At 68.6% G+C, this 89,258-nt stretch carries 82 protein-coding genes, 4 tRNA genes and 3 riboswitches; of the genes, 38 read left to right on the forward strand and 48 right to left on the reverse strand.

The genetic code is table 11. From position 1 onward, the window contains the following. Positions 1-80: 80 nt before the first annotated feature. The 4 genes from NCCP_RS11960 to pcrA all read right to left on the reverse strand — a co-directional run bounded on the left by NCCP_RS11960 (position 81) and on the right by pcrA (position 5,920). Positions 81-908, reverse strand: coding sequence for a pullulanase X25 domain-containing protein (locus NCCP_RS11960; RefSeq protein ID WP_149957527.1), 828 nt, complete (start codon positions 906-908; stop codon positions 81-83). 239 nt (positions 909-1,147) lie between these two features. Next, positions 1,148-2,068, reverse strand: coding sequence for a succinate--CoA ligase subunit alpha (gene sucD, locus NCCP_RS11965; RefSeq protein WP_149957528.1), 921 nt, complete (start codon positions 2,066-2,068; stop codon positions 1,148-1,150). A gap of 20 nt (positions 2,069-2,088) precedes the next feature. Further along, the gene (gene sucC / locus NCCP_RS11970) at positions 2,089-3,252 is read right to left on the reverse strand and encodes an ADP-forming succinate--CoA ligase subunit beta (protein WP_149957593.1); all 1,164 of its coding nucleotides are present in this window, start codon (positions 3,250-3,252) and stop codon (positions 2,089-2,091) included. Positions 3,253-3,523: 271 nt separating this feature from the next. After that, the gene (gene pcrA, locus NCCP_RS11975; protein WP_149957529.1) at positions 3,524-5,920 is read right to left on the reverse strand and encodes a DNA helicase PcrA; all 2,397 of its coding nucleotides are present in this window, start codon (positions 5,918-5,920) and stop codon (positions 3,524-3,526) included. 71 nt (positions 5,921-5,991) lie between these two features. Between pcrA and NCCP_RS11980 the strand changes: the two genes are divergently transcribed. The 3 genes from NCCP_RS11980 to NCCP_RS11990 all read left to right on the forward strand — a co-directional run bounded on the left by NCCP_RS11980 (position 5,992) and on the right by NCCP_RS11990 (position 8,325). Further along, a complete protein-coding gene (locus NCCP_RS11980; RefSeq protein WP_149957530.1) occupies positions 5,992-6,660 on the forward strand; it encodes a hypothetical protein in 669 nt (222 codons plus the stop codon). Positions 6,661-6,727: 67 nt separating this feature from the next. Further along, a tRNA-Arg gene (locus NCCP_RS11985) sits at positions 6,728-6,801 on the forward strand. A 540-nt stretch (positions 6,802-7,341) separates the two neighbouring features. After that, positions 7,342-8,325: an IS481 family transposase gene (locus NCCP_RS11990; RefSeq protein ID WP_149957531.1), complete on the forward strand. Its 984-nt coding sequence runs from the start codon at positions 7,342-7,344 to the stop codon at positions 8,323-8,325. Here NCCP_RS11990 and NCCP_RS11995 read toward each other — a convergent pair. Further along, the gene (locus NCCP_RS11995; protein ID WP_149957532.1) at positions 8,322-9,566 is read right to left on the reverse strand and encodes an ROK family transcriptional regulator; all 1,245 of its coding nucleotides are present in this window, start codon (positions 9,564-9,566) and stop codon (positions 8,322-8,324) included. The two genes, NCCP_RS11990 and NCCP_RS11995, sit on opposite strands and share 4 nt — an antisense overlap. Before the next feature lie 159 nt (positions 9,567-9,725). Between NCCP_RS11995 and NCCP_RS12000 the strand changes: the two genes are divergently transcribed. Continuing rightward, entirely contained in the window at positions 9,726-10,190 is a 465-nt protein-coding gene (locus NCCP_RS12000) for an NUDIX hydrolase (protein ID WP_149957533.1), read from the forward strand. Here the strand turns inward: NCCP_RS12000 and NCCP_RS12005 are convergent. The 11 genes from NCCP_RS12005 to NCCP_RS12055 all read right to left on the reverse strand — a co-directional run bounded on the left by NCCP_RS12005 (position 10,187) and on the right by NCCP_RS12055 (position 22,834). Then, positions 10,187-12,061, reverse strand: a complete 1,875-nt coding sequence (locus NCCP_RS12005) for an ABC transporter ATP-binding protein (protein WP_149957534.1) — start codon at positions 12,059-12,061, stop codon at positions 10,187-10,189. The genes NCCP_RS12000 and NCCP_RS12005 overlap by 4 nt on opposite strands. 143 nt (positions 12,062-12,204) lie before the next feature. Next, complete coding sequence (locus NCCP_RS12010) at positions 12,205-12,918, reverse strand: alpha/beta fold hydrolase (protein WP_149957535.1); 714 nt, start codon at positions 12,916-12,918, stop codon at positions 12,205-12,207. 100 nt (positions 12,919-13,018) lie between these two features. Further along, positions 13,019-15,382, reverse strand: a complete 2,364-nt coding sequence (locus tag NCCP_RS12015; RefSeq protein ID WP_149957536.1) for an FdhF/YdeP family oxidoreductase — start codon at positions 15,380-15,382, stop codon at positions 13,019-13,021. Continuing rightward, positions 15,379-16,362: a formate dehydrogenase accessory sulfurtransferase FdhD gene (gene fdhD / locus NCCP_RS12020; RefSeq protein WP_149957537.1), complete on the reverse strand. Its 984-nt coding sequence runs from the start codon at positions 16,360-16,362 to the stop codon at positions 15,379-15,381. The genes NCCP_RS12015 and fdhD overlap by 4 nt, the downstream gene beginning before the upstream one ends. Positions 16,363-16,568: 206 nt before the next feature. Then, positions 16,569-17,810: a molybdopterin molybdotransferase MoeA gene (locus NCCP_RS12025; protein WP_225873817.1), complete on the reverse strand. Its 1,242-nt coding sequence runs from the start codon at positions 17,808-17,810 to the stop codon at positions 16,569-16,571. Positions 17,811-17,815: 5 nt separating this feature from the next. Continuing rightward, positions 17,816-18,100 carry a DUF6457 domain-containing protein gene (locus NCCP_RS12030; RefSeq protein WP_149957538.1) on the reverse strand — a complete coding sequence of 95 codons (285 nt, stop codon included), beginning with the start codon at positions 18,098-18,100 and terminating at the stop codon, positions 17,816-17,818. Further along, a complete protein-coding gene (mobA, locus tag NCCP_RS12035) occupies positions 18,066-18,827 on the reverse strand; it encodes a molybdenum cofactor guanylyltransferase (protein ID WP_149957539.1) in 762 nt (253 codons plus the stop codon). Before mobA ends, NCCP_RS12030 begins: the two co-directional genes overlap by 35 nt. Continuing rightward, positions 18,824-19,321: an HNH endonuclease gene (locus tag NCCP_RS12040; protein ID WP_149957540.1), complete on the reverse strand. Its 498-nt coding sequence runs from the start codon at positions 19,319-19,321 to the stop codon at positions 18,824-18,826. The genes mobA and NCCP_RS12040 overlap by 4 nt, the downstream gene beginning before the upstream one ends. Before the next feature lie 361 nt (positions 19,322-19,682). Continuing rightward, positions 19,683-20,501, reverse strand: a complete 819-nt coding sequence (locus tag NCCP_RS12045) for a C40 family peptidase (protein ID WP_225873818.1) — start codon at positions 20,499-20,501, stop codon at positions 19,683-19,685. A 6-nt stretch (positions 20,502-20,507) separates the two neighbouring features. After that, positions 20,508-20,656, reverse strand: a riboswitch (cyclic di-AMP (ydaO/yuaA leader). Positions 20,657-20,788: 132 nt separating this feature from the next. Then, positions 20,789-21,871, reverse strand: a complete 1,083-nt coding sequence (locus NCCP_RS12050; protein ID WP_225873819.1) for a M23 family metallopeptidase — start codon at positions 21,869-21,871, stop codon at positions 20,789-20,791. 4 nt (positions 21,872-21,875) lie between these two features. Then, positions 21,876-22,068: riboswitch (cyclic di-AMP (ydaO/yuaA leader) on the reverse strand. 70 nt (positions 22,069-22,138) lie between these two features. Further along, the gene (locus tag NCCP_RS12055) at positions 22,139-22,834 is read right to left on the reverse strand and encodes an iron-dependent transcriptional repressor DtxR (protein ID WP_149957542.1); all 696 of its coding nucleotides are present in this window, start codon (positions 22,832-22,834) and stop codon (positions 22,139-22,141) included. Between the two features lie 194 nt (positions 22,835-23,028). On the opposite strand from NCCP_RS12055, the gene serC reads away from it, so the two are divergent. Then, a complete protein-coding gene (gene serC, locus NCCP_RS12060) occupies positions 23,029-24,150 on the forward strand; it encodes a phosphoserine transaminase (protein WP_149957543.1) in 1,122 nt (373 codons plus the stop codon). A 50-nt stretch (positions 24,151-24,200) separates the two neighbouring features. On the opposite strand, the gene NCCP_RS12065 is transcribed toward serC, so the two are convergent. Both NCCP_RS12065 and NCCP_RS12070 read right to left on the reverse strand, forming a co-directional pair. Continuing rightward, a complete protein-coding gene (locus NCCP_RS12065) occupies positions 24,201-24,695 on the reverse strand; it encodes a DUF3027 domain-containing protein (protein ID WP_149957544.1) in 495 nt (164 codons plus the stop codon). Between the two features lie 2 nt (positions 24,696-24,697). Further along, entirely contained in the window at positions 24,698-25,081 is a 384-nt protein-coding gene (locus NCCP_RS12070) for a cold-shock protein (RefSeq protein WP_149957545.1), read from the reverse strand. Positions 25,082-25,276: 195 nt separating this feature from the next. On the opposite strand from NCCP_RS12070, the gene NCCP_RS12075 reads away from it, so the two are divergent. The 5 genes from NCCP_RS12075 to NCCP_RS12095 all read left to right on the forward strand — a co-directional run bounded on the left by NCCP_RS12075 (position 25,277) and on the right by NCCP_RS12095 (position 29,254). Beyond that, positions 25,277-25,504 carry a hypothetical protein gene (locus NCCP_RS12075; protein ID WP_149957546.1) on the forward strand — a complete coding sequence of 76 codons (228 nt, stop codon included), beginning with the start codon at positions 25,277-25,279 and terminating at the stop codon, positions 25,502-25,504. Between the two features lie 68 nt (positions 25,505-25,572). Further along, positions 25,573-26,283, forward strand: a complete 711-nt coding sequence (locus NCCP_RS12080; protein ID WP_149957547.1) for a response regulator transcription factor — start codon at positions 25,573-25,575, stop codon at positions 26,281-26,283. Between the two features lie 12 nt (positions 26,284-26,295). Then, positions 26,296-27,783, forward strand: coding sequence for a sensor histidine kinase (locus tag NCCP_RS12085; protein ID WP_308655508.1), 1,488 nt, complete (start codon positions 26,296-26,298; stop codon positions 27,781-27,783). Between the two features lie 136 nt (positions 27,784-27,919). After that, the gene (locus NCCP_RS12090) at positions 27,920-28,210 is read left to right on the forward strand and encodes a WXG100 family type VII secretion target (RefSeq protein WP_149957548.1); all 291 of its coding nucleotides are present in this window, start codon (positions 27,920-27,922) and stop codon (positions 28,208-28,210) included. A gap of 144 nt (positions 28,211-28,354) precedes the next feature. Then, a complete protein-coding gene (locus tag NCCP_RS12095) occupies positions 28,355-29,254 on the forward strand; it encodes a DUF4031 domain-containing protein (RefSeq protein ID WP_149957549.1) in 900 nt (299 codons plus the stop codon). 95 nt (positions 29,255-29,349) lie between these two features. Here NCCP_RS12095 and groL read toward each other — a convergent pair whose 3' ends face one another. The 3 genes from groL to NCCP_RS12110 form a co-directional block, all read right to left on the reverse strand. After that, positions 29,350-30,978, reverse strand: a complete 1,629-nt coding sequence (gene groL / locus NCCP_RS12100; RefSeq protein WP_149957550.1) for a chaperonin GroEL — start codon at positions 30,976-30,978, stop codon at positions 29,350-29,352. 256 nt (positions 30,979-31,234) lie between these two features. After that, a complete protein-coding gene (locus tag NCCP_RS12105; RefSeq protein WP_149957551.1) occupies positions 31,235-31,909 on the reverse strand; it encodes a LytR C-terminal domain-containing protein in 675 nt (224 codons plus the stop codon). Positions 31,910-32,054: 145 nt separating this feature from the next. Then, entirely contained in the window at positions 32,055-32,351 is a 297-nt protein-coding gene (locus NCCP_RS12110; RefSeq protein WP_149957552.1) for a DUF3263 domain-containing protein, read from the reverse strand. Between the two features lie 108 nt (positions 32,352-32,459). Here NCCP_RS12110 and NCCP_RS12115 point away from each other — a divergent pair, with 108 nt between their 5' ends. Beyond that, on the forward strand, positions 32,460-33,275 hold the full coding sequence (locus tag NCCP_RS12115; protein ID WP_149957553.1) for a uracil-DNA glycosylase: 816 nt from the start codon (positions 32,460-32,462) through the stop codon (positions 33,273-33,275). Positions 33,276-33,345: 70 nt separating this feature from the next. On the opposite strand, the gene NCCP_RS12120 is transcribed toward NCCP_RS12115, so the two are convergent. After that, positions 33,346-34,785: a threonine/serine exporter family protein gene (locus NCCP_RS12120; protein WP_149957554.1), complete on the reverse strand. Its 1,440-nt coding sequence runs from the start codon at positions 34,783-34,785 to the stop codon at positions 33,346-33,348. 431 nt (positions 34,786-35,216) lie between these two features. On the opposite strand from NCCP_RS12120, the gene NCCP_RS12125 reads away from it, so the two are divergent. After that, on the forward strand, positions 35,217-36,251 hold the full coding sequence (locus tag NCCP_RS12125) for an Atu2307/SP_0267 family LLM class monooxygenase (RefSeq protein WP_149957555.1): 1,035 nt from the start codon (positions 35,217-35,219) through the stop codon (positions 36,249-36,251). 56 nt (positions 36,252-36,307) lie between these two features. Here the strand turns inward: NCCP_RS12125 and NCCP_RS12130 are convergent. Then, positions 36,308-36,381, reverse strand: a tRNA-Val gene (locus NCCP_RS12130). Between the two features lie 313 nt (positions 36,382-36,694). On the opposite strand from NCCP_RS12130, the gene NCCP_RS12135 reads away from it, so the two are divergent. Then, positions 36,695-37,210, forward strand: coding sequence for a GNAT family N-acetyltransferase (locus NCCP_RS12135; RefSeq protein WP_149957556.1), 516 nt, complete (start codon positions 36,695-36,697; stop codon positions 37,208-37,210). An 84-nt stretch (positions 37,211-37,294) separates the two neighbouring features. Here the strand turns inward: NCCP_RS12135 and NCCP_RS12140 are convergent, their stop codons facing one another. Further along, positions 37,295-37,549, reverse strand: coding sequence for a hypothetical protein (locus tag NCCP_RS12140; protein WP_149957557.1), 255 nt, complete (start codon positions 37,547-37,549; stop codon positions 37,295-37,297). Positions 37,550-37,768: 219 nt separating this feature from the next. On the opposite strand from NCCP_RS12140, the gene NCCP_RS12145 reads away from it, so the two are divergent. From NCCP_RS12145 to NCCP_RS12155, 3 genes are all read left to right on the forward strand, one after another. Then, on the forward strand, positions 37,769-38,305 hold the full coding sequence (locus NCCP_RS12145; protein WP_149957558.1) for a TspO/MBR family protein: 537 nt from the start codon (positions 37,769-37,771) through the stop codon (positions 38,303-38,305). Positions 38,306-38,456: 151 nt separating this feature from the next. Further along, positions 38,457-39,110: a hypothetical protein gene (locus NCCP_RS12150; protein ID WP_149957559.1), complete on the forward strand. Its 654-nt coding sequence runs from the start codon at positions 38,457-38,459 to the stop codon at positions 39,108-39,110. A gap of 209 nt (positions 39,111-39,319) precedes the next feature. After that, the gene (locus tag NCCP_RS12155) at positions 39,320-40,858 is read left to right on the forward strand and encodes a PepSY-associated TM helix domain-containing protein (RefSeq protein WP_149957560.1); all 1,539 of its coding nucleotides are present in this window, start codon (positions 39,320-39,322) and stop codon (positions 40,856-40,858) included. Between the two features lie 77 nt (positions 40,859-40,935). Here NCCP_RS12155 and NCCP_RS12160 read toward each other — a convergent pair whose 3' ends face one another. The 5 genes from NCCP_RS12160 to NCCP_RS12175 form a co-directional block, all read right to left on the reverse strand. Beyond that, on the reverse strand, positions 40,936-42,252 hold the full coding sequence (locus NCCP_RS12160; RefSeq protein ID WP_149957561.1) for an MFS transporter: 1,317 nt from the start codon (positions 42,250-42,252) through the stop codon (positions 40,936-40,938). A 92-nt stretch (positions 42,253-42,344) separates the two neighbouring features. After that, positions 42,345-43,973 (reverse strand): phosphomethylpyrimidine synthase ThiC, encoded by a 1,629-nt coding sequence (gene thiC / locus NCCP_RS12165; protein ID WP_414727727.1) that lies wholly within the window; start codon positions 43,971-43,973, stop codon positions 42,345-42,347. 15 nt (positions 43,974-43,988) lie between these two features. After that, a riboswitch (TPP riboswitch) is annotated at positions 43,989-44,097 on the reverse strand. Between the two features lie 71 nt (positions 44,098-44,168). After that, positions 44,169-45,560, reverse strand: coding sequence for a M20/M25/M40 family metallo-hydrolase (locus tag NCCP_RS12170; protein WP_216364714.1), 1,392 nt, complete (start codon positions 45,558-45,560; stop codon positions 44,169-44,171). 719 nt (positions 45,561-46,279) lie between these two features. Then, complete coding sequence (locus tag NCCP_RS15035) at positions 46,280-46,423, reverse strand: hypothetical protein (protein ID WP_172627389.1); 144 nt, start codon at positions 46,421-46,423, stop codon at positions 46,280-46,282. A gap of 275 nt (positions 46,424-46,698) precedes the next feature. Next, positions 46,699-47,712, reverse strand: a complete 1,014-nt coding sequence (locus NCCP_RS12175; protein ID WP_149957563.1) for a LacI family DNA-binding transcriptional regulator — start codon at positions 47,710-47,712, stop codon at positions 46,699-46,701. Between the two features lie 177 nt (positions 47,713-47,889). Between NCCP_RS12175 and NCCP_RS12180 the strand changes: the two genes are divergently transcribed. Then, entirely contained in the window at positions 47,890-48,825 is a 936-nt protein-coding gene (locus NCCP_RS12180) for a dihydrodipicolinate synthase family protein (RefSeq protein WP_172627390.1), read from the forward strand. Between the two features lie 173 nt (positions 48,826-48,998). Next, positions 48,999-50,321 carry an Nramp family divalent metal transporter gene (locus NCCP_RS12185; protein WP_149957564.1) on the forward strand — a complete coding sequence of 441 codons (1,323 nt, stop codon included), beginning with the start codon at positions 48,999-49,001 and terminating at the stop codon, positions 50,319-50,321. 366 nt (positions 50,322-50,687) lie between these two features. Here the strand turns inward: NCCP_RS12185 and NCCP_RS12190 are convergent, their stop codons facing one another. Further along, the gene (locus NCCP_RS12190; RefSeq protein ID WP_149957565.1) at positions 50,688-51,182 is read right to left on the reverse strand and encodes a hypothetical protein; all 495 of its coding nucleotides are present in this window, start codon (positions 51,180-51,182) and stop codon (positions 50,688-50,690) included. Positions 51,183-51,689: 507 nt separating this feature from the next. Here NCCP_RS12190 and NCCP_RS15530 point away from each other — a divergent pair. Further along, complete coding sequence (locus NCCP_RS15530) at positions 51,690-51,806, forward strand: hypothetical protein (RefSeq protein WP_308655509.1); 117 nt, start codon at positions 51,690-51,692, stop codon at positions 51,804-51,806. Beyond that, positions 51,803-52,993 carry a type II toxin-antitoxin system HipA family toxin gene (locus NCCP_RS12200; protein ID WP_149957566.1) on the forward strand — a complete coding sequence of 397 codons (1,191 nt, stop codon included), beginning with the start codon at positions 51,803-51,805 and terminating at the stop codon, positions 52,991-52,993. Before NCCP_RS15530 ends, NCCP_RS12200 begins: the two co-directional genes overlap by 4 nt. Before the next feature lie 431 nt (positions 52,994-53,424). Here NCCP_RS12200 and NCCP_RS12205 read toward each other — a convergent pair whose 3' ends face one another. The 4 genes from NCCP_RS12205 to NCCP_RS15040 all read right to left on the reverse strand — a co-directional run bounded on the left by NCCP_RS12205 (position 53,425) and on the right by NCCP_RS15040 (position 57,474). Then, a complete protein-coding gene (locus NCCP_RS12205) occupies positions 53,425-53,907 on the reverse strand; it encodes a hypothetical protein (protein WP_149957567.1) in 483 nt (160 codons plus the stop codon). Next, entirely contained in the window at positions 53,904-56,363 is a 2,460-nt protein-coding gene (locus tag NCCP_RS12210; RefSeq protein WP_149957568.1) for a molybdopterin oxidoreductase family protein, read from the reverse strand. The genes NCCP_RS12205 and NCCP_RS12210 overlap by 4 nt, the downstream gene beginning before the upstream one ends. Before the next feature lie 236 nt (positions 56,364-56,599). Beyond that, a complete protein-coding gene (locus tag NCCP_RS12215) occupies positions 56,600-57,013 on the reverse strand; it encodes an HPP family protein (RefSeq protein ID WP_216364715.1) in 414 nt (137 codons plus the stop codon). A gap of 311 nt (positions 57,014-57,324) precedes the next feature. After that, positions 57,325-57,474, reverse strand: coding sequence for a hypothetical protein (locus tag NCCP_RS15040; protein ID WP_172627391.1), 150 nt, complete (start codon positions 57,472-57,474; stop codon positions 57,325-57,327). A 290-nt stretch (positions 57,475-57,764) separates the two neighbouring features. Between NCCP_RS15040 and NCCP_RS12220 the strand changes: the two genes are divergently transcribed. The 5 genes from NCCP_RS12220 to NCCP_RS12240 all read left to right on the forward strand — a co-directional run bounded on the left by NCCP_RS12220 (position 57,765) and on the right by NCCP_RS12240 (position 62,052). Further along, the gene (locus NCCP_RS12220) at positions 57,765-58,592 is read left to right on the forward strand and encodes an alpha/beta fold hydrolase (RefSeq protein WP_216364716.1); all 828 of its coding nucleotides are present in this window, start codon (positions 57,765-57,767) and stop codon (positions 58,590-58,592) included. Between the two features lie 12 nt (positions 58,593-58,604). Further along, positions 58,605-59,363 (forward strand): hypothetical protein, encoded by a 759-nt coding sequence (locus NCCP_RS12225; RefSeq protein WP_225873820.1) that lies wholly within the window; start codon positions 58,605-58,607, stop codon positions 59,361-59,363. Then, positions 59,348-60,157 (forward strand): hypothetical protein, encoded by an 810-nt coding sequence (locus NCCP_RS12230; RefSeq protein ID WP_149957569.1) that lies wholly within the window; start codon positions 59,348-59,350, stop codon positions 60,155-60,157. The genes NCCP_RS12225 and NCCP_RS12230 overlap by 16 nt, the downstream gene beginning before the upstream one ends. A gap of 294 nt (positions 60,158-60,451) precedes the next feature. Next, a complete protein-coding gene (locus tag NCCP_RS12235) occupies positions 60,452-60,862 on the forward strand; it encodes a four-helix bundle copper-binding protein (RefSeq protein WP_149957570.1) in 411 nt (136 codons plus the stop codon). A gap of 512 nt (positions 60,863-61,374) precedes the next feature. Beyond that, positions 61,375-62,052 (forward strand): haloacid dehalogenase type II, encoded by a 678-nt coding sequence (locus NCCP_RS12240; RefSeq protein WP_225873821.1) that lies wholly within the window; start codon positions 61,375-61,377, stop codon positions 62,050-62,052. A 1,097-nt stretch (positions 62,053-63,149) separates the two neighbouring features. Here the strand turns inward: NCCP_RS12240 and NCCP_RS12245 are convergent. The 4 genes from NCCP_RS12245 to NCCP_RS12255 all read right to left on the reverse strand — a co-directional run bounded on the left by NCCP_RS12245 (position 63,150) and on the right by NCCP_RS12255 (position 64,438). Beyond that, positions 63,150-63,476, reverse strand: a complete 327-nt coding sequence (locus NCCP_RS12245) for a hypothetical protein (RefSeq protein ID WP_149957571.1) — start codon at positions 63,474-63,476, stop codon at positions 63,150-63,152. Positions 63,477-63,530: 54 nt separating this feature from the next. Next, a complete protein-coding gene (locus NCCP_RS12250; RefSeq protein ID WP_149957572.1) occupies positions 63,531-63,761 on the reverse strand; it encodes a hypothetical protein in 231 nt (76 codons plus the stop codon). Between the two features lie 63 nt (positions 63,762-63,824). Continuing rightward, on the reverse strand, positions 63,825-63,947 hold the full coding sequence (locus NCCP_RS15475) for a hypothetical protein (protein WP_263970142.1): 123 nt from the start codon (positions 63,945-63,947) through the stop codon (positions 63,825-63,827). 14 nt (positions 63,948-63,961) lie between these two features. Further along, the gene (locus tag NCCP_RS12255) at positions 63,962-64,438 is read right to left on the reverse strand and encodes a hypothetical protein (protein ID WP_149957573.1); all 477 of its coding nucleotides are present in this window, start codon (positions 64,436-64,438) and stop codon (positions 63,962-63,964) included. Positions 64,439-64,690: 252 nt separating this feature from the next. Here NCCP_RS12255 and NCCP_RS12260 point away from each other — a divergent pair, with 252 nt between their 5' ends. From NCCP_RS12260 to NCCP_RS12275, 4 genes are all read left to right on the forward strand, one after another. Continuing rightward, the gene (locus NCCP_RS12260) at positions 64,691-64,912 is read left to right on the forward strand and encodes a hypothetical protein (RefSeq protein ID WP_149957574.1); all 222 of its coding nucleotides are present in this window, start codon (positions 64,691-64,693) and stop codon (positions 64,910-64,912) included. A 252-nt stretch (positions 64,913-65,164) separates the two neighbouring features. Next, complete coding sequence (locus NCCP_RS12265; protein WP_149957575.1) at positions 65,165-65,605, forward strand: hypothetical protein; 441 nt, start codon at positions 65,165-65,167, stop codon at positions 65,603-65,605. After that, entirely contained in the window at positions 65,577-66,086 is a 510-nt protein-coding gene (locus NCCP_RS12270) for a hypothetical protein (protein ID WP_149957576.1), read from the forward strand. Before NCCP_RS12265 ends, NCCP_RS12270 begins: the two co-directional genes overlap by 29 nt. Continuing rightward, on the forward strand, positions 66,083-66,445 hold the full coding sequence (locus NCCP_RS12275) for a hypothetical protein (RefSeq protein ID WP_149957577.1): 363 nt from the start codon (positions 66,083-66,085) through the stop codon (positions 66,443-66,445). The genes NCCP_RS12270 and NCCP_RS12275 overlap by 4 nt, the downstream gene beginning before the upstream one ends. 77 nt (positions 66,446-66,522) lie before the next feature. On the opposite strand, the gene NCCP_RS12280 is transcribed toward NCCP_RS12275, so the two are convergent. Beyond that, complete coding sequence (locus tag NCCP_RS12280; RefSeq protein WP_149957578.1) at positions 66,523-67,083, reverse strand: hypothetical protein; 561 nt, start codon at positions 67,081-67,083, stop codon at positions 66,523-66,525. A 93-nt stretch (positions 67,084-67,176) separates the two neighbouring features. Then, complete coding sequence (locus tag NCCP_RS12285) at positions 67,177-67,590, reverse strand: hypothetical protein (RefSeq protein ID WP_149957579.1); 414 nt, start codon at positions 67,588-67,590, stop codon at positions 67,177-67,179. Between the two features lie 258 nt (positions 67,591-67,848). Between NCCP_RS12285 and NCCP_RS12290 the strand changes: the two genes are divergently transcribed. Beyond that, entirely contained in the window at positions 67,849-68,613 is a 765-nt protein-coding gene (locus NCCP_RS12290) for a recombinase family protein (RefSeq protein WP_225873822.1), read from the forward strand. On the opposite strand, the gene NCCP_RS12295 is transcribed toward NCCP_RS12290, so the two are convergent. Then, positions 68,543-68,887: a hypothetical protein gene (locus tag NCCP_RS12295; RefSeq protein WP_149957580.1), complete on the reverse strand. Its 345-nt coding sequence runs from the start codon at positions 68,885-68,887 to the stop codon at positions 68,543-68,545. The two genes, NCCP_RS12290 and NCCP_RS12295, sit on opposite strands and share 71 nt — an antisense overlap. Before the next feature lie 1,943 nt (positions 68,888-70,830). Here NCCP_RS12295 and NCCP_RS12300 point away from each other — a divergent pair. The 5 genes from NCCP_RS12300 (at position 70,831) to NCCP_RS12320 (ending at position 77,181) form a co-directional block, all read left to right on the forward strand. Continuing rightward, the gene (locus tag NCCP_RS12300; RefSeq protein ID WP_172627392.1) at positions 70,831-71,790 is read left to right on the forward strand and encodes an AraC family transcriptional regulator; all 960 of its coding nucleotides are present in this window, start codon (positions 70,831-70,833) and stop codon (positions 71,788-71,790) included. A 109-nt stretch (positions 71,791-71,899) separates the two neighbouring features. Further along, positions 71,900-73,012, forward strand: a complete 1,113-nt coding sequence (locus NCCP_RS12305) for a sugar ABC transporter substrate-binding protein (RefSeq protein WP_149957582.1) — start codon at positions 71,900-71,902, stop codon at positions 73,010-73,012. A 68-nt stretch (positions 73,013-73,080) separates the two neighbouring features. Beyond that, positions 73,081-74,649, forward strand: coding sequence for a sugar ABC transporter ATP-binding protein (locus NCCP_RS12310; protein ID WP_149957583.1), 1,569 nt, complete (start codon positions 73,081-73,083; stop codon positions 74,647-74,649). After that, positions 74,643-75,683: an ABC transporter permease gene (locus tag NCCP_RS12315; RefSeq protein ID WP_149957584.1), complete on the forward strand. Its 1,041-nt coding sequence runs from the start codon at positions 74,643-74,645 to the stop codon at positions 75,681-75,683. Before NCCP_RS12310 ends, NCCP_RS12315 begins: the two co-directional genes overlap by 7 nt. Positions 75,684-75,723: 40 nt before the next feature. Beyond that, the gene (locus NCCP_RS12320) at positions 75,724-77,181 is read left to right on the forward strand and encodes a benzaldehyde dehydrogenase (protein WP_149957585.1); all 1,458 of its coding nucleotides are present in this window, start codon (positions 75,724-75,726) and stop codon (positions 77,179-77,181) included. Between the two features lie 900 nt (positions 77,182-78,081). Here NCCP_RS12320 and NCCP_RS12325 read toward each other — a convergent pair. From NCCP_RS12325 to NCCP_RS12335, 3 genes are all read right to left on the reverse strand, one after another. Then, positions 78,082-79,422, reverse strand: a complete 1,341-nt coding sequence (locus NCCP_RS12325) for a DUF2254 domain-containing protein (RefSeq protein ID WP_149957586.1) — start codon at positions 79,420-79,422, stop codon at positions 78,082-78,084. 437 nt (positions 79,423-79,859) lie between these two features. Then, positions 79,860-79,936, reverse strand: a tRNA-Thr gene (locus NCCP_RS12330). Positions 79,937-80,056: 120 nt separating this feature from the next. Beyond that, on the reverse strand, positions 80,057-80,917 hold the full coding sequence (locus NCCP_RS12335) for a DsbA family protein (RefSeq protein WP_149957587.1): 861 nt from the start codon (positions 80,915-80,917) through the stop codon (positions 80,057-80,059). A gap of 247 nt (positions 80,918-81,164) precedes the next feature. Here NCCP_RS12335 and NCCP_RS12340 point away from each other — a divergent pair, with 247 nt between their 5' ends. The 3 genes from NCCP_RS12340 (at position 81,165) to NCCP_RS12350 (ending at position 84,834) form a co-directional block, all read left to right on the forward strand. Next, entirely contained in the window at positions 81,165-82,640 is a 1,476-nt protein-coding gene (locus tag NCCP_RS12340) for an alpha,alpha-trehalose-phosphate synthase (UDP-forming) (RefSeq protein ID WP_149957601.1), read from the forward strand. A 2-nt stretch (positions 82,641-82,642) separates the two neighbouring features. Next, the gene (gene otsB, locus NCCP_RS12345; RefSeq protein ID WP_149957588.1) at positions 82,643-83,422 is read left to right on the forward strand and encodes a trehalose-phosphatase; all 780 of its coding nucleotides are present in this window, start codon (positions 82,643-82,645) and stop codon (positions 83,420-83,422) included. Between the two features lie 62 nt (positions 83,423-83,484). After that, positions 83,485-84,834, forward strand: coding sequence for a DUF4032 domain-containing protein (locus tag NCCP_RS12350; RefSeq protein ID WP_149957589.1), 1,350 nt, complete (start codon positions 83,485-83,487; stop codon positions 84,832-84,834). On the opposite strand, the gene NCCP_RS12355 is transcribed toward NCCP_RS12350, so the two are convergent. From NCCP_RS12355 to NCCP_RS12370, 4 genes are all read right to left on the reverse strand, one after another. After that, positions 84,809-86,812: a glycoside hydrolase family 13 protein gene (locus NCCP_RS12355; protein ID WP_149957590.1), complete on the reverse strand. Its 2,004-nt coding sequence runs from the start codon at positions 86,810-86,812 to the stop codon at positions 84,809-84,811. The genes NCCP_RS12350 and NCCP_RS12355 overlap by 26 nt on opposite strands. Positions 86,813-87,038: 226 nt before the next feature. Further along, positions 87,039-87,115: transfer RNA gene (locus NCCP_RS12360), tRNA-Pro, on the reverse strand. Positions 87,116-87,185: 70 nt separating this feature from the next. Beyond that, complete coding sequence (locus NCCP_RS12365) at positions 87,186-88,553, reverse strand: FAD-binding oxidoreductase (protein WP_149957591.1); 1,368 nt, start codon at positions 88,551-88,553, stop codon at positions 87,186-87,188. 50 nt (positions 88,554-88,603) lie between these two features. Beyond that, a complete protein-coding gene (locus NCCP_RS12370) occupies positions 88,604-89,089 on the reverse strand; it encodes an SRPBCC domain-containing protein (protein WP_149957592.1) in 486 nt (161 codons plus the stop codon). Between the last annotated feature and the right edge of the window lie 169 nt (positions 89,090-89,258).

Below are 89,258 nucleotides of genomic sequence, written 5' to 3' on the forward strand. Positions count from 1 at the left end.
TGCCGGCCGGACCGCGCCCGGCCGGCGGCTGGACCCTGCAGCTGCCTAAACCTTGCCGCAGCCTGGCCCTGCCGCAGCGCCTAGCTGATGGTGATGTCCTTAGTGTCGTGCCGGTAGTGGATCGTGATCGTCCCGCCGCCGTGGTTGAGCTCGTGGTTGGCCCCGTCAAAGCTGCCAAAGGCGCCGTAGTTCTCCGCCCAGGACCGGTTTACCGCGATCTTGAAGCTGTAGGTGCCGGCCGGCAGGTCCACGGTGCGGACCCAGCTGAGCGTCGGGGCGTGGAACTCCATCTGCACCTCGTCCAGTTCGGGGGCCCAGTCGGCCGCGCCACCCAGCAGTGCGGCGAAGTCGCCGGCAATCGCCACGGACTCCGGCTGCCCGGAGCGGTCCTCGGATGCCTCCGGCTCGGATGCCTCCGGCTCGGCTGTTTCCTGCTCCGCTGCGGGCTCGCCGGCAGCCTCCGGCTCGGCCGCGGGTTCGCCGGCCGCCTCGGGCCCGGCTGTTTCCGGCTCAGCTGCGGGCCCGGCAGCCTGCGGCTCCGCTTCCACGGGGGCCGGGAGCTCGATGTCGGCCGGCACCGGGGTACCCGCCGCCAGCGCCGCGCCCAGTTCCTCGGCGGTGGGGAATGCCACCAGGGCGCGCAGCCCCTCCTCGGTGATTGCCCAGCCGCCGCGGCCCTTGACCATCCACCCGGCCTTGACCAGCTTTGCGGTCGCGGTGGTGAGCGCCTTGTACCCGCGCGGAACGCCGCCGGAAAGCAGGTGCGCTTCCTGTTCGTCGAAGGGGTGCGCCGCCACGGCCATGGACAGCACCGTCCCCGCGTTCGCGTTGCCCCCGTCCTGGTCCGCCGCGGCCAGCCCGTCGAGAACCGCTTTCAGCCGTGCCTCGAGTTTCGAGTCCTTCGCCATACCATCCCCTTTTCACAGAACAACACAGGGCACGCTCCCTGAACGGACCCGGAACCTAGCCTGCCTCAGCAAGGTTTCGATTGGAAGTCGGGAATGTATAAAAAGAACGACGGCGGCAGGTGTACCTTCCCGTGGGGAGGATCCTGCCGCCGTCGTGCTATAAGGGGGCACGGGGCAGGCCCTTTCGCGCCGACTTCGTCGCCACGAAAGGGACCCGGCTGCCCCGGGCTGGCCGGGCCTTAGAGGTTGGACGGCTCTTCGTGCTCCGGGTAGACCTCGCGCAGCAGGTGCGCGGTCTCGGACGGGGTCTTGCCGACCTTCACGCCCGCGGCCTCAAGGGCCTCCTTCTTGGCCTGCGCGGTGCCGGAAGATCCGGAGACGATGGCGCCGGCGTGGCCCATGGTCTTGCCCTCCGGGGCGGTGAAGCCGGCCACGTAGCCGACGACCGGCTTGGTGACGTTGTTCTTGATGAACTCGGCCGCGCGCTCCTCGGCGTCGCCGCCGATTTCGCCGATCATGACGATCGCCTTGGTGTCCGGGTCCGCCTCGAACGCAGCCAGGGCGTCGATGTGGGTGGTACCGATGATCGGGTCACCACCGATGCCGATGGCGGTGGAGAAGCCCAGGTCACGCAGTTCGTACATCATCTGGTAGGTCAGGGTGCCGGACTTGGAGACCAGGCCCACGCCGCCCTTGCCGGTGATGTTGGCCGGGGTGATGCCGACCAGGGACTCGCCCGGGGTGATGATGCCGGGGCAGTTCGGGCCGATGATGCGGGTGACCTGCTTGCCTTCGGCGTCCACCTTGGACTGGGCCAGGGCCCAGAACTCGGCGGCGTCCTGCACCGGAACGCCCTCGGTGATGACCACGACGAGGCCGATCCCGGCCTCGATGGCCTCCACCACGGCGTCCTTGGTGAATGCCGGCGGCACGAAGACGATCGAGACGTCCGCGCCGGTCTCCGCCATGGCTTCCTCGACGGAGCCGAAGACCGGCAGGGTCTTGGCGCCGTGGGTGACGGTGGTGCCGGCCTTGCGGGCGTTCACGCCGCCCACGATGTTGGTGCCCGCGTGCAGCATGCGCGCGGTGTGCTTGGAGCCTTCGCCGCCGGTGATGCCCTGGACGATGACCTTGGAATCCTTGTTGATAAAGATAGACATGTTATTTTTCCCCTGAATCCTTAGGCGTTCGCCAGCTCGGCGGCCTTGTCGGCGCCCTCGTCCATGCCCAGCGCCAGGGTCACCAGCGGGTGGTTGGCCTTGGCCAGGATGTGGCGGCCCTCTTCGACGTTGTTGCCGTCCAGGCGCACGACGAGCGGCTTGGTGGCCTTGTCGCCCAGGATCTCCAGGGCCTGCACGATGCCGTTGGCGACGGCGTCGCACGCGGTGATGCCGCCGAAGACGTTCACGAACACGGACTTGACCTGGGAGTCGTTCAGGATGATGTCCAGGCCGTTGGCCATGACCTCGGCGGACGCGCCGCCGCCGATGTCCAGGAAGTTGGCCGGCTTCACGCCGCCGTGGTTTTCGCCAGCGTAAGCGACGACGTCCAGCGTGGACATGACCAGGCCTGCGCCGTTGCCGATGATGCCGACCTCGCCGTCCAGCTTGACGTAGTTCAGGTCCAGTTCCTTGGCGCGCGTCTCGATCGGGTCGGCGGCGGCCTTGTCCTCGAGCGCCGCGTGCCCGGGCTGGCGGAAGCCGGCGTTCTCGTCCAGGGAGACCTTGCCGTCCAGGGCGATGATGTCCCCGGCGCCGGTGCGGACCAGCGGGTTGACCTCGACCAGGGTGGCGTCTTCCTTCTTGAAGACGTCCCAGAGCTTGACGATGGTGTCGGCGACCTTCGGGGCCAGCTCGGCGGAGAAGCCGGCCGCCGCGACGATTTCCTCGGCCTTGGCCTGGTCAATGCCCACCAGCGGGTTGATGGCGACCTTGGCGAGGGCCTCGGGGCGCTCGACGGCGAGCTGCTCGATTTCCATGCCGCCCTCGACGGAGCACATGGCCAGGTAGTTGCGGTTCGCGCGGTCCAGCAGCACGGAGAAGTAGAACTCCTCGGCGATGTCGGCGCCCTGGGCGATCATGACCTTGTTGACGGTGTGGCCCTTGATGTCCATGCCAAGGATGGCGGAGGCGTGCTCGAAGGCTTCGTCCGCGTTCTTGGCAACCTTCACGCCACCGGCCTTGCCGCGGCCGCCGACCTTGACCTGCGCCTTGACCACAACGACGCCGCCGATCTTCTCGGCTGCGAGCTTGGCTTCTTCCGGGGTGTACGCCACGATGCCGGCAAGCACGGGAACGCCGTGTGCCTCAAACAGATCGCGCGCCTGGTACTCATACAGGTCCACGTGCTTGTGTCCTTCTACGTCGAAGTAGTTCTTGACTGCGGAGGGCACCGACGGGGTAGCCGGCCACTCCATGGGGAACTTTAGCCCCTAGGCGCGGGGCGCCCCATTCAGAGTATCCCTTTAGTGATGAAGCGCACAGTTCTACAAAAGGTAGAGACTTAACCTTGAAAATCCGCGTAAAACCGCGGAAGTTCGGGACGGGGAATCCCTGCCGCCGGCTGGTTCCGGCCGCTGACGGGCCGGCGGGCCAGCCCAGCTGGGGCCCGTCGGGCTAGGCCAGCTTGGTCAGCGGTGCGTAACGCAGCAGCAGGCGCTTTTCCGCATCCCCAAACTTCACCTTGGCCACGGTCTTGTCTCCGGTACCCTCAAGCGCCAGCACCACGCCGTTGCCAAAGCTCGCGTGGCCAACCTTGTCACCGACGGAAAGGGCAATGATCTCCTTCTGCGGCTGGACGCGTCCGGCGGCACGGGCGGTCGGGGCGGTGCTCAGCGTCGCCGCCTCCGGGTCGCCGGCACGGCGCCCGCCGGCCCCGGACCCCCAGTGGGAGCCCTTGTCGTAGCGGCTGGTCGCGAAGTCCCGCTGCAGGGAGCCGCCAAACCCGCCCAAGGGGGTGCGGGCGCGGCCCTCGCGCTTCCAGTCGATCAGCGGCGCGGGGATCTCCTCCAGGAACTGGCTTGCCGGGTTGTACTGCGACTGGCCCCACAGGCTGCGGTACTCGGCCCGGGTGACGTAGAGGCGCCGGCGGGCCCGGGTCAGCCCCACATAGGCCAACCGGCGTTCCTCGGCGAGCTCCTTCTCATCCGTCATGGATCGCTGGTGCGGGAAGATCCCGTGCTCCATGCCGGTCAGGAACACCACCGGGAACTCCAGTCCCTTGGCGGTGTGCAGGGTCATCAGGGTGACCACTCCCTCCCGCCGGGCCATCTCCGCACCCTCCTCGTCGGTGGGGGAAGCGGGGATCTGGTCGGCGTCGGCCACCAGGGAAACCTGCTCCAGGAAGTCGGACAGGGACCCCTCCGGGTTGTCGCGCTCATAGTCGCGCACCACCGCGACCAGCTCCGCGAGGTTCTCCACCCGGGACTCGTCCTGCGGGTCCTCGCTCTTGCGCAACATCTCCAGGTAACCGGTCTGCTCCAGCACGGCCTCCAGCGAGGCCGCGGCGCCGGAGCCTTCGGCAACGACGGCCAGGTCGTCGATGATCTTCACGAAGGCGGCGATGGCATTGAGGCTGCGGGTCGCCAGCCCGGGGGCGTCCCCGGCGCGGCGCAGGGCGGCCATGAAGCTGCTGCGGTCGCGTTCGGCGAGCGCGGCCACAGCGTACTCGGCGCGCTCTCCGATACCCCGCTTGGGTTCGTTGAGGATGCGGCGCACGTTGATGTCATCGTCCGGGTTAACCAGCACGCGCAGGTAGGCCAGCGCGTCCTTGATCTCCTTGCGGTCGTAGAAGCGCGTGCCGCCAACAACCTTGTACTTCAGGTCCACCCGCATTAACTGCTCCTCGAGGGAACGGGACTGGGCGTTGGTGCGGTAGAAGACGGCGACGTCGCCGGGGCGGATGCCCTCCTCGTCATTGAGCCGCAGGATCTCGTCGGCGATCCAGCGGGCCTCGTCCTGCTCGGATTCGCCGACGTAGCCCACGATCCCCGCCCCGTCCCCCTCCGCGGTCCACAACCGCTTCTCCGGCCGGTCCGGGTTGCGGGAGATCACCGCGTTAGCCGCGGACAGGATGTTCTGGGTGGAACGGTAGTTCTGCTCCAGCTTGATGGTCCGGGCGTCCGGGTAGTCCTTGGCGAACTCCACGATGTTGCGGATGTCGGCTCCGCGGAAGGCGTAGATGGACTGGTCGGAGTCGCCCACCACGGTCAGTTCGCCCGGCGGGGTCTGCCCCTCGGGGCCGGTAAGCTCGCGCACCAGGGCGTATTGGGCGTGGTTGGTGTCCTGGTACTCATCCACCAGCACGTGGCGGAACCGCCGCCGGTAGGAGTCGGCGACCGCGGGAAAGGCGCGGAAGATGTGCACCACCTGGGCAATCAGGTCGTCGAAGTCCATGGCGTTGGCCTGGCGCAGCCGCTGCGTGTACCCGCGGTAGACCGCCGCCACGGCCGAGGAGAACGGGTCGTTTCCGGACACGGTCGAGGCAAAGTCCTCGTCGTCGACCAGCTCGTTCTTCAGCGCCGAGATCTTGTGCTGCATGGCCTTGGGGCTGAACCGCTTCGGGTCCAGGTCCAGCCCCTTGGCCACCAGGGTGATCAGCCGCAGGGAGTCGGCGGAGTCGTAAATGGAGAAGTTCGACTTCAGGCCGACGGCGGGCGCCTCGCGGCGCAGGATTTTCACGCAGGAGGAGTGGAAGGTGGAGATCCACATGCGGTCGGCGGCATCCCCCACCAGCGCTCCAATGCGTTCGCGCATCTCGGCGGCGGCCTTGTTGGTGAACGTGATCGCGAGGATCTCATGCGGGCGGGCCCTGCCGGTGGCCAGCAGGTAGGCGATCCGGTGGGACAGCACCCGGGTCTTGCCGGAGCCGGCGCCGGCGACGATCAGCAGGGGCGACCCCGCATGCCTGACCGCCTCTTCCTGCTGCGGGTTCAGCCCCTCCAGCAGCGCGGCGGCATCGGGCAGCGCGGGACGGCGGGCCGGGGCGGTGAAGTCGTCGAAGAGGAAATCCATGGTCCTTCCAGTCTACGGTTCGGCGCCGGTTCCGTTCCGGCCGGGCCGGCCCGCCCGCTAGGATCGACTCCGTGTCCAGGAAGTCCGGCAAGCGCCGCCCCCAGCAGAGCCGGCGTCCGGCGCCGTCCCGTCCGCAGCGGCCCGGGCACCGGCGCGTCCCTGCCCCGGCGCAACAGCCACCCCGGCAGCCCGCGTCGAACCCGGGCCTGATCCTGCTGGCCGGGTTCTGCGCGGCACTTTTGCTGTTCTGGTACTACCACCTGCTGGTGCTGAACCAGCTGACCGGACTTTCCGCCGGCCTCGCGATGCCGGACCAGCTGATCGGCGGCTTCGACGCAGCCCATGTCCAGGCCCTCCGGGCAGCCATGGACGCGGACGCGGCGGGCCAGCTGAACTACGTGCACAAGACCGCCGGCGTGCTGTTCACGCTGTTCCTGGCATCGGCGACGCTGCTGGCGGTCGCCCTGCACGTGCGGCGCCGGGTCCTTCGCTGGGTGCTGTTCGCGGTGCCGCTGGGCTTCGCCGTGGTCCGCCTGTGGGGCCAGGCGGCCATTGATGCGCTGCTGCATCCCGAGGCGGCCGGGTCCCCCGTCGATGCGGGGGACGTTGCGCTGGCCAGCGCCCTCACCGTCGCGGGCTGGGTCCTGCTGTTCGGCACGGTGGCGCTCGCCGCCGCCGTGGTCCTGGCCTCCCTCGCGCGGAGCTTCCGGCGCAAGCACACGGAGGCCGGAATCGACTAGCCGGGCGCTCAGGTTGGATGCACGGGCCTGGCTGTGATTAGTATTGGGGGTCCGCTCACGCGGGCGCGCCCCTGTAGCTCAGTAGGATAGAGCGACCCTCTCCTAAAGGGTAGGCCATCGGTTCGATTCCGGTCAGGGGCACCGTGACCCTGACCGCCGCCATGCTGCCGAAAAGCCGGGCGTGGCCTGCCTGGAAGGCCCGCCTTGCGAAACAGGCGGGCACAAAAGAGGCCGCCGGCCGGAGTGGCGGAGACGGCTCCCTTTAAACATCCCCACTCACTCCGGCACGACGGCCAGGCTTGGCCCTGTCCCCCGACAGCCGAACCGCCGTTCCCCCATCAAACCGGTGGCGGCCCCTGAGACTCGCACGCGACCCCTGATGGGCAGCTCGGATACCGCAGGACCAATACGTATTATCTAAAGCCATTCGAATTAGCAAGTCAATACAATGAACAACTGTTTCGACAAGTGTCTGCTCATGAAGCACTCCGCCCGGTACTTATTGACGGCAAAGCCAATTCCCCGCAGGGGCGCGGATTTCCCGCGCTCTTCCCAGCGCAACAGCAGGACCTAGCTGTAGTTCCCACGGAGGTTGTGAACAGCGTGGCGTGATGTGAACGGGAAGGACCTCCGGTATCGATTTGGGTTACCACACTCAAGTTCGACGCACCGGAGGTCCTCTTGTCCTACGTTACCCATGCCAATGCCGCCCTGTCGTTCCAGGGGCGCCTGAAACTGGCCCAGCTCGTCGTCGAGGAGCATTGGCCGGTGCGCCGGGCCGCCGAACGGTTCCAGGTGTCCCCGGCCACGGCCAAGAAGTGGGCCGACCGGTACCGCGCCCATGGACCGGACGGGCTGCTGCATGGGTCCTCGGCACCCAGGACCAGCCCGCGGCGCACCCCGGCCCGGCGCGAGCGGCGGATCCTCGCGCTGCGCTTCACCCGCCGCTGGGGCCCGCACCGGATCGCCGCGCACCTTTGCATGGCCCGCTCCACCGTCTGGAAGGTCCTGACCCGGTACCGGATGCCGCCGCTGGGCTCGCTGGACCGGGCCACCGGGCTGCCCGTGCGCCGTGCGGTACCGCGCCGGTACGAACACGCAGCGCCCGGGGACCTGGTGCACGTGGACATCAAGAAGCAGGGACGGATTCCCAACGGGGGCGGGCACCGGATCCACGGGCGGGCCTCGGCCCAGCACCGCGCGGCCGGGCGGCAAAGGCCCGGCTACGCCTTCCTGCACCACGCGGTCGATGACCACACCCGACTGGCCTATTCCGAAATCCTCGGCGACGAGCGCAAGGACACCGCCGCCGGGTTCTGGCAGCGGGCCCGGGCCTATTTCGCCGGTTTCGGCATCACCATCAAGGCCGTGCTCACCGACAACGGCTCCTGCTACCGCTCCCACGCCTTCAACCAAGCCTTAGGACCTGGCGTGAAGCACCGCTTCACCCGCCCCTACCGGCCCCAAACCAACGGTAAGGTCGAACGCTTCAACCGCTCACTGGCCACCGAGTGGGCCTACGCCCGCCCCTACCGCTCCGAAGCCGAACGAGCCGCCGCCTACGCCCGGTGGCTGCACCACTACAATCATCATCGACCCCACTTCGGCATCGGCGGCCAAACCCCCATCAGTCGCGTTCACAACGTCAATGGGAATTACACCTAGCGCAGCAGCAGGGCGCTGGCCTTGGGGGAAAGCAGCGCGTCCATCACCGCGCAGGCGCCCCCGATGGCGCCCACCTGGTGCCCCAGGTCCGAACTGACCACGCTGATCCCATGCAAGTCCCGGGCGACGAACCCGCCGTTGATGACCTCCGCCACGGTCGCCAGGTGGCGGCCGTCGAGCGCGGCCCACAGCGGTCCCCCGAAAATCACCTCGTCGACGTCCAGGGCGTTGGACAGGCGGCTGGCCACCTGGGCGACCATCCGCGCACCCCCGCGGACCAGGGCCGAGGCTTCACCGTTGCCGCCCAAGGCCAGTTCCACGAGGCGGTTCATGCCGGCGGCGCGGCCGGCGACCGTGGCCTCCAGCTCCTCCGGCAGGTCGATCCCGCGGCGGCGGGCCGACGCGGCCACCCGGGCGAAGGAGAAGGCGACGGCCAGGCAATCCAGCCTCCCGCATTCCCTGCACGGCTCCGCGCCCTCCTCGACGAAATCCATCCCGACCGAGAAGTGCCCCACCTCGCCGGCATTGTTGCTGACCCCGCGCAGCACCTCCCCGTTGACCACGATGCCCGCCCCGATGCCCGCCCCCAGATACATGAACACGAAGTTCTCGCGCCCGCGCTCGGGGCCCTTCCACAGTTCCGCGAGGGCCGCCGCGATCGTGTCCTTCTCGAGGAGGACGTCCATGTCCAGGCGCCTGCGCAGCGGTTCAACGATCTCCACGTAGTTCCAGCCGTCCAAAAGCGGCGGGGCGGCCAGGAAACCGCGCTCCCGGTCCATCGGCCCGGGGGCCACGACCCCCACGCCGAGGATGCGCCCGCGGGGCCGCCCGGACGCCTCGATGAGTTCCTCCACGGCACTGGCCATCGCCTCAAGGGCGCGTTCCGGGTCCTCAAGGGAGGGCTCGTCCACGCGCTTGGAGACTACGACTTCCCCGCGCAGGTCCAGCATGACCACGCTCACCATCCCCGGGTCCACGTGGACGCCGAGGCTCAGCAGGCGGTCGGCCTCCAGTTCCAGGACCGTGCGCGGCTTGCCGGGCCCCAGCACGACCGTGCGGTCCTCGCGGACCAGCCCCTCGTCAAGCAGGCGGCGCACCACGTTGGAGATGGTCTGCGGGGACAGCCCCGTCGACTCCGCGAGTTCAACCCGGCTGACCCCGCCTGCGGCGCGGCGAATGGATTCGAAAATCACCGCCTGGTTGAAATCCCCGAGCCGGCCTAGGTTGGTGCCCCGCTGCATGCTGTCTCCAAAACGTTGTCGATTGCTTGTAAAGCTATCAGGTCCGCACGCTTCCCGGAGCCATCCCGCGTACCGGAAATTTCCCGGACAGCCCATGGTTGAGGAGGTTCACGAAGTTCGTCAAGTGCCCGACAGGTGACGGATTGGTAGGGTGGGCCCATGCCTTCGATCCTCACGGTGTCCGCCGTCCGCCTGCTGGACCCGGACGGCCGCATCCTGCTGGTCCGCAAGCGCGGAACCACCGTGTTCATGCAGCCCGGCGGCAAACCCGAGCCCGGCGAGTCACCCGCGGACGCGGCCAGCCGCGAACTGGAGGAGGAGCTCGGCCTGCGGGTTCCCGCCGCGGATCTGGAGCCGCTGGGGACATGGACCGGACCGGCGGCCAACGAGGCGGACACGCTCATCGACGCCCACCTGTTCGGCGCCCCGCTGCGCGGCGAACCCAAGGTGGCCGCCGAGCTGGAGGAAATGCTCTGGGAGGACCCGGCGGCGGCGCTGGCCCGTACGGACATCGCCCCGCTGCTGCGCGAGCACGTGCTGCCCGAACTGCTGGGCACTCAGGCAGCCCCACGCCGGGCAGCCCTACCGCCGGGGGCAGCCAGACGCCCGGCAGCCAGCCCCTAGGCGGCTGTCCCGCTCGGGTCGGCGAACTGGGTCCGGTACAGCTGGGCGTAGCGGCCGCCCGCGGCGAGCAGTCCCGCGTGGGTGCCGCGTTCGGCGATCCGCCCCTCCTCGACCACCAGAATTGCGTCCGCCGAGCGGATGGTGGAGAGCCGGTGGGCGATGACGACGGCGGTGCGTCCGGCAAGCGCCTCCGCCAGGGCCGCCTGGACCTCGGCTTCGCTGGTCGAGTCCAGGGCGGCGGTGGCTTCGTCGAGGATGACCACGCGCGGGGAGGCCAGCAGCAGCCGGGCAATGGTCATGCGCTGGCGTTCGCCGCCGGAGAGCCGGTAGCCGCGCTCTCCCACCATGGTGTCCAGCCCCTCCGGCAGGGAACGCACCAGCGCCTCCAGCCGGGCCCGCCGCAGGGCGTCCCAGAGGCGGTCCTCGTCCGCGGAGGGGTCCGCCAGCAGCAGGTTGGCACGGATGCTCTCGTGGAAAAGGTGCCCGTCCTGGGTGACCATCCCGACGGTGGATCGCAGCGAAGCGAAGGACACCGAGCGCACGTCCGTGCCGGCCAGTTCCACGGCGCCGGAGTCGACGTCGTACAGGCGCGCCAGCAGTTGGGCGATGGTGGATTTGCCCGCGCCCGAGGAGCCCACGAGGGCCACCGTCTGCCCGGGCGCGACCTCGAAGTCGATCCCGTGCAGGACCTGCTGCCCGCCCCGGCCATCCAGCATCGCGACCTCCTCGAGCGAGGCCAGCGATACCCTGTCCGCGCTCGGGTAGCTGAAGTCCACGTCGCGGAAGCGTACGCCCACCGGGCCTGGCGGCACCGCGACGGCGTCCTCCTTTTCGCGGATGAGCGGAACCAGGTCCAGGACCTCGAAGACGCGGTCGAAGCTCACCAGTGCGCTCATGATCTCCACCCGGGCGTTGGCCAGCCCGGTCAGCGGCGCGTACAGGCGGGTCAGCAGCAGGGCCAGCACGACGACGTCGCCGGGGGCCAACTGCCCGCGCAGCGCGTAGACGCCTCCGAGCCCGTACACCAGGGCCAGCGCCAGGGCGGCGACCAGGGTCAGCGCCGTCACGAAAAAGAACTGCCGCATTGCGGTCTTGACGCCAATGTCACGCACGCGGGCGGCGCGCACCGCGAATTCGGCAGACTCCGCCTCCGGGCGGCCGAACAGCTTCACCAGGGTGGCTCCGGGGGCGGAGAACCGCTCGGTCATCTGGGTGCTCATCGCCGCGTTGTGGTTGGCCGCCTCGCGCCGCAGCGTGGCGAGGGTGGCCCCCATGCGGCGGGCCGGAATGAGGAAGACCGGCAGCATCACCAGCGCCAGCACGGTCACCTGCCACGAGGTGCCGAGCATGACCACCAGCGTCAGGGCCAGCGCGACCACGTTGCTCACCACCCCGGACAGGGTTCCGGCAAAGGCGGCCTGGGCGCCGATGACGTCATTATTCAGCCTGCTGACCAGCGCGCCGGTCCGGGTCCGGGTAAAGAATGCGACCGGCATCCTCTGCACGTGGTCGAAGACCGCGGTGCGCAGGTCGTAGATGATGCCCTCCCCCAGGTTGGACGAGAGCCAGCGGATCACCACGGAAACGGCAGCGTCCACGACCGCGACCAGCGCAATCAGCAGGGCCAGGGCGATGACCGTGGATTCGGGGGAACCGGCGACGATCGCGTCGACCACCCGCCCGGCCAGGACCGGGGTGGCCACGGCCAGCACTGCGGAGACGATTGAGACGGCAATGAACGCGGCCAGCCGCCCGCGGTAGCGCTGCGCGAAGGCGACCACGCGCTTCACCGTGCCCGGGGCGAACGCCCGGCCCTTGTTGGTCATCGACATCCGCCACAGCGAATCCCAGGCGGCCCGTTCCATGCTCATGTTCGTTCCTGTTCCCCGCACCGACCGGTGGGCCATATCCCGCCGGGCCCTTGCAACCGTATCCAGCGCACGAGTCTACTCCCGCCGGGGCCGCCGGGACTGCCGTCCAGGCTGGCGCCCGGGCGGACAGCGGGTGCCGCGGTTCAGCCCCTGCAGCGTGCGTCGGCGCGTTCGACGGCGGCGGCCACCTCCGCGGGCGCCTCCAGTGGCGGGGTGTGGCCGACGCCGGGAAGCAGCTTGAAGCACGCCGCGGGGAACAGTTGCGTCCAGGCGCGCGAATCCACCGGGCGGCGCTTGGGGTCCCGCTCCCCGTGGAGCAGTTCCACCGGCAAACCCTCCAGCGGCGGGCGGCGCAGGAAATCCTCGCTGGCCTGGCTCTCCAAGACGCTCAGGGCCGGGCCTGCGCCGACCTCGCGGCTGAACCCGACCATTTCCCGGATCCAGGCCTCGCGCTGGGCCGCGTCCCCGGAGGAGACGTTCAACTCGGCGTACCGGCGCCAGTCAGCGTCTGAGCTGGCGCCCCGCAGGCCCTCCAGCATGGGCCCGATCGAGGCATGGGACGCCATGTTCGGCCCCCCGTCGACCAGAACCAGCGCCCCGACCCGGGCCGGGTGCAGCACGGCGGCCATGGCCGCGATCGCGGCCCCGGTGGAATGCCCCACCAGGATCGCGGGCGGCCCTTCGCCGGTGAGCGCCGCCACGTGGTCGGCCACCCGGACCAGCGTGGGTTCGGGCACCTCCCGCATCCATTCGACCGGCACCGGGCGGAAGTTCCCCGTGCGTTCCAGGAGGGGGACCACGGCGTCGAACACCGAGGCGGGAACCAGGGTCCCCGGCAGTAGCAGGACCGGTCGCATCGGGCGGCTCCTTTGTGGTGCGGGTGGCGGTGCTGGTGGATGGTCCCGTCCGGCCGGGGTACCGCGCCGGACCGGCGCGGTACCCCGGCCGGGGCGGGACTCAGCTGGGCGGGAACTCCGCGGTGGCCCGCAGCGGCTGCTCCCGTTCGTCGAAGGCCGGGTCCGGTTCCCCGGTGTGCGGGACGAACCGCACCATCATGGCCTTGTACCCGGGGGTGTTGGATTCGCGGGCGACCAGTTCGCGGTGGACCAGCGCGTTGGCCTCCGGGAAGTAGGCCGCCGCGCAGCCGCGCGCGGTGGGGTAGGCGACCAGCCGGAAGCGGTTGGCGCGCCGTTCGGAGCCCTGGAAGGTGGAGATCACGTCGACCAGGTCGCGGTCCTGCAGGCCAAGCTCCTCCAGGTCCTCCGGGTTGACCAGGACCACGCGGCGGCCGTGGGAGATGCCGCGGTAGCGGTCGTCCAGGCCGTAGAACGTGGTGTTGTACTGGTCGTGGCTGCGCATCGTCTGCAGGATCAGGTGTCCTGCGGGGGCGCTGAGGTACTCCAGGGGCCTGACCGAGAACCGGGCGCGCCCGATGTCCGTGCCGAAGGTGCGGGTGTCCCGCGGCGGGTTGGGAAGCACGAACCCGTTGCGCTGGCGCACCCGGCGGTTGAAATCCTCGAAGCCGGGCAGCACGCGCGAAATGTGGTCGCGGACGACGTCGTAGTCCTCGGCCATCGCCCGCCAGTCGACGGGATGCCCGGGCCCCAGGACCGCTTCCGCCATCCGGGCCACGATCACCGGTTCGGCAAGCAGGTGGTCGGACACCGGCGCCAGGCGGCCCTGGGTGGTGTGGACCACGGACATCGAGTCCTCGACGGAGAGGAACTGCGGTCCGCCCGGGTGCTTGTCGTCCCGGTCGGTGCGCCCCAGCGTGGGCAGGATGAGCGAGGTGCGACCGTGCACCACATGCGAGCGGTTGGGTTTGGTGGAGATGTGCACGGTCAGCCCCACGCGCTCCATTCCGGCCTCGACCACCGCGGTGTCGGAGGAGGCCAGGGAGAAGTTCCCGCCCATGGAGACGAACACGTCCACGGCGTCGCGTTCGAAGGCCTCAAGCGTTTCCACCGCGTCGTAGCCGTGCGCGCGCGGGCTGTGGATGCCAAACTCCGCATCGATCGCGGCCAGCAGGTCCTCGGTCGGCTTTTCCCAAATGCCCATGGTGCGGTCGCCCTGGACGTTGGAGTGGCCCCGGACCGGGCAGGCGCCGGCACCGGGCTTGCCGAAGTTGCCCTGCAGCAGCAGGACGTTGATGATCTCGCGCAGCGTGTCCACCGAGTGCGGCTGCTGGGTCACCCCCAGGGCCCAGCAAATGATGGTGGCCTTGGACTTGGCGAGCAGCTGCGCGATCGAGGCGATTTCCAGCCGGGAGAGCCCCGTGGCCTCCTCGGTCCGCGCCCAGTCGATCGTTGCGCGGGCGGAACGGTAGGCCTCGAACCCGTCGGTCTGGGCCTCGACGAACGCCCGGTCCACGATCGTGCCCGGGGCGCGTTCCTCCTCCTCGAGCAGCAGGTGCCCGAAGGCCTGGAACAGGGCCAGATCGCCGCCGACCTTGATTTGCAGGAACTCATCGGCAATCTGGTCGCCGCTGCCCACCACCCCGTTCACCGACTGCGGGTCCTTGAACGCCAGCAGGCCGGCTTCCGGCAGCGGGTTCACCGCCACGACCTTCGCCCCGTGCTTGCGCGCATCGGCCAGCGCCGAGAGCATCCGCGGGTGGTTGGTTCCCGGGTTCTGCCCGACGACGAAGATCAGCTCGGCGTGCTCGAAGTCCTCCAGGGACACCGTGCCCTTGCCGATGCCGATGGTGGGCCGCAGTGCCGAACCTGACGATTCGTGGCACATGTTGGAGCAGTCCGGCAGGTTGTTGGTACCCAGCGAGCGCGCGAACAGCTGGTACATGAAGGCGGTCTCGTTGGCGGTGCGTCCCGAGGTGTAAAAGACGCAGCGGTCCGGGGTGGTGGCCCGCATGTGGTCTGCGATGGTGCCGAACGCCTCGCTCCAGCTGATCCGCCGGTAGCGGTCCTCCCCCGGCCGCAGGATGACCGGCTCGGTGATCCTGCCCTGGTTGCCCAGCCAGTATTCGGTCTTGTTGCGCAGCACCTCGATGGGGTGCTTTTCCCACCATTCCGGGGTGACCGTGCGGGTGGTGCTTTCCTCGGCCAGGGCCTTGGCCCCGTTTTCGCAGAACTCGGCCGGCTTGCGGGCCCCGGTAATCGACTCGGGCCAGGCGCAGCCCGGGCAGTCCACGCCTCCGCGCTGGTTGACCCTCAGCATGGACCGCACCGTGCGGGAGACGCCCGCCTGCGCGATCCCGCGCTCCAGGGCCACCATCACCGCCTTCACCCCGGCCGCCGAGGTCTTGGGCTTGCCGACCCGGAGGTCCTCCTCGTTGATGTCCTCCACTGGTGCGAGGCGGTTCATGCGGTCTCCTGTTCGTGCTTCGAATGCGGGGTGGCGTCCAATGCGGCCTGCCCGCGGGCGGGCTGCCTTGATGCTTGATGCCGGGGATAGGGGTCTTCAGGTACGGCCGGTGGTGCGGGGGCCGCGGCGGGCGGGCCCGCCGCACCCGCGTCCGAAGCGGCGATGCGCCCAGGGTGGGTGTAGACGTTCACGGTGCTGCCGCGGCTGAAACCCGCCAGCGTCATTCCTGCGCGCTGGGCAAGCTCGACGGCGAGGGAGGAGGGCGCGCTGACCGCGGACAGCACGGGGATCCCGGCCAGCCAGGCCTTCTGGACCAGTTCGAAGGAAGCCCGTCCGGACACTTGGAGCACGGTGTCGGCCAGCGGCAGCCGGCCTTCGCGCAGCGCCCAACCGACCACCTTGTCCACGGCGTTGTGCCGGCCGACGTCTTCGCGCAGGCACAGCAGCTCCCCCTCCGTGGTGAACAGGGCGGCCGCGTGCACGCCCCCGGTCTTGCCGAACAGCGCCTGCCCCGCGCGCAGCGTCTCCGGCAGCCGCAGCAGCACCGGCAGTTCCACCCGTCCGCGTTCCGGGTCCAGGGCGAAGCGGGAAGTCTTCGCCACCGCGTCGATCGAGGCGGTCCCGCAGATCCCGCAGGAACTGGTGGTGTACACGTGCCGGTCCAGCGAGGGGTCCGGCACGGCGGCCCCCGGTCCCAGCTGGGCCTCGACCACGTTGAAGGTCTGCCGCCCGTCCTCGTCCTCCCCGGCGCAAAAGCGCAGGCTGAGCAGGTGTTCTGCGGCGGAGACCACGCCCTCTCCCACCAGGAATCCGCCGACCAGGTCGAAGTCGTCCCCCGGAGTGCGCATCGTGACGCTGAACGGGCGGCCTCCCAGCCGGATTTCCAGCGGCTCCTCCGCCGCCATGGTCTCCTCACGGGTGCGCGGCGCCTCCCCCAGGGAGAAGCGCACCACGCGCTGCCGCCGGGTCAGCCTGCCCATTGCCGCCTCCATCTCCGGTCCAGTTCCCGGTCCGCTGTTTACTGTTTGCCGTGCACCGTGTTGCCGTGCACGGTGTTGGCCTGCACGGTGTTGGCCTGCACGGTGTTAGCCTGCACCCTGCCGCGGCGCGCCTCAGGCGCCGGACCCCTGGCCCGCCGCCCTGTGCGCGCTTCCGCGCGGTGTGTCCCAGATCTCTTCGCCTGACGCTACCACGGGAGGGGAAGCCAGCAGGCGTCCGCACCCTCCCGGAGTCCCTCGGGCGGGATGACCAACAGGGCATCGGCCAGGGCCAGCCCGCGCATCATGGCGCTGCCGACGTGCTCGGCCGGGGCCAGGGCCCGGTCGGCGCCGGAGCCGATCCAGCGCGCGGGCACCAGCCTGTGCCGCCCCGGCAACGGCGGCGCGTCCCCGGCCGCACGGCAGGGCACCGGGGACGACGCCGGTTGCCCCGCGGCCGCCCGCAGCGCCGGTTCCAGCAGGGTCGCCACCGCCACCAGCGCGGCCAGCGGGTTCCCCGGCAGCGCCAGCAGCAGCCTCCCGTCGGGGAAACGCGCCAGCAGGGCGGGGTGCCCGGGGCGCATCGCGATGCCGTCGATCAGGAATTCGGCGCCGAGCGCGCGCGCCGCCGGGCGGACATGGTCCGCCGGCGAGGCCCCGGTCCCGCCGGTGGTGACCAGGATGCGGGCGCGGCGGGCCGCGGTCCCGTCCAGGGCCTCCAGGGTGGCCTCGAGGCTGTCGCCAATCCGCGCGGTGGAGTCCACGGTGCCGCCGAGCCCGGCGACGCAGGCAGGCAGCACGGGGCCGAACGCATCGCGCACCTGCCCGGGCGCCGGTATTCCGGAGGTGACGACCTCGTCGCCGGTGAACACCAGCCGGACAGGGACCGGGGCGGCGACCGGCACCGTGTCGGCGCCGGCGACCGCGGCCACTGCCACGGCCCCGGGCACCAGGCGCGTTCCGCGCGGCAGCAGCAGGTCGCCTTCCCCCGCCTCGGTGCCGGCGGGCCTGATGTCGGTCCCGTCAGGAAGGGCGCTGCCCCCGGTCACGGTCAGCACGTCTTCGGATACCGTGCCACGTTCGCGGCGCAGCACCGCCGTCGTGCCTTGGGGCAGGGCGCCGCCGGTCAGGATCGGCACTGCCTGCCCCGCCGCCAGCGGCGGGGGCTCGCCATGGCCGGCGGGTGTGGCCGGCGGAAGCCTCCACGGGCCGGGGCCGGCCACCGCCCACCCGTCCATGGCGGAGGAGGCGTAGTGCGGCAACGCGTAGCGGGCCCGCAGGTCAGCGGCCAGGACGCGGCCGGCCGCGGCCGGCAGCGGGACGGTCTCGGGGCCGGGCAGGTGCGCCGCCAGGTGCGCGCCGGCTTCCCAGGCCGCGGCCCGGGCCGCAGGCCAGGAAAGGTCGTGTCCGGGGGACCCGTGCAGAAGGCGGCCCGGCTGTGTGGGGTGCACCAGCGTCAATCGGCGGACCGGCCGGCCTCGGCGCGGCGGCTCAGCACCGCGCGCACCACGCGGTCCGCGGCCCGCACGGAATCGGCCTCCGAAGCCTGCCCGCTTCCGGCGGCGAGGCCCGCGGCGAAACCGGCGATGTAGGTGGTGAGCGGGGCGGCGGGACGGACAATCTGGTGGGCAGCCACCCCGGCCAGGGACAGCACCGCGTCGATGTCGATGGGAGCATCGGGGATCTCGAATGCCTCCAGCAGTTCGTTAACCCACGGTTCCAGTTCCGGCTGTTCCGCCACGTGTTCCTCCTGATGCGGTCCCGTCCGCGGGCCGCTTGTTCCGTTCCGGCCGGCCGATGCCGTGCCTCCCGGCGTCGGCCCAGGTGTCGACGTCGTTGAATTCGACGCCGTCCAGGGCCAGCCGGACTATGTGCACCTTAGCAAGCAGGAGCATCATGCTGGAGTGGGCCAGCCCTCCGGGGCCGGCCTCGGCGGCCTCCACCGCGGCCCGCAGGGCATCGGTGGCCACGGCGCAGCTGAGCGGCTGGAGCCGGCCGGTGGCGTCGACCGGGACCCAGGCCGAGCCGGGATCGAACCCGCTCCGGGCGGCGGCCACGACCCCGCCGACGGCGGGCCCGGGGTCCAGCAGGTCCGCGGCCAGGATGACGGTCAGCGGCGATTCGCCCCGGGCTTCGGGTTCCGGATCGTCGGATTCTCCCGAGGCGTTGGCGGCACCGGTATCTTCCGCCAGGGCATGCAGCCCGGCGGCAACGGCGGCGGCAGGGCCGCCAAAGGCGGGATGCTCCCGGGTGAGCAGGATCAGCTGCCGGGGATCGGCCGCGGCCGCGAAGCGTGAAACCGCGGCCGACAGCTCCGGGGGGCCCACAACCGCGATGCGGGCCGCCTCCGCAAGCGCCTCCAGCGAGTGCTCAAGCAGCGTCTTTCCGTGATGGACCAGCAGCGGCTTGGGCTCCCCGCCGAGCCGGCTGCCGCGGCCGCCCGCGACGACCACGGCGTCGAAGTTCATGCGGCCCCGCTCCGCAGGAAGTCGGTCCAGGCGGGCGCCGGGCGCTCCAGTTCGGTGATGTACCACTGGGGCCCGTGCGGGCGGGTTGGAACGGTGCGCAGCGTCCACCCCAGTTGGCGCAGGGTCTTGTTGCCCTTGGCGTTGTTGCAGGCAAGGCAGCAGGCCACCAGGTTCTCCCATGTGTCTTGGCCCCCGCGCGAGCGGGGCTGGATGTGGTCCACGGTGGAGGCGTGGCGGCCACAGTAACCGCAGCTGTGTCCGTCCCGGCGCAGGACTCCCCGCCGCGTGACGGCCGCCGCCTCCCGGTACGGGACCTTGATGTAGCGGTGCAGCAGGATCACCGAGGGACGGCCCAGCACCTCGCGCGGGCCGACCACGGGATCGCCGTCCTCGGCCAGCACGCTGGCCTTGTCCGTCAGCACCAGCAGCAGGGCGCGGCGGAAGGTGACGACCGCAAGCGGTTCATATCCAGCATTCAGTACCAGGGTTCGCATCAGCGTTCCTCGTTGTCCTGACGGGCCGCGGGCCCTTCGGTGACGCAGCGCTCGCGGCATCCAGCATGGGCTATCGGGTCCTAGCCTAGTCCCCGCGCCCGTTCGCGACACCTGCTGGCCGCCTCCCGGGGACGTGTCGCGGGAAACTTTGCCGGGTTTTCGCCCGGCTCGGGCCCCTGCCGCCCCGTCCCAAGGCCCCCAATCGCCGGGACGCCGAGCCGGGATACCCAGCCCGGACACCCAGATTGGCCGCCCAGCCAGGACACCAACAGGGTCCCGGACACCAACAGGGCAGGGATGCAAAAAGGCAGGACCTCCACCCAAGGGTGGGGGTCCTGCCTCATGGCTGGTGGTGCTGGTGCTAGCCGCGCAGGGTGTAGTAGCCGTACAGCGGGTTGCGGGTGACGTCGTGGATCATGGTGTCCACGGTCGGGTTCTGGGCGCCGATCATCTTGCCGCCACCGAGGTAGATGCCGACGTGGCCGCCACCGTTCTGGAAGACCAGGTCGCCGGCCTTCGGAGTGCTGGTGCGCACGAACTGGCCGGAAGCCAGCAGGGCGGAGGTGCCGCGGGCCACGTTGATCCCGTGCTGGGCGTAGACGTACTTGACGAAGCCGGAGCAGTCCCAGCCAGCCGGGGTGTTGCCGCCCCACACGTAGGGAACGCCGGAGTACTTGGCGGCGGTGGCCGCGATGCCGCCGAGCTTGGAGGTGTCCACGGAGGCGGAAACCTTGGCTGCTGCGGAGACCTGGGCAGTGGAAGCCGTGGCGGCGCCACCGGCGCTGGTGCGCGTGGTCGGGGCCAGCGCGTCGGCGGAGGCGTTGCTGCTGGAAACGGTGTTTGCGACGGCGGCGACAACCGGGGCCGGAGCCGGGGTGGAGGTCAGCTCGGCACGCTCGATGGAGAACTTCTTGACCGCGTTCTTCGAAACCGCGACGGCCTTGACGGCGACGCGCTCGGTGTTCAGGCCCTCGGCGGGAACGGCCGAGGCCTCACGGGAAGCGGTGGTGTTCTGGGCCGGAACGCCCAGGGTCAGCACCAGGCCGGAAGCGGCGGCGATCACGGCGGCCTGGCGGCCAACAGAGCCGGCGTTGGACGCAACGGCCTTCGAGATCGTTTCTAGCGGGTTGGTGCGGACGGGAGTCGCGCGGTGGCGACCCAGTACTTGGCTCTTGGACACGGTAGTTAGGCCTCTCCCAATGCCTGCGAGGTAAGCTGTCGGGTTCGAGTGGGAGTCACTCGGCATCCACCCGTTTCCGGGCCGGACACTTAACCCCAAGGATCCCTGCGGATCCGAAATGTGGGTCCCCCGCCACTGCCAAGCGATTCTGCGAACGGACCTCGGTCGGTGGCAGTGTTCGGCACTCCGCCCGAGGGTGTTGGATCCTTGCCGATCCAGCACACGTACAACGGTAACGGAAAATCACCCAAAAGTCACATTCTGGTCACGGAACGATATTTTCGCCGTTACAGCCAGCCCGAGGGGTCCACTGCAGTGCCATTCACGAGGACCTCAAAGTGAAGGTGGCAGCCCGTGGAATTGCCCGTGGTTCCGCTGAGCGAAACCACATCTCCACGCTTAACTTTTGCGCCTACCGAAACTTTGAGGCTGGTGTTGTGGTTGTAAGTGGTCTGCAGCCCGTTCCCGTGGTCGACCACCACGCGGTTACCCGAGTGGCCCGCCCAACCGGCCTGGACGACGGTCCCCGCGGCCGCGGCCTTTACCGGGGTGCCGCACTGGGCGCCGTAGTCCTGTCCGATGTGGGTCACGGTTCCGCCGCCGCCCCAGGGGTCCGGACGGACCCCGAAGCGGGAGGTAATCCGCACCTCGTCGAGCGGCTGGGCCAAGGCCCCGGCCGTCTCCACCGTGGTGACGTCCCCGCCGGCCGCGGACATCATCCGCGACAGCTGCTGATCCTTGGAAACCGTGCTGGTGAGGGCGGTGCGCTCGACGGCATACCCGTCCCCGGCCGGCACGGTGACATCCGCCACGGCGGCCGTGGCCTTAGCCACGCGCTCCTCGGCGGCGTCGTCCATGGCCGGGTACGCGGCCGCCAGCGCCAGGCCAGAGACGGCCGCCACGGCGGCGATTTTGTGGCTCAGGCCGAGCGTGTCCCGCTGCACCCGCTGCGGGAAAGCAACAACGTTCTCCGTCCTCGCGGCGGCGGGGCCGGCGGGCGTCTCCGGAAGAAGGACCGGAAGCTCCGCTTCCACTGCCGGAGGCAGCCCGGGAGCCGGTTCCGGCAGGGTTTCGGGGTTCCGCACGCTGTAGCGCAGGGACGTGGTGTAGCGGCGCCCGATGTACCCGTCGGCGTCCGCGTCCATCGTAGGCACCGCGGGCCGGACCACCGGCTGCGCGGCACGGCGGGATCCGCCCCGCGGGCGCTGGGGCGCGGCCGCGTCGGGGGCCGCTGCAGCGGCGGGCCCGGCTTCCACAGCGGTGCTGGGAACCGCGGGCGCCTCGCGGCGGACATCGGGCGCGGGAGCCGGACGCGCCGCATCCGCGGGCCCGGCCGCCCGGCGGCGGCCGGAAACCTTTTGTTCCGTCAAGTCGACAACCTCTCAGGCGCCGGCGAAGTTAGCTGTCGGATTCGGGTCTGAGATCAACCCGGCCGAGCCCGTAGACGGACCCGACTTCACCCCAAGGCTGCGGCAGGGAATACCGCAGACCGGAATTTGTGGATCCTCCGCCCCTGTCGGTCATGCGTGAACGGATCCGGTTCGCCGACAGGGTTAGGCGTTCGAACCGGATGAAGGAAACGAGTCTCCTCCGCTATCTAAGATAGCGACCGTTGCGTGAAAGTAATAATTCCGTTATCAAGCGGCGCAGGAAACGAAGACATGCATGCTGACTTCGGAGGGAAGTTCCAGCGCCCCCTCGATGCCCTCGACCCGAACCACCACGTATTCCCCGGCCCGTTCCAGCGTCACCGTCGCACCCGGACGGATCCCGCCCTCGTCCAGCTGCGCCAGCAGTTCCGGGTCGACCTGGATGGTCTCGGCCAGCCGCGCCACCACGACCGGTCCGGTCACGCCGCGCGCCAGCGCCCTGTCCAGGTTCTCGACCCCGTTGGCGAACCCGGTAACGGCGGGTCCGCCCAGGGCCTCAAGGCCCGGGATCGGGTTGCCGTACGGCGAATCGGCGGGGCGGCCCAGCAGCTCGTACAGGCGCTGCTCGACGCGCTCGCTCATCACGTGTTCCCAGCGGCAGGCCTCGTCGTGCACGTATTCCCAGTCCAGGCCAATCACGTCGGCCAGCAGGCGCTCGGCCAGGCGGTGCTTGCGCATCACCTCGGTGGCCAGGCGGCGGCCGGCCGGGGTCAGTTCCAGGTGCCGGTCCTCGGTTACCACCAAAAGCCCGTCGCGCTCCATGCGCGCGACGGTCTGGGAGACGGTGGGACCCGAGTGGCCCAGGCGTTCGGCGATGCGTGCGCGCAGGGCGGTGATCTGCTCCTCCTCGAGTTCGAGGATGGTCCTCAGGTACATCTCGGTGGTATCGATCAGATCAGACACAGCTGGAACTCCTGTAGGGATCAATGGGGATCAACAGATGGCAGCCGGCAGGCAGCCTCCCCTAACTGTAGTGCCCGTAACCAATTGCCGGGCGGTTCCACGTTCGGCGGCATTTTGCGAGAAGATGGGGCTGCGTGGGCCGTCCTCGCGATCCGACGCGCCCCCACGTCACCGGACCACCCACGAGGAGCAGCATGAGCACCTTCCCGACCATTCCCACCGACCTCCTGCCCGCCGACGGACGCTTCGGCGCCGGCCCCTCCAAGGTCCGCAAAGAGCAGATCGATGCCCTCGTTGCCGCGGGCCCCAACCTGCTGGGCACCTCCCACCGCCAGGCCCCGGTGAAGAACCTGGTCAAGAGCGTCCAGGAAGGCCTGCTGGAGTTCTTCCAGGCCCCCGAGGGTTACGAGGTCGTGCTCGGCGTGGGCGGCTCCACCGCGTTCTGGGACATTGCATCCTTTGGGCTGGTGGAGAACAAGGCCCAGCACCTCTCCTTCGGGGAGTTCGGCTCCAAGTTTGCCGCCGCCACCAACAAGGCCCCGTTCCTGGACGCCTCCTCCATCATCAAGGCCGAGCCGGGCACCCGGCCCGAGCCCCTCGCCGAGGCCGGCGTCGACGTCTATGCCTGGCCGCAGAACGAGACCTCCACGGGCGTCGCCGCCCCGGTCAAGCGGGTCGCGGGCGCCGACGAGGGCGCCCTGGTGCTCGTTGACGCCACTTCGGCCGCCGGCGGCCTGGCCGTGGACGTCAGCGAGTCCGACGTCTACTACTTCGCCCCCCAGAAAAACTTCGCGTCCGACGGCGGCCTGTGGCTGGCGCTGTTCTCCCCGGCCGCCCTGGAGCGCGCCGGGCGCCTCGCCGCGACGGACCGCTGGGTCCCGGACTTCCTGAACCTGAAGACCGCGATCGACAACTCCAAGCTGAACCAGACCTACAACACGCCGTCACTGAGCACGCTGGTGACCCTGGACGCGCAGGTGCAGTGGCTGAACGGCAACGGCGGCCTCGACTGGGCCGCGGCCCGTACCGCTGACTCCGCTTCCCGGGTTTACGGCTGGGCCGAGGCCTCCTCTGTGGCCACCCCGTACGTGGTACGGGCCGAGGACCGCTCCAACGTCATCGCGACCATCGACTTCGACGAATCCGTCGACGCGACCGCAGTGGCCAAGGCCCTGCGCGCCAACGGCGTGGTGGACACCGAGCCCTACCGCAAGCTGGGCCGCAACCAGCTGCGCATCGCGACCTTCGTCGCCATCGAACCGGATGACGTCAGCGCGCTTACCCGCTGCATCGACTACGTCATCGAGAACCTCTAAGCGGTCCCGGGAGTCGGGGCCCCGCCCCTGTGCGCTTCCCAAGGGACCGGTCAGGCGTCCGCCTCGGCCAGGTCCTGTTCGGTGATCCCCTGTTGGGTGATGCCCTGTTCGGTGATCACCTGCTCAGCAGGATCCGGCTCGGCCGGGTCCCCGTCGTGCCCGTTCTCGTGCCCGTACCCGGCGTCGTGCTCGGCCTGCAGCGCGGCCTGCTCGGCGGCCTGCTGTTCGGCCAGCTCCTCGGGCTTCACGCGGTCAGCCCACGGAACCCACTCGGGGGCGAGCAGCGCGCCCGGGCCCGGCAACAGGCCGACCTCACACACCGAGGCCTCCTTGCCGCGGGGGATGCGCGACAGCGTGGCGTACCATTCCCAGCCGGCATAGCCGGCCACGTTTGCCGTGAAACGGTGGGTGACCAGGCGGTCGCCGTCGGCGAACGCCCCGGCGTGGGCGCCGACCGCCTCGGCCGGGGCGATCTCCAGCACCGCGGCGCGGGCGGCATCGACCGCTGCGGCGAGCATCGCATCCAGCTTGGGTCTGCGGGCCATGGTCAGGCTTCCAGATCGTCCGCTACGCGGCGCAGCGCCGCGGCAATGCGGGCCCCCTGGGCCTTTTCCGGGTAGCGGCCCTTGCGCAACCCTGCGGAGATCCCCTCAAGAACCGTGGCCAGGTCCTGGATGATCACCGCGTTCTCCTCCGCAGGCGTGCGCTTGGCCCGGGCCACGGAAGGAGCCGCCTCGACGATGCGGGCGTTCAGGGCCTGCGCGCCCTTGCGGCCTTCGGCGATGCCGAACTCCATGCGGGTGCCGGCCCGGAGCTCAGTCACGCCCTTGGGCAACACCGACCCGGGCAGGTAGACCTGCTGCCCGTCGTCGGTGACCAGAAAACCGAACCCCTTGCCGGAGTCGTAAAACTTGACCTTGCCCAATGGCACTTCGTTTACCTCGCTCTAACGTCGCTGCGGCGCGGGAGGATCCCCCCTGGCCGGCCGGGTTCCCGGCGCTCCGAAGCCGTCCGCGCGTGGGCCGGCCGGACGCGGACGCCGGGGAAGTCTGTTCCTCTAGGGTACGACATGGCCCTGCCCCACAGGACTTTGGTGCGTCGCGCGTCCGCTGTTAGTTTTGGAGGCGTGAACTCGCCTAAGGAATCAAGCCCGCTGCGCCGGATCGTCCTGGTTTCCACCGCCACGGTGGCCCTCGCGTCCCTGCTCAGCCTCGCGGCGATCCTGGCGTTCTACGTCGCCGGCGCCACCCCGTGGACGGGACTGTTCGCCGTGGGCCTGTGGGGGCTTCCCCTGGCCTTCCTCCTGCTGCTCGTCCTGTTGGCAATGTCGTGGCAGGAGCGCCGCCGCGCCTGACCGAAGCCGCGAATACTCATTCACGCAACGTCCAGCCAATTCACAGCGTACGGTCGCACACTGGACAGATGAATCCCAAAGTTCCGGAAGCCAAACTCCTGGTCGTCGACGACGAGCCGAACATCCGTGAGCTGCTGTCCACCTCCCTGCGCTTCGCCGGGTTCGAGGTGGTCGCGGCCGCCAACGGGCGCGAGGCCCTTGCCGCGGTGGAGGCCGACCAGCCTGACCTCGCCGTGCTCGACGTCATGCTGCCGGATATGGACGGCTTCACCGTGACCAGGCGCCTCCGGGCTGCGGGCCGGCATTTCCCGGTCCTCTTCCTGACCGCCCGCGACGACACCGAGGACAAGGTCACCGGACTGACCGTCGGCGGGGACGACTACGTGACCAAGCCCTTCAGCCTCGACGAGGTCGTGGCCCGGATCCGCGCGGTGCTGCGCCGCACCCAGCCGGTGGGGGAGAACGACGCCGTGATCCGCGTCGACGACCTGGAACTGGACGACGACGCCCACGAGGTCCGCCGCGCCGGCGAGGTGGTGGACCTCTCCCCCACCGAGTTCAAGCTGCTGCGCTACCTGATGATGAACCCCAACCGGGTCCTCTCCAAGGCCCAGATCCTCGACCACGTGTGGGAGTACGACTTCAACGGGGACGCGTCCATCGTGGAGTCCTACATCTCCTACCTGCGCCGCAAGATCGACTCGCGCGAGGACTGGCCCGCCATGATCCAGACCAAGCGCGGCGTGGGCTACCTGCTGCGTTCCGCGGACCGCCGCTAGGAGGGCGCCCCGGTGCACCGACTTGCCCGGCTCCTCCGACAGGTCTCGCTGCGCTCAAAGCTGGTGGCCCTCATGGGGCTGCTGATGGTCTGCGCCATCGTGGCCACCGCCATCGGCACCTCGCAGTCGCTGAGGCTGACCCTGGTGGCCCAGACCGACGCCGACCTCGCGGGCAACAGCGGGGCCCTGGCGGACATCATGTACACCGAATACTCCAACGCGGGCACCTCGGGCGGGCTGTCCAACATCGACCTTCTGCGCTTCCACGGAACCCTGCGCGACGCCGACGGCAACAGCCTGTACGTCCTGCCCAGCACCTCCGGCCCCGACGCCCCCCTCCTGCCCCAGCGGACCCTGGACGACGTCCGCAACGACAACGGGCGGGCCTTCGATCTCCCCGGCACGCAGCTGGGTTCCAGCGGGTGGCGGGTGCGGATGGTGGCGCTGAAGAACGGCACCGGCTACATCACCATTGCCCTGCCCCTGAAATCGGTGAACGCGATCACGGCGCGGGCCGCCGCCCTGATCATGTCCACCGGCATGCTGGCTACCCTGGTGATGTCCATGGTTGCCTACGGCATCACCAGCCGCGCGCTGCGCCCGCTGCAGCGGGTGGAGCGGACCGCCGCGGCAATCGCGGCCGGTGATCTGTCCCGCCGCGTCGAGGAGTACCCCCCGGAGACGGAAGTGGGCCGGCTGTCAAGGTCGTTGAACGCGATGCTCGCGCACATCGAGCACGCCTTCCGGGCCCGGGCCGCCTCGGAACGGAAGATGCGCCGGTTTGTCCAGGATGCGTCCCACGAGCTGCGTACCCCGCTCGTGACGATCCAGGGGTACTCCGAGCTGTACCGGCACGGCGGCCTGACCGAGCGGGAGCAGATCTCCACCGCCATGGGCCGCATCGAGGGCGAGGCCAAACGGATGGGCCAACTGGTGGAAGACCTGCTGACGCTGGCCCGGCTGGACGAGCAGCGGCCGCTGGACCGGCGGCCGCTGGACCTGATGCTGCTGGCCATGGACGCGGTGGCCGATGCCCGCGTGAACGCTCCCGAGCGCCAGGTGCGCCTGGTGGGACTGGACGGGGGCCCGCCGCGGAACGCGCCGACCAGCGGGGACGAAGCCAGGTTGCGCCAGGTGGTCGCCAACCTGATGACCAACGCCCTGCGCTACACCCCCGCCGGGAGCCCGATCGAGATCGCGGTCGGCGTGATGCCAGTCCTGGACGGACGGTCCGATGCGGTCCTTGAGGTGCGCGACCACGGGCCCGGCATCTCCGAGGATGACGCTGCCCGCGTGTTCGAGCGCTTCTACCGGGCGGACAGCTCGCGGCAGCGCGAAACCGGCGGCACGGGGCTGGGCCTGGCGATCGTTGCCGCCATCGCCGCGCAGCACGACGGATCCGTGCGCCTCACCGAGACTCCCGGCGGCGGTGCGACGATGGCGGTCCACCTGCCGATGGTTCCGTTCGACCCGCCCTCCCCCGAGCCGGACGAGGACTAGGCTTCGCCGGATTTTCCACAGCCGTGCCGGGCCCGGGCACCGGCCGTCCGGCCCGCGCCTAGGCTCGGTTCCACGGCGCCGCCCGGTGCCGCGCGGCCGCGGTCCGGTCGCCTCCGAACCCATCAGAGGGAACGCCATGAGCAGTTTCAGCACCAACACGGCCGAGATGCGCGCCAAGGGCCTCGCCGTGCAGGGAACCATCGAACGCCTGCGGGCGGAGGTGGACACCATGCAGTCCGGCCTGCGCGAGCTGGAGTCCACGTGGCAGGGGGCCGCGGCAGGCAGCTTCCAGGCCGTGGTCGCCGACTGGCGGGCCACCCAGCTTCGCGTCGAGGAGTCCCTGGCGGCCATCAACACCGCCCTGGCCCGCGCCACCCAGCACTACGAGGACGCCGAGCAGGCCAACACCGCCATGTTCACCTACTGACCGGGGTCCTTTTCCGCGCAGCCCCACCCTGTCCCGACACCCAGTCCCGACACCCAGTCCCGACACCCAGTCCCGACACCCAGTCCCGACACTCCCGGCCCGCCGCCCGTCGCCCGAGTCCGGTGGCGGGGCTACGCTGGCGGCGTGGCAATTCTCATCGACCCCCCGTTCTGGCCGGCGCACGGGACCATTTTCTCGCACCTCATCTCCGATGCCTCGCTGGAGGAGCTGCACGCGTTCGCCCGGGCCGCGGAGTTGCCCGAGGGCGCGTTCGACCGGGACCACTACGACGTGCCCGAGCGCCGGTACGCGGACCTGGTTGCCCGCGGAGCGGTTCCGGTGCAGGCCAACGAACTGGTGCGCCGGCTGCTGCGCAGCGGGCTGCGTGTTCCCGCCCGGCAACGTCCGGAAAAGCTGGACGGGATCCTCGCCGCCGCCTGGGAACGGCTTGCCCCGGGGCAGGGCGCGATCGGTGCCGAGTTGATTGAACGCTGGTCGGAGCCCCACCGCCACTACCACGACCGGACGCATCTGCTCGCCGTCATCCAGGCCCTGAACCTGCTGGCCTTGCGGCATGGAGAGGACCCCGGGGACGAGCCCCGGGTTCCATGGCTGGCGGCGTGGTTCCACGATGCCGTATACCGGGGCCAGGCCGGCCGGGACGAAGAGGAGTCCGCCGGCCTGGCTTCCCGTTTACTGTCCGGCGCCGGGTTCCGCCCGGCGGAGGTCGACGGAACCGTCCGGCTGGTGTTGCTGACGGCGGGCCACGCCCCGGGGCCCCACGACCCCGCGGGGCGGCTCCTCTGCGACGCGGACCTGGAGGTGCTGGGCCGCTCCCCCGCCGACTACCTGCGCTACGCGCAGGCCGTGCGCCGCGACTACGCCCACGTGCCGGATCCGGCCTTCGCAGCGGGCCGGGCCGCAGTGCTGCGGGCACTGCTGGACCTGGATCCGCTCTACGGCACGGGCACCGCCCGGCGGCTGTGGCAGGAGCGGGCCCGGGAAAACCTTGCCGGCGAGCTCGAGTCGCTTGGCGGGAGGTAGCGCCCGCGAAAAGCGCGAGGCCGCGGCCCCCGGAAGGGGGCCGCGGCCCCCGGAAGGGGGCCGCGGCCTTGTGGTGCGTTGGGGACTAAGGAGGCCTAGAAGCCGCCCATGCCGCCCATCTCGTCGGCGCCCGGCATCGCGGGGCCGGCCTTCTCCGGCTTGTCGGCAACGACGGCCTCGGTGGTCAGGAACAGGCCCGCGATGGACGCTGCGTTCTGCAGCGCGGAGCGGGTCACCTTGACCGGGTCGTTGACGCCGGCGGCCAGCAGGTCCTCGTAGACGCCGGTGGCGGCGTTGAGGCCGTGGCCGGACGGCAGGCCCTTGACCTTGTCGGCGACAACGCCCGGCTCCTGGCCGGCGTTGAAGGCAATCTGCTTCAGCGGGGCTTCGATGGCAACCTTGACGATGTTGGCACCGGTGGCCTCGTCGCCGACCAGCTCGAGGTTTGCGAAGGCCTTGGCGCCGGCCTGGATCAGGGCCACGCCACCGCCGGCGACGATGCCCTCTTCCACGGCCGCCTTGGCGTTGCGCACGGCGTCCTCGATGCGGTGCTTGCGCTCCTTGAGCTCGACCTCGGTGGCGGCGCCGGCCTTGATAACGGCCACGCCGCCGGCCAGCTTGGCCAGGCGCTCCTGCAGCTTCTCGCGGTCGTAGTCGGAGTCGGTGTTCTCGATCTCGGCACGGATCTGGTTGACGCGGCCAGCGATCTCCTCGGCGTCGCCGGCACCCTCGACGATGGTGGTCTCGTCCTTGGTGACGACGACCTTGCGGGCCTGGCCCAGCAGGTCGAGGGTGGCGTTCTCCAGCTTCAGGCCGACCTCTTCGGCGATGACCTGGCCGCCGGTGAGGATGGCGATGTCGGCCAGCATGGCCTTGCGGCGGTCACCGAAGCCCGGGGCCTTGACGGCGACGGACTTGAAGGTGCCGCGGATCTTGTTGACGACCAGGGTGGCCAGGGCCTCGCCCTCGATGTCCTCGGCGATGATCAGCAGCGGCTTGCCGGACTGCATGACCTTCTCCAGGACGGCAACCAGGTCCTTCACGTTGGAGATCTTGGAGTTGACGATCAGGATGTACGGGTCCTCGAGGACCGTCTCCTGGCGCTCGGCGTCGGTGACGAAGTAGGCGGAGATGTAGCCCTTGTCGAAGCGCATGCCCTCGGTCAGTTCGAGGTCCAGGCCGAAGGTGTTGGACTCCTCGACGGTGATGACGCCTTCCTTGCCCACCTTGTCGAGGGCCTCGGCGATGAGCTCGCCGATCTGCGGGTCGCCGGCGGAGATGGAGGCGGTGGCCGCGATCTCTTCCTTGGTCTCGATCTCCTTAGCAGCGGCCAGGAGCTCGGCGGTGACGGCCTCGACGGCCTTCTCGATGCCGCGCTTCAGGGACAGCGGGTCAGCGCCGGCGGCAACGTTGCGCAGGCCTTCCTTGACCAGAGCCTGGGCCAGAACGGTGGCGGTGGTGGTGCCGTCGCCCGCGACGTCATCCGTCTTCTTGGCAACTTCCTTGACCAGCTCGGCACCGATCTTCTCGTACGGGTCCTCGAGCTCGATCTCCTTGGCGATGGAGACACCGTCGTTGGTGATCGTGGGGGCGCCCCACTTCTTCTCCAGGACGACGTTGCGGCCGCGCGGGCCCAGCGTCACCTTCACGGCGTCGGCCAGGGTGTTGAGGCCGCGCTCGAGACCGCGGCGTGCTTCCTCGTCAAATGCAATGATCTTGGCCATAACGGCTTGTGGTCCTTTCGGGACGGTCATGCGTTGCGTGGACCATGGCAGCGCCCGCGACGGACGGGACCGGAACGGCATGTTCGGCACGCCGCCCGCGGGCCCTCGCTGCGCCAGGTCCGGGGTTCACCCGCCATGCCGCAGCGACGGCCTTCCCACCGGGGGTTAGCAGTCGGGGCACGTGAGTGCTAACACCAATTATTGGCACTCTAGGCCAAGGAGTGCAAGCTTTGGGTTCCGCCGGGGGTGAACCGCGTCAGCCGTAGCTGCGCCCCAGGACCACGGAGATCTCGGCCGGGATGTTGGCGGTCTGGTAGACCGTAGCGATGCCCAGAAGGCGGGCGGTCTCCAGCGCCGTGGCGCGCGAGGCGTCGCTCTTGTAGTAGACCACCGAGGCGTCGACCTTCTTGGTCCAGTTGCCGGCCGTGACCGAGGTGAATCCACCCCCCTGCAACTTGGTGAGCCCGCTGCCGGCCAGGCCGCTGATGCTCGACCCGTTGTACACGCCCACGGCGGCTGCGTAGTCGACCGGCCCTGCCTCCGCCTCCTCCGCCGCCGTTTCGCTCGGCGTGGCCGAAACGCTGGGGGATTCGGAAACCTCGGGAGCGGAGGAGTCCGAGGATTCGGAGTCCGCGGACTCGGAGGGTTCGGACTCTGCGGAGGACTCGGCCGGATCGCTGGAGGAGGCCAAGGCCGGGGAAGAGGCGGCCGCCGTCGTCTGCGGGGCAGCCACGGCGGTGGCGTCGGCACCCAGGAGGCGGGGCAGGACCAGGAAGGACAGCAGTCCGACGACCAGCGCCAGGATGCCCACGCCCATCAACAGCCCGAGCCCGGAGCCCCCGCCCTTCACGGCGGGCTGTTCCCTGTGCACGCCTTTGCGGTCGGTGAACTCGGGAGTCCTGTCGAATTCGTCGCGGGGGTACTTGCTCATACCTGTCCTTGCTCGTGGTTCATTCCCGGAGTGCATGCCCGGGGTGCACGTCCCCGGACGCGGGCCCGTCGAACGAAGCCCTCAGAACAAAGCCCCCGAACGAAACCCCCGGAACAACGTGTCGGGGGCACCCGGGACGCCGGCGCTACGCCTCGGGGGCGGAGCGCCGGGCCGTGCGGGCCCGATGCCTGGTTGATCGTAGTCTACGCAATCTCTTCACCAGCATCGGGTCGTAGGCCAGCGCGGCGTCCGTGTCGATCAGCGCATTGAGCAGCTGGTAATAGTTCGCGGAGGACAGCCCAAAAAGCTCGCGGATGGCCTGTTCCTTGGCGCCCGCGTACTTCCACCACTGCCGTTCCAGGGCCAACATCAACTGCGCCCGTTCGTCGAGTTCACTGGATTCGTCGTACTCGAAATCCAGCTCGATCGCTGCTGCAGCCACCACGTTCCCCTCGTATTGCCCCCGCTGAATCCTTTCCGCCCATGGTACGAGCCCCGAATCGGGGTTGTCATATGGGCCCCGGACGGCCGGCAGGCAAGAATGGTCCCCATGAGCGACGCGCAGGAGCCCCTCTTCACCTTCGACGGCACACCGGGCGATTCCGGTGACGGATCCGGCGGCGGTTCCGGCGGCGATTCCGGCGGCAGTTCCGGCACGACGCCGTGGCCCTTCGCCGCCGGCGTGGAGGCGGCGGTCCAAGCGGGCGCGGTGCATCCGAGCTGGGCCGGGCCGCTGGCGCCGGTGGACGGGCTGCTGCGGTCCATCGCGGCGGAACTGGAGGCGCGCCGCACCGCCGGCGAGCGCATCCTGCCCGCGCCCGGCCGGGTCCTGCGGGCCCTGTCCACGCCGTTGGACCGGGTGAAGGTGCTGATCGTGGGCCAGGACCCCTACCCCACGCCGGGCCACGCGGTGGGGCTGAGTTTCGCGGTGGACGCGCACGTGCGTCCCCTGCCGCGCAGCCTGGCGAACATCTACCGGGAGTTGGCCGCCGACGTCGGCGTGGAACCGCCGGCGCACGGGGACCTCTCCGCGTGGGCTGACCAGGGGGTGCTGTTGCTGAACCGGGTGCTGACCGTCGGGGCCGGTGCCAGCGGTTCGCACCGCGGGCTGGGCTGGCAGAAGGTCACGGACGCCGCCGTCGCGGCCCTGGCTGCCCGGGGCGGGCCGCTGGTTTCCGTCCTGTGGGGCCGGGACGCGCAGGCCCTGGCCCCGGCGCTCGCGGGAACCGCCGTGATTACCAGCGCACACCCTTCCCCGCTGTCGGCCAGCCGCGGCTTCTTCGGCTCCCGCCCCTTCAGCCGCACCAACGAACTGTTGGCTGAGCAGGGCGCGGCTCCGGTGGACTGGCGCCTGCCGCCGGCGTAGCCGGCCCCGGCCGGCCGCCTCCGGGCGGGACCGGCGGCGGCCGGCGGCAGGCAGGTCAGGGGCGGCCAGGTCAGCGGCGGCGGATGCGCCGGCGTTCGTTGCCGTGCCAGCCGCGGGTGAGCGGACGGGCCACGGTGTCTCCGAAGACCACTCCGCCGGCGATCGCCAGAATGATGGCGAACGCGTTGAACATCTCCACCAGCCCGGTAGTGACGTCCCCGGGCTGGATCGCGATCCCGTACATCGCCCGGAAAATCATCAGCCCCGGCAGCAGGAACACGATCGCCGGGACCGCGACCACCAGCTGGGGGGCACCCATCCGCAGCGCCGTCCACCGCCCGGCGGCGCCGATGACGACGGCGGCCAGCGCCGGAGCCAGCCGGTCCCCCACTCCCAAGGCCAGTACACCGAGGTAGACCAGGTATCCCAGCAGCGCGACCCCCGCCGTGGGCACCAGCATCCGTCGCGCGGTCTGCTCGGAGACGGCGCCGAAAACGACCGCAAGCACCATGAGGACCGCCAGCAGCCACCCCGGATAGGGCACCGTGTCGATCGAGGCGACATTCAGCACCGGGGCTCCGGCCAGCGTGCCGAACACCAGCGCGGTCATGATGCCGGCGACGATGGCCGCATAGATGATCATGGCGGAGAAGAACCGGCCCGCGGCGGTGACGGGGAAGCCGTTGATGGCATCCTGCACGGAGGAGACGAAGCGCGAGGACGGCAGCAGCAGGATAATGCCGCCGGCCACCACCGTGGCCGGGGAGATCGGCACCTCCAGCACCCACAACAGCAGGGCGATCCCGGTGACCACGAAGGCTCCCGCCGCGGTGGCGAAAAACTCCGGGATCCGCCAGCGCCCGGCGAGCTTCGCGACTTGGGAGACCACCAGCGAGGACAGGAACGCCGTGGCGGCCCCCTGCCAGGTGCCGCCGATGAAGAGCACGAACATCGCGGCGAACGCAGCCCCGGCGGCGGTGACCATCCAGCGCGGAAAGGGCTTGGGGCGCCGGACGATTGCATGCAGACGTTCGGCCGCCTCGCGCCGGGTCACTCCGCCCGCGACGATGTCCGTCACCAGCTGGTGGACCAGGGCCAGGCCCGCATAGTTATTGGTCCGCGAACGGACCACCCGCAGAAGGCTCATTGGAACCGCATCGTGCGGGGCGTAGTTCAGGTGGATGGACTGGTTGGTGATGTCCACCTCGACGTTGCGCAGGCCCAGCGACGCGGTGACCGCGATGATGCTGGTCTCGGCCTCCAGGGCGCCCGCCCCGTAGCGGAACATGGTTTCGGCCAGGTCCAGCGCGAACTCCAGGGTCTTGCGGGCGCTCACGTCCTGCCCCCCGACCTGGATGGTGGGATTGGCGTAGGGGCTTCCCACCAGCCGGTCCACGATCGAGAACGCCTGCGTGGGCGGAGACTCCGAGTTCAGCAGCCGTCCAAGCAGCCGCCGTCCGGGATCCCTGCCGCCGGGATCCCTGCCGCCGGGGTCCTCGGAGGAGGCCATGCCGGATGCGGACCGGGCGGCGCCGGCCCGGGCCGGGGCACCCTGACGGCGCGGCGGTTTGGACGCGGGCCCCGGGGGCACGATCGGGCGCGCCCCCGTGCTGGGGATGTCGGCCGGACTGGGGGCGGGCCGCTGGCGGTAGCGCCTGCCGACGCGCTGCAGGGGCTGGGCGCGGGGGTTTGGATCTGCCGCGGGTCCCGGATTCCCGGGGCGTTGTACGCCCGCGGGGTCCGGGTCTGGGGCGGTGTCCCGGGGCTCTCCTGTGGACACTGCTGCTCCTGTTCTGTGTGGTGCTTGGAACCACTGTATCGAAGGCGCATTCTGGGTGCGGGACCGCCCCCGCCGCTCCGGGGAACGGGGGCTCCTGCCCCGGGATTGGTGTATGCGATTGCATATATAGTGTTCAGGAGGAACAGTGCTTGGGAGGAACCATGGATCAGCTGCTTGAGATCGGCGTAGAGACGTTCGGCGACGTGACGGAAGACGACGACGGCCGCCCGATGCACCATGCCGCGGTGCTGCGCAACGTCGTGGCCGAAGGCGTCGCCGCAGAGGAAGCGGGGCTGGACTTCTTCGGCGTGGGCGAGCACCACCGCGACGACTACGCCGTCTCCGCGCCCGAGGTGGTGCTGGCCGCGATCGCTGCCCGGACTGCGCGGATCCGGCTCGGGTCCGCCGTCACCGTGCTCAGTTCCGACGACCCGGTGCGGGTCTTCCAGCGCTTCTCCACCCTTGATGCCCTCTCCAGCGGGCGCGCCGAGGCGATCCTGGGCCGCGGCTCCTTCATCGAGTCCTTTCCGCTGTTCGGCTACGACTTGGGCGACTACGAGGTCCTGTTCGAGGAGAAGCTGGCGCTGTTCGCTCAGCTGCTCAAGGAGGACGCCGTCACCTGGTCCGGCAGCACCCGGGCGGCCCTGCACAACCAGCGCATCTTCCCGCCCACCGAGCGGGGGATACGGGCATGGGTCGGCGTGGGCGGCAGCCCCGAGTCCGTGATCCGCGCCGCGCGGCACGGCCTGCCGCTGTTCCTGGCCATCATCGGCGGCAACCCGCTTGCCTTCGAGGGCCTCACCCGCCTCTACCGGCGCACCCTGGAGCAGTCCGGGCACCCCGTGCAGCCAATCGGCGCACACACCCACGGGCTGGTTGCGGACACGGACGAGGAGGCCCTGGAGATCCTGTGGCCGCACTACAAGCGCACCATGGACCGGCTGGGCGCCGAGCGCGGCTGGCCCCCGGCCTCCCGGCAGCGTTTCCTGGCCTCGGCCTCCCCCGCCGGAAACCTGGTCGTGGGGTCCCCGGAAACGGTGGCGAAGAAGATCGCCCACGTCTCCCAGGGCTTGGGGCTGTCCCGCTTCGACATCAAGTACAGCGCGGGAACCCTGCCGCATGCCCCGATGATGCGCAGCATCGAACTGCTCGGCACCAAGGTGAAGCCGATGGTGCTGGACATGCTCGCGTCCTGACCTTCCGGCGTTGCCGGCAACGGAAAAGGCCCCCGCGGTGCGGGGGCCTTTCTTCGTGGTTCTTAGCAGACTCGAACTGCTGACCTCTCGCGTGTGAAGCGAGCGCTCTAACCAACTGAGCTAAAGAACCGGGTTGTCAGCCCGTCGGGCGTACCTTGAAAGGTTAGCCGAGGGGTGGCCGCGACGCCAAATCGGGGTGCCCCGGCGGCGCGGGGGCGAAAACCGCCGGCGCCGGCACGCCGCGCCGGTGCCGTTTTACAACGCGTAAATCGATGCGTTATCTTCGCTGTGGCTGCCACCGATGCGGCCGAAACTGGGCCCTACAAGGAAGCTGCCGGACTCCACCGGCACCGGTCCCCTCCCGGCCAAAGAACCGGCCCGGCGTACACCGGGAACCCCTTCTTTCGTTCGCTCTTAAAGCACCACATAGAGGACCGCTCCCAGTGAATCCCGCCATCGACTATGCCCTGTCCTATGCCCCGCCCACCGCCGCGGAACGCAAGGCCCTGTCCCTGCTCACCCCCGACGCCGGGCCGCGCTGGCACCAGAAGCTGGACCACGCCCTGCTGACCGTCACCGCGCTGCATGGGGGAACCCCCGTGGGGCTGGGCGTGCTGCACGTCTCGGTGGTCGCGCCGACCGGAGTCGATTCCCCGGTGGAGCTTGGCGCGATGTACGTGCACCCGGCCTACCGCCGGCTGGGGATCCGCGAACGCATTGCCGCTTCCCGCCTGACCTATGCGCTGTCCACCGGCGGGACGCCCATCACCGTGATCGACAACCGCAACCCGGCCTCGTGGCGGCACTTCGAGCGCTCCCCCCAGTGGGCCGTGGAGAAGGAGTACATCGGCTGGCCTACCGGGTGGCCGATGACCATCTGGGTCGCGACCGAATCATCCTGGTACCGCACGCACAAGGCCCCGCCTGTGACGGGCGGGGCCTTGCTGGAAAGCGTCTAAGCGACCAGGTGTCGAGACGTTCAGGCGTCTGGGCGTTCAGGTGCCTGGGCGCCTCAGCCTTTAGGCGCGCCGGCCACCGAAGGCTCAGGGACTGGTGGTGAATTCCGCCGAACCGGCGGTGGCCACCGCCACCACCATCACGACGACGAAGATCACGATGCCGGCCACGCCAAGGATCGTGCCGATCCAGCCGGTGACCTTGCCGACGGTCGCGGGGGTGTTCAGCCGCTCGGCCTGCCTGGCCTTGACGATGGCGATCGGTCCCAGGATGACCCCGACGACGAACAGGGACAGGATGCCCAGGATCATCGAGGTCTGGGCCAACTGTTGGCCGCGCATCGGGTCTGGTGAGTTGGATGCTTGGGACGGTTGGCCGGGTTGCGGGTGGTGGGCAGGCTGGGACATGGTTTCCCCCGATGTCTAGGCATGGAACGGACCCTGAAACCCTATCCGCCCCGCACGCGGTGGCGCCGGACCGGCCGCCCCGGCGAGTTGCGGCGGGGCCGCCGCTTCACCCCGAGGCTTCACGTGCCCCCGGACCGTTCTGTACGGTAAGCCATGGTTACAATGCGCTCCCGCAGCAACTCCACCTTCCCCGCCCGGCTGGTCCAGACCGGCGCCGCAACCGCGGCGGCTGCCGCCGTCGGGGTCCTGGCAGCCGATCCGGACGGCGCGTGGTACCGCTCCCTGGTACTGCCGTCCTGGCAGCCGCCCCGCGCGGCCTTCCCCATAGTGTGGACCGGGCTCTATGCCGGCCTCGCAGTGACTTCCGCGGCCGTGCTGGCCCGCCATGACATGGAGGCCGGCAGCGGCTCGGCGAAGGCCCAGACGCACCGCAGCGGATTCCAGCGCGCGTTCACGGCCAACCTGGTCCTGAACGCCGGCTGGAGCGTGGTCTTCTGGCGGGTCCGCAACCCCCGCCTGGCCAGCCTGGAGGCGGCCGTGCTGGCTGCCAGCACCATCGACCTGGCCTGCCGCGCCGCGCGGGAGGATGGCCGCCTGGGGGCCAGCCTGCTGCCGTATGCCGCGTGGACGGTGTTCGCGAAGGTCCTGACCTCCGCCATTGCCAGGCGGAACCCGGACCTCCGCGGCTAGTTCCCGCCGGGTTCCCGCGCCCTCCAGGCTCCTCCGCTCTCCAGAATCCCGCGCTCTCCAGGCTTCACCGCGTGGCGGCGCGTGGCCGGCCATCCGGTCCCCGCTTAGACTTGCCTGTCCACAGATCCCCGCGACGGAAGGCAGGCCCCGGTTGGCTACCGTTGCGTTCCCGGATCGGATGCTGCGCGGCTGGGCCGCCGGCTTCGTGGCCACGCTCTTTGCGGCCATCGGGCACTTCCCGGTTTCGGGTACGCTGCCCGGCTTTCCGGGAATGGTGATGGCGTTTGCCGCGTCCGGCTTTGTGTGTTCCCTCTTCGCCGGACGGCGCATGGGCCCGGGCCGGGTTACCGCGGCGGTTCTGGCCAGCCAGGGCCCCTACCACCTCCTGTTCTCCGCCCCGGCGGCAATGGCGGTGGATGCCGCCGCTTACGCACAGCACCAGGCCGGGCACCACGGGCACGGCCAACCGGCAGTACGGGTAGCCCTGGACGCGGCGTTCGGTGCCGGGGCGGCCGGCGGCGCGGCGATGTGGATGGCCCACCTTGCGGCCGCTGCCCTGACGGTCCTCGCGGTGAGCCGCGCCGAGCGGTTCGTGTGGATGCTTGCGGGCCTTCTGGGCGTACGGCTGGTCCGGCTGGTCCGCCTCCTGCTCCCGGTTGCGCCGCCTCCACGTCCGGCGCCCGCCTCCCGGCGGGAGCCGGCCGCCCTGCCCGGCCGCCCCGCGGCCCGTCCCATCGCCAGGCGGGGGCCGCCGTCGTGCGCCGCGCCCCGGCATTCCCCCGCATCGGCACCGGTACTCGCCTAGCCTCCTGGCCCTGCCGGTTGGCTTTTGGTGTCTATTGGGCATCCCGATCCCCGCGCCCCCCGCTGGCTGCGGAACGGCGATGTCCTTTCCTCAACCGGACCGCTTCGGCCGGACCGCTTCGGCCGGACCGCTTCGGCCGGCCAGCCTCCACCTGCGGGGGTCCGTGCGGCGCTTTCGTTTCCACCCCCCGTAAACGGACGAAAGACCCCATGACTTCCAATACCTCAGCGCGCCCGGAAACCGGGCGTGCGGCAACACCGCCTCCCGCCACCCCCGCCCCTGCCACCCCGGCCCCCGCCCCCGCCACCCCGGCCTCCGCGCTCGCCGGCCCGGCCTCCGGAACCGCTCCCTGGCTGGTGGCCCTCCTGCGCCGGCTGCACTTCTACGCGGGCATCCTCGTCGGCCCCTTCCTGCTGGCCGCCGCCGTCACCGGCGGCCTCTATGCCGCCGCGCCACAAATCGAGAATCTGGCCTACGCCACCGAACTGACCGGTTCGCCCGGGACGCCGCTGCCGCTGGAACGGCAGATCCAGGCGGCCCAGGACTTCCGCGGCTCCACGGCGGTGCCTTCCGCCGTCCGGCCCGGCACCGACGGCGGCACCACCCGCGTGATGTTTGCCGACAATTCCCTGGGCGAATCTGAATCCCTGGCCGTTTTCGTGGACCCTGCGACCGCGAAGGTCACGGGCGAACTGACCGCCTATGGCACCAGCGGCTCCCTGCCGCTGCGCGCCTGGATCGACCAGATGCACCGCAGCCTGAACCTGGGCGATGCCGGACGGCTCTACAGTGAGCTCGCAGCCTCCTGGCTGTGGGTCGTCACGCTCGGTGGGGTGGCCCTGTGGGTGGCCCAACGCGGCAGGTCCCCGCGCCCCCTCACTCCACGCACCGGCACTCCACGCACCGTCACTCCACGCACCGGCAGCCGGGCACGCCTGCTGGGCTTGCACAAGGCCCTGGGCCTGGCACTGGCCGCCGGATTCGTGGGGCTTGCCGCCACCGGCCTGACCTGGTCGAAGCACGCCGGCGACAACGTGTCCCAGCTGCGCGCCGCGTTGGGGTGGGATACGCCTTCACTCTCCCGCGAGCTCGCGGTGGAGGCAGTCCCGGTGCCCGCGTCTCCAGCCCATGCGGGTCATCAGGGCCACGGCGGGCACGCGATGGCGGACCCGGCCTCCGCCGTCCCGAACAGCGGGTTCGACGCCGCACTGGCCGCGGCGCGCGGGGCCGGCATTGACGCCGCCAAGGTGGAGATCAAGCCTGGCGCGGCGGGCGGGCAGGCCTGGTCCGTTGCCGAGATCGACCGTTCCTGGCCCACGCAGGTCGACGCCGTGTCCCTGGACCCCCGGGACATGGCCGTCGTGGACAGCGTCGACTTCAAGGACTTCTCCGTGCCCGCCAAGCTGTCCCGGTGGGGCATCGACGCCCACATGGGGACGCTCTTCGGCGTGGCGAACCAGGTGGTCCTGCTGGCGCTCGCCTCCGGGCTGGCCTGCATGGTGGTGTGGGGCTACATGATGTGGTGGAAGCGGCGCCCGCGGGCTGCCATCGGGCTGCGCTTCGGCCCGTTGCCGCCACGGGGAGCCCTGCGCCGGAGTCCGTGGTGGACGGTGCCGGCGGTTGCCGCCGCCGCGGTGACCGCCGGTGTCTTTGTCCCGCTGCTGGGAATTTCGCTTGCGGGTTTCCTGCTGGTGGATCTTCTCCGGGCGGCCGTTTCCCGGCGCCGGGAGACGGGTTGTGCCGGGTAGCTGATTAAGCGGCGGGCCGTCCGGAACCATTGTGCAGGAGCTGCTGGAATGGCCGGTCCATTCCAGCAGCTCCTGCACTACCGTTGGGCCGGCTCCGGGAGCCGTGAAGCCCTGTCGGCGAGCGCTCCGGCCAGGACGCACAGCCCGGCCAGCGCCAGCAGTCCGGCGACGGCCGGGACCGCGCCGAAGGCCCGCTGCAGCGGCGGCAGGTAGTAGGGGTACAGGGCCGGCAGCACGATCGAAAGGCTGTAGGCCAACCCGTACCCGGTGGAGCGTGCCCCGGCGGGGAAGCGCTCGGTCAGGTAGGCGCCGATGGGGCCGTAGGCCGAAACGGTGACCACCTGCAGCAGGCCCACCAGCAGGATCACCGCCGCCAGGGGGCCGGCGGAGAAGACACCCAGGTAGGTGGCCGGGGCCAGGAGGGCCGCGGCGGCGCCGAACCAGAGAAAGAAGCGCCGTCGTCCGGTGCCGGTGGAGAGGTGCCCGGTGGCCACCATCGCCAGGGCCGAGGCCACGGTGGCGCAGAACATGGTCAGGGAGACGGCCCTGTCGTCGAGGCCTGCCGTGGCCTTGAGCTGTCCGGCCAGCACAACCACGCCCATGTTGGTGAACAGCCACAGGCCGGTCATCAGGACGAACAGCTGGGCCAGCGCCCGCCCGCCGCGCCCGGTGAAGGCCTGGCGCAGGGGCTGCGGTGTTCCCGGTTTCCGTTCGGGCAGGGGGTAGTCCCGGACCTGGCGGCGGTAGTAGAGGTACAGGGCGAAGGTCATGGCCGCCCCAAGCAGGAACGGGATGCGCCAGGCCCAGTGGGCATAGGCGTCCGGGCCCAGGGTGGACAGCAGCACAAGGACCAGCGCCGCGATGGAGGCGTTGGCCCACGGGGACATGCTCATGATCTGCCCGCTGACCAGTCCCCGGCGGCTTCCGGGCGCCCATTCCATGGCCAGCGGCACGGCGGCGGTGTAGCCGCCGCCGATGAACGCGCCGCCGAGGAAGCGCAGCACGATGATGGCGAGCAGGGTGGCGTGGCCGAACCCGGCAGGCACTGCCCCGATCAGCAGGGTCACCACCGCCACGCCGGCGATGCTGATGCGGGTGGTTCGGGTGCGCCCGCTCCTGTCGGCCAGCGGCCCGAAGACCGCGGCGCCGACCGGGCGCCCGAGCAGGGTGGCGATGAAGATGAACCCGGCCGCGGCCGCGGCGTTCCCCGTGCCGTACAACTGGGCGGCGGCAGGGGCGAGGGCGATCACGGGAAGGAAGATGTCGAACTGGTCGACGTAGTTGCCCAGGACAGCCCCGCGGATGGCGGGATGGCTGCGGCCTGCAGCCTGAGCGGGGACCGGCGTGCCGGCAGCGGCCGCCAGGGGGGCTTCGGGAAAGGGGGTTGTTGCCATGGTGGTGGATGTCCTTCGGGTGCGGACATGCCGGGGGCCGGGAGCACGCGGAAACGCTTCCGTTGCCCCCGGCCAGGTCCGGGAGTGGCGGGTCAGACGGCGCGGATCGGCAGGTAGACGGAGCTGCCTATGCGGGCGAACTCCGCGGATTTGTCCGCCATCCCGGCCTCGATGGCCTCCAGGCTGTCCAGCCCGTTCTCCTGGGCGTAGGTGCGCACGTCGGCGGAGATCCGCATGGAGCAGAACTTCGGCCCGCACATCGAGCAGAAGTGCGCGGTCTTGGCCGGCTCCGCGGGCAGGGTTTCGTCGTGGTACTCGCGGGCGGTGTCCGGGTCCAGGGAGAGGGCGAACTGGTCTCGCCACCGGAATTCGAAACGGGCGCGGGAGAGCGCGTCGTCGCGCTCCTGGGCGCGCGGGTGCTGCTTGGCCAGGTCCGCGGCATGCGCGGCGATCTTGTAGGTAATCACGCCGGTCTTGACGTCGTCGCGGTTGGGCAGGCCCAGGTGCTCCTTGGGAGTGACGTAGCAGAGCATGGCGGTGCCGGCCTGGGCGATCATCGCCGCGCCGATGGCGGAGGTGATGTGGTCGTAGGCGGGGGCGATGTCCGTGGCGAGCGGGCCGAGGGTGTAGAAGGGGGCTTCCTCGCACAGTTCCTCCTCGAGCCGCACGTTCTCCACGATCTTGTGCATCGGCACGTGCCCGGGGCCCTCGATCATGACCTGGACGCCGTGGGACTTGGCGATCTTGGTCAGTTCGCCCAGGGTGCGCAGTTCGGCGAACTGGGCCTCGTCATTGGCGTCGGCGATCGAGCCCGGCCGCAGCCCGTCTCCAAGCGAGAAGGTGATGTCGTACTTGCGGAAGATCTGGCACAGCTCCACGAAGTGGGTGTAGAGGAAACTTTCCTGGTGGTGGGCCAGGCACCAGGCGGCCATGATCGATCCGCCGCGGGAAACGATGCCGGTGACGCGCCGGGCGGTCAGCGGCACGTAGCGCAGCAGCACGCCGGCATGCACCGTCATGTAGTCCACGCCCTGCTCCGCCTGCTCGATCACGGTATCGCGGAAGACCTCCCAGGTGAGCTTGGCCGGGTCCCCCTTGACCTTCTCGAGGGCCTGGTAGATCGGGACGGTGCCGACCGGGATCGGCGAATTGCGAAGGATCCATTCACGGGTTTCGTGAATGTTCCTGCCGGTGGAAAGGTCCATCAGGGTGTCGGCGCCCCACCGGGCGGCCCACACCATCTTTTCCACCTCCTCTTCGATGGAGGAGGTCACGGCCGAGTTGCCGATGTTCGCGTTGATCTTTACCGCAAAGGCCTTGCCGATGACCATCGGCTCGGATTCGGGGTGCCGGTGGTTGGCCGGGATGACGGCCCGCCCCCGGGCGACCTCGTCGCGGACCAGTTCCGGAGAGACTCCCTCGCGGGCGGCGGCGTACGCCATTTCGGGGGTGATGATCCCGGCACGTGCCCAAACCAGCTGGGTCGCGGCGCCGTCGATCGGCGCGGGGTGTTCCCACCTGTCGCGCGTCTTCGCCAATCCAGCCCTGACATCGATGGCGGCCTGCGGATCCGTGTACGGGCCCGAGGTGTCATAGAGGTCGAAGTGCTCTCCGTTGCTGAGATTAACGCGCCGCACGGGGTAGCTCATGCCAGGAAAACCGGGCACATCCTCGTAGCGTTTGGTGCTGTCCTGGATAGGGCCAGTGGTGACAGCGGACATGGGTGTAGCGTCGCTTGTGCGCATTTGCATCTCTTCCTACGCCGGCATTACCCGGTCAGGTTCAACGGTCGACGGCCCTAGCCGTCCTCTCAGCTCGCTGGTGCGAGCTCCCGTGGGTATGTGGTTACAGCGCTGGAGCGTAGCACACGTCATCTGCCGCCTTCCAACCCTGTCTGCGGTCTGACGTTGGGTGCGTCAGGGCTGCTTCCCGAGTTCCTCCCAGAGAAAGGCCAACGTCGCGCAGCCGGAAAGCAACATGTCGATGGACAGGCTTTCGTCGCTGTCATGCCAGTTGTCCTCAACCAGCCCTGTCCCGAAGAAAACCACCGGAACGCCCAGGGCCTTGGACAGCAGGTCCGCGGGCCCGCCGCCCGCGTTGCCCATCCGGCCGGCCTCCGCCACCCCGAACCCCCTGGCCATGGACCGCGCCAGAGCGTCGAGGAAGGGCGTCTCCGGGGTGCGGTAGAACTCTTGGGCGGTCTCGCTGGATACCGACAGGCTGTGGCTGTAGCCTTCCCCGATGTTCCCCTCGACCCAGCGACGCAGCTGTGCGGCAACAGTCTCCACCTTTTGGCCGGCGGCGGTGCGGATGCTGAGGTCGGCCGACGCCATGGAGGGGACGGCGGCCCGGGCAACACCTACCGGGTCCCCCGCCGCCAGCGCGATGACCTCGACGGCGGGACGCTCCCACAGGCGTTCGAAGACGCTGTAGCCTTCCTCGCCCCCGATGCTGCGCGTGTGGGAGCGCTTCAACCAGTCTTCCCTGTCGAAAGGGAGCGCCGCGAGTTCGGCCCGCCGGCGCTCGGAAACCGGCTCGACGTCGTCGTAGAACCCGGGGAGCGCGATCCTGCCGGCGTCGTCGTGGAGTCCCGCCAACAATCTCGCCAATTCGAACACGGGGTTGGGGGCGGTCCCCGATACGGCACCGCTGTGGATGTCAGTCAGCGGCCCGTACACCTCGATGCGCGCCCCCAACATCCCGCGGACACTGGTGCAGACGGCGGGATGGTCGGCACGCCACAGCAGCGTGTCGGAGAAGATCACCGCATCCGCGTCCAGCCGCGACCGGTTCTCCTCCAGCAGCGCTGCCAGCCCGGGGGAACCGGCTTCTTCCTCGCCTTCGATAAGGACCTTGATGTTCACTGCCGGCGCCGCCCGTCCTGAAGCGTGCAGGTGGGCCCGGAGTCCCCAGAGGTGGGCCAGGACCTGCCCCTTCGCGTCGGAGCTTCCCCTGCCGTAGAACCGTCCGTCGCGCCCCACTGGATCGAACGGAGCCGTTTGGTCCCAGTTCCCCTCCTTGACCGCGCGCACGTCATGGTGGCTGTAGACCAGGACCGTCGGGGCTCCGGGGGCGGCGCACCATTCCGCATACACGGCCGGGGCCTCCGTCCCGTCCCAGATTTCGGTGCTCGGGAAGCCGAAGTTGCGCAGTTCGCCGGCGAGCCAGTTGGCTGACCGCAGCAAGTGGTGCTTATGCTCGGGGACCTCGGCTACCGAAGGTATACGCACCCACTCGGCGAGCCGGGCAAGGATGTCGGCGGTATGGCTGTCCAGGTAGGCCCGGACGGCGTCGTCTCCCTGCATCATTTAGTTCTCCTGCCTGGCCGGGCGTTCATCCGGGACTCCTGCGGCCGGAGGCGTCGAAGCGCCCCCTCGCCCAAAAGCACGCTCCCCCGCCAACAGGTACCGCCCAAGGTGGTCCTCTTCGCGATGGATGCGGGATCCGCGTCAAGTCCTACCGCCAAAGGTAGGCCGCGGGCGCCGCGGCCGCCATGGCTGGGCGGCCACGAAAAGGAACCGGCCCGCCCGGCGGCCCCGGCCACGGAAGAACGGCGGTTGTTTCTTCCCCCAAGAGGCGTCCGGCCCGACTCCCCAGGCAGGCGCGGTGCGTCTCGGAGGCATGGAGCCGCCGGGATGGGTTTCGGTTCATGCCTGACCCCACGATGCGCTGCCACGCCCCGTTCACGCCCGGGTCCGGGTCGCGGGGACATCCCCGGGCGCAGTCCGGGTCCGCACAAGACGCCGAAGACGGACGGCTCCGTGTTCCCTGCCCTGCCCTGCCAGGCAGCAGGCCCTGCATCCCGCCTCATTTTTGGGGGGCATCGTCTGGAACGCCTCCAGCGCATCCCCGCGGAAAGGACCTCCCGGAACGGTTGGTGGAACCGGGACGCCGGACCGGGACCTTTGACCCGCAGGTCCGCCCGGGCGGTAGTTGGGTACCGGTCCTTGGCCGGTCCGTGCCCGACGCATGCCCCGCGCTGCCCAGGACCCCGGCACACAGGAGAAAGGGCCCCCACGCACGGCCTCTAGGACAGACGCCGGAAATGCCCCGGCCCGACCTTTACATGGATCGGCAACGCCATCTGGATAGGGATAATGCCAACGGGATCATCGAGCAGATCATTGATCGAGGTCTGCCCCTCCAGCTCGCCAGCCTTATCTGCATCCATAAACCGACTATAGGCAGGGCTCAGCGTTCAGGACCTCCAGACACGACTGCACAGATCTGATTCTGGAGCGCCTGATTCCGAAGCGCCACCATGGCTCTCAAGGCAGGTCGGCCGAATCCGAACGGGCCCACGGCGGTCCCGCATTCCAAGGATGGCGAGGCACATATGTCAAGACAATGCGCCTGTGCCAGGTACTGGCGTGCCGGCCGTTGTGAATTGGGGAGGGTGAGCGGCGGCGTTTCTGCGGCCGGGCCAAAGAGGTGTGTTCGGGCGGGCTACCTGCGGGGGGCGCCGCTTGAGGCCCGGGGGATGAGGGTGGGCAGAGCGCGGGTGAGGCGTTCGCTGTTTTCGGGTTCCAGCAGCATTCGCAGGGCCGAGTCGGCGACTTGGTCGAAGGGGACCCGCACCGAGGTCAGCGGCACGGGCAGCAGCGAGGCGAGGGGGATGTCGTTGTAGCCGACCAGGGCCAGGTCCGGACCGATGGCCAGTCTGGCCCTCTGGGCTGCGGCGATGATACCGAGGGCGAGGTTGTCGTTGGCGGCGAAGACGGCGGTGGGCCGGTCGGCGGTCCCGAGGAGCTCATTGCCGGCTTCGGCGCCGTGTTCGATCCGGTATCCGCGCCCGATGACGCGGTGGGCGGGCAGTTCGAGGCCGGCTTCGGCCAGAGCGCGGCGGGCACCGGCCAGCCGGTCCCGGGCGGTGGACGCGAAATCGGGGCCGGTGACTACGGCGATGTCGCGGTGCCCGAGGTCGATGAGGTGTCGGACAGCGAGGTAGCCGCCGGTTTCATCGTCGCCGAGAGCCGAGGGGCTGGTTCCGTCGGTGCGCAGTACGAGCGCGTGGGGCACATCCCGCTCGCGCAGCGAGGCCGGGAGGGTGTCGTCGAGGCGGGCGGAGGCGAGGATCAGGCCGTCCACGTTGCGGTCCAGCAGAGTCTCGGCGGCCTTGCGCTCATCGTTCGGGTCATCGCCGCCGGTGGCGACCACCGCGAAATGTCCGCGGGCGCGGGCCGCGCGCTCCAGGGCTTCGAACATCAAGGCCATGACCGTGTCGCTCAGCCGGGGCACCAGGACCCCGATGGTGCCGGTGGACCCCTTGCGCAGTCCTGCAGCGGAGAGGTTGCGGCGGTAGCCCAGTTCCTCTGCGGTCCGCTTGACCCGGGCGGCAGTCGCGGACTTCGTGGGCGTGCTGCGCGGATCCAGGACACGGCTGACCGTGGAGATGCTGACTCCGCTCGCCTCGGCCACGTCGCGCAGCGTCACCGTGCGCCGCGCCTCTGTCGTCTCCATGGTTCCCCTGTCTTTCCGGTGTCTCATGACCAGTCTAGGCGGGGCCCGAACGGGCGCCGCGTGGCCCACGCCACAATTGCCTATTGACAGTGTGCTGCAGCTCACGCAGAATTGAAAACGTTCCCGAGAACGTTTGCAGAACGTTTGAAAGACCCCGAACAAGGAAGAAGAAGGATCATGACACTCGACCTCCGAGGCCTCAGCCCCGCACCTGTCACCCCATTCACCGAAGACGGCGCTGTCGACTTCGACGCGATCCAGCGTCTGGGTTCGTGGCTCGGATCGATTGACGGCGTGAAGAGCCTCGTCGTCCTGGGGCACGCCGGCGAGGGCACGTTCCTTACCGAAGAGGAGCAGCTGGACGTCATCCGCGCGTTCGTGGCATCCACTGACGGCCGCGTGCCGGTCGTGGCCGGCATTACGAAGGAGGGCAACAAGACCGCGGCGCTCGAGGCCAGGAAGGCCGTCGAAGCCGGCGCGTCAGCCGGTCTCGTCTACCCCTCGCACGGGTGGCTGCGCTTCGGTTACCAGAAGGGCGCGCCCCAGTCGCGCTACCGGGAGATCTACGAAGAGTCCGGTCTGCCGCTGATCCTGTTCCAGTACCCCGACAACACCAAGGCAACGTACGACCTGGAAACCCAGCTGGAGATTGCGGGCCAGGAAGGCGTCTTCGCCACGAAGAACGGGGTCCGGAACATGCGCCGGTGGTACACCGAGATCCCCGCGCTGCGCGCTGCGCACCCCGAACTGCAGGTGCTGTCCTGCCATGACGAGTACCTCCTGCCGACGATGTTCGACGTCGACGGTCTGCTGGTCGGCTACGGCAACATCGCCCCCGAACTGCTCGTCGAACTGATCGAAGCCGGCAAGGCCCAGGACTACCCGCGTGCCCACGCCATTCATGAGCGGCTGCTCCCGGTGACCAAGAACGTTTACCACCGCGGGTCCCACATGGAGGGCACCGTCGCCTTGAAGTGGGGCCTTGTGAACCGCGGCATTCTGGACCACGCCACAGTGCGCACCCCGCTCCTGCCCCTGCCCGAGGGCGCCGATACCGAGATTGCGGAAGCCTTCGCCGCCGCAAACATCGGCAAGGTCACCGTCAACGCCTGAGCGCACCACTGACACAGAGGGTGGCGGGGGCCCACACGGAACCCGCCACCCTCTGTGGCACCCACCGGCCCCGCGGGCCGACCATGGAACCCAAGCACACGACCTGCATTCTTCACCCCCGGTCATCGACGACCCCGCGGCAACGGAGCCGCCGCCTTGAAGGAGGTCTCGCCATGAGCGAGAGCAAGAAGTCACCGTCCAGCCCGCCCCCGCACACCGGCGCGCTCCTCACCAGCGAAGCGGCCCCCCGGGAAGGAGAGCGCCCCATGGGCCGTATGGATACGACCACCGTACGCCGGTCCTTCTGGTCCCGGCTCGCGCTCATCGGCCCCGCGTTCGTCGTCGGCGCCTGGCAGTTCGGCCCCGGCAACCTCGCCTCCGCCGTCCAGGCCGGGTCCGCCTACTCCTACACCCTCATCTGGGTCATCGCGGTCTCCACGATCCTCATGATCTGCTTCGCCGACATGGCCGTGCGCCTGGGCATCGCCACCCCCGTTTCCCTGATCACCTCCATCAAGGAACATCTCGGACGGCCCACCGGCTACCTCGCGGGCATCGGCGTCTTCCTCATCACCCTCATGTTCTCCGTCGGCAACGCCGTCGGTTCCGGGCTCGGCCTGTCCATGATCTTCGGCGGCTCCCCCGTGCTCTGGACCATCCTGTGCACCGTTGCGGTGGGCTTCATCCTGCTCTTCAAAAACGTCTACGCCATCATCGAAAAGGTCCTCGTTGCCATCGTCGCGCTCATGGCCGTCGGCTTCGTCTCCAGCGCCTTCGTCTCCCGCCCCGACTGGGTCCAGTCCGTCGAAGGCCTCGCACCGCAGATCCCCGCCGGCAGCGAAATCCTCATCGTGGCCCTGGTCGGCACCAACTTCTCCATCAACGCCGCCTTCTACAACGCCTACGGCACCAAGGAACGCCGCCGCACCCGCGCCGAATACCGCGACGTCACCCTCGTCGACACCGTTCCCGGCATCGTCGCCCCCGGCATCATGACCGCCCTGGTGATCGTCGTCGCCGCCGCCGTTTTGGGACGCACCGGCGGGGAAGCCGCCACCATCACCGGCCTCGCGGCGATCTTCGAGCCTCTTGCCGGGCCCGTCGGGTCGTTCCTCTTCGCCCTGGGCCTCTCCGGCGCCGCGTTCTCCTCCATGATTGCCAACGCCACCGCCGGGGGAACCATGCTCTCCGACGCCCTCGGCAAGGGAGCACGCTCCGGATCCCCCGTCGCCAAGACCGTCATGGCCGCCATCCTCGCCTTCGGCGTCACCATCACCCTGCTCTTTCAATCCTCCCCGGTGGGGCTGATCATCATCGCCCAATCCCTCACCGTGCTGGTCGCCCCGGTCCTGGGCATCCTGCTCCTGATCATGAGCAACCGCCGCTCCCTCATGGGAGACCTCCGCAACAAGTGGTGGCACAACCTCCTCGGAACCATTGGCCTCATCGCCATCCTCGCCACCTCTGTCCGGCTCATCACCTCCCTCCTCAGCTAGACAGGAACGAACCCCACACCACCCACAGGAGGTGGCGCCCGCACCCGTCGTGCGGACGCCACCTCCTTGACGTACCCCGACACGCATCCCGGCAAAGAAGCCCCTTCAACACACCACTCCCCCGGCCAGGAACCAAACACTGGAAACGCCGCCTGTCTGGATACCGGGATTTACGCGGTTACGGCCCGCAAAATGGCCTTCGCAGGAGCGCCGCAACCACTGCAGAGCATGTCTTGTAACGGGAGGGCAGTTTCAGAGGGTGGTCGCAACACCCACTTAACCCGGTGTTGTTGTGCCAGGAAATCGGCCACCTCTCCGATCCTCCTGAAGGTACGGCGCTCAAGGAGTGACACTGATCTGTTCGATTCAATTTCCGGGCATCAAGGTCATCGAAATCGAGGCTGCCGAGACGACGAAACTCAGGATGCAGATGCAGTAGATACCGAGGTTCCGGTCTCGTGGCGTGACGGACTTCTTGCGCGGCCACCACAGCAGGAACGCGATGAAAAGCATCAGCGGCGGAAACATCAACAAGGCCCACGGGTTAAGCAGTATCGCCAGACAGGCTGCAAACCCTGAGACCAGCAGCGCCACGGTGCAGAGGGTCTTGACCGCCTCACCCTGCCGATTCTGCGCCCTGCCATAGAGCCACCATCGACCGACCTGTAACAACACGGCCGCGCTTAATCCCCCTAACGCCGGAATCCAGAAGCGCTCAGCCGGCGGACTCGAGGCACCGTCTGAGGACAGCCAGGGAAAGACGAGTTTGACGGCGCCCGCCATCAGGCCAAAGGCCACAGGGCCCAAGAACGTTATCCAGAAGGTGGCGCGTCGCTCTTGCGCGCTGCTCTGTTCTTCCACGGTCGAACCCTAGCGGAACGTGCTTAGTCACGATCGAGCATCCGCATGCTTTCACTCGCGTCTTACTGCAGACATGCAACGCGAATGCTCATAACTCCAGACATGAGACTCCTCTGACATATGCAGGACCGAATCGCTGGACCCGCGCTTGTCTCGCAACGGGAGGGATGCAAGACGCCCTTGTCGAGACACTCTCCATAGAGTGTGAATCGCGTTCAGCCTTGTGTACCAGCATGGCCCGAAGTCCAAGCTTTCGGCGCCCTAAACCATGCTTCCAACCGGCAGCATCCTGCCGGTGAAGGATGTAGCGATCCGCTTGAAGATGGCGCGAGAGGAAATTGGCAGTATATTGCCGTCCCCCTTTACGGGCAGGATGGATGCGGTTAGAGACTGAAGCGGCAAGATCTTGCCGGGACGGGGTGCGGTGTGGGCGATGTCGAGGAGCTGGGAGGGCGTATTCGGGCCGCCCGGAAGGAGGAGGGACTGACCCAGTAGGACCTGGCCGACCTGGCCGGAATTTTCGAGCGGACAGTCCGGGCCATCGAGACCGGAACCGGCAACCCCGCCCTGGCGGCCGTGGCCGCGGCGGCCAACGTGCTCGGCCTGCACCTGGTGGCCGAATGAGCCCCGACCTGCAGCGGCTGCGGTTCGTGGCCGCGGCCGACGTGTACAAGGCCGGCCGGCTGGCCGGCCGCATCGAACGCGTCGGGGGCGGGACGGCCTTCACCTACGGCGGGACCTATTTGGCCGGCGGCGGCCAGCGGGTGGCCAGCACCCTGCCGGTGTCCCCGGAGCCCGTCGTGTCCCCGGCCGGGGCCCTGCCGCCGTTCTTTGCCGGTCTCCTGCCCGAAGGTCACCGTCTGAGCGTGCTTAAGGACGCGGTCAAGACCAGCCTGGACGACAAGCTCTCCCTGCTGCTGGCCGTCGGTGCCGACGCGCCCGGGGACGTGCAGGTCGTACCCGCCGGCGAGATCCCGCTCGAGCCCGAGCCGCTGGCCGATGCCACCGACCCCTCGTGCCTGGACTTCGGCGACCTGGCCCAGGCGGTGGACCTGCACGCCCTGCCGGGGGTGCAGGACAAGGCCAGCGCCTCCATGCTTAGCGCACCGGTGTCCCTGCGTGGGCACCGGTACATCCTGAAACTGGATCCGCCCCGGCATCGGCACCTGGTCCAGAACGAGGCCGCGCACCTGCTCGCGGCCAAGGTACTGAAGATCCCGGTAGCCAAAGCCGCCCTGGTCACCGACCACAACGGGCTGCATGGCCTGCTGGTGGAACGCTTCGACCGCCTTTGGGACGGTACCGAATGGCTGCGCCTGCCGCTGGAGGACGCCGCGCAGGTGATGGGCATCCCGCCCGCGGCCAAGTACACCGTGGACTCCGAAGCCGTGGTGAACGCCCTGGCCGCGGCCAGCAAGGCTCCGGCCGTTGCCGCACGCAACCTGTACCTGCAGTTCGTCTTCGCCTGGCTGACCGGCAACGGTGACCTGCACGCCAAGAACGTCTCCGTCCTCGGCGGCCGCCCCGCAGGACCGGTCATCGCCCCGGTGCACGACGTGCCCTGCACCCTGCTCTACGGCGACGACACCCTGGCCCTGCCCGTGGACGGGAAACTGAAGAACCTCCGGGCCCGCCACTGGGCAGCCTTCGCCCACAGCATTGGACTGCCCCAACGCGCCGCACTGGCCGCCAACATACTGGCCCTGAAAGCCGCCGCCTTCATAGACCTCACGGCGTTGCCACTCACCGGCTCCCCTCTGAGCGGGACCGAACGCGAACTGCGCTTCCGCCGCACCCAACTTGAGCCCTGACCCGGACGCTTCCCGTGCATCCGGAAGCCCCAAATGCGACGCCCACAGGCCCAGGCCCCGGGAGAATTCCACTCCAAGCCCTTTCTCGCAACCAATCCCTGGGAAGCGTCCTCGGCTGACTCCGAGGAACACCAAAAGGAGGGCACCGAACACGACGCGTTTGGTGCCCTCTCAGATGGTTTCGATACCTTGCCCCGTGCCCGCAGGTGCACGGCAAAAGCCCACCCGCTCCGCTGCTTTTCCCGCACACAGGTGGACACCGGGACCCATCCGAACGGCGCCGCGGCTATCCGATGTCCGTTTGCGGCGCCGGCCCGCCATACAGCGGCCACGGTAGATCATCGCCGCCGCATAGGACGGAGCTTCCGGACTACCGGCCCACGAGCCCGTGGACACCAGGCATGCAGTCGCCGGCCCTCCGGTTGCAGGGCTCAGCTGATGAGGATCTGGGTGGCTTCCTCTTTGAGCTTGGCGTGGGCCCAGTGCATTTGGCGCAGCGTGTCGGGGTGGCAGCGCTGGGCGACGTCGAGCAGGTCGGTGTGCTTGATGCCCTGGGCTGCCTGACCGAGGAGGTCCCAGTCGGCGGAGACGCCGGCGGCTTTCATGTAGATCTCGCGCAGGTCGCGCAACAGCAACAGGGCCGCGTGGGAGCGCCGGCCCAGCAGTTCCGCCCCCTTTTCGCGGATCCTTTCCGCCCAGGCGCTTTCGCTCTCCGGTTCCGGGTCCAGGTCCAGGCCGTAGTTCCGTCCGATCTCGGCGATCTGGCGAATGTGCCGGTGGGACCAGCCGGCCAGGTCGCGGCCAAGGTGGTAAATCTCGTGGTCGGCCTTGTGCCGCTCGGAGACCTGGAGCAGTTCCTGCGCCAGGTCGTTCTCGGCCCGGTGCAGCTCCTCCAGCGCGAGTCCGATCTTCATGCCTCACCTCCAGTGACGGAAAAGTCCTCGTCGGCCTCCGAGCCGGGACTTCCGTGGGTGCTCCAGCCGATCGGAGAGACCGGAGCGGAAGCGGTGTTGGTCGGGGCCTTCGAGGGGCCCTCGCCTCCGGAGACTTTCCGGATCCGAGCCGCGGCGGTCTTGAAGAGGGGCTGCTTGGAAGCGGCATCCCAATCGGTGATGGTCAGCTCGTTGGCGGCCCGGCCGGCGCCGTCGGGCTCGTGGCCGGCCGGGGTGTCCCAGTAGCCGTAGTGGAAGGGCAGGAAGAGCACGCCGTCGCGGATGCCGCTGACGCGCACCTGCGCCCGCACCTTGCCGCGCGGGGTGGTGACCTCGGCGAGGTCTCCTTCGGCCAGGGCGTAGGTGCCGGCGTCGGCGGCGGACATTTCGACCCACACCTCCGGGGCGGCGGCCTGCAGCTGCAGTGCCCGGCCCGTCTTGGTGCGCGTGTGGAACTGGTAGAGGGTGCGCCCGGTGGTGAGTTGGAACGGGAAGTCCTCGCTGGGCAGCTCGTGCGGGGGCACGTATTCGGCGGCCCTGATGATGGCCCGGCCTTCCGGGTTCAGGGCCTTGTACTCCGGCGCTTGCATCGGGGCCCCCGTGACCAGGTCCCGACCGTAGCTTTCGCAATAGTCCGGCGCGCTCCAGAACTTCCCGTCCACGTAGAGCCGTTCGGTGCCGTCGGGGTTGTCCTCGTTGCAGGGCCACTGGATGCCGGACCCGCCGCGCAGCTTGGCGTAGCTGAGGCCGGTGTAGTCGCACGGCCGCCCGCGGGTGCATTCCTTCCACGCTTCGAACGCGGACTCGGCGTCGTGCCACTTCACCAGCGGTTGCCCGTCCTTGTCTTTCAGGTCCATCCGGCGGGCGTAGTCCAGGAAGATGTCCAGGTCTGCCCTGGCCTGCCCGGGCGGCTCGACGGCCTTTTCGGACAGGTGCACGGTCCGGTCCACGTTGGTGAACGTTCCGGTCTTTTCGCCCCAGGTCGCCGCCGGGAGAACGACGTCGGCCAGCTGCGCGGTCTCGGACAGGAAGATGTCCTGCACCACCAGGAACAAACGTTCCTGGGACAGGATCGAGCGGACCCGTCCCAGCTCGGGCAGGGACACGGCCGGGTTGGTGCCGTTGACCCAGAGCATCCGGATCGATCCTTCCTCGGCGTAGCGCATCATCTGCATCACGTGGGTGGGCGGGGACATGTGCGGGATGGACATCGGGTCCACGTTCCAGACCCGGGCCAGGTCCTGCACGTGCGCGTCGTTGGACCAGTTGCGGAAGGCCGGCAGGTCCCCGTCCCCTCCGGCCTCCCGGGTGTTCTGCGCGGTGGGCTGGCCGTTCATCTGCAGGATCCCGCACCCGGGCTTGCCGAGCATGCCGCGCACGATGTTGATGTTGTTGACCTGCACCGCGGCCGCGGTGGCCTGGTTGGACTGGTAGAAGCCCTGCAGGACGGTGGAGAGCAGGCGTTCGGCGCCGCCAATGAGGCGCGCGGCCTCCCGGATCCGGTCCGCGGGCACGTCGCAGATCGTGGCCACGGTCTCCGGCGGGTAGTCCTTGACCTGCTGCACCAGGTCCTCGAACCCCACGGTGTGGGCCTCGATGTAGCCGTGATCGACCCAGTCGTTGGCGATGATCTCGTGGAGCAGCCCGTTCATCAGGGCCACGTTCGTGCCCGGGCGCGGTGCCAGGTGCACCGTCGCGGCCCTGGCCACCGGGGTGGCGCGGGGATCAACGCAGATAATTGCCGGCGGATTCGGACCCGCCAGCCGGTCCAGGATCCGCGCCCAGAGGACGGTCTGGGTTTCGGCCATGTTGTGCCCGTAGAGGGCGATCACGTCCGCGTGGTCGACGTCCGTGTAGGACCCGGGCTGGCCGTCGCAGGCAAAGGATTCCTTCAGGGCCGCAGCCGCGGTCGCCGTGCAGAGCCGTGTGTTCCCGTCGACGTGGTTGGTCCCCAACCCACCGTGGGCGAGGATGCCGAGCGTGTAGTACTCCTCGGCGAAGAGTTGGCCGGTGGTGTAGAAGCCGATGGCGCTGGCGCCCTGCTCGGCCAGCAGTTCCCGGGTCCTGCCGGCCACCCGGTCCATGGCAGTGTCCCAGTCCGTCTCCACCAGTTTCCCGCCCTCGCGGATCAGCGGTACGGTCAGCCGGTCCGGGGAGGAATTGGCCTGCCACCCGTACAGGTCCTTCGGGCCCAGGCGCCCGCGGTTGACCCGGTCGACGGCGCGGCCACGCACCCCGGCGATCCGTCCGTCCTTGACCGCGATGTCCAGCGCGTCCCCGTTGGAGTGCAGGATCGAGGCCGTCTGCACCCACCGGTCCACCTCCCCAGGATCCAAGCCGTCCTCAAGGTGCGTGTCCACCCGCACGGGCCACTGCCCGCCCGCCGGGTAGGGGGTGCGTGTTCCCCACGGTTGAGCGATTCGGTCCGTGCGCTTCATCCTCGGCTCCCTCCCACAAGTGGCATCGGCGGCAGCCGAGCGGCTCCGCGACCGGTCCACACCGACATTACGGAGACCGCCGGGAGCGGACAACCCGTCCCCGCGGAACCGGTGCCAGGACGAAGCCATACCGGCATCGAATGCGCGCCGCTATCGCGTGCGGCACCGGTGATCGTGCACCGAAGCCGTCCCCGCGCACCTCCCCGGCAGCACCGGACCCGGTGCTGCCGGGGACATCACTTGTCATGCCCGGATGGGGCCGGTTTAGTGCCAAGGAGGATGTTCAGTGTCCATCCGAGCAGGGTGACCAAAACGACCGCCCCCGCCATCGAAGCCATCTGCACAGGCGTGCTCAGGATGCCCAGACTCACGATGAGGGTCGTTGCGCCCGCAGGTGGATGGGGCATCCTGATCCAAGTCAACACGAACGTAGTCAATGCCACGGACAGGGCCCCGGCCGCAAGGTGCGCCGGGGCCAAGCCGCCGACGGGAGCCGCCGGTACGTTCTGCAGACCGAAGACATACAGGCACAGCGCCCCGGCCATCAGCGCCACCGCATGGCCGACGAGTGCGTTGGCAGGCCGCGAGGCCTGCTGAGCCGGAGACTCAAAAAACAGCATCACCGTGGGACCCAGGCTGGGAAAAGCCACGGCAGGTGGGTCAGCAGCCCCACCGCCCCGCTGGCAGCCAGCACGGCCAAACACAGCACGGCCGCATACATGCCAGATCCCAAGCTTCCCCCAGCCGCAGCCAGCCGCTGCCACAACGGTTCTCGCACCATCCCTCCGCCCTCCGTCCGCAATGACATGGCATAGCCTCGCGCTTGCAAGCAGGTCCCGAGCGCCACCGGACAACAGAACCCAAGCCAAACGCGATCTGCAAGGGTTCAGCCTTCCAAACCGCCCCTGGCAAGGTGGCCCGGAGGCAGGGACCGGGACCGGATGGTTGGCCGGCGGGAGCATCAGGACTCGTCCGTTTTCCTGAGGAAGAATGCACCGACCGTGCCGGCGAGGGCCGCGAAAACGGCGACGGAATAGATGGCCAGCAGGACCTGGACGATGCGTGAGAAAGTGCCGGCACCGGTGATTCCATTGCCGATGACAGCCGCCATGGACGACAGGGACTGGGCATAGGAGGCATGCTCCCGGCGGCATACAGGAACTGGCTCGAGACCAGAACCACGATGGCGCTGACGGCACTGACGGCACTGAGCCACCCGAGCCTGCGGGCCCCGCTTTCCCGGCTCAGGCTTCGCAACCGATCCCTTCGGGCACCCACAACCGAATGGACGGCACCGCAGAGGCCTAGAGTGGTGCACAAGCCGCACCCCCTTAGGGTCCCTGGAGTATGGGCCGGCGGGGGCGGCCCCGTGCAGGTTGTATCCGATTCCGAGGAGGACCGATGGAGATCGAGGATTCGATGATTCGCCGCGAGCAGGTCAGGGTCGCCGGCACCGACCTGTCCTACCTGGCCGCAGGGGACCCTTCCGCGCCACCACTGCTGCTGTTGCACGGGACCTTTTGGAGCAGGGTGTGGCAGCCCGTCCTGCCCCAGCTCGCGACGGCACGGGCGTGCGTGGCCCTGGATTTGCCCGGATTCGGGCGCAGCGAGGGCGAACTCGACGCCGGGACCGCGACCGTCCCGGCACTGGCGGCGGTCGTCCTGGAGGCGGCCGACCTTCTGGGATGGGAGACGTTCGACCTGGCCGGGCACGACATTGGTGGCGGCATCGCGCAGCATATCGCCGCCCACAGCGGACGGGTCGACAAACTCATCCTCATGAACTCGGTCATGTTCGATTCGTGGCCGGTTCCCGCGGTCGCCCGGTTCCGCGACCCGCAGCTGCGTGCCATCACCTCGCCCGAGGAACTGCTCCAAGCACGGATGAAGACCATGCAACTGACCGTGGACCGCGAACTGAGCGATGAGGAGATCGCCGACTACACCTCGCCGTGGCGGAGCCCTGCCCGCTGCCGGTCATGGATGGCGATGGCCGCGGCCGCCGATGCGCACTACACCCTGGACCTGGTCCCGGCCCTGCGCACAGCGGCCCTCCCCACCCGGCTGATCTGGGGTCGGGATGACGAGTTCCAGAAGATCGAGTACGCGCACCGTTACGTGCGCGAGATCCCCGGCAGCGACCTGGTCGAGGTCACCGGCAAGCACATTCCCACCGAGGACTCCCCCGACGCCGTCGCCACGGCCATGCTCGAACACCTCGCGTCCTGAAACGGAGGACCGGTGGGCGGCACAGGACACAGCGGGGCGCGGAGCCGGCTGCAGCACGCGGAAAGCCTCGCCGCCCGCTTGGACCGGCCCATGGGCCTGCTCGGGGTCCTCTTCCTGCTGGTGGTCCTGGGCCAGCTGCTGGTCCGCGACCCCGGATGGACCCGGGCCTTTACGGTGGCGGGCTGGGTGTTCTGGGTCGTGTTCGTCGCCGAGTTCCTCCTGCGCGCCTACGTGGCCCGGTTCCAGGCCGCGTTTTGGAAAAGGAACTGGTGGCAGGCCGTGTTCCTGCTCGTTCCGTTCCTGCGCTTCTTCCGCGCCCTGCAAATCCTGCGCCTGGTACGGCTCGGACGCCTGGCGCGGTTCGGCGGCATCCTCTCCGCCGGGGTCCGGGGGTCCCGCTCGGCCGGACGGCTGCTCTCCAACCGGATCGGCTGGCTGGCCGCCACAACGGCCGTCGTGATCCTGACCTCCAGCCAACTGCTCTACGCCGCGGGCTCCCACACCGACTACACGGCCGCCCTGCACGAGGCGGCCATGGCCACGATCACCGGCAGCGGCATCACCAGCCAGGATGCGTTCTCGAAGGTCCTGCAGATCGTGCTGGCCGTCTACTCGGTCGCCGTGTTCGCCACCCTCGCCGGTTCCCTCGGCGCCTACTTCCTGCGAGAAAAGCCACCACCCCCGCCCCACACCACCGCACTGCACACTCCCGCCCCACCCCCAAGACCGGCCCCAGACGACTCGGAGGACGCCCAGTGGAGATCGAACTGAACGCCGCCCAGAGCGTGGGGATTGCCGCCGTCCCGGCGCTCGTGCTGACGGGGCTGCACCTGGCCGCTCCGCGCATCCGTTCCCTGCCGCTGGTGCCCGAACACTATCTGGGTTCCTTTGCCGGGGGCCTGGCGGTCGCCTACGTCTTCCTGCACCTGCTACCGGAAATCGCTGCCGGCAACGAGGCCATCGGCGAGGCCCTCACCGACATCCTGGAACCGACGCCGCTGCTGGAGCTGGCCATCTTTTTCGTGGCGCTGGCTGGCTTCACCGTGTTCTACGGGCTCGAACGCCTGGCCGCCGCCCACGGCGAACGGGACCGGCCGGCCGGCGGCCGCCCGAACGGTGATGCGCCGGTGGACGCGTCCGGTCCTGCCGGGGTGTATTGGCTGCATTTGGGCTCATTCATGGTCTACAACGGGCTCATCACCTACACCATGGCCCTGCGCGTGCGCACCGGGCTGCTGTTCGCCCTCTTGTTCACGGTGGCCATGGGCCTGCACTTCGTGCTCACCGACCGGTCCCTTCAGGAACACTACCCGCGCCGGTTCGGCCGTCACGGGCGGGTCCTGCTCGCCGCCTCCCTCATTGTCGGCTGGGCGCTGTCCGTGGCCTTCGCCCCGACCAGCACGTTGTTGGTCGCCCTGCTGACCGCCCTGCTCGGCGGATCGGTGCTGCTGAACGTCTTCAAGGAAGAAGTCCCCACCAACCGCACCTCCAGTTTCGGATGGTTTGCCGTGGGCCTGGTGCTCTACTCCCTCCTGCTCGCACTCGTCACCGCAGTCTCCGAATAGTTTCCCCGGGGAACGCTGTGAGTCCGGGACACGAGCTGCCTGGACCTCGAGCGTCGAGGCAGGGTCGGCACCTGCCCAAAAGCGCATAGTGCGCGGCTGGTGTTCAGGGTGTTCTGCCGCGTCCAACGGACCGTTCGCCAAGGTTATCTCCTGCATCTGACCGCGTGCCGCTGTGGAGGTAGGAGGAGAGGGGCCGGACCTTCACCTGTTCGGGACACCGGAGTAGGGTCGGCTGCGGGGATCCCCGCCCCGGGGCCCTTCGGAAAAAGACCGCCCAGAACGAAGGAGAGACCGATGACTCACCACGTGACCTCGATGCTGGAGACCCATCCGAGGGGTGTGGACGCGCTGGATAAGGAAAAGCTTGCCGCGTGCATTGCCGCATGTTTCGAGTGCGCCGCCACCTGCACCGCCTGCGCTGACGCCTGCCTGGGCGAAGACATGGTCGCCGACCTGGTCAGGTGCATCCGCCTGAACGCCGACTGCGCCGACGTGTGCGCCGCAACCGGCGCGGTCCTGTCCCGGCAAACGGAGCGGAACTTGGATCTCACCCGCGCGATCGTGGAAGCTTGCCGGAGAGCGTGCAAGGCCTGCGGCGACGAATGCGCCACCCACGGTGACATGCATGAACACTGCCGCATCTGTGCCGACGCCTGCAGGCGCTGTGAGCAGGCCTGCACTGACCTGCTGTCCTCCCTCGGCTAGTCCATTCCATGCTGGCGGGACCGGAAACCTTTGGGATTCCAGGTCCCGCCCGCTGCACGCAGCTACGGGGACCGGGGATCCTTTGCGCTGAACGTTTCCAGCGAAAGAGCACTGACAGGTTTTCCCTTCCCCAGCGTCTATGCCGCCACCAAGATCGTGATTATCCGGTGTCGGCAGGCGCTGCACGAAACCTCGATGCATGTCGCGACCGCCTACACGGGATGACCGCCGCCGGCATGATGAGCACTTCCGCCGCCGGGGAGGACCTGGGCTTTGGCTGCCGCCGTGTGAAGAACGTCGTCGCCGAGATCCTTACCGGCCTGAAAGACGATGAGCACGAAATCAACACCGCACTGGCTGCGCCGGAAAACGCAAGTGCTCAACGCCCGGGATCGGTTGGTGGTCGATGCGGACCTGGTCCTGCTCCTGGCGGCAATGGAGGGAGCCGCCCGTAGCCGCCGCAGTATCTGAACCCCCGCAGTACCAGCCGTGAGAACAGGAGCTGACTTGCCGTGATTGACTCCCCCGATGTGATCGTTTTCGACGTCAACGGAACGCTTTCCGACATGGGACCGTTGGCCGGAGCGTTCATCGAGTCCGGAGCGCCCGGGCATCTGGCCACCCAGTGGTTCGCTACCGTCCTGCGTGACGGGTTCGCCGTTACGGCCGCAGGCGGCAGCGCGCCTTTCGCGCAGATTGCCCAGGACAACCTGAGCCGTTTGCTGACAGAACACGGCGTCCCCTCCGTGGCAGACGGAACCGGGCGCATCATGGAAGCCCTGCGCAACCTCGGCGTGCACCCCGACGTGCCCTCCGGCGTGGAGGCGCTGGCCGGGGCGGCGCAGCTGGTCACCCTGAGCAACGGCTCAGCCCAGGTCGCCCAGACACTGCTGGAAACGGGCGGACTCCTTCGGCATTTCACCCGGTTGCTCAGTGTCGAGGACGCGCCGGGCTGGAAACCTGCCCGGTCCGCCTACGCATACGCGGCCGTCGAGTGCGGCGTTGCGCCTTCCCGGATGCTCCTGGTCGCCGTGCACCCGTGGGACATCCACGGAGCCCATGCCGCCGGGCTGAGAACAGCATGGCTGAACCGTTCCGGCGCCGCCTACCCGGGCTACTTCACCAGCCCTGACATCGAAATTCCGGACCTGCCGGCGCTGGCAAGGCAGCTGGCGACTCCCCGTCCCTAAACCACAAGGAGTACGGGAGGAAGCGCCAGGGACGAAACATGGCTCCGGGCCATACCCGCAACGCCCGAGGACAGGGCTGCGGCGCGCCAACGCCCACTCGACCTCCTCGGGGGTGGCTGCCCTCGCCACGTTCCAGGGTCATCAATCCCTTCCGACAACCCAACTGGCTACTCGTACTCCACCGGCGGTCTGACCCCAACCACCCCCGGACACCATCTGCGACAGCAGGCCTCGTGCCTGCGGTCCACCACCACGTCGTAACGGAACTCGTCGGGACAGGACCTCGGCATCTGTTCTCCTCCGGTCCAGGCCGGAAATCAGTGGTCTTGAGCCGTCAGGCATCTCCAAAGAGACGTTCTTCGACTGCCGGAGGAATCGCCCCGTCCGACCATCCGCCACCGGTATTCCGGGTCCAGATCCGAAGGCTCCTGACCGCCAGAAAGGACCCGGAACGGTCAATATGTCCACAAATTTGAATTTCTGACAAAACCCAGTGGCGCACATCACATACGCCATGTAGGGTAAAACGCGTGATTGGGGCAGGCTCGATGAGGACGCTCCGGTCCAAACGACAACGCAGCCGTCCAGCAACGTAGCTAGGCGGCCGGGACACCCACAAGAAACGGGTTGGACGAAGGGATGCCGTTCCTGACGCAGACGCTCCTGCAGGTTGGCAGGTGAGCGGTCCACAGGGACCCGCAGACCGGCCAACGCGCAGGAGGAACTATGGAACCGCCCGCCGTGCCCGTCGCAAAGTCCGCCGGTCACCCCGGCGGGCTTTGCCGTGCCGACCCGGCTATGGGCAGCAACTATGAACCTGGGCCGGCCGGGGTCTGAACCGTTCATCCGGGACCAGGGCGCCTGAGCCAACAGTCGACCACCCCACCCCCGAAAGCAAGTCTCGCAGCCGGAGGGATGCAAGACGATTTTGTCGAGACAGGTGCGACCATGGCGACTTTGGACGCTTTGTGGGGTGTTCCATGGTCGCTCTGTGCCTTTGGTTGCCGATGACAAGAATGGGTTTGGAACCGGTAAGGCCGGCGCACACCGCCGTCGAACGGTCCCGGTCCAAGCGGCTCCCGGCCAGTGAACAGGCACTAGTTGATGATGATCAGGTCGGACAAAGCTGCATGCGGGTGAATGACCGAGTTGACCTCCAGACCGTTGATGCGCCCATCTTCATGCCAGAGCAGCACCCCGAGGGCACCCGTCCCCTCCTGGACGTCGAAGAAAAGCGGGCACTCCGTGTTCGCGGGCAGTCTCGGGACATCCACCGCGACGTCAATCTCGAAGCACTCCTGGCAGTGTTCTGACGGCTCGGTCGTGCAGGAGGCGAACTGGGCCTCCAGCACGGAGGCCAGGTCACCGGCGTGCTCGGCGATTTGGCGCAGGATGGTCCGCTGGGGACCCGTAGGTGGCTCCATGCCTCCACCCTAGCCAGATGAATCCGCGGCCGGGCGGCCGCGGAGGCACCCCGTCTACGGCGCCCGGCGTTCTCCCCGGGTGCGTTTCCGGGCCTCCCAAAGGTGCAGAAGCAGCCCGCCAAACGCGAGTGCCGCGTAACAACCGAGGACGTCCTTCAAGGCGTCCCCAAAGGAAACCGTCCAGCCCAGCAGGGAATCCACAACGACCAGAACGACGGCGGTCAACGGGGCCGCGACGGCAAAGGTCATCACAATGGCTACTGCCACAATGGCCTTGTCTTTCACTCCGATACCTTCCTGAAAGGCCGCCCCATGCGCCGATCCTATCGGGAGGCGGTTCGAAGGGACTTAGGCCCGCTGCCCATGCCGGGACCCTTTCGGTGGCAGGGGGCCGGCAAGCTCAAGGACCGCGCGGGTGTAATCGTCGGAGAAGTCGACCCGCGTGAGGTGCTTGAACTTGAATTTGGTCATGAACCCGTCCCAGGTCATGGCTCGTCGAAACCGGACAACCTGCCGGTTGGGGTATCGATCCCACCCGAACCCCGGATCTCGTCCCAAGACTTTTCAGTGACGGCGTCCGCAATGGCTTTCATGGTCGCCAGAACCATCAAGGCGTTGAACGCGGAGCGGGCCTCCACGTCCGGTTCCTGCACCCGCCGCAGTCCGAACAATCCGCCCCGGCCATCGGTCTCCTCGAAGAAGGTCTCCCCTCCATAGACAGACCGTCCGTCGGGAAACCCGGCAGAAAACCGGATGTCGTCCGACGCCCACTCGGCAGCTTCGATCGCGACGCCGTTGACCACGATCCTCGCAATGTCCGCGCCCTCGCCGCCAAACGCCGAGGGATCGCGGCTGAAGGTCACACCACCGGCAAAGGTCCCGAGCTCGGCAAAGAGGGTACGCCACTGCTCGGCTGCCCGAAGGGTGGCATCAAGCAGGGCAGGGTTCAAGAAATCTGTCACACGCTGATTCTGCCCGCTTTACCCGTGGACTGGACCGTGGCCCCTCCGGAATCCCGAAGGGGCGTTGGGAGCGCGGGCGCCGTCCGGACGCCGGAACAAGGCCCGAGCTCCTGCCTCCTTTCCCGTAAGGGCCCGGTGTGCGGACAAGATATGGTTGCTGACATGGGGAATCTCAAAGCGGTTCGGTTTGGTTCGGCTCTTGCGGGTTTTGGTCTCCTACTCCTTCTGGGCGCATTCGTTGGGATGCGGTTGATGATGCATGTGGATGCCGGCAGGACAAGCAGCCAACTGACGCACCTGCTAATCGTCGCTTCGGTGGTGATGCTCCCCGCCCTCGTACTGGCGGTTATGACCGTGTGGCCCGTCTGGTCTCTGGAGAAGTCCGGTCCCGCCACCAAATACCAGCTTCCTGCGGTCCTGGCCTTTTTCTGGTTCGTCGTCTCCTTCAGCGTCACAACCGTGACGGGTCTCTAGCTCCGCTCGGATCCAGCGTGATCGCTCCGTTGGATTGTCGGGGAGTGCTTGTATTGGGAGGCCGGAGGCTGGCTCCCAACGGCGGGTCTCCGCTGCGTTTCGCTGAAGGGAGAGGATTCCCGGGTGATGTTTTCCTACCCCTGTTGGATTCGGTTCCAAGGACGGACGCTGGGTCTGGTTTGGCAATCCGAGGACGGGACAGGGGATTCGGACGAGGACACGGACCGCGTTCTAACGCACAGCGGAAGAATCGTGTCCGCAAGCACTGTGGAGGCACTTTCAGCCTTGGCTGACCGGCATGGGCTTGGCCTGCAAAGCGCCTTTGATCTGGAATACAGCATTGACACTCCCCAAGACCTGGACGGGTTAGAGGCACTGCTTGAACTACCGGTATCGGATGGCACATGCGCTGAGCTGCTGAACGCCTGGAACCTGTTCGCAGACATTGCCCGCAGCGTCGGCGCCACTCTCGATGATCGCGGCCCGAAGGCCTCCAAGTGCTACGACAAGATCTTTTATGGCAACAACCTGGAATGCATCACGCCGGCCGGCGAGCATTACAGTCCTGACTTCAGCGCGTCCGAGCGCCAGCTGATGACGGAGATCCTCGATCGCGGCCGGACCATCCTGGCCAACCATCTCCAGGTTGATCCCGAAAGGGAGCATGCCCCCGATCAACCTCACCGGAACTAGTGAAGTGGAAGAATTCTTGGGAGCGTTGCCGTTGATGGCCCTCATTGTGGGGTTGATCGCGACTGTCTGGCTGCTCATGGCCAGCCGCTACGATCCCCAAGAGGGAAAGGTAGAGATCGGGGCGATCTTCTACGCATACTCCGTTCTTCTGGCGTTCCCCGCATTCGCCGCATGGCAGCTGGCCCTGATGTTGGGCTGGGACCCGCTGCTGCTCACGGCAACGTGGATGGCCACGGGCAGCCTCAGCTTCTTCGCCGCAACCGCAGGGCATCCCTCCCGGTTTGTCCGTTTCGTGGACGCCCAAGTCTCAATGGGCAGCCGGTTCCCGTGGGACCCGGATTACCAGGAATGGGCAGAACCACGGAACAAGCTGGCCAAGTACTTTTGGCGCTGGCTCCTGGTCCTGCCTGTGGCAGGGGCAGCACCCCTGGCGGTCGGATATGCCACAGGAACCGGCACCGGCGGGGGGTTCCTGGGATGAGGACACTGGTCCGGCGCCTGACCAGCTGGCAATCGCTGCTGCTCAGCACGGCCCTGACCCTGCCTGCCCTCGCCATGTCCTTCTGGATTCCCGGGCTCCGCACGGCCGCGGCCACGGCGTCGTACGCCCTGGCGTTCATGCACTTCTGTGGGTCCACATGGCTGTGGCGGGCCTACACGTACGGCAACGCCGATTACGACTCCCCCAACGTCTGGGTTCCCGGAGGACTGTCCAAGAGCATGTTCCTGCTGGCCGGCTTCATCATCCTTCTCGGTGCGTCCCTGGCCATCACCATCACGGACATCGAGCAGGGCTGCCCCTCGGCACTGACCTCCGGGCTGGGGTTGTTCTCCCCCTGAGGAACCGGCCGTTCCACTCCTATTCACCGGGCCTACATGTGCCTCCGACAATTGCGCGACGGGCAGCGCGCACAGTCTTACTTCTCCCACACACTGGTGAACCTGTTCCGCAGCCGGTCCAGCCACGAGGCCGCTTCCGGAATCTCCCGGCGCCATCCCGGGCGATTGATGAACCGCTCCACATCCGCCAGCGCAGCCTCATACTCGGCACGGTCAAAGACCACCACCTGCGGCATGAGCACTGTCGGATCGTTGGACTCGGGCTCCTCGTCATCTTCGTCGTCATCTTCGTCGTCCCCGGCCCAGTGCGGCTGCCGCCACACAACCGTGTCCGCGTCCCTGTCCACGTAAACCGCAAGGTTCCCGCAGTCCAGATCACCGCACGCCCGGCAGACCGCTATCTCCAACTCCCCCTCCAGAAGCCTTTCGTCGCGGTCACCGCACACCCCGCGATACTCAGCCAGCCACCCGCGAGCCGAGCTATGCACGAAGCGGCGGGCGAACGGAGAAACACCCCACTGTTTTTGCGGGTCAACGATGTCGATGACCGCGCGCCCATCGATCACCAGATCCACGGCCTGGTCGGAGGGGTTCCAGCGCGCCGCGATCGAAGCCGTGGGGATACGCCGGGTGTTCATTCCGCCAGTGTGCCACAGCCCAACCAGGCTTGTTCACCGCCTAAAGCGCCACGTCTTTCGGCGGTGAAGCGGGCGGAAGGATCTACCCTACGGCTAGGGAATCACCCAGTGGTTCCGGCCGAGGCGCCATTCCAGGCCGTCCACCTCGATCACCAGAACCGGCACCGTGCCCCGGCGGAACAGCCGCCGTTTCTGTTCGATACGGCCCTCTCCTTGGAGGTAGGCGCGCATGACCAGGCAGAGCCGTCGCAACTCCTCTGCCTTCTCCTGCTCCACGTCGTCGTAGTCGAAGACGGTGGTGGTCTGGACGTCCAGCTCAGGAATGAAGGCGTCCACCCACTCGTAGCTGGCACGAATGAGGGCCGTACGACCCGGGTCGAGCCGAGCGCTCACGCGGACTCGGGGTAGCTGAGGACCCTCGCTGGAGGGCGCGTCCTCCACGATGAAGTTCCCGTCGAACACCTCGGCGACGACCCGGTGGAGCATGGCTTTGATGTCGATGGTCACGACGACGGTCTCCCAGCCGCTTCCAGTCCTGGAATGAAGGCCAGCGGCGAAACGATCAAAAAGGGCACTTAGGCCAGCAGTCGACGATGTTCCCAAGCCAAAAGTGTGTCTTGCAACGGACCGGATGCAACGCAGCCGAACGCGACAGGAGGTTCGCCTCGGAAGTCCAGGGATCCGCCTGTCTTGCCACTATTCCTTGCAACCCAATCCCGGAATTGGCGTCATGAACGTCGGCTGCAAGACACTTTCGGGGCCCATGTGGGCAAGCTGATCGGCTACGTCCGCGTTTCGACGAGGGCCCAGGACGCCGACCGGCAGATCAAGGACCTGCTCGCTGCCGGGGTGCGCCGGGATGATCTCTACGTCGACCACGGCGGCGGCGGGGCGAGAGCATCAAGGCCTTCTTTCGACCGGGCCCTGAATGCGTTGGAGGAGGGCGACGCCCTGATGGTCACCACTCCGGACCGGCTGGGACGCTCCACCGCGAACATGCTCGGGTTGACCGAGCAGCCCGTGCCCGGAGCGTTAACCTGCGCGTGCTCAATCTGGGCGGAGGCCACGCGGGCACCGGTATCCCATGGGTCGATGGTCTTCACCGTCATGGCCGCCTCGGCCCAAATGGAACTGGAAATCAAGCGCCAAAGCGTCACCGACTCCGTGACCAAGCGCCGCGCCTCCGGCGGCGACCTCGGCGGACGCCGACCCGCCTTCACCAACAGCCAGATTCACGACGCACGCCGGCTCATCGACGCCGGACAACCCGCCACCCACGTCGCTCCGGACTTGGGCATGTCCCGGGCGGCCCTGTACCGCAGGATGGCGGAACTGGATGCGCGGCAGCGGGTGGTTAAGCAGGCATGGCATCCAAGAACCACGGGTGGTGGCAGGAAAACCACCCCGCATGGACCCGCCGCGCCTCCGGCAATGGCCGGGGGCACGGCGGGGATGCGGATCAGCTATAGGGGTTATAGGAGTCCTTGGGGGCCAGAGCGTAGGAGTAGTGCGATATTCCCTTGCCGCTGAAATGGGAAACCGTCACCTTGGCTACCCCGGGGTCGTAGGATGTCAACTTGGTGCCCAGCCCCTGGACGGCTGATCCTGCCTTGACGCAGACTTTCGTGATGACCATGCCCTTCGGGGCAACAATGGTCACACTCTTCTTCACCCCGGATACATCGATCTTGCCCGAGCTCAACGCCGGACACAGCTGGTTGGCCGGGGGGGCGGCGCTTACGGGGGCGGCGCTTCCAAGCACGGCCAGCCCCGCAACGGCGAGGGCGGCTAGTAGAGTTTTCATCGGTTTACTCCTTCACATAGGTGTGAACGGCTGCATGGCATCCCACCGCTCCGGGCATGCAAGGCATGTCAGGAACGGTTTCGCCACCGCGGCAGGCGCGCGACGGCATGCCCTGACCCGTAGGCTGCCGGGATGTCGTCGCCGGCATACCGCGCATCCCCCACGTGCTGGGCACCATCACCATAGGCCGGGCACCGGTGCCGCACCCCAGTAGCTCCTACCCGTTTTCAGGCAGCCGCTACCTGCGCCGGGTGCCGATGAGCGGTGCCAGGTTGAGCTCCAAGACCTCCGGTAAATCTGTCAGTAAATCAGGAAGGCCATTTACCCCTGGCGACGGCCTACGCGAAACCTGACGCCACGTTGGGGTATATCCCGACCGAGGTAGTAATGGTCCTTATACGTCACGGTCATGATGTACGGTCCCCGCCCAAGATCGTGGTGGTCCGAACCTTTCCTTGAGGCATCGAACGCCCCCTTAGACGATTCGCTTGCGCGACATTTTCAGCAGCGACGCGTGTCGCTTGGGTTCGACGGAAACTCGCGGAGCAGGGATACCCGCTTTCGTCGCATCCGGGCGTCGCTGTGAAAGTCCCCCTTGGCGGTGGCAGACGCGGCACCCGCCCTAGGACCTTGAAGAATAGATTAGCCTGGGCTTGCCCTGATTCAGGGAGTGATCAGGTGTTCGCGAGGAATCGGAGAATCGTCCATTCGCGGGCTCAACCGAAACAGCATGCAGACCCTCTTCCACCTCGGCGTGGAACACTGTCACGCGCGGGTGCCCGGATCCACTGTTTCATTCGCCATGAAAAATATCCGACGAATAGACGGCAAACCGGGAACGTGCGGGAACCGGGCATGAACCAGAACAGAACTTGCCACTCATACCTAATGTGAACATCAAGAAGCAGATCGGCCCTGCGGCCGCCGAGGTCCACTAAACCGCCACTGCCTGAGTGCCACACCCGCGGAGGCGGCACACGGAAAGACGCCGGAAGGCCGGGTCCACTGCGGGTCCGGCCTTCCGGCCTGGCCCTGCCGGCCAGACCCAGGCCAGCGAGGTCAGGCGCTTCTTGCCCGGCCTTGGGCCACCCCAGCATTCATGGAAACACCCTCCGCACGGCGAACGCCACTCAACCGCCAGCAAGAAACGGACGGCCAAAGGCCAGCGGTTGCCTTTTCCCCGGGAACGGCACGCCTGCAAGCCCGACACCGCGGGCCGGCTCCGCTCCCATACCACCCGGCGCGCACCCCTGCCCGCCATTCCAAGCCGACAGCTACAATTCGAGACCACGCCGCGCTCGTACGCGGTACCAAACGCCGATGGCGGCGCATGTCCTGCAGTTATAGCGGTCTGACGAAGGAACTTTTCCAGCGTCTTGGACCGCTGTCCTGCGCCATTTGCTCCGAGGCATTGCCGGCGCATCTGAGGCAACGGCATATTTCCTGCCGATAAATGGAGGCGAACACCGTGCGGATGAGCTTGTCGGAGGTTTCGTCAACCGACGCTGCTGTCCCTGGCGGTGACCAACGCGGAACCGGCTATCCCCTGACCGGGACACCGACCCGGTCGGGGCAGCGAACCCCAAATGCTCGGGATCCGATGGCGGAAAGCACGGTGCACCTTGGTCACCGTATCTGAGGCACGCAGGCCAATGGCACGTTCATGCCTCCCAATGGCAAAGGACAACCACAAGGGGCGACTCTGCCCAAGGCCCTCGGGCCAGAGCCCCACCACGCCCTCATCCGATGAATCGGTCACGAAGACGGCAAAGTGGCAGGAGACAGACTGGCCTCGAGTCATTGAAATGTGAAACAGACCATGCCGTGCCCTATGATGTGGCTCACCGCACCCGCGCCGCCTCACCCGCCAAGGCGACGACGACGTCGCCCCGGAGCCAGACGTCATGACGATCCCCACAGATGCCCCGCTACCACCGACCCCGATGCCCGTACCGGACGCTTCCGGCGTGCGTGCGTTCTCCACCACCGCGGCTCCCGTGCAGTCACGGCTGGCGCTGTGGGAAGAATACAACGAGCTCGCACTTTTCGGGCTTCGCTGCAGCACACTGTCCGAACGCTCCCTGGTGGCCACGCAGTCCAACTTGGAGCTCCCGCGGCTGCGGTTAACACACATTCAGGGCAATGACCACGTAATCGAACGCGCACCCCAGAACATCCGGCGCAATCCCGTCGACGCTGTGATGCTCTGCCTGCTGCTGGAAGGTAACGCTTTCTTCTACCACGAGGCCGGATGCGAGACGTTAAGCGCCGGAGAGGCGGTGGTGTACGACCCGAACCGGCCCTTTATGTATGGATTCTCCACCGACATGAGGCAGGTGATCGTCGAGGTCCCGCGCACCGTCCTTCGTGAGGACGGTGCGCGCGACGAGTACCTCCGTCCTCGGGTCCTGCGCATTGCCGGATCACCCACTGCGGCGCATGCCCGCACCGCCGCCAGCGCCGCCATCCGCGCTTTCAAGCTGGGACAGGAGGGTGCCGCCGCGTTGGAGGAGTCCGTTCTGGGTTTGTTCAACGTCATCACCGGCAAGGCCATGGATCCGCCCAGCCAGGCCTACTTGGCCACGGCCCGCGAATTCATCGACGCGCGTCTGGGCCAACCGGACCTCTCCGCCGCACGGATCGCCCGGGCCGTCGGGATTAGCGAACGGCATCTCGCGCGGATCTTCGCGGCCCAGGACACCACCCCGGCGCGGTTTGTGCATGATGCCCGCCTCGCGCGGGCCCGGGAGCTGCTTGCGGCACCCGGGTTCGCCCACACGCGCATCGGGGAGGTTTCGGTAGCCGTGGGATTCGTGTCAACGGCACACTTTTCGCGGGCCTTCCGCCGACGGTATGGATGCACGCCTACCGAGTTCCGCTCTGACGCTCTCGGAACGGCTTGACGTTTTCTGCCATCGCGTAGCCTGTTTCGGACATCCAGTGTCCTGCGGGGTTCGGGTTGGGCGAAAGTGAGTCGCACCTCACATTCGAACCCATCCTGAAAGGTCTCCCATGAACACCTCCACCCGCTTGCTGGGACTTCTCGCAGTCCCGGCGATCGCCCTATCCCTGGCAGCCTGCGGTGCTGGGGAAAGCTCGGCCGGGGTCTCCACCGGAGCAGGAACCCAGATTGACACGACCGCGCTCGACTCCACGATCGCCGAATTCCAGCAGCCGCTGAAGGAGGAAGTCCCGGCGAACTCCCCTGCCCCCGTTTCCGGGAAGAGCATCGTGGTCATTCCCTGCACCTACGCTTCTGAGGCGTGTGCGCGCGGCGCCGACTCGGCGATAGAGGCGGCCGGGGTCATGGGGTGGGAGGCGCGGATGATCGATCCGGCAGGAAACCCGGAGAAGGCCCGACAGGCCATCGACCAGGCCATCCAGCTTGGCGCGGACGGGATTGTGTTCACCGCAGCCGTCGGCGACCAACTGGACGGAAAGCTGAAGGAGGCCCGTGACGCCGGCATCTTCCTCGTCAACAGCATGTCCCCGTCCGACGCGCGGTTCGACATTGACATCGAACCGGACGAAGACGCATCCGGCAAGATGATGGCCGCCGCCATTGCGCGCGATTCCGGAGGTGCCGCGAAGGTCCTCGTCACCACCGACCCCGCTTTCCCCTCCATCGTCGCCCGCACCGAAGCGTTCAAGAAATGGCTGCCCGAGCTCTGCTCCGGCTGCGAGATCGTCGAAACCATCGAAACCCAGATGTCCCAACTGCAATCGGGCCTGCCTCCGCAGATCCAGGCGACGCTGACCGCCAACCCCCAAATCAATTACGTCTGGACCCACACGGGCGCCGCCGCGGTCTCCACCCAGGCCACCGTCGCGCGCAGCGCCAACGGCGAATCCATCAAGATGACCTCCTACGACGGGAACTCCGCCAACCTGGAACTCATTGCCCAGGGCAAGAGTCAGTTTGCCGATGTCATCAAGCCCATGGAATACGCCGGCTATCTCTCGGTCCACGAGATGAACAAGCTCTTCGCCAACGGATCCTCCGGCCACGAGGTGCTTGAGATGCCCAAGCGGATGGTCCTCAAGGACACACTCCCTGAACTGCCTTGGACGGGAGATTCGGACTGGAAGTCCGGCTTCACCACTTTGTGGCAGAACGCCAGCTAGGACCGGACCCTGCCCACCCGTCGGCCCGGTTTCCCGGGCCGACGGGCCAAGCCCCATCAGGAGATCTTATGGACCTCACCCCTGCACTGCGCATTAGCGGCATCAGCAAGACCTTCACCGGCCAGAAGGCGCTCGACAGCGTTGACCTGGACGTCCCAACCGGCGCGGTCACCGCCCTGCTCGGGATGAACGGGTCCGGCAAGTCGACGCTGATCAAAATTCTCGCCGGCGTGTATTCCCCCGATCCTGGCGGACGACTCCACGTCCGGGGCACCGAGGTGCCGCTCCCGCTCTCACCTCAGGCCGCCCACGCCGCGGGGCTGCGTTTCCTGCACCAGGACCTCGGGTTGGTCGATGCGCTGACCGTTGCCGACAACTTCGCGCTCTCCGACGGTTTCGCGGCCCGCCACCGGCTGGCGGCCGTCAACGTCCGCCGACAAAACGAACATACCGAGGCCACCCTGTCCCTTCTGGGCATCAAGGTACACCCGGGACGCCCCGTCGGTGAGTTGTCCCCCTCCCTGCGTACTATGGTGGGCATCGCCCGCGCCTTCCAGCCGGTGCGGGCCCCCGGACGCGACACCACCGACCCTGCCGCTGACGGCGTGGCGGGACTCCGCCGCAATGTGTTGGTCCTCGATGAACCCACCGCATCCCTCCCGGTTGAGGACGCCTCCCGTGTGCTGGACCTCATTGAAGTGCTGCGCGAACACGGCGGCACCGCCGTCTACGTCAGCCACCGCATCGAGGAGGTGCGCCGCATTGCTGACCACGTCGCCGTTCTGCGCGACGGTCAGCTCGTCGCCGCCGAGCCGCTCGGAGGGCGCGACTCCCGTTCCATCGTGTCCCTCGTCGTCGGACGCCAGCTCGAAGAAGCACCGCTGCGCAGCGCCGCAGAACGCGAGGGAGAGGTCCTCTTCGAAGCCACGGGACTCACCGGCAACCGCGTCCGCAACCTGGATCTCTCCCTGCGCACGGGGGAGATCCTCGGGGTGACCGGGCTGGTCGGCTGTGGGCGCAGCGAATTGGTCCGGATGATGGCCGGTGCCCAGCAGCCCAGCTCCGGAACCATGCACCTCGGGGGAAGGCCCTACGCTCCTCCCAGCCCCGCCGAAGCCATCGCGGACAGCGTGGCCTGTGTCCCCCAGAACCGGCGCCGGGACGGGATCGTCCTTGACATGGGCGTCGGCGACAACCTCACGCTGGGTCGCCTGGCGCGGCACACCCGAGCCGGCGTCCTGAACCGCAAGGCGGAAAGGCTCCACGCGGACCAGCTGGGCAAGGACTACCTCGTCAAGACCGCTTCGCTGGAGGCTCCCATCCGCACCCTCTCCGGCGGCAACCAACAGAAGGTCGTCGTCGCCCGCGCCGCCAGCTCCCGACCGTCACTGCTCCTGCTCGACGAACCATCTCAAGGTGTGGACGCCTTGGCCCGGCAGGAAATCGCCAACCTCCTGCGCCGCCTCGCAGACCGGGGCACGGCCGTCCTCATCGCCAGCACCGACCACGACGACTTCGTCGGGCTTGCCGACCGTGTCCTGGTGCTGGACCGCGGCTCCGTCGCCGCAGAGCTCTCCGGCGACGGCATCTCCGAAGACAACATTGCACTCGCCTGCCAAAGGACCGCACCATGCTGACCACATCCTCCGACGCCCGCGACCGATCCGAACTCCAGGGCGTCCAGCCGCCGAAAAAGCCGTCGAAACGCCGCCAGTTGCAGCCCGGTGCACTAATGAGAAACTACGGAATCGCCGTCTTCCTCCTGCTGATGATCGCCGTGTTCTCCATCCTCATGCCCACCACATTCGCCAGCGGTGGAAACTTCCGGCAGATCCTCGCCGACCAGGCCGTCCCCGGGATCCTTGCTCTCGCGGTGATCCTGCCCCTGACCGCCGGCGAGTTTGACCTCTCCGTGGGCGCCAACCTGGGCATCTGCACCATTTCCGGAATCGTCCTGGCCGGCACCGGTCTGCCGCTTCCCCTGGTCCTGGCGGCGACTATCGCCCTTGGCGTCCTGGTAGGGGCGGTCAACGCCTACATGACCATCGTCGTCGGGGTCAACGCGTTTATCGCGACCCTGGGCATGGCCACGATCCTTTCCGGCATCAACCTGCTGCTGACCAACTCGACCCTCATCACCCACACCTCGGAAGCCTTCGGCGCATTGACCAACACGCGCATTCCCGGCGGCGTCCAGGTCGTGGTCTTCTACTTCCTGGCCGCGGCCCTGGCCCTGTGGTTCATCCTGGAGCGCACTCCCTACGGCCGGTATCTGCGCGCTACCGGCATGGGCCGGGACGCCGCGGAGCTGTCCGGCGTGAGGACCCGCGGCTACCTTGCCTCCGCATTCATCGGAGCAGGCCTGCTCGCCGGCATCGGCGGAACGCTCCAGGCATCGCGTGCCGGCAGCGCCACCCCGGACCTCGGCCCGGAATTCCTGCTGCCCGCCTACGCGGCTGCGTTCCTCGGGGCCACCGCCATCCGGGCCGGCTTCTTCAATGTCTGGGGCACCGTGCTGGGGGTCTACCTGCTCGCCGTCGGAGCCAACGGACTGGACATCCTCGGCGCGAAGACCTGGGTTACCCACGTCTTCAACGGGGTTGCCCTGTTGGTGGCCGTTTCGGCCGCCACCCTCGTCCAACGCCGCAAGGCCAAGTCCCGCGCATCCTGACACCGTCTAACCACAGTCAACCCACCTGCAAGGAGAAACCATGTCGCTGTTCGCCACGTCCCACTGGCACGGCAAGATCCACACCGATACCTGGAGCGACGGCGGTGCCGGGGCCCTCGACGTCGTCGAACCGGCCACCGGACGAAAGCTCGGCGCCGTCGGCTCGGCCACCCGCGCCGATGCCCTGCAGGCCGCGTCGCTTGCGGCACAGGCCCAGCCTGCCTGGGCAGCACTCAAGCCCGAGGAGCGCGCCGCCGTGCTGCGCCGCGCGGGGCAGCTGTTCGAAGACCACGCCGACGAAATCCAGGACTGGATTGTGCGCGAATCCGGCGCGATCGCACCCAAGGCGCAACTGGAGACGCACATTGCCGCCGCCGAGTGTTTCGAGGCTTCCGCCCTGCCCACCCACCCCGCAGGGGAGGTGCTGACCTCTAACGAGGCTCGGTGGTCGTTCGCGCGGCGGCGGCCCGTCGGCGTCGTCTCGGTCATTTCGCCGTTCAACTTTCCACTGATCCTCTCAATCCGGTCCGTGGCCCCCGCCTTGGCTTTGGGCAACGCCGTGCTGCTGAAGCCGGATCCGCGCACCAACATCTCCGGCGGAGTGGCAATCATGCGCGTCTTCGAAGAAGCCGGCCTGCCCCCGGGCATCCTGCAGCTGCTCCCGGGCGGGGCCGAGGTGGGCCAGGCCCTCGTGGAGGCGCCCGAAGTCCGCGTGGTTTCCTTCACCGGCTCGACCGCCGCCGGCCGGAAGGTCGGCGAGGCTGCGGGACGCCTCTTGAAGCGGGCGCACCTGGAGCTGGGCGGGAACAATGCGCTGCTCGTGCTGCCGGAGGCCGACCTTGAGCTCGCTGCCTCGGCCGGCGCCTTCGGCTCGTTCATGCACCAGGGCCAGATCTGTATGAGCACCGGACGCCACCTTGTCCATGAATCACTCGCCGAGGACTACGCCCGGCTACTCGCCGCTAAGGCCGAACGGCTCGCCGTGGGCGATCCGACGCTTCCGGGCACCGCCTTGGGCCCGATCATCGACGAACGCCAGCGAGACAGCATCGACGCGCTGGTCCGTTCCGCCAAGGATGCGGGAGCCCAGATTGCTGCCGGCGGTACGTATGAGCAACTGTTCTACCGGCCCACGGTGCTGACTAACCTGACCCCGGACAACCCGGCCTGGTCCGAAGAGATCTTCGGCCCTGTGGCGCCGGTCCTCTCCTTCCGCGAGATCGATGACGCGGTCGCGCTGATCAACGCCTCAGAGTACGGCCTGTCCGTGGGCATCCTCGGAGAGGTGGGACTGGCCATGGAGGTCGCTGACCGCATCGAATCCGGGAAGATCCACATCAACGAACAGACCGTGTCCGACGAGGCAAACGCCCCGTTCGGGGGGATGGGCGCCTCGGGCACCGGGTCCCGCTTCGGCGGGGCGGCGGCGAACATCGAGGCGTTCACGGAAACCCAGTGGCTCACCATGCGCCCCCGCATCGCCAGCTACCCGTTCTGATGAACGTTGCTGTTGCAGGTGGATCCCCGCATGGCGCGGGGTGTCATGTTCATTGAGGCAACGACCGGTATTTGCGCAAGGTTCTGCGAGTTCGTGACAGTTGGCACAAATTCTCCGAAAACCGAGGCCAAAGGTCGTCCCCTAGGGATTCTGGAAACCTGGAAATCGGCTCTCCGGGTACCTGCCGGCAACAGCTCATTTTCGGTCCGTTGCAGCCTCTCGACTCCTGCACATCATCGTTCTCTCAGAAGCACCCTGCAGGCCATCACGAATGCGGTTTCCGGACGGAAGGCTCCGGCTTCCCCGCTGGGGCCGACGTGGCTGGGACGCCCCGGGGCGAGGGTAGGAGACGGGTGTGACAGGGCGGTTCACGCCAGTCACGGGCATCCCGGATCCGTTCCCCCGGGCCGGTTCGGCTCGGGGATTTCCCACCCTGGACACAGGTACCTTGCAGGAGGGCTGCCTAGTGTTGAGATCACCTCAGAACGGTGCGAGTGATGAGTGTTCAGGCCCCAGCCACCCCCCAGGCTGGGGCCTGACTCGTTAAGGCCCGGAGCCAGCCGTGCGTCCCGTCCTGCGTGCCTGGTATCCCGGCCTGGGCGGCCGGCGGGCACTGGCCCGGCTATGGACGGCCGATGCGGCCCAGCATGACCAGAGTTTCCTCAGGACCGGGTCCGATGCGGCCAGGGCGTGGGTGGCTTGGGTGTCGAGCGCCTCCAGGATTCCGGCCACTTGGGCTCGTGCACCTTTCGAGCCTCGCCGGTGGGCAATCTCTCACTTCCCTTCGACTGCGTCTCGGCCCGGCCCGGCGGATAGGACAAGCTGTCTGCGCTGGGCGTGTTAGCCGGCGATGGCGGGTAAACCCCAGGATGCAGTTCGCGTCATTGAGTGAGTTGAAGGTCAGACCGATCTCGTTTCACCGGCCCGGTCCCGGTAGGCATCGTCTATGTTCCCTTCCAGAGCCGCCTCAACCCGCTGTACGAGCTCCACGATGGCCTCCCGGTCATATTCGAGCAGCTCATCGGAGGCATTCTCCAGTATCAGGCCAGCCTGCCGGGAAACCTCTTCCCGCTGGGCTCCGTCGCGGGCTGCGGCAGCACAGTCGCGGAGCATGCGCAGCAGCGCGGTGAGGACAAGCGGCTCTGCCCGGCCGAACCGCCGAATCGGGGCGCACACCAGATCAAGGTAATAGCGGTGGTCGCGGGCCGGAAGGAGCAGCCGTGGTTGCCCATCGGTGTCGTTGTGCTGCTGAGGTCCCAGATGCCTTCCTTGGAGACGGGTGAGGAGATCCGCGCAGTACCCTATGGCATGGGCTGCAGTGATGGGGTCGTTAATGCCGGGGGAGATGGCTTTGACGGCAATATCTGTTAGTTGCCGCAGGCCTAGGGCCACGTCCTGCTCACTGGTCCGTTCAAAGCCCATGCCAATGGATTCCTGAAGGGCGCCTTCCAGGTCTTCTGCTGCCGCTCCTGCTCCGCTTGTGCTCCAGATGCTCCCGAGCGGGGAACCGGCCACCACGTGGTCCCCTGGCCTGATGCCCAGCCGGATGAAGAGGCCACGTTCCGCTGCGGCTGTGATCAGGAGCCTGGGCTGGATGATTTGGACAAAGCCGCTGCGTGCAGAGGGAAGCAACGTCCCTCCCGCAGGCCCCGGGAGGCCGTCCTGCGGATCCTTCGACCGGTCCTCGTATGGGGGGCAGAACTGTTTGATGGTGCTGGCGGCCTCCTCGTGCACGGTCACCATCATGGTGTCGACCCGGAGGGATTTCACGATATGCCCCACGAACGCCAGCAGCCCTACCGCCGAAGCTATGCCCATCAGCAGAACCAGCAGCATGACAAGTACAGGAACCGGCTGATCCGCATTCAGGCCCTGAAGGCCTGCCAGGGCAACGACGAAGGTGGAGATAAAAAGGGCAAGGACCGCCTGGGTAAACCGGTCCCGCGCGAACTGCCGCAGGAGCCGCGGAGAAAACTGTTGTGAGGCGAGCTGGAGGGCCACGACAGTCAGCGACACCGTCACCGTGGCTGCCGCCATGATCGCTGTGGCCACCGTCTGGAGGAGGGCAAGGGCGGCATCGGCGCCGGCCGGCCAGATAAGGCCCGCCCACGCTGTACCGGCCACGGGGCGGACCTTCAACAGGACCAGGGTCAGGAGCAGAAAAGCACCTGCCGCGACGACGGGCCAGAACCACAGCGAAGCCCGGACACCCTCCGCTGAGATACGGCGCCCTCTACCCATGGCGCCTTCCTCCTGAACCCGTGGGCCTGCTGCTGTCCATCATCTGACTGCGCCCCCTCATCACCCGTCCCATCGCTCCAGCGTACCCACCCGGGCATGAGGCAAAAAGGAACTGGAGCGGGCGGGGATGCCCTGGCTCTTCTCCCTGCCCCGGTTCGGGCCGGAGAAGGACACTGCCAGGATTCAGGCGAGAATCAAATGCGGAGGCCCCCTGCCCGATTACGCCGGACGTGAGACGCAAGGATGGTGTGGGCGGCCGTCCCGTAAGCCGGTCCCCCACCGGCGCAAGCGCACCCAACCTTGTTCAGATCACGATCGCTGCGTTTCCGCGGCCGGCCGGTTCTCCTAAGACCTGCTCGCAAAACTGCCCGGTGAGGGCGCCCCCCGCAGGCTTCACCGGGCAGTTTTGCGTTATTCCGCTAAATCCAGCGGTTCCTTGGAGCCCCTTGCCGGATTCGAACCGGCGACCCCCTGTTTACAAGACAGGTGCTCTGGCCAACTGAGCTAAAGGGGCGATCAGCCGAAGGCAAGTCCGGCCAGCACATCCAGCCTAGCGGAATCCGGGGACCAACCGGAAAACGGGAGCAGCGCGGCGCCGGCATCCGTGCGGGGGCCGGCGCCGCGCTGCGACCTGCTACTTGTTGTCGTCGATGAGTTCCTGGGCCCAAGCCGTGAAGTCGGCGTCGGCGGCGGCGTCCCACACCTGTCCCTGCACCCATACGCTGGGGGTGCCGGGGATGGCGTCGATGCGGGAGGCCTGGTCGGTGAACTTCGCGAACGGACGGAAGGTGCCGTTATCAATGCAGGAGGACACGTCGGCGCCGTTGGCCGCGGCCAGGTCGGCGAGCTCCTTGTTGCTCATCTCGCCCTGGCTGTGCCGGGCGAACACCGCCTCGACGAACGGCAGGTAGGTGGCGGGGGCGGCGTCGGCCACGCACGCCATGGCGTTCGCCCCGCGCGAGGAGTAGTTGGTGGACGAGCTGCGGTCCAGGTAGGCGACGTTGCGGTATTCGAGCGTGATGTCCTTAGCCGCCAGCCAGGACTTCAGCTGCCCGGCGTACGCTGACTCGAAGTCGGCGCAGTGGACGCAGTTCGCATCCACGTAGATGACCACCTGCGCCGGCTGACCCTTTGCCGCCGCGGCCACCCCACGCGGCTTGGTCTCCCGCTCTCCCTCCGGAACCTCACCCAGCGCCGCCCAGTCGACGGTGACCCCGGAGGTGGGCGCGGCCTCCGTGTCGGAAACCAGCGTGATGCCGCCGTATTCGTTGCCGCCCTTGGGCGCCGGCCCGGACTCGGCCACGTCACCGCGGCTGTTCTGCAGGATGATCATCGCGATCAGTCCGATCACCAGGACGACCGCGGCCACGACACCGATCTTCACCAGCAGGGACTTGCGTTTGGCGGCGGCCGCCTGCTGCTCGTGCAGCTGCCGGGCCTGCTCACGCGCCATGGACGTCCGCTCCGCCTTGCCGGGCCGGTTGTTCGCTGCCATCGCCATCCATCCTTGCTGGTCATTTAGGGGTCTGGAACCAGGACCCAGCTTAGCCGCCGCGGGACCCGCCCCGAGCGCCAGCCAGGGGTGGGAGGCGGGTAAGCGTCAGCGGCCGCGAAACCGGCCCCGCAGGGCCAGAAAGATAACAAGACAGAGGGAGATGCGGGTCCCGAGTCGCCCCGCGGCCTCCACTGGCTTAGGCTCAGGGAAAGTAGCACGACGCCGACAAAGGAGGCCTCGCGTGCCGATGATCGAGCAGCACCCGATCGAAACGCAGCAGGAAACACCGGCGGAACCGACCGCCGCAAGCACCAAGTTCGACTTCGTCGTGGTGGCCAACCGGCTGCCCATCGACCGGGTCCAGGACGCCCACGGCGAACCGGAGTGGCGGCGCTCCCCCGGCGGCCTGGTGACCGCGCTGGCCCCAGTGATGGCCACCGCGGACGGCGCGTGGGTGGGCTGGCACGGTGCCGCCGACGAGCAGCTGGGCGAGTTCAGCCACTCGGACATGCACCTGGTCCCGGTGCCGCTTTCCGCCGAGGACGTGGAGCTGTACTACGAGGGCTTTTCCAACTCCACCCTCTGGCCGCTCTACCACGACGTGATCGTGTCCCCCGAGTTCCACCGCAACTGGTGGGACCGCTACGAGGAGATCAACCGCCGCTTCGCGGAGGCGGCGGCGAGGACCGCGGCCCCCGGCGCCACCGTCTGGGTGCAGGACTACCAGCTGCAGCTGGTCCCGCTGATGCTCCGGGAAGCCCGCCCGGACCTGCGCATTGGTTTCTTCAACCACATCCCCTTCCCGCCGCTGGAGATCTTTGCCCAGCTGCCGTGGCGCCGCCAGGTTCTGGAGGGCCTGCTCGGTGCGGACCTGGTGGGCTTCCAGCGCCAGAGCGACGCCAACAACTTCATGCGCTGCGTGCGCCGCTACCTCGGCTACACCGTCAAGGCCCAGCACGTGCAGGTGCAGGATGCCGGCGGGGCCCCGCAGCGGACGTGCCGGGCCGAGGCACACCCCATTTCCATCGAATCCCGCGAACTGGCCCGGCTGGCCACGGACCCGGAGATCCGGGCCCGGGCCGCGGAGATCCGCGCGGAACTGGGCAACCCGGAAGTCGTCCTGCTCGGCGTGGACCGGCTGGACTACACCAAGGGCATCCTGCACCGCATCAAAGCCTTCGGCGAGTTGCTCGAGGACGGCAAGCTGGCCGTGGGCCAGGCCTGCCTGGTCCAGGTGGCCAGTCCCAGCCGCGAGCGCGTGGAAAGCTACGCCCAGCTGCGCGAGGAGGTGGAGGGTGCGGTGGGACGGATTAATGGCGAGTTCGACACCATGGCCCACACCGCGGTGCGCTACCTGCACCATTCCTACCCGCTGCGCGAAATGGTGGCCCTCTACCTGGCCGCCGACGTCATGCTGGTCACCGCCCTGCGCGACGGCATGAACCTGGTCGCCAAGGAGTTCACCGCCACCCACACGGACAACCGCGGCATGCTGGTGCTGAGCGAGTTCGCCGGTGCCGCCGACCAGCTGCGCCACGCGGTCCTGGTCAACCCGCACGACATCGACGGCCTGAAGTCCGCGATCATGGAGGCCATCAACATGCCCTCCGCCGAAGCGATGCGCCGGATGCGCATCATGCGGCGCCAGATCGCGACCAACGACGTCGCCCGCTGGTCGCGCACCTTCCTCGAATCGCTCGCGACCAGCCACGGGAGGGGCTGAGCATGCCGTCCACGGACGCCGCACTGCAGGACGCCATCGAGGAGCTGGCCGACGTGCCCCTGCTGCTGGTGGCGATGGACTTCGACGGCACCATGTCCCCGCTGGTGCCCCGCCCCGAGGACGCCCGCCCGCTGCCGGCAGCCGCCGCCGCGCTGGAGGCCCTCGCGGAACTGCCGGGAACGACGACGGCGATCCTCTCCGGGCGGGACCTGGCCAGCCTGCGCCGGGTCGCCTCCCCCGGCCCCAATACGCTGCTGGTGGGCAGCCACGGCGCCGAGCGCTGGGCCCCGGAACAGTTCCACGCCGATGGTTCCGACGTCGTGCTGGACGACCGCCAGCTCAGGCTGCTGGAAACGGTCCGCAACCGCCTCGCCGCCGTGGCCGCGGCCTGCCCCGGCGCCGCGCTGGAAGCCAAGCCCGCCGGCGTGGTGCTCCACGTGCGCGAGGCGGCCCCGGCCGCCTGGGGCCCGACGCTGGCCGCCGGCCGCGCCGGGCTTGAGGACCTGGAAGGCGTCACGCTCAAGGACGGCAAGGCCGTCCTTGAGGCGTCCGTGGTGCGTGCGGACAAGGGCTCAGGACTGGAATGGCTGCGTGGGGTCGTCGATGCCTCCGCGGTGCTCTTCGCCGGGGACGACCTGACCGACGAGGAGGCCTTTGCCCGGCTGCAGCCCGGGGACATTGGCGTGAAGGTGGGGCCGGGTCCCACCCGCGCCCGGTACCGGCTGGACGGGCCGGGCGCGGTCCCGGGCCTTCTCCGGGCGGTCCTGGACGTGCGAGCATGAGCTGACCCCACCCGCCACGGACCGCCGGGCACGCTCGCGCCCGGGAAGGGAGCGCAGCTCCGATGGCCCGCCACGACGCGTTCTGGCTCGATGAACCCACCGACTACGCCCAACACGGCAAGCTCCCCCGCCACATTCCGGCGGGCCCGGGGCCAGCGGTTCCGGGCCCGCTGAGCATCACGGCGGCCACGCTGGATCCGGGACTGCTGGACCTGCCGTGGCACGTCGCGCTGGAGGACTGGCTGGCCCGGAACCTGGCCGCTCTCCCCCGCGGCCTGTCCCGGCACACCGTGCGCTTCGCCCGGCTTGGAAGCGCGGTCATCGCCGTGAAGGAAACCACCGGGCACGCCGCCCGCCACGAGTACCACATGCTGCGCAAGCTGCGCCGGCTGGACGCTCCCTGCGTGGAGCCGCTCGCGGTGGTCACCGGCCGCACCGACGCCGGCGGCAGCCCGCTGGCTCCGGCCCTGGTGACCCGGCACCTGAAGTACTCGCTGCCCTACCGTGCCCTGTTCTCCCAGAAACTGCGCCGGGACACCCTCACGCGGCTCATCGACGCGCAGGCCCTCCTGCTGGTGCGCCTGCACCTGGTGGGCTTCTACTGGGGCGACGTTTCCCTCTCCAACACGCTCTTCCGCCGCGACGCCGAGGCCTTCGCCGCCTACCTGGTGGACGCCGAGACCGGGGAACTGTACCCGGAGCTTTCCACCGGGCAGCGCGAATACGACCTGGAGATCGGCCGGGTGAACATCGCCGGCGAACTGATGGACCTCGTGGAGGCGGGCCTGATCGAGGACACAGTGGACCCGGTGGCTACCAGCGAGCAGATCGTGGACGCCTACCGCGGGCTGTGGGCGGAGCTGACCCGGACGGACAAGCTGGACGCCGGCGAGCGCTGGCGCATCGATGAGCGCATCCGCCGGCTCAACGGCCTGGGCTTCGACGTCGAGGAGATCTCGCTGCTTGCCACCCCGGACGGCACGCAGCTGGTTCTCCAGCCCAAAGTGGTCGACGCCGGGCACCACCAGCGCCGGCTGCTCCGGCTGGCCGGGCTGGATGTGGAGGAGCGCCAGGCCCGGCGGCTGCTCAACGACATCGACGCCTTCCGGGCCCGCCGCTACCCGGAGGCGGACGAGGACCTCGCCGCGGCCCTTTGGGTGGAGGAGACGTTCCGGCGGATCACCCAGGCCATTCCGCAGGAGCTGCGCGGGAAGCTGGAGCCGGCGCAGATCGTGCATGAGGTCCTGGAACACCGCTGGTACATCTCCGAGCGGCGGGGGGCGAACGTGCCGCTGGCGGAGACGGTGGAATCCTACGTGGAAGGCGTCCTGCGCCACCGCCGCGACGAGGCCGCCATCGTGCTGGATCCGGCGGCCCCCGCCGGGGTCACGGACCCGCCAGATCGGGGTTGAGCGGGGCCGTCCCCGGCTCCGGCCGGGCCGCGGACCCCCGGCCCGCCACCGGGAAGGAGACGCCGGGGAGGGAAAAGAGGGCCGCCGACGGCCCGGTCCCCTCCAGCACGACGACGGCGCTGTCCGCACCGGCGCTGTCCGCACCGGCGCTGTCCGCACCGGCGCTGTCCCCACCCCCGCGGCGTTCCGCCGTGATGCTCCCGCCCACGAGGGCCAGCGGCTGCGGGGTTCCGCCGACCAAATCCAGGGGCAGTTCCAGTCCGTTGAACGGGGCGCGGGAGGCAACCGCCAGCACGGACCCGGCCGGGTGCTCGCGCACGAAGGCCAGCACGTCGCCCTCGGCGTGCAGCCAGCGGATGCCGCCCTCCATCAGGGCCGGGTGGGTGCGGCGGAGCCGGGCGAGTTCCGCGTAGAGCGGGCGGAGGTCGGCCAGCACGCGCGAGGGGTCGTCCCACGGCATCGGGGTGCGCGAGTCTTCCCCGTTCCAGCCCTCCAGCCCAAACTCATCCCCCATGAACACCAGCGGGATTCCGGGCAGGGCGAACTGCAGGACCACCCCCACGGGCTGCCCGCCGGGAACCATGGCATAGGCGGCCCGCCCGGTGTCATGGGTGTTGATCGCGTTCAGGTTGGCCCGGCGCACCGCCCAGGTGAACCCGGCGGCGAAGTCCAGGTGGGTGGCCAGGAAGTCCTCGGCCTCGATCCGGTTGGGGCCCTGCTGCGGCAGGCCGTAGAAGTCCACCGGCCGGCGTCCGGGTTCGGGGTCGCGGGCCAGCCACTGCCACAGCGGACGGGTGAAGTTGGTGTAGGTCATCGCGCCCTGCCAGAAACCGTTCTGGAAGTCCGGTGCGGCGTCGGAGGTGGACTCGGCCAGCAGCATGGCTTCGGGCTTCACCTGGCGCAGCCGTTCCCGGAGCAGCGCTGCGATCTCCTGGTTGAGGTCGTCGGCGCCCATCCGCCCGGTCATGTTGCCCACGTCGATGCGCCAGCCGTCCAGGTTGAACGGCGGCTTGAGCCAGCGCACGGCCATCGAATCGTCGTCGAGGATGAAACGGCGGCGCAGCGCCTGCGAGTTCCAGTTGAACTTGGGCAGCGACTTGACGCCCAGCCAGGCCACGTACTTCGTGTTGTCCTCGGAGAAGTAGTAGTACTCCGACTCGGGAGCCTCCGGATGGCCGTAGGCGTTGCGGAACCATTCGTGGGCGTCGCCCGAATGGTTGGTGGTCAGGTCCCCGATGACCTGCAGCCCGCGGGCGTGCGCCGCCTCGATCAGCGAGATGAACGCGGCGTCCCCGCCCAGCAGCTCATCGACGTGGCTGAACGTGGAGGCGTCGTAGCGGTGGTTGGAACGGGCCGGGAACATCGGGGTCAGGTAGACGACGGACGCGCCGAGCGCGACGATGTGGTCCAGCTTTTCCTCGACGCCGCGCAGGTCGCCCCCGTAGAACTGGAAAGGGGTCTCCGGCCCGCGGCCGATCACCGGGGTGGTGTCCCATTCGCAGGGGATCGCCCAGTCCGGCAGCTCGCGCCCCTCCGCCTGGGCAGAGCGCGCGAACCGGTCCGGGAAGATCTGGTACATCACTGAACGGGGCACCCAGTCCGGGGCCGGGCCGGCGATGCCGATCCTGAAGTCCGCCGCGTCGGGGACATCCCGGGCGGAGATCCCGCGCGCGTTCACCCAGCGGTAGGTCCGCCGCGCGGCATTGTCCTCCGCGGCCACTTCCAGGAACCAGCGGTACTTCTGCACGGGATTGACCATAGTCAGCCCCGCCTCCCACCACTCCCAGCCGGCGGCGCCCTCCAGCCGTACGGCGGCGTCGTAGTGCGGCTCCCCGTCCCGCACGCTGCGCAGCCACACGCCGGTCACGGTGCCGAAGCCGGCCAGGACCCGCAGCCGCACCTTCACCGTGTCCCGCAGGCGGGGGTTCGGCGGCTCCACATACAGGCTGGAACCGTCGTGGTGCGGGTGCATGATCATGGCTCTCCCCTGGATCTGGTGGGTTTGTCAGGGCGAGCCTATCCCCGCCGGAGCCCCGAACCGGCGACGATGTCCCCGTCCGGCCCGTGGCGCCCCACGCCCGGCCCGCAGAGGCGCCCCTCCAGGGCGTGGCCCGAAAGAAGGCCCGGCTTGCGCTAAGACCTGAGATGGAAGAAGGCCTGACAAGGAAGAAGGCCCCCGATCCTGGCGGATCGGAGGCCTTCAGTGGTCGGGGTGACAGGATTTGAACCTGCGACCTCGTCGTCCCGAACGACGCGCGCTACCAAGCTGCGCCACACCCCGGTGCATCACTGCGGAACAAGACTTTACCGGGGATTCATGGATTCACCTAATCGGGGCCAACCTTTGTGTCCTAGATCGCCTTTTCCGGGTTGAGGATGCCGTTCGGATCAAAGACGGCCTTGATTTGGTGCTGCAGTTCCCGCACCTCCGGCTGCTGTTCCCAGCCCAGCCAGCGCAGCTTGTACTGGCCGACGCCGTGCTCGCCGGTGATGGTCCCGCCGGCATCCAGCGCCGCCCGGACCGATTCGTCCAGCGCGGCGTCCAGCCGGCCCAGGCCAGCTTCGCCCTCGCGCGGGTCCAGCCAGAAGGTCGGGTGCAGGTTGCCGTCCCCGGCGTGCGCGACGATCCGCAGCCGGACACGCTGGCGCTCGGCGATCCGTTCCAGGGTGTGCATGTAGGGAACCATCCGGGACCGGGGCACCGCCACGTCCTCCCCCACCCGGTAGGCGTCGTCCTGGCCGTCTCCCCGGCTGGAACGGCGCATCTCGATCAGGAGTTCCGCCTCGCCGTCGTCCTCCGGCCCCATTTGGGCGCCCAGGCCGGCCAGCGCCTGGCGGACCAGCGCCTCCTCGATCCGGGCCCCGTGGCCATCCAGGCGCACCAGCAGCAGGGCTCCCCCGCGTGCGCGCAGGTTGCTGCCGTGGATGGCGTCAATGACCTCCATGGTCCCGGAATCGAGCAGTTCCATGATGGCCGGCTGGACCCGGGCCCGGGCGATCGCCATGACGCCGGCTGCCGCCGTGGCGATGTCCGGGAAGACGGCGGCCACCGACCGCAGTTCCGGGCTGAGGTAGCGCAGCCGCACGGTGGCTGAGACGACGATGCCCAGGGTGCCCTCCGAACCGACGAACAGCCCGGTGAGGTCGTAGCCGGCAACCCCCTTGAACGTGTCGCGGCCGACGCGGATCAGGCGCCCGTCGGCAAGGACCACTTCCAGTGCCAGCACGGAGTCGCGCGTCACCCCGTACTTGGCGCAGCGCAGGCCGCCGGCATTCGTGGCTACGTTGCCCCCGATCGTGGCCTGCCGGAAGCTGGCCGGGTCCGGCGCGTACATCAGGCCGTAGGGTTCGACGGCGGCGTTCAGGTCCGCGTTCACGACGCCGGGCTCCACAACGGCCACCTCGTCCTCCACCCGGATCGCCAGGATGCGGTTCATCCGCTCCAGGGAGAGCACGATGCAGCCCTTGACCGCGTGGGCGGCGCCGGAGACCCCGGTGCCGGCACCGCGGGCAATCACCGGCACGCGGTGCATGTTGGCGATGCGCAGGGTCGCCTGCACGTCCTCCACGCTTTCGGCGAAGACAACCGCGTGGGGCACCTGGGGGTCCACGACGTGCGCGTTGTCGCGACTGTAGGCGGCACAGGTGGCCTCATCGGTGGCGACGCGGCCAACGGCTGCGGACAGATCGTCAAGGAAGGGCGAAACGAGGGTGGGCATGCGGACCTTTCGGAGGGTAAGCGGATGGCTGGCTCGCGGCCGGGAGCGGACTATTTGCCGCCCATGAAGCGGGCGTAGTAGCCCAGGATTTCGTCCCAGTTCCCGTACCGGGCCCGCTGTTCGAGGCCGGCCTCGCCGGGAGCCCACCCGTCATGCGTCAGCGTGACCCTGGTTCCCGTGCCGTGCTCCTCGAAAGCGATCACCACGCGTGTGGGCGGGTGCTGGTCCATCAGCATCGTGAAGGAAAGTTCGATCAGCTCGGGGTGCTTGACCTGCACCACGCGGGCCCACTGGTACCGGCGGCCGTCCTCGGCCTCTTCGTACAGGCCGTCGGGGCCGAAAGCAGGATGCGTGCCGGACCCGAAGGCCGAATACTTGCCGCCGGGCCACCAAAGGTGGATGTACTCGGTCATTCCCTCAAACGCCTGGTCCGCGGTCACGGGCACCATGACGGAGGAAACCAGGGGCTCGGTCACGTCCGCGGCGGTGCCCTTCGGGCCCGGGGGAGGCGACGCATGGGAAAAAAGTCCGTCCATGGGTTAACCGTACCGCCCGGCCGGGCGGGGTGGGGTGGGTTGGGGGGTGTTAAAGGGGGGAAGCCCCCGACGGTGTGGTCGGGGGCTTCCGTAATGGTTGTCCGGCGGTGTCCTACTCTCCCACACCCTCCCGGGTGCAGTACCATCGGCGCTGTGGGTCTTAGCTTCC

The sequence above is a fragment of the Zafaria cholistanensis genome, from assembly GCF_008580665.1.
In the GTDB taxonomy this organism is placed as follows: domain Bacteria; phylum Actinomycetota; class Actinomycetes; order Actinomycetales; family Micrococcaceae; genus Zafaria; species Zafaria cholistanensis.

What these genes read in the sequence shown, in the direction of transcription:
- NCCP_RS11960 (WP_149957527.1), bottom strand. Translation starts at nt 908, where the DNA reads ATGGCGAAGGACTCGAAACTCGAGGCACGGCTGAAAGCGGTTCTCGAC.
- sucD (WP_149957528.1), bottom strand. Translation starts at nt 2,068, where the DNA reads ATGTCTATCTTTATCAACAAGGATTCCAAGGTCATCGTCCAGGGCATC.
- pcrA (WP_149957529.1), bottom strand. Translation starts at nt 5,920, where the DNA reads ATGGATTTCCTCTTCGACGACTTCACCGCCCCGGCCCGCCGTCCCGCG.
- NCCP_RS11995 (WP_149957532.1), bottom strand. Translation starts at nt 9,566, where the DNA reads ATGCAGCGGGGCACCAACCTAGGCCGGCTCGGGGATTTCAACCAGGCG.
- NCCP_RS12000 (WP_149957533.1), top strand. Translation starts at nt 9,726, where the DNA reads ATGCCTTCGATCCTCACGGTGTCCGCCGTCCGCCTGCTGGACCCGGAC.
- NCCP_RS12005 (WP_149957534.1), bottom strand. Translation starts at nt 12,061, where the DNA reads ATGAGCATGGAACGGGCCGCCTGGGATTCGCTGTGGCGGATGTCGATG.
- NCCP_RS12010 (WP_149957535.1), bottom strand. Translation starts at nt 12,918, where the DNA reads ATGCGACCGGTCCTGCTACTGCCGGGGACCCTGGTTCCCGCCTCGGTG.
- NCCP_RS12015 (WP_149957536.1), bottom strand. Translation starts at nt 15,382, where the DNA reads ATGAACCGCCTCGCACCAGTGGAGGACATCAACGAGGAGGACCTCCGG.
- fdhD (WP_149957537.1), bottom strand. Translation starts at nt 16,362, where the DNA reads ATGGGCAGGCTGACCCGGCGGCAGCGCGTGGTGCGCTTCTCCCTGGGG.
- mobA (WP_149957539.1), bottom strand. Translation starts at nt 18,827, where the DNA reads ATGAACTTCGACGCCGTGGTCGTCGCGGGCGGCCGCGGCAGCCGGCTC.
- NCCP_RS12040 (WP_149957540.1), bottom strand. Translation starts at nt 19,321, where the DNA reads ATGCGAACCCTGGTACTGAATGCTGGATATGAACCGCTTGCGGTCGTC.
- serC (WP_149957543.1), top strand. Translation starts at nt 23,029, where the DNA reads ATGAGCACCTTCCCGACCATTCCCACCGACCTCCTGCCCGCCGACGGA.
- NCCP_RS12065 (WP_149957544.1), bottom strand. Translation starts at nt 24,695, where the DNA reads ATGGCCCGCAGACCCAAGCTGGATGCGATGCTCGCCGCAGCGGTCGAT.
- NCCP_RS12080 (WP_149957547.1), top strand. Translation starts at nt 25,573, where the DNA reads ATGAATCCCAAAGTTCCGGAAGCCAAACTCCTGGTCGTCGACGACGAG.
- NCCP_RS12090 (WP_149957548.1), top strand. Translation starts at nt 27,920, where the DNA reads ATGAGCAGTTTCAGCACCAACACGGCCGAGATGCGCGCCAAGGGCCTC.
- groL (WP_149957550.1), bottom strand. Translation starts at nt 30,978, where the DNA reads ATGGCCAAGATCATTGCATTTGACGAGGAAGCACGCCGCGGTCTCGAG.
- NCCP_RS12105 (WP_149957551.1), bottom strand. Translation starts at nt 31,909, where the DNA reads ATGAGCAAGTACCCCCGCGACGAATTCGACAGGACTCCCGAGTTCACC.
- NCCP_RS12115 (WP_149957553.1), top strand. Translation starts at nt 32,460, where the DNA reads ATGAGCGACGCGCAGGAGCCCCTCTTCACCTTCGACGGCACACCGGGC.
- NCCP_RS12120 (WP_149957554.1), bottom strand. Translation starts at nt 34,785, where the DNA reads ATGGCCTCCTCCGAGGACCCCGGCGGCAGGGATCCCGGCGGCAGGGAT.
- NCCP_RS12125 (WP_149957555.1), top strand. Translation starts at nt 35,217, where the DNA reads ATGGATCAGCTGCTTGAGATCGGCGTAGAGACGTTCGGCGACGTGACG.
- NCCP_RS12140 (WP_149957557.1), bottom strand. Translation starts at nt 37,549, where the DNA reads ATGCGCGGCCAACAGTTGGCCCAGACCTCGATGATCCTGGGCATCCTG.
- NCCP_RS12145 (WP_149957558.1), top strand. Translation starts at nt 37,769, where the DNA reads ATGGTTACAATGCGCTCCCGCAGCAACTCCACCTTCCCCGCCCGGCTG.
- NCCP_RS12155 (WP_149957560.1), top strand. Translation starts at nt 39,320, where the DNA reads ATGACTTCCAATACCTCAGCGCGCCCGGAAACCGGGCGTGCGGCAACA.
- NCCP_RS12160 (WP_149957561.1), bottom strand. Translation starts at nt 42,252, where the DNA reads ATGGCAACAACCCCCTTTCCCGAAGCCCCCCTGGCGGCCGCTGCCGGC.
- thiC (WP_414727727.1), bottom strand. Translation starts at nt 43,973, where the DNA reads ATGTCCGCTGTCACCACTGGCCCTATCCAGGACAGCACCAAACGCTAC.
- NCCP_RS12170 (WP_216364714.1), bottom strand. Translation starts at nt 45,560, where the DNA reads ATGATGCAGGGAGACGACGCCGTCCGGGCCTACCTGGACAGCCATACC.
- NCCP_RS15035 (WP_172627389.1), bottom strand. Translation starts at nt 46,423, where the DNA reads ATGGATGCAGATAAGGCTGGCGAGCTGGAGGGGCAGACCTCGATCAAT.
- NCCP_RS12175 (WP_149957563.1), bottom strand. Translation starts at nt 47,712, where the DNA reads ATGGAGACGACAGAGGCGCGGCGCACGGTGACGCTGCGCGACGTGGCC.
- NCCP_RS12180 (WP_172627390.1), top strand. Translation starts at nt 47,890, where the DNA reads ATGACACTCGACCTCCGAGGCCTCAGCCCCGCACCTGTCACCCCATTC.
- NCCP_RS12185 (WP_149957564.1), top strand. Translation starts at nt 48,999, where the DNA reads ATGAGCGAGAGCAAGAAGTCACCGTCCAGCCCGCCCCCGCACACCGGC.
- NCCP_RS12200 (WP_149957566.1), top strand. Translation starts at nt 51,803, where the DNA reads ATGAGCCCCGACCTGCAGCGGCTGCGGTTCGTGGCCGCGGCCGACGTG.
- NCCP_RS12205 (WP_149957567.1), bottom strand. Translation starts at nt 53,907, where the DNA reads ATGAAGATCGGACTCGCGCTGGAGGAGCTGCACCGGGCCGAGAACGAC.
- NCCP_RS12210 (WP_149957568.1), bottom strand. Translation starts at nt 56,363, where the DNA reads ATGAAGCGCACGGACCGAATCGCTCAACCGTGGGGAACACGCACCCCC.
- NCCP_RS15040 (WP_172627391.1), bottom strand. Translation starts at nt 57,474, where the DNA reads ATGGCGGCTGTCATCGGCAATGGAATCACCGGTGCCGGCACTTTCTCA.
- NCCP_RS12220 (WP_216364716.1), top strand. Translation starts at nt 57,765, where the DNA reads ATGGAGATCGAGGATTCGATGATTCGCCGCGAGCAGGTCAGGGTCGCC.
- NCCP_RS12235 (WP_149957570.1), top strand. Translation starts at nt 60,452, where the DNA reads ATGACTCACCACGTGACCTCGATGCTGGAGACCCATCCGAGGGGTGTG.
- NCCP_RS12245 (WP_149957571.1), bottom strand. Translation starts at nt 63,476, where the DNA reads ATGGAGCCACCTACGGGTCCCCAGCGGACCATCCTGCGCCAAATCGCC.
- NCCP_RS15475 (WP_263970142.1), bottom strand. Translation starts at nt 63,947, where the DNA reads ATGACCAAATTCAAGTTCAAGCACCTCACGCGGGTCGACTTCTCCGAC.
- NCCP_RS12260 (WP_149957574.1), top strand. Translation starts at nt 64,691, where the DNA reads ATGATGCATGTGGATGCCGGCAGGACAAGCAGCCAACTGACGCACCTG.
- NCCP_RS12270 (WP_149957576.1), top strand. Translation starts at nt 65,577, where the DNA reads ATGCCCCCGATCAACCTCACCGGAACTAGTGAAGTGGAAGAATTCTTG.
- NCCP_RS12275 (WP_149957577.1), top strand. Translation starts at nt 66,083, where the DNA reads ATGAGGACACTGGTCCGGCGCCTGACCAGCTGGCAATCGCTGCTGCTC.
- NCCP_RS12280 (WP_149957578.1), bottom strand. Translation starts at nt 67,083, where the DNA reads ATGAACACCCGGCGTATCCCCACGGCTTCGATCGCGGCGCGCTGGAAC.
- NCCP_RS12295 (WP_149957580.1), bottom strand. Translation starts at nt 68,887, where the DNA reads ATGAAAACTCTACTAGCCGCCCTCGCCGTTGCGGGGCTGGCCGTGCTT.
- NCCP_RS12300 (WP_172627392.1), top strand. Translation starts at nt 70,831, where the DNA reads ATGCCCGTACCGGACGCTTCCGGCGTGCGTGCGTTCTCCACCACCGCG.
- NCCP_RS12305 (WP_149957582.1), top strand. Translation starts at nt 71,900, where the DNA reads ATGAACACCTCCACCCGCTTGCTGGGACTTCTCGCAGTCCCGGCGATC.
- NCCP_RS12310 (WP_149957583.1), top strand. Translation starts at nt 73,081, where the DNA reads ATGGACCTCACCCCTGCACTGCGCATTAGCGGCATCAGCAAGACCTTC.
- NCCP_RS12315 (WP_149957584.1), top strand. Translation starts at nt 74,643, where the DNA reads ATGCTGACCACATCCTCCGACGCCCGCGACCGATCCGAACTCCAGGGC.
- NCCP_RS12320 (WP_149957585.1), top strand. Translation starts at nt 75,724, where the DNA reads ATGTCGCTGTTCGCCACGTCCCACTGGCACGGCAAGATCCACACCGAT.
- NCCP_RS12325 (WP_149957586.1), bottom strand. Translation starts at nt 79,422, where the DNA reads ATGGGTAGAGGGCGCCGTATCTCAGCGGAGGGTGTCCGGGCTTCGCTG.
- NCCP_RS12335 (WP_149957587.1), bottom strand. Translation starts at nt 80,917, where the DNA reads ATGGCAGCGAACAACCGGCCCGGCAAGGCGGAGCGGACGTCCATGGCG.
- NCCP_RS12340 (WP_149957601.1), top strand. Translation starts at nt 81,165, where the DNA reads ATGATCGAGCAGCACCCGATCGAAACGCAGCAGGAAACACCGGCGGAA.
- otsB (WP_149957588.1), top strand. Translation starts at nt 82,643, where the DNA reads ATGCCGTCCACGGACGCCGCACTGCAGGACGCCATCGAGGAGCTGGCC.
- NCCP_RS12350 (WP_149957589.1), top strand. Translation starts at nt 83,485, where the DNA reads ATGGCCCGCCACGACGCGTTCTGGCTCGATGAACCCACCGACTACGCC.
- NCCP_RS12355 (WP_149957590.1), bottom strand. Translation starts at nt 86,812, where the DNA reads ATGATCATGCACCCGCACCACGACGGTTCCAGCCTGTATGTGGAGCCG.
- NCCP_RS12365 (WP_149957591.1), bottom strand. Translation starts at nt 88,553, where the DNA reads ATGCCCACCCTCGTTTCGCCCTTCCTTGACGATCTGTCCGCAGCCGTT.
- NCCP_RS12370 (WP_149957592.1), bottom strand. Translation starts at nt 89,089, where the DNA reads ATGGACGGACTTTTTTCCCATGCGTCGCCTCCCCCGGGCCCGAAGGGC.